Origin of the sequence: Nafulsella turpanensis ZLM-10 (assembly GCF_000346615.1) — a bacterium.
Taxonomy (GTDB): Bacteria; Bacteroidota; Bacteroidia; order Cytophagales; family Cyclobacteriaceae; genus Nafulsella; species Nafulsella turpanensis.
The window spans coordinates 1-106,706 of sequence record NZ_ANNU01000015.1 but is presented as its reverse complement, the minus strand read 5'-3'; the positions used below and the strand labels follow the sequence as shown (position 1 = coordinate 106,706).

Here is a 106,706-nt window from a genome sequence, read left to right as displayed (position 1 = left end):
CTCTTACAGCGAACTGAAGAACGTAATGCTGAACCACTCCATCGTAGGCAACGATACCCGCCTGCTCGGCCTCAGCCAGCGCCTCAATATTGGAGATAATACCGAGATTAATTTTTCGGAGTAAGCCCATGAGCAAAAACAAAAGCGGCTGTTCAGTTGAACAGCCGCCTTCCTTTATAACCCTTATACCAGGTAAGATAATACTTTATCAGACCGCATTCAGATTGTAGAAGCGGTAGTGTACGTAAATTTTATTGGTTTTTAGAAATTCCAGGATATAGCAATAAAGCTTTTCATAAGGAATAATCTCCATATCTGTTTCCGGATCGGAAGGGATATGTGCATTCTCCAGCTTGTTAAAATAGTTTTTCCCCTTTTCCTCTATCAGCTCATAATTAAAATCCTTTTCCGTAACGATGCTGAGCAAACGAATAAAAATGCTATTCCGGTAATTATGCCTCTTATCCAGGTGAGTAGAATTGTACTGCTGCAAAGCTTCCTCCCGACGGCGAACCTCTTCAATGTTTCCTTCTTTCAGGAGGTAGATATACTGGATAATAAGAGTAGCTGTATTATAGGGGGCCTGCTCTTTAGGAAAATCTGGCAACTCTGCAACAAATTCTTCAAGATTAAAGCCCCAGCGCAGAAGCTTCGAATCATTTACGAATACCAGGAAGGCACGGTAAATCTGCCATTTATCCTTTTCAGACTCAGGTAAGAGGCTGTAGTTTTTGTTCGTACGCACTTTCCTGAAAATATCGCCAGCTTTTTTATAGCCTTCACCTTTCATCAGCAGCAGAAAATAGATTTCCATAAAGCGAAACCAGCTGCCTGTACCGGGCTTAAAGAGCTTTATCACCTTTTGAGCATAAATACCTCCCTGCTCAGCATCTTTCAGGCAATAGTAAGACTTTAGCTTCGTAAGAGCCACCTCTTTTTTGGAGAGGTTTATTTCTATTTCGCTGATGTTTTTACGCAGGTACTTTTCTTCTATACTACTGCAAAGCCTGATGTTTTCTTCGAAATTCCAGCTCAGTTCATTGTAGAGGCTTTGCAACTGAAATACCAAGCGATCAATCTGGCGGCTTTTAAACTTTTCTGCCCGCTCTTTTAATACTGCCACCGTATCGGGTATCTTACTGAGCACCCTGTTTTGAGCGCTCACCGATTTATTGATGTATACCAGAATCTGGTGGAAATCAGTTTCGGAAGCATCGATGGCTTCTTTAAAAGAGCGGTAATAGGAGAGTTCCTCCTGTGTTTCATCGAATGGAGTAGCTTTACCCAGTCGGGCATACTCGTTCCGTAAAATAGTTAAGGCTTCCACTACTATATCGACACATTCGTACTGCTTAGCATTCTTTAGCAGCTGGGGCAGCAATTTTATAGCCACATCGTTCGCGCCCTCCCTGATTAATATTTTACACTGGTGCAGGCTGTGCAGGCATTCATACTCGCACTTTTCGAAAAGAGTATAGCTGCTTTTATCGTAATCAAGAAAATAAAGATGGTTCAGCAGCTTCTGCTTAAGCTTACCTTTGGCATTGCGGTAGTTTCGATTGCCGGGCTTTGATTTAAACATAATCTTTGCTGCCTGGCTGTCGGAATCAAACTTTCCATTAATAATTCCCTCGTAAAGGAGATTATCTTTCGAAATTTCTTTCTTCCTGAAATTCTGATTCACCAACTGAATACTCCGCTGACCGCGTTTTTTCGTAATGTCGATAAGCTTTAGAAGATCTTCCATTGAATGACGGTTTACTTAAAGAACCTGATTATTTATCACTAAAAAATTCGCTCTCACGCTCTCAAAAGGGCATTTACTGCTTTACTTCACTTAATTGCGACTACAAGGGATTCTGCCTGTTTTAGCAATAAGTAAAAAAAAGCACCCGATAGTTATCATCAAAAAATGGGACAAAATCAGCTAAAATCATCCATATATTAACACTGACCCCCAACTATTCCTGATAATTGAATCTTTTAGCTTACTTTTTTGCACAATTTATTACACAGGTAAATTAATTACTTTAAATTTACTTTTACAATATTTAACATCACTTTTTTTATGGAATTTGACTCAACAGCAACAATTTCTTCCATCAATCCTTAAAATCCGATGAAGATTCCCAACAAAAGTTTAGCTTTTCCGTTTGTTATGCTATCTGGATTACAAAAGCATTATTTTTCATTCTGGAGAAGGGGCGGCAGAACTTTTTTAAGAATTTCCTGCAACCTTATTTTTATTATATCAGTTTAATGCATTACATTTTTTAACCGATCTATTATGGACAAATTCAGAATTCAGTACAAATGTAACAGAGCCCCGAAACCCACTGCGGGCCTGGAGGGCTTTTTAGTTGACCAGCAGTACATCGGCAGGTCCTTCAATGGCTTGTATGAAGTAACACCACAATGGGGGAATGGAAAACAAACCAAGCTGCTGCAAAAGAATGAATTTGAAAAATATTTTGAGCTGGTAGCCAACCGGATGAACCAGCAACAAAGTGCCTGAAAGGGCTGCTCCTTCCATGAATTTTAGTCAGATTAAAGAAAGCTGCCTGTACATCTCTGATGTAAACCAGACAGAGCAGTTCTATCATGGAATATTAGGCCTGCCTGTGATTAGCAAAGTCAATCACAGGCATATTTTTTTTCGGGTGGGCCGCTCGGTTTTACTTTGCTTTTTACCGGAAGTAACTAAAAAAGAAGAAAATCTGCCCCCGCATTTCGCCTACGGGAAACAACACCTTGCCTTTGAAACTTCGCAAGACGATTACCAAGGCTGGAAACAGCAACTAGAAAAAAAGGGAATAGAGATTACCCACGAACAGGGATGGAAAGAGGGCCTTCAATCTTTTTACTTCGAAGACCCGGACGGGCATGTGCTGGAGGTGGTGCCCGAAGGTATATGGGAATAGCAACCACCCCTTAAAATAGAGCAAAAAAATAGCACAGGCGGGTTTAAAAAATTCCAGCCGGCCGGGTAAAATGGATATGAAGCCTCTCAGGCAGTCCTTACAGCTCCTCTTCAAAAGCTGCTAAAGAGTCTTTCTGATAAAAGTTCTCATACCAGAACTCATAATCCTCATACTCTATACAATTCTCCAGTATTTGCTCTTCTTCATTAACTTTAGTGAGGCAGCTGGGAGGAAGCCAGCCAAGCAAGTTACCTACCTGCCTGTTGGGCAAATCTGCCAGCCGCACATATTCCGTTCCTCCCTGTCTGCTTGGTTTTAACTTGCGCATAACTGTTTCTTTTAAAGGTCGCACAAAATATTTACCGCACCATTACCACGGCTTTAAAAAAATGTTAATTCTCCTTCTATTACCGCAACAAAAACAATACCACTTCAGAGCCAGAAAAAAAAGCCGGTCTCTATAGGAGAAACGGCTCTTCTGGATTTTTGATTATACTATTTTCGAAATTTATTTCCCGATTTTGGCATAATTTCTATGAAACGCAATAATGGTCTCAATTCCTTTCAGGTAATTAAACACGCCATACTTCTCATTTGGAGAGTGGATATTATCCGAATCCAGGCCAAAGCCTAAGAGCACGGAATCGAGGCCAAGCTCCTTCTGAAAGAGCGAAACGATGGGAATACTGCCACCGTCGCGGGTAGGTATGGGTGTTTTACCCCATGCATCTTCAAAAGCAGCACTAGCCGCCTGGTAATGCACCGAATCGGTAGGAATGACAGCCGGTTCTCCACCATGGTGTGGTTTAACTTTTACCTCTACTCCTTCCGGAGCAATGGATGTGAAATGCTTCCGGAACAGTTCGGTTACTTCCTTTGAGCTTTGGTCTGGCACCAGACGCATAGAAATTTTAGCATAGGCCTTGGATGGCAGTACCGTTTTGGCACCTTCTCCAATATAACCGCCCCAAATACCATTTACATCAAGCGTTGGCCGAATGCCGGTTCTTTCGTCGGTGGTATAACCTTTTTCGCCCCACACATCTTTGATGCCTAAATCTTCTTTAAACTCCTGCAGGTCGAAAGGGGCTTCGTTAAGAGTTTTGCGCTCTTCCTCGCTCAGGGTTTGTACTTTATCATAGAAACCAGGAATGGTAATATGGTTGTTCTCATCGTGCAGCGAGGCAATCATTTTACAGAGGATGTTGATAGGATTGGCTACCGCACCACCATACCGGCCGGAATGCAGATCGCGGTTCGGCCCCGTCACTTCCACTTCTACATAGCTCATGCCCCTCAGGCCAACGGTAATGGAAGGGGTATCTACGGATATTATGCCGGTATCGGATATAAGAATAACATCGGCCGCCAGCTTTTCACGATTGTTTTTAACGAATATTTCCAGGTTATCAGACCCCACTTCTTCTTCGCCTTCAATCATAAACTTGATGTTGCAGAAAACGCCCTCGTTCTGCATCATGGTTTCCAGCGCCTTTACGTGCATGTATACCTGGCCCTTATCGTCGCAGGCACCACGGGCATAAATTTTGCCATCCTTTATAACCGGCTCAAAAGGAGGGGAGTCCCACAGCTCGTAAGGGTCCGCTGGCTGCACATCGTAGTGGCCATATACCAGCACCGTAGGCAGGGAGGGATCTACCATTTTTTCCGCATACACGATTGGGTGGCCTTCGGTTTCACATATTTCCACCTTATCCACACCGGCATCGGCGAGCTTCTGCCGCAGAAATTCGGCGGCACGGCCCATGTCTTTGTTAAACTTACTGTCGGCACTTACTGAGGGAATTTTCAGCAGCTCAATCAGTTCATTGATAAAACGCTCCTGATTGTTTTTGATGTACTCCTGAAAGCGGGAGCTTTGTCCGGATTGTTCCATATTTTCTTATATTAAAAAACCACACTCATTATCCCGGAGAGGGAGCCAGAAGCACGGAATTACACAAAATTTATCTTCTTATCGGGCTGTAGTCTTAGCCAAACAGCCGCTAATATACTACTTTCCTGTTAAAAGGCATGGCTTCCCTTTAACTATAGGCATCCTAACTTTTAGTTAAACAAAAAAGCCGACAGTGAAGCCAGGCGTGGTCGGAAGAAATTCCGACCATTTTTTTTATGTTTTGAAGAGTTTGTCGAGCTGTCCATGACAATGAGCTACCTCCATAGCAATGGCCAGGTTTCTGACTTCCATAGCAAATCTTCGCTTGGCAGTTTTATAGCCAATACCGTTGGCATGCTTGTAGATAAGCAGCAGCATGGCTACAATTAATGTCATATAAAGCATTACCTGTATGCCGTTCTGGCTTAGAGAAACCAGATGGCTCATGTAGAGTTCCTGCTTGAGGAAGCTAAAGGCGGCGGCCGCTTCAATATCCCACCTTCTGCGGTAGGCCTGCACAATTTCTTGAGCAGACAGCTCTAGTTCATTAGCCAGCAGCCAGAAGTGCTGCTCCGGCTGTTGCTTACTTTCTACAATGATGAGGCGAAAGTTCTGCTCAAGCAGTGTTTTCCTGGAATGGATGTTTCCTTTCTTATTTTTAATGGGCTGGCCGTAATAAAGTCTGACCAGCTCGTCGCTCAACAGGATCGATTCGCCTAAATCTATGGGTTGACCTTCCTTGAGTAGGTTTTCCAGAAGCTCGTATTTACGGTTTTCCTTAGCCCGGCAGACAAAACTGACGCTCTGCTCATCAAAGCTCTGCAGGCTTCGAGCAGATTGCACGCCCCTATCAAACACATATAGATTCTCATGGCCAGTCTGCTGCTTGACATGCTGCCAGACTATCTTGGGCAGGGCCACCTCTTCACTGTTATAGCTACTTTGGTTAAAAGCCTGGGCACTGCAGGGCAGTAGCCCGTCAAAAGCCATGGTATATTTCACTCCCTTCTTGCCGCTGCTTCCTAAGCCTGATTGTAGTTTACCGGCTGTATCACTCACCAGCGAGCTGTCTACACGGATGAGCTTGTGCTTTTCTTTGTCACTATCTGAATATAGACCAGCATACTGCTCGTAGATGCACTCGTAGATTTGGCGAAAATAGTCAGCATCTATTCTGGATAGTCGCTCCGAGATAGAGCTTCGCCGCACCTTTTCGCTTGCATCCAGCTGGAAAAGCTGCTTAAAGAGAAGGTCGTTAAAGGTATCTTCCATGCTGTGCTGACTTAGCCGCTCGTTTTCCAACATGCCATAAAGCAGCAGGTAGAAGAGCTTTCGCCCATGCAAAACTTTAGCATAGCGGTCTACGCCGCTCTGTTGGCAGAGCCGCTCCAAGTAAGCATCAGGAATAAGTGCCAACAGCTGTTTTACGCTGATCTTATGGTCTTTGAACTGGCTCATCATCTCCTCCTTCATCTTTAGCCTGTAAAGACAACTAAGACAATAGGCTTATGGACCAATTATTTCAAGAAAAATAGCCCCTAAATAAAAAAAGTCGGAAGATTTAATCTTCCGACCACGCCTGACAGTGAAGCCGGCTTTTTTATAACATTTATTTTCTGGATCAGAAGCCATCTTTGTCATCGGCCGAAGTATCGGCTTTAGGCTGTTCGCTTCCTGTTGTACTGAAAGGGTCCGTTCCGGCATTGGCCGCCGGGGCCACAGGAGTATTGAGCTGATACGGTGTTTCTATGCCATAATAATCCTTGCGGAAGCGGTTCACGAATTGAAGTGTTTCCGCTACATCGGAAGTAGCAATGGCATATTCTCCCGGCTTTGCTTTATGCGCTTTCGACTTCCTTTTGATTATCTCGTTATATGCATCGTAAGAAGAAACGGTAAACAGGCGGTTTCCTTCATAGTTAAAATAGTACCAGATACCTGGCGACACCTGCAGGAATATATTAATGACATTGCCCAGCTCAGCGGAGCGGCGCATTTCTATAAAGCCATCCAGCAAAGCATTTGCATCGGTTTCACCTATATTCGACAGGCCAATTTTACCATTGCTGTACCAGCTTTTTTGCTCGGCCGACCACTTCAGGTTTACCCCTGAGAGCGTGAGGGTTTTTAGCAGCTCCGGGCCTGCATTATACAACGGCAGGTACTCCGCCAGGGAACGCTCCTCGTATTCACGTGCAGCTTCTTCGCCTACTATTTCAGCAATTTTATAGAGAAGGCCTACACGGTCGGTGTTGGCCTGCGGAAGGCCCATGCGCTGTACAATGCCTAGCACATCTTCGCCCATGGCTACTTCTGCATCTACCGGCAGGTCGAAGTCAAATACCATCAGGGCATTCATATCAAACTCCCCGCTCTGGAAGCTTCCTTTTCCTAAACCGGCTGCTTTTACATTAGGAGCATCTTTTCTTTGTTCCATAAAGTTAAGCGGTCCCTCAAAGCGTACTTCTCCGTTATTTTCGTTGTAGGCGAAAATGCGGCCGGCGTATGATTTACCCAGCTTCTTATTTTGCTCTTCTATCCGGTATTCATTATTAACCGCATCGTAGGTAAGAAGACCCGCAGGCTGAAATAAGGCATAATCGTTAGCCGAGCGTTTTTGGGTAACAAAGGCCGGGTATAACTCATTGGTCTTACTGTCGAAATAGACCCCTGCCACCAAAGGACTTCCATCCTCCGTTACACTTTCTTCGAAATTAAAGGCAATTTCGCGTTGGTCCCCGGTGCTGCTGTACTTGATCCATGTATTATAGTCAGGAATACTCTTCAGGTCCAGCTTTACAAGTCCATTCAGCTCAAGAGCCGGCTTATCGGCATACATGGTTGCATTTCCTCTAAATAGCATACCGGGAGAAATCACCATCAGGTCCTCTGCCTTTATCGTACCGCTCGAAACGGTCTGCAAGCTCTTCTTTCTGCGGCCTTCCTTGGTATCGACCAGCTTAAAAGAGTTAAATTCAATGGCAAAGGTATCGCCAACCGCATTTACGAGGCGGTAAGTAGCGCTACCAATAAACTTATTTCGCGACAGGATATCTATTTTACCATTGTCGAGGTGGTGGTATTCATTAAGTGTATCGATAACGATAGAAGCATTCTGGAAACTTTGCAGGCGGGCATTCTCCAGGATTAACACCTCATTGTTCTCAGGCGTTATTTTTGCGTCGGCCACTTTTATATAAGGGATGCCTGATACATTAAGTGTTTGGGCATCTATATTATAAATGGCATTTTCGGCATTAAACACCAGCGAGTCCTGCTCTGAACGAGTAGAGTAGAAATAAGATTTTGACAAATCGAACTCCTGCGGCTTACTCATGCTTACCGTCTTTTCAGCAAAATTCCAGCTTGCTTTAGGAATAGAGGTTTTGTACTGCGCATACGGGAATTCTATGGCTGCCACTCCTTCTACCTCCGGCTCGATATCGGCCATGCCACGGTCGAGGTTGTAGGCAATTCTTACATCATTCGCTAAAAGTATAGGTTTGCTACTGTTCGAAGCTTCAATGGTAAAGCGGGCATTCTCGGCTATAAAATCGCGCTGGTTAAAGGTATACAGTGGCGATTCCACATCGGCTCCCTGCGTATTCAGTTTTCCGGCACCATTCAGGCCTTTGCTGCTAATCAGGAAAGAACCATCGAGAGAGGCCACCCCGCCAAATAACTGGAAAGGCTCTTTTCTGTTCTCCACATACATGCTGTCCCGTTTAGGATACCAACGCATGTCATAGGCCTTTACACTGGTTACCGGAAAGCTGGCTCCCTTTACCACGCCCTGCTCCATTACTATTTCAGAGCCGGAGGTCAACACCGAATCTTCGAAAAAGCGGAAATAATTAGAGTAAAGGGTGCTTGTCAGGTACTCAATATGGCCGCTGGAGTAAAGGCCCTTGCTATCCATTTTCAGGGTGTCGTACAAAACAGCAGAACCATTATACAGCTTATAACCCTCAGCAGGGAGTATCTGGGTAAAACCCAGTGAGTTGTCTTCCAGCACTCTTAGGGTTGTTTTGAAGTCGGGCACAATGCCTCCACTGGAGAAGGTTCCTTCAAAAGCAATCGCGGCAGGGTCGCTACTACTTAAACTGTCTATTTCAAACGGCGGAATGGTAAAATTCAGATCTTTTCCATATTTTCCTTCTGCAATTTCCTCTCCGTTAAAATAAACCGTCGATCCTCTGGAGGCATTAAAAACCGGAAACTCCGGGAAGTTGCGACGGCTGGATTTATTCTTCGGAAGGTCAATCTTTAAGGTGCCGGAACTTTCCACCAGCTGGTTATCGAGCCGGGAGCGATGCAGCTTTTTGGTTTCTTTAAACTGATCGACATCGAACTTAATAGAGTCGATCATTGGCATATCTATCAGGAAGCTATCATAGTCGAAACGCATTTTATGACCCATGAAAATAAAGCTTCCTGCATGTACCTGCCCATCGAATCTAAAGTCGCGATTGCTAAGCAGGGTAATGGCATCATTCTCTGGCTGGATGTATACGTCTTTTGAGCGGCTAATGTAAAATTTATCGATGCCCCGCACTTTTAGCTCCTGTTCCTGAAAGTTAAGGGTAGCATTTGGCAGGGAGGGCTCCAGTGAGGCGATGAGCAGATCATCGAAATCCTTTCGCTGATTGCTGGAAAGTACATAGTGGAAACCTTTACGGTTGATACTGATTAAACCGGTTTCTACATTGTAATCGATAAAGCCATTTTGCATGAGGTACTGCATAGCACCACTCAGGGTGTTTGAGTCCTGCCGCAGGTCGCGGGCCATATCGTCTACATAGTAAGTGCCGGAGTTGATTTTGCGGGCATAGCCTACTGCCATTTGCAGCGGATGGAAGCTGTACATTCCTTTAAGCCGCTCAAAACGCTCCATATTAAAGTACTCCTGCGATTCGAAAAAAGCAGGAACCTGGCTCTTTCCACTTAAAATAGAAATATCGAGGCTATCGGCATTTACATCCCAGCGAAGTATATCGGCCATAATGTCCATGTCGAAATAAGAGCTCACGAAGGGGGTATACTTGAATGCTCCTTCATTTTTAATTAAAGTGAGCACATTGGTAGCGGTATTGTACCGGGAGGTAACCGCAGGATGAAAAATGGAATCCTCACCATGATAGATAACAATGGCCGAGAGGTCGGACTGAATAAGAGTATCCTGCAGGTTAAAGCGCCTGGAGTTAATTTTAAACTTTTTCTGGCCTTGTTCCTTTACTTCGATAGAAGCCATACCGGAATAGACAGAAGAGCTGTAGATTTTACTTCCCATGAGGGAAAAGCCTCCCTTATACACCAGCTCATCGCCACCCAGATTACTGACACTTATGTTACTTTCGTATGATTTAAATCGGGGATACTGCGCATCAGCAGGCGTTTTGTAGCGCGAGTTCTCATACTCGAAAACACCTTCTACCGGTGCGGCCAGCTTGCCGGCATAGGTCAGACGAACATTTTCAGCAGTAAGCGCTGCTTTACTTGTTTCGAAAGAATACTTATCGAGTTCCACAAAAACCTTTTCCGCATCAAGGCCAGTATTCTGCCAGCTGATTTTACCTCCTTCTCCAACAAATACCTCAGCAATAGGCATAAAGCTGCCGGATGTATTGCGGATGGTCAGGGAATCGGAGCTGGACACTATGGAAAGCTTAACCCCTTCAAAGCGAATTACTGCTCCCTCTATCGTCGGCAGAAAGGGGTCGATATATACCGGAAGTGCATCTTCTTCGGCAGGAGTTGCTTTATCTTCAGCTTTTCCTTCAGTGGTTTCCCAGCTGCTCCAGTCGCTGCTCCAGCCTTGTTCTTCTTCAACTGCAGGGGTATCCCAGTCACTGAAATGGTCCTCCTCCGCTACTTCCTCAGCAGCTTCTTCGGTGGCACCCCAACCACCCGGTGCAGCCTCCTGCGCAGTTTCAGGCTCTATATATTCAAAGCTAAGGTTACCGCCATCGGCATAAAGGCTGGAATAATTAGAGTGGTAAAGTGCATCATTTTTGAAAAATCCGTTGACCGTCGCCAGAAAAGTATTAACCTGCCGGGTTCCTTCCTTCTCCACTACTTTTGCAAGGGTGTTCAGGAGGTTATCGATTTCTGCAGAAGGAAGGCCCTGCCCGGCGGCCCCGGCCAGTATACCAAAATAATGGCTCAGCTGCGGAAGAGGCTTAAAGCGCTTGTCCAGCATTTGCCGGTATACCTCCACAATTTTCTGTTGCTGGCCTTCGCTAAAACTACCACCACTCCAGGCAGCACTAAAAGCCTCACCATTAGCCCTTGCCTCCGCATTACTGGTACTACTCAGCACTTTAGCCATTTCGCTGCCATAATCGACCGGCACAGCAGGCTGCTGCTCCGTTTGAGCATACAGGGCTGAAACAGCCGAAAACCAGCACAATACACATAGCTGTAAAACTTTCACTTTCATATCACACATCTAATTCTAATAACACCCACTTCGCTTTCTTATCCATGCCTAATTACCGGTGGCATTACATTACCGGCAAAAAGAACACGAACTTAAAATATAAAACGCTCAGGAGCCATTGAATTATATGCAGAAAGTTACACGCTATGATTTTATTCGAAATCAGCGCATTAGCACCAGTGAAGCCCAGTTCTTCTCGCTCGACAGGGCCTGCTGCTTCAGCTGGTACTTACCTGCCTCTGCAAGCAAATCATCCACATCGGCTTCGTAAAAGCCGCTCAGCAAAAGTGTTCCTTCTTCCTTTAAAAACTGTATATAATAGCTTATCTCTTCCAGCAGTACATTTTTATTGATATTGGCTAAAATGATATCATAGCTTCCTTCAAAGCCTGCCTCCCGCAGGGTTCCGGGGCGCACTTCTATATTTTGGCAGTTATTCAATTCAAAATTCTCGCGGCTGTTTTCCACAGCCCATTCGTCTATATCGCAGGCTTTTACCTCGGAGGCACCTAACTTAGAAGCCATAATAGCCAGTATTCCTGTGCCGCAGCCCACATCCAGCACCCTCTTTCCCTGGTGAGAAAGGTTGAGCTGGTGCCTGAGCATAAGACGGGTAGTCTGGTGGTGGCCAGTGCCAAAGGACATTTTAGGGGTAATTACAATCTCATGCTCGTATTGTGGCATGGGCTCGTGAAAGGTGGCACGTACGGCGCAACGGTCACTTACCAGAATAGGCTCATAATTACTTTCCCACTCCTTGTTCCAGTTTCGGCGAGGCACTTTCCCCAGCTCATATTTAATGGAAGCAGCTTTGTGGTAGCGGGTAATTACATCGTCAAAAACAGGCTTTTCAAAATCGGCCGGCTCGGCATAGGCTTCGAAGCCTTTGGGAGTATCGGCAAAAGAGGAGAAACCAGCTTCGGCCAGCTCTGCCTGCAGAATTTCCCGGAAATCTTCATGACAGGCAATTTTTACTTCAATGTAATCCACGGTGGTGAGGGATAAGGGTGGTGAATATTTTATCGACAACCGGCAAAAGAGGCCACATCGGTATAATAAATACTAAAGTCGGCGCTGCTTTTATTGTCCGTGAAATATACAACAAAATCAGAAAAAGCCTCCTGCTTTGTATAGTGCCAGAGGCCTGGCTGATCGGCAAAGAGTTTATTTTCCTCGGCATATACACTGAGATCGGCCGAGGCTTCAAACTCCTCCACGAACACATAAAAATGGGCTCTTTGTGGATTGTCCGTTACATAAACCGAACCTTTAAGGCTGCACACATCCGGTGGAGGGACAGATACCGCCGCTGTTTCGACAGAAGGAGAAAGATTGAGCCCGCCAGTCAGCAGGCTCATTATAAAAATGATTCCGGTAAGCATCATAGCCTATAAGCATTTAGGGCACATTAGAAGTTCCTCAGGCCGATTTAATGATTTGCAGGAAATCGCGCGATTTTAAGGAAGCACCCCCAATCAGCCCCCCGTCCACATCGGGCTGGTCCATCAGCTCTTTGGCATTATCGGGCTTCATGCTGCCGCCGTACAGGATGCGGAGCTGACCGGCAACTTCCTCTCCCCACTTTTCGGCTATTTGCCGGCGGATGGATTTGTGCATTTCCTGCGCCTGCCCGGCCGACGCGGTTTTACCCGTACCAATGGCCCAAACGGGCTCATAGGCAATTACAACTTTGCTGATTTGTTCCTTACTGAGGTGGAAGAGGCTATCCTGCAGCTGTTGCTTTACATGGCCTTCGTGCTCTTCTTTTTCGCGCACTTCCAGTGGCTCACCACAGCAGAAGATGGGTCGTAAGCCCCCTTTTAGTGCAGCATTTATTTTCTTCGCCAGCTGCTCACCACTTTCCTTAAAATACTCGCGGCGTTCGCTGTGGCCGATAATTACCCATTCCACGCCCACCGACTGCAGCATGCCTGCCGATACTTCGCCGGTGTAGGCACCTGATTCATTTTCATTGACGTTCTGGGCAGCAAGGGCTATTTTTTTACTGCTGCCAATGAGTTTTCCTACCGACTGCAGGTGAGTAAAGGGGGGCGCCAGGATGACCTGCACATCAGCAGAAATTTCATCCTGCACCATATTTACAATTTCGGACGTGAGCTTCTGTCCTTCGTCGGCCGTGGTGTTCATTTTCCAGTTGCCGGCTACAATTTTTTGTCGCATAAAAATAGAATTGAGTAGTGGGTATTGAGTATTGAAAAAATTTATAGCTTAAAAATAGGCATTGTGTTTAGAAGTAGCAAGGAAGAGATAATGGACGATAGACAAGGGTGCAATTAAAAAAGAAAATGAATAAAAGAGGAAGCGAAAGATTACAGATGGAGTACCGGAAGCTTTCAGCACATGGCCCCCATTTCTGCCCACTATTAATCTAAATCACTCCCTGTGCTATCATGGCATCGGCCACCCGAATAAAGCCAGCAATATTAGCCCCTGCCGCATAATTCTTTCCAAAGCCCCACTCTTCTGCCGTTTGCAGGCACTGGTTATGGATGTCGCACATTATTTTCTTCAGGCGGCTATCCACCTCTTCGGCACTCCAGTAACTACCTATATAATTCTGCATCATTTCTATGCCAGAAACCGCCACTCCTCCTGCATTTGCCGCTTTTCCGGGACCATACAGTATATCCGACTGCTCGATTAATTTCGTAGCCTCTGCAGTTAACGGCATATTGGCCCCTTCGGCCAGCAAAAAAACTCCATTGCTTTTCATGTTTTGAACATCCTTTTCCTGCACTTCATTTTGTGTGGCACAGGGAAAAGCTAATTCAGCCTTAACATTCCAGAGAGGGTCGCTATCGCCGCCCTGGTGAACAGGGGTATATTCAGCGCCAAACTTTCGGGCATACTCCTCAATTCTGCCCCGCTTTTCATTCTTTAGCTCTTTTATGTATGCCAGCTTTTCTTCATCTATCCCTTTTTCATCATAAATAAAGCCTGAGGAGTCTGATACAGTTACCACCTTAGCTCCAAGCCGGATAAGCTTTTCTATACAATACTGCGAAACATTTCCGCTACCCGACACAATACATCTTTTACCGCTAACCTCTTCGCCCGCCTGCCGTAGCATTTCCTGCGCAAAATACACCAGCCCGTAGCCCGTTGCTTCGGTTCGCATTAGGCTGCCACCCCAATTGATTCCCTTTCCGGTTAAAACACCTTCGTACTGGTTCTGCAGCTTTTTATAAGTACCAAAAAGAAAGCCAATTTCGCGGGCGCCTACACCTTTATCGCCTGCCGGCACATCGAGTCTGTTGCCAATATGCCTGTACAGCTCCTGCATAAATGCCTGACAAAAGCGCATTACCTCCCCATCGGACTTCCCCCGGGGGTCAAAATCGGCGCCACCTTTTCCTGCTCCTAAGGGTATACCGGTTAAGGCATTCTTGAATGTTTGCTCGAAAGCCAGAAATTTAAATTCCCCCAAACTTACGGTGGGCGAAAAGCGAAGGCCTCCTTTATAAGGACCGAGGGCTGAATTCATCTGTACCCGGTAACCCCTGTTCACCTGTACTTCTCCGGCATCATCGACCCAGTTTACCCGAAAGGAAATAACCCGGTCGGGCTCCAGCATACGCTCTACAATTTTATATTGCTGGTATTGCTTATGTTTCTCCAGCACCGGCGAAAAATAAAAAAGCACCTCTTCGGCTGTCTGGTGAAACTCTTCTTCGTTCGGATTCTTCTGCTTTAGCTGTTCAAGGATTGTGGCGATACTCATAGGCAAGGTGGTTTTAGTTTCTTCCTTCTATTAAAATAATACCCACAACCCTAATTTGTTTAATCCGCAGAATTGCAAGCCTCTTTTCAGGAAGCCAGTTCCTCGAAAGCAGGCTTAAAGTCGGCCCAGAAGGCATCGAGGCGGGTGAGGGATTTTTCAAAGAACTCGAAGAAGTCGCGCCAATCATCTTCGCGGTATATATTCAGCCCCTGCTTTTCCACATAAATACGGCCGATGGTGCGGCCATTAGGCAACTCATAGGCTTCATCCCATACCAGCTCCGTTTTCAGGTACTCCTCCAGTATCTTCCGGAACTCCTGAAACTGCTCGAAGAACAGTTCCCGCATGCCTTCATCGGGCTGCTGCAGGTCAATACTTACCCTTCCAGACTTTTTATCGGCTTCTACCCGAAAGTAAATATCCTTTACACCGGTATGGTAGTTCAGCCACTTCAGCCCCCAGTCAGCCTGTGGCTCATGCTTTCGCATAAACACTCCAAAAGCAGTATAAAACCGCTCATTCCACGCACTTGCTTCGGCTTTTGAAAACATTTTTTAGACATTAGATAGGAGACTTGAGAGGTGAGATAAAGAAAGCAACCCATGCCTACGCCTCAAATCTCCTGTCTCACGTCTTAAATCTACAATTAGCTCAACCTATCCCTGTAACTTTCATAACCAAAGCTCCGCACCAGCTCAAAGCGGTTTTCTTCTTTCCAGATGCCGATGGAGGGAAGCTGCACGCCATTGAAGTTGGTGGTTTTGACCATGGTATAGTGGATCATGTCGTTAAAAATAAGTGGATCGCCTATTCGGGGCTCTTTCTCGAAATGATAATCGCCTACAAAATCGCCAGCCAGACAGGTGCCGCCGCCAATCCGCCACACATGATCTTCTTTATTGCGGCGGCCAACGTGATCCGCATCTGTAGCTCCGAGAATAACCGGCTTATAGGGCATTTCAATACAGTCGGGCATATGGGCACTTACAGAAGCATCCATCACAATGACGTTAATGCCCTGCGAATCCATCACATCCAGCACTTTTGCTCTCAGGTAACCCGTTTGCCAGCCAACAGCTTCGCCCGGCTCCAGTATCACATGCACATCGTATTTATCCTTGATGTACCGGATAAGTTCGATGAGCTGGTCAATTTCATAATCGGCCCGGGTAATATGATGGCCACCGCCCATATTCAGCCACTTGGCCTGGTGCAGCAGGGGAGCAAAACGCTCTTCCACCGCTTTAAACGTACGACCAAGCGCATCGGCATTGTTCTCGCAAAGGGTATGAAAATGCACGCCCTCCATTCCTTCAGGCAATTGATCGCCTAAATGATTGGCTGTTGTTCCCAGCCTTGAGCCAGGAATACAAGGGTTGTAAAGGTCGACCTCTACCTCGGAGTACTGCGGATTCACCCTTATGCCACAGCTGATACCTGCCGCCAGCGCTCGTTCTTTATACTGATTCCACTGGTTAGGGCTGTTGAAAACAATGTGGCTGCATATTTTTTCCAGCTCCGGCCAGTCTTCTTCGCGATAAGCCGGGGCGGTAAGATGGGCCTTTACCCCCATCTTCTCCTTAATCAGCATCGCTTCATGCAGGGAAGAAGCCGTACCGCCCGGCAGATATTCCCGTACCAGTGGAAAAGTGCTGTGCATGGCAAAACCTTTGAGTGCGCAGATAATTTCGCAGCCGGTCTCATCCATTACGTGCCGCAGCACCTTTAAATTATAGCGCAGCAGCCGCTCTTCCAGCACAAAGCAGGGGGAGGGCACCTGTGCAAAATCAGTGTGCGGACTTTTGTCGATGGGGAATTTTTCTGATGTAGTCATTTTTAATGAATCAAGAATCAGGAGCCAAGAATCAAGACATATTGAGTCAAGCTTTATCCTGAAATTTCTGAATTAAATTATGGAGCATTCTCTGAACCTGAATAACTCTACCCAAAACCTCCTGCTGCGACTCTTTCAAATAGCCAAGCCGGGTAGAAAGTAAAACCTGAGTCTCCAGTTCAAAGGCCGAGCCTAATGCAATGTTCAAAAATCTGGCGAAATCTTTATCGGTTCCCCTTCCAGTTCCTTCTGCAATATTGCTGGCAATAGAAACCACACTTCTTCGCATCTGGGAAATAAGGCCAAACCTTTCATCATTAGGAAGTTCAGCAGAGAGCCTGTATAGCTCTTCTGCTAACTCCATTGAAACCTGCCATACTTTTAGGTTCTTGTAATTGTGCATGGACCAATCTTGGTTCTTGATTCCTGATTCTTGGCTCCATGTGCATCAGGCAGGATACTCATGCGGCAGCTCGATGCCTTCTTTCTCGTGCCATGGTAGGCCATATTTGTTCATGGCATCCATGAAAGGATCGGGGTTCATTTCTTCGACATTGTATACGCCGGGCTTCATCCACTCGCCTTTGAGCATGAGCATGGCACCAATCATGGCAGGTACACCGGTGGTATAGCTTACGCCCTGAGCACCTACTTCTTTATAGGCATCTTCGTGCTTGCAGTTATTCCAGATGTAATAGGTTTTGTCTTTGCCGTCTTTAATACCTTTAATCTGGCAGCCAATAGAAGTCTGGCCGGTATAGTTTTCGCCCAGCTCGCCCGGCTCTGGTAGTACCGCTTTCAGGAATTCAAGCGGCACAATATCCATTCCCTGGAACTTGATAGGCTGAATGCTGGTCATGCCTACATTTTGCAGCACCTGCAGGTGAGTGATGTATTCCTGACCGAAGGTCATCCAGAAGCGGGCACGTTTAATGGTAGGGAAGTTCTTTACCAGCGACTCCAGCTCTTCGTGGAACAAGAGGTAGCTTTCCTTTGGGCCAATGTTTGGGTAATCGATAGGCTTATGGATAGACATTGGCGGGATTTCCACCCACTGGCCATTTTCCCAGTACTTACCATTTTGGGTAATTTCGCGTATGTTAATTTCGGGGTTGAAGTTGGTGGCAAAGGCCTTCCCGTGACTACCGGCATTACAGTCGATAATGTCGAGGTAATGGATTTCGTCGAAGTGGTGCTTGGCAGCATGGGCAGTAAATGCCTGCGTGGCGCCAGGGTCGAAGCCGCAACCGAGCAGGGCCATTAAGCCTTTTTGCTTAAAGCGGTCCTGGTAAGCCCACTGCCACTTATATTCGAACTTGGCTTCTTCCTTCGGCTCATAGTTGGCGGTATCGAGGTAATGCACGCCGGTCTCGAGGCAGGCATCCATAATTGGGAGGTCCTGGTAAGGCAGGGCCACGTTAATTACAAGGTCCGGCTTGTAGCTGTTGATGAGCTTTACCAGTTCATCCACATTGTCGGCATCGACTTTGGCCGTTTTAACACGGTCACCACCTACTTCTTGGGCAATTTTTTCTACCTTCGACAGCGTACGGCTGGCCAGCATAATGTCGGTAAATACTTCAGGTAGTGCGGCGCATTTTTTTACCACAACATTGCCGACACCACCGGCCCCAATAATTAAAACTTTTCCCATTGATATTAAATATTTAAGATTCAAAAAATTCGGCTTTGCCTTTGCGGGGCAATATTAAGAATTTTTAATCGATAAACCTTTTATACTAATCGGTTTGCCTGCCGGAATGTTATCCTGAATTCAGCGTAAAAGGGAAGGCCTCTCCTTTCTGAACAGGGATGGTGGGAAGTTTTATTTGTCGGTTGCGGAGGAGGAAGTGTGTAAATGACTGCTCAGACTGACAGGAAATGCTGGTGGAGCCTGTATTTTGGCTGGGGGCCCTTACTTTTCTTTTTCATTAAAAGGAATATAATTTTCCCATTGCCAGGGGGTATAAACATCCGCAATGGTCAGCTCCAGCAATTCTTTAAAAATACTTTCTCCGTTATTGCTGTTTGTCATCATCAGCACACCGGTACCAGTATTGGGGAAAAGGATTGAATAGTGTTGATAGCCTTCCGAATGTCCTTCTTTAAAAGCACCTAATCCATGTGGTGATGTAAGTAATCCCCAACCTAATCCATATCCTAAATCTATATCTTTATTTTCATGAGTATCAATGAAGGCATTGGGGCCGAATTGTTGTTTACTGCTTATCGAAATTTGCTTTTTAAACATCTCCTGGATAGAGCTTTTCTCTAATAGTTCTTGATTTAAGACAGCCTCAAGAAATTTAGAATAGTCTGAAAGGGTAGTTCCCAAACTGCCTGCAGCTCCCGCTTCATCTGCCTCATCTTTAGGCAATACATTTTGATGCTCGTCATGACCATAAGCATACCGGCTTTCCATTCCCTCCTGCCATACGTAAATGTAGCTTGTATTGTCCATTCCCAAAGGTTCAAATATTCGTTCCTGAGCCATTTCTTCAAGCCCCTGCCCCATAATTTGTTCTACCACAAACTGAAGCAGTGCAAATCCTTCTCCGGAGTAGCTATAGCGGGTTCCGGGCTCAATGCGGAAATAAAGCTTTCCTTCTGTATCGAACCCACTATTGGTTAAAAAGCGCCAGTTAGGAAAGCCGGTGGTATGCGTCAGGCACATTCTTGCTGTTATTTTTTCATACCTCCTGTCTTCCTGTAAGTCATTATACCCCCGCCAGCTTTTTTGAAATGTGTATTCAGGCAGTGGTTTATCAAGGTAATCCTGCAGGGGAGTATCAAGATTAATCTTTCCCTCCTCCACCAGTTGCATCACTAAATTCGCGAATACTGCCTTACTCAGAGAAGCCCCGTAAAATATACTGTTCCTGCTTAATGGATCTTTGGTAGCTACATTACCGTAGCCAAAAGCACGTTGATAGACAATTTTATTATTATTGAAGATGGAAATCCCCAAGCCGCTTACCTCTGCTGATTTCATCAGGGACTTTATCCGTTCTGTTATTTCCTTCTCTTCTATTTTCGACCCGTCAATTCTCATTACCTGCGATTCAGCCGGATAGGCAGCCAGAATAAGGATGAATACTAAAGAAACGATTTTTTTTACCTGCCTACCGTTTCTCAGTCGCACGATAGTATACATAATAAATACTACATTTGCCCCGTACAAAAACAAACCTGTAAACAGTACAGCATTACCTGCCGGCCAGTGTAAAATTTTAAACATGGCAAAGCCAATTAAGCACCCGTAGGTAATCACTGACCAGATAAGCTGGAAAACAATAATCTGTCTGCCTAATTTATCCACACCCTGAATTTTATCCCGCTTAAACAGCCACAGTGCCATGGGCACAAGTACGTTCAGCAGCGGCATAAACCAGTAAGAAAGGGCTGAAAGGCTCATGAGCTGCAGGAAACCCCGATCTTCTTTTTTGGTAAAATCCATCAGTTCTTCCACAGACACCTCCAGCACTTCGGCAATGGCACGAAGGGTATGGCCGCGGGGCTCACTTTCTCCTTTTTCTATCCGCTGAAGGGTCCGCAGGCTGATATTGGCTTTGTTCGCCAGCTCTTCCTGAGAGTAGCCTTTTTCTTTTCGGAGCTGTAAAACTTTTTTTGCGAGCGACATAGCTGTCATAGTTAATGGTCTTCAGCAAAAGTATCGCTGGAAGAGGCAATTAGTAGCGGTGCCCTTACGACATTTATACGTCATTTGTGTCCTTTGGCCTCAGAACCCATTATTTCCCGGTAAGTTTCAATGCCCTCTTCACTCAAATGAGGGCGTAAAATGGAGAAGGTAATTTTAGCATAATGCAGCGGTTTATCTTCTGTTTTTCCACTGTAAAGCAGCTCCGCTTCCGACAGCCAAAAGTCGCTGAGGCAGTACAGCTGCGGCAAGAGGAAGTGCTGGTAAAAGCCTGGTTCAGGCTCGGCCTTTAACTCCCCGCCTGCTTCAATCATAAAAAGTGCCACTGCTACCTGCTGCCGTCGCTGCTCGTAATTTTCGCGAAACTGCTGCAATAGCTGAGGGTACTGCCGGAACATATGAAGCAGGTCCAGCATAATAAACCGGTAATGATTCTGGATTTGGTAAGCTTTGTAGAGGCTGTTCCAGAGCATTCGCAGGTCTGGTGGGCCTCCCTGCGCTTTGGTAATTTCCCCTTCCAGTTCCTCAATTAATTGGTTCAGCAGGGCTTCTATAAGGGTATCGCGGTTGCGGTAATGGTAGGTGAGGTTACCTATTTGTATCCCAGCCTCTTCTGCAATCCGCCGCATACTAATGTTGCCTACCCCTTCTTCATTAAATAACTGGAGGGCTGCTTCAAGTATCCGATCCTTGGTCTTCATTCCGGTAAGATAAAAAAAATTGTAGGGCGATTGTACTAAAAGTTTAAATTAGTACACTGGTACTATACCTTAAAACCGGAAATCACAGCCATTGTTGTAGATGGCGACATTACTTAATAAAAGGAGAGCAGCACCTCCGTGAGACAGGCAGCCCTTTTCTGCATACTATTATATATTACGGGATTTGGATAAAAATACTTTTCCCATGCATATTCATATAATCATCCAACTGTTCCGCTACTTTTAGTGTCTGAAAGGAAGAGCTAAAGTTGCATGTATTTTATGTCAACCTAGTTTCTTACTCTACAACCTAAATGTTATAACTGATGAAAAAACTTCTGGTAGCTTTAATGGTGCTGATAAGTTTTTCAGCTCTGGCGCAGGAAGGCAATAAAAATAGCTTTGGCTTAATAGCCGGAACTGGCCATGCCAGCATTTTACGCGCCTCTCTGGAAGGGGCACCCAGCCTTGAGCTGAAAAAAAACTTTGAGCTCGGCGCTACTTTTTACAGGGAGTTAGGAGAAAAGCTGAAGCTTGAAACCGGCCTTTTTTACCATTACAACCAGTTAAATCACACATCTGTGTTTATGCCGGATGTTCCCCAGGTAAATACGCAGTACGATATTCACCTTATCTACCTGCCTGCCTTTCTGCGGTTATACCTCTCTGAGCACTTCTTTATTTCTGGCGGAGCCCTGGTGGATGTTGATTTGAGCAATAGCCTGGGCCTTAGCAGCAGTAATCCTTTGAGCAACCAGAGCGGTTTAGGGGCCAGCCTGGGCATTGGAGGGGAGCTGGCCCTTCATCCTAATGTGTTAGTGCAGGTTAATCCTTACCTGAACCTGCATGGTGGCTTGCCAATAAAAGGAGAGGATTATCCGGAGCGGATTTTAGATGCAGGTATTAAAGTAGGTGTCCGAATAAAATAGCAGCAAAAGTAAAGGCAAGCTTTTGCAGGAGAATTCTCTCTGAAACAAAAAAAGCGGGAGCTCAAGCCCCCGCGTTTTCAATTCCAAAACTATTCTTTTTATTCTACCACAAAACGAAAGCTGTCCTGCTGGTTTCCCTTGATGATCATCAGCTGGTAAACACCTGCGGCTATTTTCCTGGTGTCTATTTTTGTTCTGCGGTTTTGGTCACTGGCTTTCAGCTTAGCTTTATATACTGTTTTCCCGCTCAGGTTGATAATCTTCAATATCGCTGTTTCCTTTTTCTTCAGCCCTGCCTCTACATAAAGGTGCCTGCGGGCAGGGTTCGGATACAGTTGTACCAGAGATTTACCTTCTTCCAACTCAGCATCTGCAGGCTGCTGCTCAGCTGCTACTCTTGCGTTAGCCGAAGAAATATTAAGCGTATAATCCTCTACTTCACCATAGCTAAAGCTCTCACAGGCCCCCGGTTCTCTGTTGTACTTCATCGATACGCGCATACGGGTAGTGCCACTAATGGCGCCGGCCGGAACCTGGATACTTCCATTGATGACAGTATTCTTCGTTCTACCCTGCGACAGCACCTGCTCCCCGGCATCTGAAAAGTCGCCATCTACATTAAAGTCTATCCAAACCCTGTACCCTTCATTATACGTGCGGCCAGCCCAGTCTGGATAGATGGTGATGGAATAGCTCTGTCCGCTGTTTACATTCGCAGTAAGGCCTGTGAAATCGCCATAGCCGCCATTACTTCCGGAGGAATTATCGATATTACTGAAGACTACCCGCGCAATCCACTCTTCTGATGCATTAGAAGCTGAACTGCTGCAGTAGCTGACCACAGCAGGATCGGCGGTACGGAAATAGGCAGAAGCTGTAAAGGCCGAACTGCCATCTGCACAAACTGTTTTTACCTGAAATTCATAATCTGTCGAAGCAGTCAATCCGTTTAAGCTAAGGGCAGCGGAAGAGGTGGAATAGCTAAGCCAGCTACTTCCTGCAGTTTCTTTGTACTGCACTTCATAACTACTGGCTTCGGAAGGTCCGCTCCAGCTCAAATCGGCTGTTGATGTAGTAACGTTAGCTGCCATAAGGTTGGTTGGAGCCACACAGGTAGAAGGTTCAGTAGAAGTACCTCCTGAGAAATGATGCTGCCCCAGGTCGGCCACATAATCCTGGCTATAGCTATTCCATTCCCCTGCAAGGTAGCTCTCTGATGGACTTGCCGCCTCGGCCTTACGGATTAGACTCACATCCTGTCCATAGGTGGAGGCATCGTTAAAGGCACCCAAGATGTCAATTAAAACTCCTTTTTTGAACAGCCCTACGGCATCGTTCCCGTTAAAGGACATTACGCTTGAGCCCGTACTGATATCGGCAACGGCCTGCATACTGCTCATGGCCGAAGAGTGTACCAGCACAAATACTTCTCCATGCGCAAGGGAACCACTCAGCTTAAGAGGAGTAGTCCAATCGCCGGAGCCATTAGCCTGCTTCCGCAAATCGTAGGCCGAAAGGTCTAGGGCAGCACCCGTAAAATTAGCTACTTCAAGGCCTTTATTGTAGGAGGATCCTTCGATATATTCTGAAATAAGCAGGTCTGTGGCATAGCCATCGCCGGTATCGCCTCCTGCACTTTCCACGCTAAGGGTATAGGTTTGCTCGGTGCTCAGCTGGCCATCGCTAACCGCCAGAGCTACATTAAAAGAACCAACATCGGCCGAGCCGGGGGTACCGCTTAATACGGCGCTACCATCGCCATTATCGCTCAGACTTGCCCAGGCAGGAATACTGGTGGCGCTAAAGCTTAGCGCATCGCCATCGGCATCGGTAGCAGAAATATTATAGGTATACAGCTGCCCTTCGGTGGCTGTAGGGGTAGGATTGGAGGCAAAGACAGGTGCGGAATTTGCTGGTGCACTTCCGCCGCAGGCTTCTGTCCAGATATTGCACACAAACTCAGGGTGGTCTATAAATGGATTCCGGTTTTGCTGGTAATTGTAAATAATTTCGTGGCGCTTACGCTCGCTGTCATCGACCGGATCGTTGAGGTGCCACTGCACTAAAACCGAAAGTCGGGCATGGTAAGGTTCCTTGCTGAGACGATCCTGAAGCGTTTCTACCAGTTCCAGGTCGGGCTCACCATTTTCTCCTTCGTAGCGGGTGGCCATGTAAAAAATCATACGGGCAATATCGCCTTTCACCTGCAGGGGCGGCTCCCAAATCCATTCTGTATCACTGGTATAAGATTCCGTAGTGCCCTGGTAGTTTCCGGAGCCGTCGACATATTGTATAGTGGCCTCATCGAAGTTCCGGTTATTACGGGCTGAGTTGGTAGATATATCGGACGCCCGTATGTGGTGCAGGTCTGTGCCGGCCCCCTGAGTAGTACCAAAATCGCCACGCGACTTGGCCCACACATGCTCCCGGTTCCAGCCATTACCACTGTCATATTCTTTGGCAGCATCCATCGAAAAACCCGAATAAATCCCTTTTACATTGGCAGGGTTATTCGGGTCTCGGTCAGTTTCTTTTAAAATATCCCACACATCGGTGCTACTACTGGAATAGGGATAGGATAAGATGTGTGGCCGTCGATAATGTCGTTGAGGGCAGCTTTTAACTGTTCGCCCTGCAGGCCGGTGGCGGCATCATAATAGCCGGCGGGTGCCTGTGCAAATGCCAGCTTTGCCAGCATCAGGCTCCACAAAAAAATGGAAATTCTTGCGGTTTTCATCTTGGTTAAAGTTTGAGATACCGCAAGATGCCATTTTATAGCTGTCGATGCCTTTTATTATAAAAGCTTAACATTTATTTAATACAACATTTACAATTTTATAAGCAAAGCTTTAAAGTTAAAAACATTTATCCTTTTCCGCTGATTTACTTCTGTTTCCCAATGGCCGAATTTAATTTCGCTTGGCTCCATCAGGCAGTTTCTCTTTCAAGTATGCTGCCGTATAGTTGTCCTTCAGCTTAACCATCTCTTCCGGCGTGCCGGTAAAGGTAACATTGCCGCCACCTTCGCCACCTTCTGGGCCCATATCGATGATGTGGTCGGCTGTTTTAATCACCTCCATATTATGCTCAATAATAACAGCCGAATTCCCCTGCTCTACCAGGGCATTAATGGATTTGAGTAGTTTATTAATGTCTTGGAAATGCAGCCCGGTGGTTGGTTCGTCGAAAATAAAGAGAATATGCCCTTTGGTGGTATTAGTCCCCTTGCCCAGGAAGCTGGCCAGTTTAACGCGCTGCGCCTCGCCACCACTCAGAGAGTTGCTGCTCTGCCCGAGGGTAATATACCCCAGGCCTACTTCCTGCAAAGGAGCCAGTTTATTGATTACCGCCGATTGCTGTGCAAAAAATTCAATGCTGTCATCCACTGTCATGTCCAGCACTTCCGATATATCCTTATCTCTGAACTTAATATCAAGCACTTCCTGCTTAAACCTCTTGCCGCCGCAACCTTCGCAGGTCAGGTAAATGTCGGCCATAAACTGCATTTCTATTTTTACCTGTCCTTCGCCCTGACAAATTTCGCAACGCCCGCCTTCCACGTTAAAGCTAAAGTGCGAAGGTTTATAACCGCGCTGCTTCGCCAGGGGCTGGTCGGCATAGAGCTGGCGAATGGCATCGTAAGCCTTTACATAGGTTACCGGGTTGGAGCGCGAGCTCTTACCAATCGGGTTCTGATCCACAAACTCTACCTGTGTAATTTTTTTATAATCGCCTTCCAGCTTATCGAACTTGCCCGTGCTTTCATTGACCGTGCCCAGGAGTTTGCCTACCGCCGGGTACAGAATTTTCTTGATCAGGGTTGATTTTCCGGAACCAGATACGCCTGTAATGACACTAAGAACCCCCAGCGGAATCTGCACATCTACATTCTTCAGGTTGTTTTCGCGGCAGCCTTTTAGTTCAATCCTGTCGCGCCACCTGCGGCGGAAGTCCGGCACCGGAATTTGCTCACGCTCGCTCAGATAGCGGGCGGTATGGGTTTGCCCGTCGGCCATCAGCTCCTCGAGTGAGCCCTGGAATACCAGCTCCCCACCGTGTGAACCGGCATCGGGACCAATATCCAGAATCTGGTCGGCTGCCTTCATTACTTCTTCTTCATGCTCTACTACAATTACCGTGTTACCCAGGTTACGCAGTAACTCCAGTACACTAATCAGGCGGGTAGTGTCGCGCGGATGCAGACCAATACTAGGCTCATCGAGTATATACATGGAGCCTACCAGCGCTGAACCAAGGGAAGTAGACAGCTTAATCCGCTGAAACTCTCCGCCGGAAAGGGTATTGGCCACCCGGTTCAGAGTCAGGTATTCGAGCCCAACGTGCTCCAGATACTCCAGGCGATTTACAATTTCTTTCAGGATACGCTCCGCCACTTTCTGCTGATGAGGTGTTAGCTCCAGCTGACGGAAAAATTCGCTCACCCGATTAACCGGCATCAACACCAGGTCGGCAATAGACTTGCCATTAATTTTTACATACTGTGCATCCTTCCGCAGACGTGTTCCCCGGCAATCGGGGCAGGCAGTGCGGCCACGATAGCGCGACAGCATAACCCTGTACTGAATCTTGTGCAGCTTACTCTGCAGGAAAATAAAGAACTGGTTGATGCCCCGAAAATAGCGGTTGCCCGTCCAGAGCAATTCCTGCTCAGCTTCTGTTAATTCGTTATAAGGGCGGTGCACCGGAAAATCGAACTCAATACCTCTCTTCAGCAGCGGCTTAAGCCACTCTTCCTGCATACTCGCTCCCCGCCAGGGCGCAATGGCCCCTTCGTACACGCTCAGGCTTTTATCCGGAATCACCAGGTCGGGGTCGATACCCAGCACCTGCCCGAAACCTTCGCAGGTTTTGCAGGCACCGTAGGGATTATTGAAGGTAAAAAGGTTAACAGTAGGCTCTTCGAACTGCAGCCCATCCAGCTCAAATCGGTCGGAGAAGTGATGGCGGCCCTTTCCTACAATATCAATAATACAATCGCCATGGCTCTCGTAAAAAGCGGTTTGCACGGAGTCGGAGAGGCGAAACTGGTTATCTTCATCATCGGGCTGTACGCTGGCCCGGTCGATGAGCAGGTCGTATTTCTGTTTTTGCAGTTCTTTTTCTTCCTGCTCCAGCAGCTCTTCAATAAATACTGTTTCTCCATCGGCCACAATACGAGTGTAGCCCTTACTCATCAGCACTTTAAAATCTTCCTTCAGGCTCCGCTCAGTGTGGCGCACGAAAGGGCAGAGAATCAGCAGACGGGTGCCTTCTTCATGGCTGTTAATAAAGTTAACCACATCAGTTACTGTATCGCGCTTTACCTCTTCACCGCTAATGGGCGAATAGGTAGTACCGATTCTGGCAAAGAGCAGTTTCAGGTAATCGTAAATTTCGGTAGTAGTACCAACTGTCGAGCGTGGGTTCTTCGTCGATACCTTTTGCTCAATGGCAATGGCCGGCGATACACCTCGTATATACTCCACCTCGGGCTTTTCCATCCGGCCCAGGAACTGGCGGGCATAGGAACTGAGGCTCTCCACATACATGCGCTGCCCTTCGGCAAAAAGAGTATCGAAGGCCAGGGATGATTTTCCGGAACCTGAAACACCGGTAACCACCACCAGCTTATTGCGGGGAATTGCCACGCTCAGGTTCTTCAGGTTATTGACGCGTGCGCCTTTGATGATGATATATTGTTTGGGGTCGAGCTCATCGAGCTCTGCTTCAGAAGCTACTAAAATATCCTGGTTCATAAGTCTGCAAAAATACGAAGCGCCTGGCAGCTTTGCCAAGGCTTAGAAAGGTAACAGCAAAAGAAGCAGAAAAAGTTTAGATATTTCTTAATGAAAAAGGGGTGCGCAGCAGCCTTTACTAAAAGATTAAATCATTAACAGATAAACTAAACAGAAAGATTTCTTTTTCATTATAGCGATACATCAAATACCTTGCTCCTATGAATACCTACCATGAATCGCAGCCCCTGCGGGCCCCCTGGCTCTATTTGGCCGCGGCATTCACCTTTACCGTCCTCCTTTGGGCTGGCTGGACAGAAGGGCGGATGCTGAGTATTTCTTTCATTTTGTCATCCTGCCTGGTGCTCGCCCTCTTTATCGCCCTTTCTACTGCCAGACTCCACCTGAACTTTAGCGAGCAGGGCATCCGCTATCGCTTTACTCCCTTTCACCTGAAAACGCATGGAATTAGCTGGAAGGAAGTTAAAGAAGCCAGACTGATAAACTACAGCGCCCTGATGGAATATGGAGGGTGGGGCATTCGCTACAATATTTTCAACCACACCAAAGCTTTTGTGGCGAAGAGCGGCAGCGGATTGCTTATTATCACCAGCAGTGGTAAAAAACGCCTCTTTAGCATAGAGAAGCCGGAAAATATTGTGCACTTCCTGCCTTCCTCAGAGGCTTTCCGAGATAAAATTTAATTATGTATTTTTCTTAAAAAAGGAAATTTCCTGCTGCACTGAACCTTTATGGCATAATTTTGGCTTCTGAAAAAGAACATCTTAACGCTTTTTAACTTTAATTATTCTGGAAATCCAGAAGAACTATTGTAAAAAAGTCTGGCTTTGATTACTTTTGAAAATACTTCAGAAATTTTCTCACCTAAAAACCCGGATTAACAATATGGCATAAACCTCTACGTTAACTTAACAGATTTATACATGAAGAAGTACACCGTCAATGACAGTCAGTTAGTGCTGTTCTACAAAAATGGTAACGAAGAGGCCTTTAAACAACTTGTTAATCGTCACAAACCGAAGATTTTCACGACAATCTTCCTGATAGTAAAAGATTCGGATATTGCCGAAGATATCCTGCAGGAAACCTTCATTAAAGCAATAAATACCATACAATCTGGTCGCTATAACGAAGAGGGCAAGTTTTTACCATGGATTTTGCGTATTGCGCACAACCTGTCCATTGACCACTTTAGAAAGCAGAAGCGTTATCCGACTATTAACATGGAAGATAACAGCCCGGTGTTTAACACTATGGCCTTTTCCGAAAGTTCGATAGAAGATAAGCAAATCCGGAAGGATACCTATGACCTGTTGCATGAACTGATAGAAGAGCTGCCCGAAGCACAGAAAGATGTGCTCATTAAAAGGCACTTTATGCAGATGAGCTTCCAGGAAATAGCTGATGCCACCGGTGTAAGCATTAATACTGCTTTAGGCAGGATGCGCTATGCTCTCATTAATTTGAGAAAGAAGATGGAAAGCAAAAATATATCCTATGATCAAAACCTTTACCCCGGATGATTTACTCAGATATCTTTACAAAGATACCTCTACTGAAGAAACACAGGAAATAGAAAAAGCGCTGCGGCTCGATATTCGGTTGCAGGACCAGCTTGAGCAGTTAAAAGCCGACATAGAGCTGCTAGACACGCTCGTGCCGGAGCCATCGGAAAGCTGCCTCAACCACATCATGGACTATGCCCGTGCCATGAATTTAAGAGCATACTGTAATTAATTGAACTGACCTCTCTTAAGCTTATCTGCCTGCAGATAAGCTTATTTTTTTATACTTTAGGGAGAAGAGACCCACAAATAAAAACAATCCGCCTGCTCCGGCCAGTACAAGCGGAAGGTAGTAAGCACCTCCTTCTCCATCCCCACCTACAAGGGCTGCTGTTTCGGGCTCAGGTACAGTCTCCAATGGTATTATGCTGAGTGGTTGCCCTTTTCCTACCTGCAAATCCTGCGGTTCGATTTCCTCCAGTGCGGCAGGCTTCTGGTCTTCATCATCCTCATATTCTCCATTTGGCAGCGTATATAACTCAAGGTTTGTTTCGTCGCGGAAATCCCACTCGCCGGACACCGCCTCCTGCTCATGCTCTTTAAGTTCATAAGCATAAAAGCCACTGAAAGCCAAAAGGATAAGGCCGGTGGCTAAAAGTAATAGCTGTAAAGTTCTTGGTATGATCATGGGTGAGTCAGGCTAAAATTCCTATTCTTCTTTTTACGTAAAAGCGGTTAAAAAGGGTGCGCAGCAGCTGACTTTTTATTGGCCCCGGCTGGACATAATTGGCTATATTTGCTTATGCAGAAAAAAGAACGCTATCAGGAGTTTATCCGTTTTTTTACTGAAAACAGCCCGGAGCCGGAAACAGAGCTCCACTACAGCAATCCATATGAGCTGTTAGTAGCTGTTATTCTTAGTGCACAGTGTACCGACAAAAGAATTAATATGGTAACGCCGGCGCTGTTTGAGGCTTTCCCTACGGCAGAGCATCTGGCTGCCAGCCATTTCGATGAGGTCTTTCCCTACATCAGAAGTGTTTCTTACCCGAATAATAAAACAAAGCACCTCATAGGCATGGCCAAAATGCTGACGGAAGAGTTTAATGGCGAAGTGCCTGCAGATGTTAAGCTGTTACAGAAGCTTCCGGGAGTTGGTCGCAAAACGGCCAATGTTATCGCTTCTGTTATCTATAACCAGCCTACCATGGCCGTCGACACCCATGTGTTCCGGGTAAGTAAACGAATTGGCCTGGTAACCCAAACCGCTAAAACACCGCTGGAGGTAGAAAAACAGCTGCTCAGGCATATACCGGAAGCCCTGGTACCTAAAGCACACCACTGGCTGATTTTGCATGGCCGCTACATTTGTATCGCCCGCAAACCAAAATGCGACGTTTGCCCCCTGAGTTACTTCTGCCGGTATTACGAGAAAAATGTGGCAGGGAAGGAGGGATAGCCTTCACCTCAGTTGTGCTTCGATATGAATCACTTTGCATTGAAGCCATATTAAAATTTTTTACTTATCTACGGAAAGTAATTTATGTGTGGAGTAAACCTGGTACTGGACAGGAAAGGACAGCTGAAAACCGATGAAGCTATTCGTCGGATGAACGCCGCTACCCGGCACCGCGGTCCGGACGCAGAGGATTATGTTCGACTCCCGGATACCCACAGCACACAGCTCTTTATAGGAAGTAACCGCCTGAAGATACTCGACCTGGGGGAGCTGGGGAACCAGCCCATGCAGTGTGGAGAACAAGGCCAGGCAGGAGAACGCTTTACCCTGAGCTATAATGGCGAGCTCTACAATTTTCCCGAACTAAAAAATGAACTGCTGCAGAAGGGCTTCACTTTCCGCACCAGAACAGATACCGAAGTAATACTTTATGCCCTGGCCGAATGGGGAGAGGCCGCTCTCCCTCGCTTTCGGGGAATGTTTGCCCTGGCATTTTACGACCAGCAAACCGGAAGCCTCCTCCTGGCACGCGACCGCCATGGAATGAAGCCGCTCTATTATTTTAATAATGAAAGCTACCTGCTGGTTTCTTCCGAACTTAGGGGGCTGCTGGCAAGCGGGCTTGTTCCTAAAATACTGAATGAGCAGCAGGTATACCATTACCTGCAGTTTAAGCATGCACAAAAGCCTTTTACTTTCTTTCAGCAGGTATTCGAACTGTTACCAGGCCACCGGCTAAAGTGGACAGCAGGACAGCCAGATATTGAAATTTCGGCCTGGCCCCAGCCTGCACTGCCGCAAATTACCGATTACAGCCCTGCTGCCCTGCTCGAGAACCTGGAGGAAAGGCTAACTGATGCCCTCTTCACTCATTTACAGTCCGACAGGCCCGTCGGGCTTTTCTTGAGTGGGGGAGTGGACTCTACTCTTATGCTGGCACTGCTACAAAAAAATGGCAGTCAGCTCCCTCTTTGCTTTACCATCAGCAACAGCCAGGAGGAGGCCCGCTGGGGAACACAGGATTTCCTATGGGCCGAAAAAGCAGCAAACCACTATGGGGTAGCCCATTTTCCCCTGGAAATAGGAGAGAGCCTGCTGGAGGAATTTCCTTCTTTTGCCAGCACGCAGGACCAGCCTATTGGCGATGGCGCGGCATGGCTCACAGCCCTCCTGAGCAGGCAGGCGCAAAAGCGTGTGCAGGTAGTGATGTCGGGCGCCGGGGCCGATGAGCTGTTTGGTGGCTATAATCGCCATCAGGCCTTTTATGCCTATCTGAAACACTATCAAAAGCTGCAATGGCTGTTACCTGCCCTCAGGCCTACGGCCGGCCTCATTCCCCCAGGCCTTATCCCCCCCCTACGAAAGCCCTTCAGGCTGTGGAAAAAGCTGCTCAACGATTTGACCCCCTCGCCGGCTCAAACCTTTAGCAATTTTGTCAGTTTTCAGTTTCAGGATGGGCTCCGGCAGGCTGAGTTGCATAACTCCTCTTGTAATTTTACAGAAGGCTGGATGCAGTCGGCCCTGCAGTACGACCGGCAGCAGTACCTGGTGTCCGATATACTGGCCTTAAGTGATAAAGCCTCCATGCAGCACAGTGTCGAAATGCGGATGCCGTTTTTAAGCGAAGAGGTAGCTCCCTTTGCTGAGGCGCTGCCCCCTTCTGTGCTAATGGAAAAAGGGAGAAAGTGGCTTTTGGCAGAAATGCTGCAGAACAATGGAGGAAGGGGATATGCCCAGCGGAAGAAAGAAGGTTTTGGGCTTCCATTCGGACTGTGGGTGAGAAAAGGTAAGACCGACCATTTATGGCAGTGGCTTTCAGATAAAAACCATCCGCTACAGGCTTTTGTAGAAAGTGAAAAAATACAGCAGCTGCTACAGTTGCACAAAAGTGGCAAAGAAGATTTCTCGCAGGAGCTTTTTAGTTTGCTCACGCTGGCTCACTGGCTGGACCATCAATTTAGTTAATGCGCATTCTTTATATTCATCAGTATTACAAAACACCGGAAGAAGGAGGGGCCATCCGCTCCTACTATATTGCCTCTGCCCTCGTAAAAGCAGGGCATGATGTGGTAATGATTACCAGCCACAACAGGGAAAAATATGAGCAGCGTATTATCGATGGAGTGGAGGTGCACTATGTACCCGTTTACTACAGCAACGAACTGAACAGTTTTAACAGGAGCAGGGCTTTTTTAGGCTTTCTGCGGCAGGCGCGCAAAATCCTCATTCGCCTGGCCCCTTACGATATCGCCTACGTTACCTCCACTCCCTTAACCGTTGGCTTACTTGCCCTTTACGCCCGGCAGCGGTTTAAAATACCTTTTATTTTTGAAGTAAGGGATTTATGGCCGGAGGCTCCTATCCAGCTTGGATATATTAACCATCCGCCCGTTAAAAGAGCGCTGCAACAACTGGAGCAACGGATATATGCCAAGGCAGCCGGTATAATAGCACTCTCGCCCGGTATTGCCCGGGGAGTAAAAGAAAGTTTGAAGAAGCTGAAGAATAAGACTGCGAACAGGGAGCAGGACCTCCATATTATACCCAATATGGCCGACTGCCAGCTATTTAAGCCGGCACCTAAAAATTACGCATTTGCCAAAGTATTTGAGCTGCACGATACTTTTGTTATCAGCTACTTTGGCGCAGCAGGACCCTCCAATCATTTAGAGTATCTACTGGAAGCTGCAAAAGACTGTCTGGACCACCAACTGCCTGTAAAATTTTTAGTGGCCGCCACTGGCAGCGAACTGAACAGAATTCAGGATCTTTCTACTGAAATGGGGCTCAACAATATTGTCTTTGTTGCTTATGGCAGCAAACAGCAGGTAAAAAACTGGCTTGCTATATCCGATGCGGTATACACCAGCTTTGGCCCTTACCCGGTACTGGAAACCAATAGCCCCAATAAATTCTTCGATGGGCTGGCAGCGGGCAAGCTGAGCATTGTAAATACAGCCGGGTGGCTCAAAGAGCTCGTTGAGGAGCACCGCTGCGGCTTCTACACCAAACCCGACGAATCAGATGACTTTGCCCAGCAGCTCAGGCCTTTCCTCGACAACAGCTACCTACTCAAAGAATACCAGCATAATGCCCGGCGGCTGGCTGAGGAGCAGTTCTCCAAAGATCTTTTAACCAAGGCAGTTATCAGGCTGGTGGAGCGATACGGTCATTCTCACTCCGGATCATAATCCGATTCTTCCAGAATTTTGACTGGCTCTACGGTCGCCATCAACTCCGGCAGGCTTACCTCTTCCTTTTCATTCATATAAGCCCTCACCAGTTGCCAGCCTAACCATTGCGCCAGGCGGCCAGGCGCTTTATTTCCAACTTCAAGGGTTGCCGGCCTTTCATCGATATACTTTTTCTTTACTATATGATTGGTTTCGTAGAGGAGCTCATTTTTAAGGAAATGGTTCCACACCAGCTTTTCATTTACCCAAAGGCCCTTCATTTCTTCAGCAGTATAGCCAATAATCAGGCTGTCGGGTATTTCGGGCAGCACGTATTCGGTAAAATAAAAAGACTTTCCATAGTAAATCATATCGGCCAGCATGCTTTTATCATCCGGCTGCACCTTATTAAACTCCTGCGACAGCAGCAGAATGGTACTAGGCACCAGGTGGTCGGGTGAATACCTGCGCAGGATGTAATCGGGCAGCTGCAGGGGACGATAAGTGGCGCCCTCGCCGAGGAAATAATCCAGGCCAATTACAATCATATCTTCCGACACATACATATCATTCCCAAAACCTGTAACCATGGTATAGATAACCGGCGGCTCAAATTCGGGGTAGTGGTATTTAATAAATTTAAAGGCAGTGGCAAAATCCTGGCGAATCTGTTCCATATCGCCAAATACCTGCTGGCTTTCCTGGTATACAGTATCGAGGCTTGGGTTATTAATTAGCGCATATAACTGGTTGACCACTATGGAATCGTGCGGGTATTGGTCGAGGAATAAAAAGTTTTGGGCAAATAATTTATTTTGCTCTAAAAAAGAACGTATTTCGTCTTTTGATGTAGCGCTAAACAATTCCTGCTCGAGGCGAATTATATCCACATCTACGGGAATGCCGGAAACATCCGGACGCTCAATGGAGTCATCGGAAGACTGGCAGCCTGAAACGAAAAAAAACAATAGCGCTATTAACAGAAGCCTGTTCATATTTTAAAAACTAAATTAGGAGATATGCGAAAGTTACTCTTTTTATTATTTACCCTCTTAGCCCTGCAAACGGCCCACGCACAAAGTAAGGTAGGAATTAAGTTTTCTCCAACTCTTTCCACTAACCGCATCAACGATGTGAGCAACGGAGTATCCTATTCCTCCAACGGTGTGGGCGGAAGATTTATTTTCGGGCCAGTTGTAGACCTTTTTATTACCGAGAACTACTACTTCAGCACAGGTCTCCTTTATGTGCCAAAGCGGGTAGGGATTACCATTACGGAGCCAGGAAGTCCTACCATAGAAGAAGCTTACAGGCTACAATACCTTCAGATTCCGGCCACGCTCAAGCTGTTTACCAATGAGCTGGCACTGGATACAAGGGTTTACTTCCAGCTAGGTGGTTTATTTGAACTTAAAATTAGCGACAAACCTTCAGAGGAAACTTATGTGAATGTGGAAGGCTTCCGCCTCTTCGATTTGGGTGTGCACCTGGGCACCGGTGTTGAATACAGGGTAGGTTACAACACCCTGCTGTTTGGAGGGCTTTATTATAACAGAGGCCTGATTAATGTGGTAACCAAAACAATTGGCAACGCTGACATTAACATAAAAAATGACCTTTTAGGGCTCGAGCTCGGCGTTAAATTCTAACGACCCAATTAACAAAGTTAAGCAGCTGGCTCAAAAGAATCGGGCCTGCTTTGAATCCCTCAAAGCAGGCCCGCCTTCTACTCTTTTTCACTTAAGCCGGAAGTCAGTTCGATTTCTTCTTCAGCCCCGTTTAAAAACTTATAATCTGTAACACCTAAAGAGGAGTCCTGTTCCACACCTATCCACTTCGAATATTTCAGGAACCATTTTACTCTTCGCGAAATTACCCCTTTTGTAAAGTATGAATACAGATAAGGGTGTACGGCAAGCTTAATGTTTCGTTCATTCTGCTTGGTAAGCAGGTGGTCCAGGTTACGCTCAATATCATCCGATACCAGAATAGAAGCAGTTATTTTTCCGGTTCCATTACAGGTAGGACATTTCTCGCGGGTAGCAATATTCAGCTCTGGCCGAACACGCTGCCGGGTAATTTGCATTAAGCCAAACTTGGTTAATGGCAGTACGGTAAACTTGGAGCGGTCGCTCTTCATTTCTTCCTTCATGGTGTCGTAAACCCGCTTTTTATTTTCGGCTTTACGCATATCGATGAAGTCGACTACAATAATACCCCCCATGTCGCGCAGGCGCAATTGCCTTGCAACTTCTTTGGCAGCCTGTATATTTACTTTTAGGGCAGTGGTTTCCTGATCTGATTCCGAGTTTGACTTATTGCCGCTGTTCACGTCTATCACGTGCAGCGCCTCTGTATGGTCGATAACCAGATAACCACCTCCCTGGATGCTTACCGTTTGGCCAAAGAGCGATTTCAGCTGCTTTTCAATGCCAAAATGTTCCAGGACCTTCGCTTTTCCGTTGTACATCTTCACAATTTTCTGCTTGTCCGGAGCAATTGCTTTGATGTACTCTTTAATTTCGGTGTACATTTCTTCATTATCCACGGTAATGCTGTCGAACTTTTCGTTGAGCACATCACGCAGGATAGAAGAAGCTCGGCTGATTTCACCGATGATTTTCTCTTTAGGCTTGGCGCTTTTTAACTTCTTTACGCCGCCTTCCCACTTTTCAAGCAGGTCGTTCAGGTCGCGATCCAGCGAGGCAACATCCTTACCTTCGGCAACCGTTCGGATAATGACCCCAAACCCTTCTGGTTTGATGGATGAAATCAGTCTTAAAAGGCGCTGACGCTCTCCACTGTTGGTGATCTTTTTAGAAATACTGACAGAATCGGAAAAGGGAACCATAATAAGGTACCTTCCTGCAATGGACAATTCGCAGGAGAGGCGCGGCCCCTTTGTAGAAATGGGTTCTTTTACCACCTGAACCAGAATCTGCTGATTTTTGCTGAGCACCTGGGTAATTTTCCCGTGCTTATCAATTTCAGGATCCAGCTTAAAGTTGCTCAGCTTGCCGTTATTGATACGGTTGCTTTGCACAAGCTTGGTAAAGCGGTTCAGCGATTTAATCTTGGGCCCCAGGTCCAGGTAATGCAGAAAGGCATCTTTTTCGTAGCCTATATCAATAAAAGCGGCATTAAGCCCCTGCACTACTTTCCGAACAGTTCCTAAATAAATGTCGCCAACGGTAAAGCGGTTTTCATCACTATCATGATGAAACTCCACCAGGCCTTTATCATTTAACAGGGCTATACGACATCCGCTCTGAGTAGAATTGATTACTAATTCATAACTCAAGTCTGTAGGATTAATTCGTTAAAAATATAAAATTTCACCTCCCGCAATACATGCAAGAGGTGAGAGAGATGTGTATAGTAATTCAGAGAATGAAAAATTACTTCTTCTTATGTCTGTTTTTTCTCAGTCTCTTTTTTCTTTTGTGCGTAGAGATTTTGTGTCTTTTTCTTTTCTTACCGCAAGGCATAATTCTGTGCTTTAAATTATAAACAAATACGTTAACTATAAATTCTTCAAGTACTCATCGACTGTAGCCGCAACATCTGCACTTTTATCGAGCTCTTTCACCTTTAAAAAGCCTTGTTTTGCCTCTTGCTTACGGCCCAGCTGAAAATAGCTGACAGCCAAATAAAACTGGGCCTGCACATGTTCGGGCTTAAGTTTCGTTAAGCGCTCCAGGTGCCCGACAGCTTTATCGAACTGGCTGGACTGTACCGACAGCATTCCCATATTCATGAGGGCTTCGGCATTATCCGGATCCTTCTCAAGAACTTCGCGCAACATAAAGATTCCCTCCATCGGGCTTTGAGAAGATACCTTTAGCATGGCCAGCTTGTTTTTAGCATCCAGCCTTTCAGGGTTCTCCTTTAGCACCTGCGAGAGGTAGTCTTCTGCCTTTTTAGCAAAAGCCTGCTGCCGCCCGGCTTCTACTGAATAGTTAAACGCCTCAAAATTATAAAGACCTGCCTTGTATACACGTGGCAGGCTTTTCTCTTTTGAGAGGGCCAGTTCAGCATAGTAGGCTGCACTGTCGAAAATAAAGCTATTCGCGTACAATGCTGCCAATGAGTCGGCAAATATAGCAACTTTTTCTATATTTCCCGATTTACTGATCTTTTCTCTAAGACTTTCAACACTTTGGAGTTGCTCTGCACCCATCGCTCCCACATGCATTCCCTCTTCATGTTCGTGATCATGACCTTCATGATTCGGGTCATGAGCCTCTTCCGAAGCAGGGCCTGCAGCATTAACTGTGGCGGTTCCTTCTGCAACAGCAGCCTCCTTTTTGGCTTCGCTCTCTACTACTACTTTTGGCAGACTAAATAAGACACCGACTAATATCAGTGCAACGAGTATACCAGTTAATTGCTTTTTCGACATGATTAATATTCAGCGCTTTGCCTCATTAACCGTTAAGCTCTTCACTTAGTTTCAACTCCTGCACATCAATTACCCTTACCTTGTCGCTTTCCTTAATTTTCTCAACAAAAACCTTCGATGGCTTAAAGCTGGGCACGAAATGCTCATCAATTACCATTGCAGTATTTTTGGAGATGTTACGGGCAATTTTTTTAGCTCTTTTTTTGTTAACAAAGCTACCAAACCCTCTTACATAAATGTTATGCCCGTTGGCCATTGAGTCCTTTACTACATCAAAAAAGGCTTCAATGGTAGTCTGCACATCTGTCTTGTCGATACCAGTCTGTTCAGCTATTTCTGTAATTACCTCTGCTTTAGTCACGTTTTCTTGTTTTAATTTTAATTTTGAAATTTCCGTTTCAACCACAACTTGTCACAAATGTATAAGGTCAGGTGAAATATTAAAACATCATAATACAAAAAATATTACCTCACAAAATCTTACCATTAATCACTAAAGTCATTAATAATCTGGACTCTACCAAACATATAGCTCGCCCATTAATCGCCTGGTACGCCCAAAATCAGCGCGATTTGCCCTGGCGCCATACCCGCGATCCGTACCACATCTGGCTCTCAGAAATTATTTTACAACAAACTAGAGTACAGCAGGGGTTACCTTACTATCAGCGTTTTATTGCCGCCTTCCCAACGGTTAGGATACTTTCCGAGGCAAAAGAAGAGGAAGTGCTGCGCCTGTGGCAGGGCCTGGGCTACTACTCCCGCGCCCGAAATTTACATGCCTGCGCCAAAACTGTTGTGCAGGAGCATAATGGTCGTTTCCCCGATAATTTCAAGGATTTATTAAAACTGAAAGGCATTGGCCGCTATACTGCCGCCGCCATTGCCTCCTTTGCCTTTGGTGAAGTAGTACCCGTAGTAGATGGAAATGTATACCGGGTACTGGCCCGACTGTTTGGCATCACCACCAATATTGCACAACCCCCGGCCTTTAACGAATTTTTTGCACTGGCCAGTGAACTGATCGATCCGGAGCAGCCCGACACCTTTAATCAGGCTATTATGGAGTTTGGCGCGATGCACTGCACTCCCCAAAAACCGCTCTGCCTGTACTGCCCCCTGCAGGCAGTTTGCTATGCCTACCAGCACAGCATGCAAAAGGACTTTCCGGTTAAAAAGAAAGCCACAAAAGTAAAACATCGCTATTTTCATTACTTCATCATCCTCAATCCGGCAGGAGAAATTTTAATGCGCCCCCGCCCTGCAGGCGATATCTGGAGGGGATTGTATGACTTTTACCTGGTAGAAGACAACACGCTGCTCGATACTGATGCAATTAAGGACGAAGGAATACAACAACTTATGGCGAAAAATAGTATTTTAGTTGAGGAGTCGGAAGTATATAAGCATCAGCTCACACATCAGCTACTGCATGTAAAATTTTTTGTACTCCAGGCAAGCGAGCAGGCGCTTCAGACTTTTACGGCAGAAAGGTCGCAGCTGCAGGCATTTAATCCTGCAGAAACGCTGGCACTACCGAAGCCGGTATTGATTAAAAACGTTTTGGAGAAGCTCAATTTTTAAGTACCTTTAGTTATACGGATTTAATTTTTTAATTTTACACTTTCATTCATTTATGGCAGGAGTTAATAAAGTTATTTTAATCGGGAACCTTGGTGCCGATCCCGAAATCAGGAACTTACCCAGTGGTGCATCTGTTGCCAATTTTAATATGGCCACCTCTGAGACCTACACCAATAAAAATGGCGAGAAGGTAACCCAGACAGAGTGGCACCGCGTGGAATGCTGGGAGGGCCTTGCCAAAATTGCTGAACAATACCTGCGCAAGGGAAGCTCGGTGTATATAGAAGGAAAAATCCGGACGGAAGAGTGGCAGGATAAAGACGGTAATACGCGCTATACCACCAGGATACGCGCACAAAATATGACGATGCTGGGCGGCCGGCCAGATAGTGCCAACGGCGGGCAGGAAGAATATGGCAATAACCGCTCGGAGAGCGGCTCCAGAGCTTCCGGCAGCCAGCCTGAGCCAAACAGCTTTAGCGACGAAGGGGCAGACGACGATCTACCTTTCTGATTTTTCGGAACGAAAACTTAAATTTTGGATACTTCAATAGACGATCCTTTCCCGGCCGGCTTGTTAGGATATGTGTGGATAACTGGCCAACACCTGTTATTGGGCGATAGCAGTATTGTACTTCAACCGCTGCTCGCTTCTGTAAACACAGGTAGTGTGGCTTTTTATGTTGTTACGGGACTGATGTTACTGATATTGCTGGTGTTTTCAGCCCTTATTTCAGGCTCCGAGGTCGCTTTTTTCTCTTTCTCCACGAATGATATTGCCGAATGCCGGAAGAGTAACCGGCCTACCGATGGCCGCATTCTGCACCTGCTGGAAAGGCCTAAAAAACTGCTGGCGACTATTCTGATTCTGAATAACTTCGTGAACATTGCCTTTGTTACCCTCTCGACCTATGTTACCTGGCGGGCGCTGGGCACTAAAACCACCGAAGGGCTGGTGGTAACTGCTTTAACCTTTACGGTTACCTTCCTCATCGTTTTCTTTGGAGAAGTAGTACCCAAGGTGTATGCCAATCAGAATAACCTGACCTTTGCGCGTACCACCTCCGGCCTTATTGCTTTTGGCGAAACATTCTTTTCTCCGCTTGCCTGGGTGCTCATGAGGGTAAGCAATGTAATTGAGAAAAGGGTAGAGCGGAGAGGATACCAGATTACAGTCGACCACCTAAACCATGCCCTTGATATTACCACTTCAGAAGGAACAACAGAAGAGGAAAAGGGCATCCTGAAAGGAATTGTTAACTTTGGCCAGCTTACGGTAAGGCAGGTGATGCGCTCCCGCATGGACATCACCGCTTTTGATATCGAGTACGACTTCCATGAGCTCATGGACAAAGTAAATAAGTCGGGCTACTCCAGGGTACCCGTATTTCACGAAACAGTCGACCAGCTGGAAGGTGTGCTGTATGTAAAAGACTTGCTCCCTTACCTGAACGAGAATGAAACTTTTCACTGGCAAAGCCTGCTACGCCCTGCCTTCTTTGTGCCGGAGAACAAAAAAATCGATTCTCTGCTGAAGGACTTCCAGCAAAAGCGTATCCATATGGCCATTGTGGTAGATGAATATGGCGGCACCTCCGGCTTAATTACGCTGGAAGATATTATTGAGGAGATAGTGGGAGAGATTAATGATGAGTTTGACGACGACGATGTGGCGTACAACAAACTCGACGATTCCACCTATATCTTCGAAGGCAAAACTTCATTAAACGATTTCTGCAAAATTATTAACGAAGACCCGGCAGTGTTCGAAGAAATTAAAGGCGACAGCGAATCATTAGGGGGCTTACTCCTCGAGTTAAACACCAAGCTGCCCCGTGCCGGAGAACGTATTTATTACAATAAGTTTGTTTTTACCGTGGTTTCTGCCGATATCAAGCGAATAAAACGGGTGCGGGTATTGATAAAACCTGTACCGACAGAAGCTGGTACCGGAATATCTGTGCAGTAGTTTCGTTATCAGAAAACGAAATTGAATACTTCATATACATGCAAAAAGCCTTCTTACGCTATACCTGGCTGTGCATCTTTTGTACAGCCTCTTTCTTCTTTACCAGCTGCGATGGCGGCAATACCTATTCGCCTAAACCAAAGGCCTATAACCGCATAGAGCTGCCGGAGCACCGTTACCAGCAGCTGCCCGACAGCTTTCCTTATACCTTCGAGTACTCGGCGCATGCCACTATTTTGCCTGATACCTCCTGGATTGCCGAACCTTACTGGATCAACATCTACTACCCTGAAATGGTCGCCAATGTGCAGCTTACTTATAAACCGCTCAACGGAAGTGAAGAAAAGCTGAAGGAACACATCAGTGATGCCTATAAACTCACCACCAAGCACCAAATTAAGGCCTCTTCCATTGAAGAGGGCATTGTTCGTACCCCCAATGGCCATGTAGCGGTGGTAAATGAATTGGAGGGTGAGGTGCCGAGCCAGTTCCAGTTCTTTACAACCGACTCGACCGAACATTACCTGAGAGGCGCACTTTATTTCCGCACCGCCACTCAAAACGATTCCCTTGCTCCCGTTATCGAGTATGTAAAAAAGGATATCATCCATATGCTGAATACCCTGAAGTGGGAGTAATGGAGTAATGTGCCGAATTAATTTTGAGTGAGTGAATTACGAATGAGTGAATGATAAAATGAGTGAATGGCTGGCAAATTGAAATCCCTTTTATCCTATCATTCATTTCCTCACGTCTCAGTACTCAATACCCACTACTCAATACTAAAATAATGGCTGGTTTTTTTAGTACTCCTATCGAATACCTACGGGGCATTGGGCCACAAAAAGCCGATTTGCTGAAAAAGGAGCTGCAGCTGTTTACCTATGGTGACCTCATTCAGCATTATCCCTTCCGCCACGAAGACCGCACCCGCTTTTACCCTATTGCACAGCTGAACGACCAGATGCCTTATGTGCAGCTGAAAGGCCGTATTCGCTCCCTGGAAATGGTAGGAGAAGGTAAAAAGAAGCGCCTGGTGGCCTACTTTTCCGATGGGACTGGCGAAATAGAGCTGGTGTGGTTTGCCAAGGCCGCATGGGTAGCTAAAAGCCTCCGCTCCGGCACTGATTATGTTGCCTTTGGCAAACCCAGCAAGTTCGGACAGAAATACAGCATTGCCCACCCCGAGCTGGAAGTGCTCACCGACTATAACAATGCCGGCGGCTACCTGCAGCCGGTATACCACACCACCGAAAAGCTCAAGCGGAAGTTTATCGACAGCAAGGCCATTAGCAAAATTCAGGAGCAGCTGCTCAAGCTGGCCGCAGACTATATCCACGAAACGCTTCCGCAGCATCTACTGGAGCAATATCGCCTCATGGGCAAAAAAGAGGCCCTCCAGGGCATCCACTTTCCGAAAGACCATGAATGGCTTGCCAAAGCCCTTTTCAGGCTTAAATTCGAGGAGCTTTTTTACATTCAGCTACGCCTGTTAAAACTAAAGCTGGGTCGTACCGAAAAATACAAAGGGCAGGTATTTGATAATCCGGAGTTGCTTACGCGATTTTATAAAGATCACCTTCCCTTCGATTTAACCGGAGCACAAAAGCGGGTGGTAAAGGAAATTTATGCCGATGTACGCAGCGGCAAGCAAATGAACCGCCTCCTGCAGGGCGATGTAGGTAGCGGCAAAACCATTGTAGCCTTTATTTCGATGCTGCTGGCGATTGGCTGCGGTGCCCAGGCAGCCCTCATGGCACCCACCGAAATTCTGGCCACCCAACATTACCACGGCCTGAAAGAATTTGCCAAAAAGCTGGGCCTCAACATTGCGCTGCTCACCGGTTCTACAAAGCAAAAAGCACGTCGGCAAATTCATGAGGCCCTCGAAAGCGGAGTGCTTCATATACTGGTTGGCACCCATGCCTTACTCGAAGACCCAGTGCAGTTTAAAAATCTCGGACTGGCCGTAATTGATGAGCAGCACCGCTTTGGGGTAGCACAGCGGGCACGCCTCTGGAATAAAAATGAGCTGTACCCGCCACACATCCTGGTGATGACCGCCACGCCTATTCCACGCACCCTCGCCATGACGCTCTATGGCGACCTCGATGTATCGGTAATCGACGAACTACCCGCCGGCCGTAAACCTATCCAGACCGTACACCGCTACGATGCCCACCGTCTGCGCGTATTTGGTTTCATGAAGGAGCAAATAAAAGAAGGCAGGCAGATATATATCGTGTACCCACTCATCGAAGAATCTGAGAAGCTAGACCTCAAAGACCTGACCGATGGCTATGAAAGCATCTGTCGCGCCTTTCCGCAGCCGGAGTACCAGGTAAGCATTGTACACGGCCGGCAAAAGCCCGAGGAAAAGGAGTATGAAATGCAGCGCTTCCTTAAAAAGCAAACGCAAATTATGGTGGCCACCACGGTAATAGAGGTAGGCGTTAACGTGCCCAACGCTTCGGTCATGATTATTGAAAACGCCGAGCGCTTTGGCCTGGCCCAGCTACACCAGCTACGCGGGAGGGTAGGGCGAGGTGCCGCACAGAGCTACTGTATATTAATGACTGACTTTAAGCTAAGCAAGGAGGCCCGCATCCGTATCGATACGATGGTGCGAACCAATAATGGCTTTGAAATTGCCGATATGGACCTGCGCCTCCGCGGCCCCGGCGATATTACCGGCACCCAGCAAAGCGGCATTACCGACTTACTTGTTTCCGATTTGAGCAAGGACAGCAAAATTCTCCAGGTCGCCCGCGATGCTGCCAGTGCTTTGTTGGAGGAGGACCCACTGCTGGAACTTACACAGAATAAAGATGTAAAACGGCAGGTAGAAGCGCAAACACAGGACGTTCTCAACTGGAGCCGGATTAGTTAGCCTTCCGTGGCTGGAGGTTAATGACTGGTGGCAGGCAGCAGCGGCTGCTTATTGCTGGTGAATAGTGCCTGGTGCTCAGTGGCTGGTTTTGGTACTTTCTTCCACGAACAATGTTATTGCGATGAACGAAGCCAGGCGAAGTGAAGAAGCAATCTCCTGCCTGCTTGTACATTCTCCCGCTCCTTTCCCGCTGGCGCGCGTTTGCAACGCGTGCCACACAAGAAAATAAAAAAGCAGTCAGGCAGTTGCTTAACAACTACCGGACTGCTCTTTGTTTTTGTAGTAAAGTTTTATCTATAGTATCGTTGTTGAGTGCTGTGGTTGGCTTTAGACATCATAGATACCTTCATAAGAATAAAGGCCATCAACAGACTACCGGAAACAACCACCGGCCACAATTCCTGCTTATTAAAGCAGTTGACGAATACAAAGAAGGAGGCAATAATAAGCAGATTGAGAACCATTGCCTGAAAGGTTTTCTTAATGATCTTCATGGCTTCTAAAGTTTATCAGATAAAGTTGGAGTTTACCTTTCCAGAAGAACTGCCTATTAAGAAAACACTGCCTCCGGAACACTTTAAAAGTAGTAAGTTTTTAGCCCTCAAGCTAAAAGGGGATTGTGGACTGGCCGGCAACAAATGAAAGATACACTAAAATATAACTTTACATATAGTGTATCTTTGTCCTGCCTGCATAAAACTTACGTTTTATACTGCTCCATTTTAAGTAGTTATAATTTGTTGATGCAATAAACTCTTTAACTTAATAAGATGAAGCATTATAGAATTTGTACAGGGGGCGTAAGGATAAATACCTGCTCCGAATTTCAAAATTAAAGGCTTTTCTGCACTGCTAATCCTTTGTGCAGCGTTTAATTTGGAGGAAGTTACAGGTTTAGAACGGTCTCTACCGCTTTCTCCTGAAGAAGGCAAAGCCCGGGAAGCAATAGGAGAAAGAGCTGCTACCGGAGCAGTAAAAATATCTTATCCGCTAAAAACTTACCTGTGGATAAAAACCTGTGGTTCTGCAGGAATCCATTTACCAAAAGCTTCCTGCTAAGACACTAAAGCCTCTTTTTTCTCCTTAATTAACTTCGAAAGAGTGCTTTACAAACAGACATCTCCAGCGCTTCCAATTATCTGTCAAGCTTGCTAGCTGTACTGCAGTCAGTCGGGGAAAGCTTTCCTTCATCATCCATTGCTTTTAATTACTTTTCCACTACCTATTCGCAGGGCCTATGGCCAGGCAGGAGGTTACCATTTTTTATTACGCAGAACCGATCGCTCCTACTCTAAAAAACAAGCAGCAAAAGGCCCTCCTCTGGCTACTGGCGGCTTCGACAGTCATTCCTCTCTCAGCTCATCTCTGCACTCAATTGAAAAATCTCTAAAGTAGCCCTTTACCAGAAGCCCCCAGTATATTTGGAAAAGGCTTACCCCTGCTCAACTGCAGCGATTTTATGGCAGCTGCAAAAGCTTTCCGTCCCACAACTATTTAAAGCAACAGTTTACGAACTTTAGATTGCGGGAAAGCTAAACAAAGAAGCCCCCGAAAAATTTCCGGAGGCTATATAAGCAATGCTTAACTATTACTAAAAAGGATACTCGTTTTTGGCAATCAGCACATCGGCCACACGGCGGCGAGCGTCTTTTACGTTAAAAGGCTCTACTTTGGTGTATCGCTTCAGTCCCATTAGCATCAGGCGCTGCTCATCGCCTTCGGCGAAAGCATAGATGGCTTCGCGGCCGGACTGTCCGGCAATTTCCACGGCACGCATCATGTATATGCGGGTCATGTCAATTTGTGGCTGCACGGCTTCTTCGCCACGCATACCGGCCAGCTTTTCGGTACGGAGGATGGCAGATTCCAGCGCGTATACTTCAATCAGCATGTCGGCCAGGTTCATCAGTATTTCCTGTTCGTGCGACAGCTTCTGCATCAGCTTCTGGGCAGCGGCACCGGCAATCATAAGGCCTGCTTTCTTAAGATTGGCCAGTACTTTCTTTTCGGCAGCCATAAAGCCACCCTCTTCCTGTGCACCAAAGTCAGGGATGGAAGTCAGGTCTTTCTGCACAGCCATGGCTGCACTCATTAGGTCGATCTCGCCCTTCATGGCACGCTTCATCAGCATATCGATGGTAAGCATTCGGTTAATCTCGTTCGTGCCTTCGAAAATACGGTTGATTCGGGCATCGCGATAGGCACGGTCCATCGGCGCATCGGCCGAGAAGCCCATGCCACCATATATCTGCACGCCTTCGTCCACGACATAATCGAGTACTTCGGAACCATGCACTTTCAGAATAGCGCATTCAATGGCAAACTCTTCCACAGATTTCAGCTTCGCCTGTGCCTCTTCCATACCGCCGGCAACCAGCTTTTCATAAGCGTCGTCGATGTTCTGCCCGGCACGGTAGGAGGCTGATTCGCAGGCATAGGTACGGGAGGCCATTTCGCCCAGCTTGTGCTTAATGGCACCGAAGTTGGCGATGGCGGTACCGAACTGCTTACGCTCGTTGGCATAACGCACGGCATTGGCAGTAACTGCCTTGGAGGCACCAAATGCCGCAGCAGCAAGCTTAATACGGCCAATGTTGAGAATGTTTACGGCAATTTTAAAGCCGTTCTGGCGCTCGGAAAGCATATTCTCTTTCGGCACTTTGCAGTCGTTGAAGAAAATCTGGCGGGTAGAAGAGCCCTTAATACCCATTTTCTTCTCTTCCTCATTCATGGTGATGCCACCAAACTCCCGCTCTACAATAAAGGCAGTAAGGTTTTTGTCATCCTCTATTTTGGCAAATACAATGTAGATATCGGCAAAACCGCCGTTGGTTATCCACATTTTCTGTCCATTAATGATGTAGTGGGTACCTTCGGGATTGAGAACCGCTTTGGTTTTACCGCTATTGGCGTCTGAGCCGCTATCGGGTTCAGTTAAGCAGTAAGCAGCTTTGTATTCGCCGGTTGCCAGCTTAGGAAGGTATTTTGCCTTCTGCTCTTCATTGCCATAGTACAGAATGGGCAGGGTACCAATTCCTGTGTGGGCCGAAAGCCCTACAGCAAAGGAGTGACCGGCACCGGTTACTTCGGCCACCAGCATGGAGGTGTTGAAGTCCATGCCAAAGCCGCCGTACTGCTCCGGAATAGAAGTTCCCAACAGTCCTAATTCACCCGCTTTGTCCATCAGCTGCGGCATCAGCTCCGGGTGCTTCATTGAATCAATATCTTCAAGCCGAGGGTAAATTTCTGTTTCCAGAAAGTCTTTACAGGTTTGGGCAATCATGCGCTGTTCTTCGCTCCACTCTTCGGGAATGAACACACGCTCGGCAGGCGTTTCCTTGATGAGAAACTCACCGCCTTTGAGGGCATCGTTTTTTTGTGCTGTCTCCATATTTTTAGTTGATTTTATTTACTCGTTGTCAGTTGTTCGTTGATGGTTGTTCGTATTTGGCTTTGAAGTACCGGATAAATCCATTCAGTAGTTTCTTGCACCGTTCTGCTTGCTGGATTAGAGATTCAAATGCTTCATGAGATAGAAATCCCATATCAAGTGCCAGAAAAAGTTGGGTTTCTAATTCATAAAGACTTCCTCTTGCAATAAAATAGAAGTGCACGGACTCTTTGCTACTGCTCCTTCCACATCCTTCTGCTATATTAGAAGGGACAGAGATGGCTGCTCGTCTTATTTGGCTCGTTAAACCAAAGGCTTCCTCCTTCGGAAAAGCTCTGCTTTGAACATACACCTCTTTCACAAGCTTTCTCGCAACCTGCCACACATCTAAATCGGTGTATTGTAACTGACTCATTTTTTCGAACAACTAACAACGAACAACCATCAACGATTAATGTAAAAATTCAAATATCCCCGCTACGCCCTGACCGCCGCCTACGCAGGCAGTTACCATGCCGTATTTAGAGTTGCGACGTTTGGCTTCGTTCATCATGGTGATGCTGAGCTTGGCGCCGGTACATCCCAGCGGGTGACCCAGGGCAATGGCACCTCCATTTACGTTCAGGATGTCCATGTTCAGATCGAGCTCGCGGAATACAGCAATCGACTGGGCCGCGAAGGCTTCATTCATTTCAATCAGGTCCAGCTGATTCTGCTGTAGGCCTGCCAGCTTCAGTGCTTTTGGAATGGCTGCGACTGGACCTATACCCATGATGCGAGGTTCCACACCGGCTGCGGCATAGCTTACAAAACGAGCTTTGGGTGTCAGATTATTTTCCTTCAGAAACTTCTCGCTTACGACCATTACAAAGGCTGCACCGTCGTTAGTAGGAGAGGAGTTACCTGCTGTTACGGAACCTCCCTGCGCAAAAACCGGCTTCAGTTTTGCCAGTGCTTCTAGGCTGGTTTCCGCACGCGGTCCTTCATCTTTGTCTACAGTATAGCTGCGCGTCTTTTTCTTCATGTTCTCGTCGAGGTAGGTTTCCTCCACGGTTATGGACAGGATTTCCTCGTCGAACTTTCCTTCCGCCTGCGCTTTCAGAGCCTTCTGGTGAGAACTTAATGCAAACTCATCCATATCTTCGCGGCTTACATTAAATTCTTTTGAAATGTGCTCGGCTGTAAGCCCCATACTGGTATAGTAGTCGGGGTGCTCTTTGGCAATTTTGTAGTTAAGAGCTGTGCGGTAGCCCATTATCGGCACCATGGACATACTTTCAGTACCACCTGCTATAATGCAATCGGCCATACCGGCATGTACGCGGGTAGCAGCAATGTTAATAGCTTCGAGACCGGAGCCGCAGTAGCGGTTTACAATCATGCCCGGTACCTCGAGTGGCAGCGATAGGAGGGAAATCATCCGCCCCATCTGCATACCCTGTTCTGCTTCGGGTACGGCATTGCCTACAATAAGGTCATCGACCGTGTGCGGGTCGATACCAGTTTCTTTTACCAGATGCTTAATTACATCGGCGGCCAAATCATCGGGCCGTGTAAAGCGGAAGCCGCCTTTCTTGGCGCGCGTTACCGCTGTTCTGTATCCTGTTATTATGTATGCGTTCATTGTTAGAATTGAGTAGTGGGTAGTGAGTATTGAGACAGCCTAACTAAGGCTGGATTTAAGCTTGTAAATCATTTTTTGGATAGTCTCAATTTTATTCACCACCTGGTTAATTTCTTCTTCTGTTATAAATGCTAAGTTTCTGCTAATGAAGAACTGTGTTTCCAACTCATAGGCAGATCCGTATGCGATTCCTAAAAACTGTTTAAACTCTCCCTTAGAGTTTCTACCTGCACCTTCAGCAATGTTGGAGGCAATAGATACTGCACTCCTCCTAATTTGCGATTGCAGCCCAAATCTCTCCTCGGCAGGAAATTGAGCAGTGATTTTATACACATCTGTGGCGAAGTCTACAGCTAACTTCCAAACATTCAATTCTTTGTAGTTGTGCATAATCTGTAAATCCCAATACTCACTACTCAATACCCACTACTAGTTACGAAGTGGTTTTCCGCCCTGCAAAATGGCCTGGATGCGCTCAAGGGTTTTCTTTTCGGCACAGAGGCTGAGGAAGGCTTCGCGTTCGAGGTCCAGCAGGTACTGCTCCGATACATTTTGTGCATAAGAGAGATCGCCGCCGCACATGACGTTGGCTATCTTTTCGGCTATCTTCTGGTCGTGGGCAGAGATATAATTACCTGCACGCATGCCATGAATACCGGCCAGGAAGAGCGCCATACCAGAACGGCCCTGCACCCTAATATCGGTACGCTGGATGGGCTGCACATAGCCGGCTTCGGCCATGGCAATGGCGGCCGCTTTGGCATCGGCAATCTGGCGGTCTTTATTCACCACAATCATATCCTTTTTCCGGAGAATGTTCATGCCGCGCGCTTCATGAGCAGAGGTGGCTACCTTAGCGGTAGCAATGTTCATGAAGGAGTTCTGCAGCACATTAAATTCCACATCACCGATTTCAGTCTCATCGGCAGCGCGAAGCGTCATCTCCTTGGTACCGCCACCACCGGGAATGAGACCAACACCCACTTCTACCAGACCGATATAGGTTTCGGCCGCAGCCACCACCTGGTCGGCGTGCATGGTAAGCTCGCAGCCACCACCGAGGGTCATGCCGTGTGGTGCCACTACAACCGGAATGCTGCTGTAGCGGGCCCGCATAATGGTGTTCTGGAACTGGCGAATCATGAAATCGATTTCGTCGTACTCCTGCTCAATGGCATACATAAACACCATGCCAAGGTTGGCTCCGGCCGAGAAGTTAGCGCCTTCGTTGGCAATAACGAGGCCGCGGTATTTCTCTTCGGCAAGGCTGATGGCGCGGTTGATGCCTTCGACCACGCCGGCACCCATGGTATTCATTTTGCTATGGAACTCAAGGTTTAGGATACCATCGCCCAGGTCGAGGATGGTTGCATCTGCATTGCCCCATACTTTGCTATTTTTGCGAAGAGTATCGAGCAGAATAAATTCTTCGGTACCTGGTACGGCTTTGTAGGACTTGCTGTCGATATCGTAATACAGCTTCTGCCCGCCTTCTACTTTATAGAAGCTTTCGTTACCGGATTCCAGCATGTCGTACACCCACTGCTTAGGCTTATAGCCCATTTCTTCCATTTTGGAAACCGTCTTTTTCACGCCAACGGCATCCCATGTCTGGAAGGGTCCTAACTCCCAGCCAAAACCGGCGCGGAGGGCATCGTCGATACGGTAGAGCTCGTCGGCAATTTCCGGAATGCGGTTCGAAACATACTCGAACAGACCGTAGAAAGAGTCGCGGTAGAATTCGCCGGCTTTATCTTTGCCTGAAAGCAGCACCGGCATACGCTCGCGCAGGTTTTCGATAGGCTTAGTTTGTTCAAGCGTGGCAAATTTTACTTTTTGCTTCGGCTTGTACTCCATATCCTTCAGGTCGAGCGTCAGGATTTCGGTTTTGCCCTCCTTGTCTTTGGTCTTTTTATAGAAGCCCTGCCCGGTTTTATCGCCCAGCCACTTACGTTCGGCCAGGGCATTTACTTCGGGCGGAAGCTTAAATATTTCGCGGCGCTCATCGTTTGGCAGACCTTCGTAGAGCCCGTTGGCCACATTTACTAAGGTATCGAGGCCAACGACATCGGAAGTACGGAAGGTAGCTGATTTGGGGCGGCCAATTACAGGACCGGTTAGCTTGTCCACTTCATCCACACTCAGGTCCATTTTCTTCATGGTATCGACCACCTTCATAATGCCAAAAATACCTACACGGTTGGCGATAAAGGCAGGAGTATCTTTACACAGTACGGTGGTTTTACCAAGGTAGCGGTCGCCGTACTTCATGAGGAAGTCGGTAACTTCAGGGTCAGTTTTGGGGGTAGGAATAATTTCGAGCAGCTTCAGGTAGCGGGGCGGATTAAAGAAGTGGCTGCCTGCAAAGTGTCTCTGAAAATCATCGGAACGGCCGTCGAGCATCAGGTGGATGGGGATACCCGAGGTGTTGGAGGTAATGAGGGTGCCTTTTTTGCGGTACTTCTCTACCTCTTCAAATACCTGCTTTTTAATTTTCAGGTTTTCAACTACCACTTCAATTACCCAATCGCTGTCGCCAATGTCCTTCATATGGTCTTTGAAGTTGCCAAGGGTTACGCGCTCGGCAAAAGAGGCATCGTAGAGGGAGGCAGGCTTCGATTTTAAAGTATTTTCCCATGCCTGGTTCACGATGCGCATTTTTACCCTTGGGTCGTCCAGGCTCAGCCCTTTCGCCTTTTCCTCTTCATTCAGTTCGAAGGGGGCAATATCGAGCAGGCGTACTTTTACCCCGATATTGGCAAAATGTGCCGCTATTCGCGAGCCCATAATACCGGAGCCTAATACGGTTACCTTATTAATGGTTCTTTTCATATAAAAAAATTGTTTTATGGTTGATGCTTTTGTTTTTAGTTGATGGTTGTTGGTTTTCAGTTGTTCGTTTTTACAGTATAAAGTGTTTTGTATAAAGGATTCAGGCATCTCCAATGGAAAATGTCATGGCGAGCCGAAGCGGCGCGGGAGCATAGCGGCGTGGCAATCTCCCGAACATTAGTACTTTCTAAAACCTTCCTCTTTTGTACTGCCCTTCATTTAGGAACAGATTGTCACGTCGGCTCGTAATGACAGCGGTTTTGGGGCTTCTCTTGTCATGCCTCCTGGTTCCTGGTTCTTACGTCCATTGTCTCAAGTCTCTTATCCATGATCTCCCTCATTCCTTAAATTTCTGCTCCTCAACTACCCGGTTAATTTGATGTATAACTTCGAAGAATACCTTTAGCTTTTCTTCTGGTATTGATTCCTTTATTGCTTTGTTAAAAGCTTTTACCGTTTTTCTGGAAACCTCCTTTTTCTCCTTTCCCTTCTCTGTCAGGAAAATACGTACCAGTCTTCGGTCGGCCGGGTCAGCCTTTCGGTATATGAGACCCTTTTCTTCCATGCTCTTTAGCATACGCGTAAGACTGCGTGCCTCCAGGCCCAGGAGAGGGGCTATTTTAGTAGCCGGGGTACCCTCTTCAGTATCTATATTCAGCAGCACAAAACCTATAGAAGTAGTAATATCGTATTGCATGGCCTCCTGGTTGTACATGCGCGAAATGGCATGCCAGGATGCTTTAATATTATAATCGACTGTGTCTTCTCGTTTCATACTAAAAATTTTTCCTTTTCCTGCCATCACAGTATTTTATACTACAAATACCCTGATGCAGGTGCGTAAAGAGAGTCTGGCCCCCTGTTGTCAAATATAAAAAATATTTAGTATGCATGCATACCTTCTGTAAAATTTTTTCCTGATCTTTTGCCTGCCGCTTTCCCTGGTAAAAGCCTCAGCACTTCCTGCCCAAAACGGATTACACCAATCGGGCTCCAATTGCCTTACCATTTAAACTCATGCCCAGGTTCATAGTCCCTGCCACAGAACAGTTCTGCCAGCCGACTCGTATACCAGAAAGCAAAGCGCCAGGAGGAAGAACTTAAATAATCGCCGCTGGCAGTCAACAGAAGTCGAAATAACTTTAAGAGATATAAAAATGGGTATCATAGAAAAGGTTGTTAAACAGGTGAAGATTTTAGGGGGTAAAGGAACAAAAGATAAAGTTTACTCCAGTAAAAGTGAGTACCCCGGCAAAGAAGCTGCTCTTCGGGCCTTCGAAAGATCAAAAGCAAAGCTGTTCAATGTAAATAAATGGTCGGATTTGCCTGGCCTAACCTCCACCTTCGAACTTTACACCAGCAGCGGCAAACCGGCAGGCGACCGGGAGCCACAAAAAGGAGATTATATCAGGATAATGCTGCCGCTTCCCGCTCCGGAAAACTGGGTGGTGGTAACAGATATCCGGCAAAATAATGAAATGGCGCAATTTACGGTGAGCCCCAGCAGGGACCCTCGTGAGGGAGGCGAGGACATTGAACACTTTTTTATTGATGAAGCAACCAGCACCTTTAAAATAACCCTGAACGGCCAAACCCTCTATGCCTATGAAATCGGGAAAAATGAAGGTATCAATAACCAGGGCACTGATGCCGGAAAGCGGGAACTGATTAATACGCTTGTGGCCGAAGGAGGATGGATCTTCTTTCAGAAAATTCAGTGGAGGCAGCTTACCGACTATCTCGTACATAAAATAGAAGCTAAAAGCTAAGCTGGTTTCCCGTTCTCACCAGTAATGGCTCCTGCCTCTCTCCTCCCTGACCGGGCAAAAGCAGGGACAGCAGCAGAACTTTGCCACTAAAGAAAACGTAGAGGAAAAAGTCTTTTGATTCCCCTGCTCCAGGAGCGTTAACAGAAAATTACAGGAGCGCGGGTTTTAAGGTGTGGGATTACATTAAGTGCAGAATATCAGCCCTACCTGAACATTTATGCTCTTTCTGAAAAAGAAAGGGAACATTTTTATTAATTTCGCACCTCTTAGCGTTTACTTTGGATATTGCATATTTATTTGCTGAATATGGTTTGCCCTTTCTCGTAGGCACCATTATGTTTGGAGTAGGGATAAACCTACAGTTGGAAGATTTTCGAAGAATCATAGTAAAGCCGCAGGAAATTACTGTTTCCATGATCGGACAGATGATTCTTTTACCGCTTATCGCCTTCCTGATTGCCCTCCTGCTCGACTTCCCTACATGGGCCAAAATTGGCCTGGTACTGGTGTCGGTAAGCCCTTCCGGGGCATCGCCTAATTTTATTACCTATTATTTAGATGGTCGCCTGGCGCTGGCGGTCTCTACCACGGCTCTTAGCAGTGTTCTTTCGCTCATTGCCATTCCACTGATAGTGAGTCTTGCGCTTCAGATATTTGAATCGAAGGGCCAGCAAATTTCCCTGCCTTTCTGGGAAACTATTCTAAAAATATGCATCACTGTTATCATCCCTATTTCTTTAGGTGTGCTACTCCGGGAGAATAAAGAAGAAATAGCCATAAAACTGGAAAAAATAATGAAATGGGGGATGCCGGTCATTCTCCTGATAATTTTTGGAGGCTCCATTTTTCTGGAAAGCGGAGGCAGCAGCTTAGATATAATGAAGTACCTGAACCAGTATCCTTATGCCATTGCCTTAAACGTTGGGGCGGTCCTTGCTTCTTACCTGCTGGCACGGCTGGTTCTTAAAGATAAAAAGGCCCATTACACTATTAGTACCGTCGTAGGCATCCAGAGTAATGCTTTGGCTATTTTTGTGGCGAATACTATCCTTAACAGGCCCGACTTAGCTATTATGCCTATCATCTACAGCTCATTTACCTTCTTTAGCACCGCCCTTTTTGCCCTTGCGGTAAAAAAGCTCGAGTAGTAAGAGCCTCCTCCCCGGGAGTGGGTGTTCTCTTTGCCTGTCGCTGATTTTTTTTGCTCTACTATTCGTTTAAATTAAGGTGAAGACAGAGCACTTACTATCTTCCCCTGCAGGAATAAGGGCCTATCTGTTCATAAACTAAACTTTGCAGCTGTGCTCCCCGTATCTTTTATCAGAACATGATTTAACGTTACAAACTATTTTTATGAGCATATTAAGTATATCACGAAAGAACCAGTACAAGGCAATTGATAAATTAGCAACAATTGCCGTGGCAGTAGGTACCCACACTTTATTAAAAAAGGGCTGGAAGAACTTTACTAAAAACGAGCCGCCGGAGAACCCATCGGACCCTGGGGTACAATGGAAAGATGCGTTTATGTGGGGAGCAGCTACAGGCTTAGGCATAGGCTTGTCTAAAGTGCTGATGAAAATACTGGTCGATGCTTCATGGGAGAAATACAAAGGCCCCAGGCCCTCCAGTGTGTGAGGCTGAAATAATCCATTTTGTATCGAAACCAGCCACAGCAGCATAAGAAAAGCGGACAAGACCGGGTTTGTCCGCCTGATTTTAATTTTTGCAAAACAGCGTACGGCCTCCTTCTTTCTGAATTAAAGCAAAAGCAGCTTATCAGAGAAAAAGAACCACTCTTATTTGATAGCAGAATCATTTAAAAAGATTACTGTATTTAAAAGTAAGTGGGTAAAGGCTTATTAGGAAGGGAGCTGAGCCGGCATTTGCAGAATGAGCCGCAATTATAATTTAAAGTGGATGGTAAAAGTGGATCCTTCCCCTAACTTGCTTTCCACTTCTATTCTTCCTCCTGCATTTTCCACAATCCGCTTTACAATGTACAAGCCAATTCCCGTGCCCTCAACATGTGAATGAAGCCGCTTGAACATAGAAAATATCTTCTCTTTATACTTCAGGTTCATTCCTAAACCATTGTCCTTTACAGCAAACACCATCTCACCATCCTTTTCCTCACAAAACAAGCGAATGTGGGGCTCGCGGTCGGGAGACCGATATTTAATGGCATTAGAGAGCAGGTTGTAAATGATGCTTCTCAGATTTTTAGGAGAAAAAAGAAGGGGACGTGATTGGAAGTTGGTTTCAATAATCGCTCCCGATTTCTGAACCTCCAACTCCATATCCTTTAATACCTCATTTACCACAAGGGCAACATCTACCACCTGTACATCTTCATTGGCCTCTTTTTGCACCCTGGATACTTCAGAAAGGTCAGAAATAGTGGCCTGCAGGCGTTCTATAGATCCGAAAATCATTTTCACCACCGTTTCAACTTCCTTTTTCCGGAGGCTTTCCTCAGGAAGCCGGGGCATTAAAACTTTCATTAAGCCCTCAATATTCAGAATCGGCCCTTTCAAGTCATGCGAAGCGGAATACACGAAATTGTCAAGGTCGGCATTGATGGCTACCAGTTCCTTATTCTTCTCTTCAATCTGCTGCCTTGCCTCTACCTGTTCAGTTACTTCAACGGCTATGGCCGTAACGCCTTTTACCACTCCTTTGGAGTTCCTGAAAGGGTAATAAATAAAATTAGCATAAATAGTTTCCTGCTTTCCGCCACGCCTGAGCACCAAAGGGAATTCATTAAATGCGTGGGTGGCTCCATTTACTAAAACATCTTCGAGCAGTTCTTCCAGCCCCTGACCTTTTGCTTCTGGCAAAGCTTCAAAAACAGGTTTATTAATAACCTGCTCGTAGGTACGGCCCCAAACCACGCACATACTCGGGTTAGCGAGCTCTACTATCAGGGAAGTACCCCGCAAAATGGCAATGGCTACAGGGGCCTGCTGAAATAAGTTAATCAACTCCTCTTGTTGCCTTTTTACCTCTTCGCGGGCCTGTATACCGGCAAATGAGGTGGCAATTTGTCCTACGAGTAACTCATGGAAGTTTTTATAGTCTCCATCATATTCCAGCTGAGTGCTTATGCCGGAAACAAAAAAACCAATAAGTTTATCCTCACCTGGTTTCAGAATCGGTAGTACAACCGCTTCATTAATTTTTCTACCAGAGCCTATGCCCTTAACATCAACAGAAAGTTGAATGGCCTTCATACTACCACTCCGCCAAACCTCAACTAAGCTCCACACATCAACTTCCCCTTGCTGAAGCAGGTTTACCTCCACGGGCGCTAATTCCTGGGGTATTTTACCTGATTGCCCTAATAACTTTGCTTTTGTTCCTTCTCTGTCCAGAATATACGTAAGGCTGAAAGGAACATCATGCTGACAATTAGAGAGCACTTCGCTTATCAGGAGACTGGCGCCACTCAGTGTTTCAACCTGCACGGTTGCATCTGCAACATCCTTTATAGTTCTGAGGCGCCTCTGCCCCAGAACAGTTTTAGTTTCCTCATTGCAGGCGCAAAAAAGGCCGCCTATTCCGCCCTCATCGTCTGGAGCAGGACTATAGGAGAAAGTCCAGAAAGTTTCTTCTGAAAAGCCCTTCCTTTCCAGGAACAATTGGAGTTCCTTCGCATAAAAAGGTCGGCCATTTCCAATTACTTCTTCTACCACCTGTCCAATGTCGCCCCATATCTCTCTCCACATTTTTCTGGCCGAAGCGCCTAAAGCCCTGGGGTGCTTTTCTCCTAGCGCAGGCAAATAGGCGTCGTTATGGAACATATACAAATCCTTGGACCACCAGATAAACATCGGAAAATTCGAATTAAGGATAAGCCGTATAGCTATTTTCAAGCTTTCCGGCCACTGCTCGGGCTTTCCCATGGGATGAGATTCCCAGTCGTAAGCGCGCATCAGAGCCGCCATTTCCCCTTCACCCCCAAATAAGCTAAAAGGGCGGCTGGCTGTAGAGGGACCTTTAATACTGGACATTAATAATTAATCTGATTTTAAAAAATTTAATAGCTTACCTGGTTAAAAGCCGAAAATGTTCATTCTCCAAGTTAGTAAACTCCATTTGAAATATTGCCACCACAACATTAATACTTTTGTCAGGAGGTGGCGCAATTTAACCTAGGAACACGGCTACTCTTGCGAAGAGGCTCTTAAATCTTACTTTTTCTGATTTTTGGATATCCCTAACAGATGGTGAATGATCAAAAGGTTAAGCGGAACTGACACTCCAAAGCGCTTAAAATGTTTATGATGGCCAGGTGCCAGAAGATTTACTTCGCCCACCAACCGCTAATTTGGGTTTATCTATGCTTTATCGACCATTTACGGCACCAGTCACAAATTCAGTTCAGGCTTCACCTCCCACTAAAAAATGGTCATAAAAAAAGCGGACAACTCTAGGAATTTCCTTGAATTGTCCGCCCAGGTGCGCAAGAGAGGACTCGAACCTCCACACCTTGCGGAACTGCCGCCTGAAGACAGCGCGTCTACCAATTTCGCCACTTGCGCATATATTTCCCTCACTCAATTGCTTTGGGATTGCAAATATACTACTCTTAATCAATAAAACAAGGAGTAGGTTCCCTGTAACAAAAAAAATTACCCCTCCTTTTCGCTGCCCGAAAAAGTCCTCTACACTGGAATTAGTTGTGGAAGAGAAGTGCATGCCTGCCTCTTCGTACTCCTTTCTCTTTTGTTAACTACAACCTATTGGGTAGCTTTATCGTTGCAGCCAGCATCCACAAATGGAAGATTTAAGTGGAAAAGTTGACAACATTCAACAAGTTTTTTTGTTTTGTTTATTTATATAAAACGCATTCTGTTCATTCCTGCTGCGGTTTATGTTGTAAACAGCTAATTTATAAGCAAAAAGAACTTGACTATTTGAGGATAAAACCTTCTTTTTGGGAAATGAACCAGGCTATGCCTCTAAACGAAAACGAGTTATGAAGCTGAAGAAAGTATACATTATCTTCTATTTTTTACTAATTGGCATGAGCAGCACTGCCTATGCACAGGATGAGCCTACGGGACCACCTACTTTAGAGGAACAGTTCCGTTCCATGAAAAGCGCATCTAACTCCTACCAGGAGTACAAGGTGGTTAAAGAGACCCTGCTCGACCAGTTCTACAGCAATGTAAGAGATTCTCTGAGCACCATTCGACAGGATATTTTAGAAGCCCAGAACAAAATTTCGGCCCAGCAACAGGAAATTACCCGCCTGCAGGATGAGCTTGAAGAGCAGCAACTGGCCGTCGAAGATAGTCAGTACGATATTGAGCACATTGAGTTCCTGGGAATAGATGTGCAAAAGGCCACCTACAGTACCATTGTCTGGAGTATAATTGGAATACTGCTCATTATTCTGGCTATTGCCATTTATAAGTATAAAAGCAGCAATAAAGTGGCCGTAAAGAAAAAAAATGAGTACGAAACGCTCGATACTGAATTTAACGAGTTTAAAATAAGAGCCAGGGAAAAAGAAACCCGCCTGATGCGCGACCTGCAGACAGAACGTAATGCCGTGGAAGAACTGAACCAGCGACTTTCTTCCTCTCAAAAAAGTAAATAGGGCTTTACACCAAACCGCCAAAAATAATATTCTCATCAGCATGTAAAATCCTGAACTAAAACAGTTCAGGATTTTTTTATATCCATGGTATCAGAAAATAAAGTAAATTGCATACTGAAGATTCTTTTATCTCTGCTCCACACCTTATTTTGGCGCCAATACTTTACTTAAGAGTACAAACATTTCGTGAGTTAAAAGATTATTAATGGAACTTAGAGGACCTGCACAATCGCCAGAAGGAGAACCTGAAATCAGCTACCAAAAGCTCGAAGGCCTGGCTACTCATGTCTTAACCAGCCAGTTAGACAAAGCTACGCAGCTTAACCTTAAAATTGCACAGCAGTCGAAGCTGCCCTTACTAAAGCTCTTCGCCCACCTTACCGAAGCCGAACTTTTTGAGCTGTCGAAAAAAGGCGTAAAAGATTTTTTTGAGCAGCTGGCTAGCCACACCGCCCTCCAGGAGGCAAAGAAATCTTTCCTCGAGTGGAAGAACGGGAAACAGATAGGCTTCTCCCGTGAGGCGGTACAGCTTAACGATATCGTACTCACGTACAGCATCCGCAAGCAGGTGATCCTGCAGCTGTTACCAGGCTATACCTCCGATTGCCTGCTTATAGTAGCCATTATGGAGGAGCTCGAACAGCTGCACCAGCAAATCGAACAATGGGCTTTTCAGGTATATCTCGATATTCAGCAGGAAAACCTGCATTCAGAGAATTCCTTTCTCACCTCTCTCATAAAATTTAATACCGGAGGCATAATGGCCTTAAACCGGCAGAAGGAGGTTACGGAATGGAATCCGGCCCTGGAACAAATACTAGGCATAGAAAAAAATAAGGCCCTTGGCCGTTCCATTTTTGAATTGATACCAGCCCTGGCAGGAACTGAAATAGAAGTGGCTGTGGAAGATTCTTTGAACGGAAAGAGCATTCACCTCCCCCGCCATCCCTTTAAATCGCGCAAGGGCTTTTACGATGCTCATGTAAGCCCTCTTTACGACCAGCACCAGCAGGTTTGTGGCTGTATGGCCGTTATCACTGATATTAGCGAAAGGGTAAAAGCCGAGGAACAACTCAAAGAACATAAAGAAGAGCTGCAGGCGGCTAATGAAGAGTTAACCGAACAACGGGAGGAGCTACAAGCCGCCAATGAAGAACTCACTGAACAACGCGAAGAAATAGAGGCGGCCAATGAAGAGCTGCAGGAAAGTCTTACCCAGCTGGAGGAGGCACAGGAAGCCCTCCAGCAAACAGTAGATCAGCTCGAGGAGGCTCAGCAAATTGCCCATTTAGGCAGCTTCGAGTACCATATCCCATCTGACAACGTATGGTGGTCGAAGGAAATGAAGCGGATATTCGGGCTATCTACCGGAGAACTTTCCATGAATTATGAGGAATACCTCACATTTATCCATCCGGAAGATCTCGAGTTTGTAAAACAAACCATCGCTCGTGCCATCGAGCAAAAGCAGTCTTATACCTTCCAGCACCGAATTATAAGGCGCGATGGAAGTATCCGCTGGTTACAGAGCAATGGAAAACTGGTCTTCTCTTCCGATGGAAAGATGTATCAGCTAAAAGGCACTTCGCTCGATATTACAGAACGTAAATTAGTCGAACTCCAGATACAGGAAGAGCAGTATTTTGTCCAGAAAGTAACCGAAACAACGCCTGATATCATTTCTGTTTTTGACCTTGAAAAGAGGGCCAATATTTATGGCAACAGGGAGCTTACACAGGTACTGGGCTACTCCGCAGAGGAAATGGAGGAGCTCCGCAAAGATCCTCTGTTTTTACCAAAGATGATCCATCCGGAGGATATGCAAAATGCTACGCAGTTTCTGAAGGAATACAGAGAATATACCGGAACTGAAGCCAGAGAGGTAGAGTACCGAATTCGAAGAAATACAGGAGAGTATATATGGGTTAGTGCCCGCTATCATGTTTTCAGGCGAGATGCCAAAGGCTTTCCCATCCAGATTATTGGTATTACCCGCGATATAAACGAAAAGAAGAAAGCCGACGAAGAACTGAAGCAAACAAACTTTAAGCTGCACGAAACCAACGAAGAGCTGGTCCGGACCGAAGAGCTGCTAAAGGAAGCCAATAATGAACTGGAAGAGCAGGTACAAAGACGTACGGCTGAATTACAAAATAAAAATGTTCAGCTCCAAAAGATCAATGCCGACCTCGACAGCTTTATATATACCGCTTCGCACGACCTGAAAGCACCCATTGCAAACCTCGAAGGCTTGCTGATTTTGCTGGATAAAAAGCTGCAGGAAAGGCTCCCCGAGAAGGATCATAACCTGCTGGCCATGATGAAGACCTCTATCGACCGCTTTAAGCAAACCATTGCCGACCTTTCGGATGTAACCAAAATGCAGAAAGAGCTGGAAGATCAGGTAAACGAAATTGTTCAGCTGCCTGAGGTTTTTGAAGATGTAAAGCAGGATATTAACGGTCTTATCCGGAAGAACGGGGCCATTATCCATTCCTCTTTTGAGGTAGAGGAAATAGCTTTCGACCGTAAAAACCTTCGCAGTATCTTTTACAACCTGCTGGCCAACGGCATTAAATACCGCTCTCCCGACCGACCGCCCGAATTGTTTGTAACAACAAGTAGGAACAGGGATGGAGAAGTTGTACTTAGCATACGGGATAATGGTGAAGGAATTCCGGAAAACCAGTACGAAAAGATATTTTCGCTATTCAAGCGCCTTCATAAAAATGTGGAAGGCTCGGGTATGGGCCTCTACATTGTTAAGAAAATTGTAGAGAACAATGGTGGCCGTATTGAAGTTGAAAGCACAGTCGGCCAAGGAACAAATTTTAAAATTTATCTGCAGAATGAAGAAACCCCTGAGTGCAATACTGTTGGTAGATGATGATGAAATCAGCAATTATATTACCAAATCTTTAATTGCTGAAATGGACCTTGCTCCTGAGCTGGAGGTAGTTACCAACGGTAAAATGGCCCTTGACTTCCTGGACGACCACCCCCTGCTTTCTAAGGGAGAGGAGGGGCACCTGCTCGTTTTCCTTGACCTGAATATGCCTATAATGGATGGTTTTGAGTTTATGGGAGAATTTGAGAAACGGAAATGGAAAGATAAAGTAAGCGTAATAATGCTCACCAGTTCCAGTAGTCCCAAAGATCTCAACAGTGCGAAACATTATAATTTTTTAGGTTACCTTCAAAAACCCTTCAGCCAGGAAGATATCCGTAAGCTCCTCAGTGGTGCCTTCATTTAGTTCTTACTAAATAAGAAGGTGTCTCCTCTGCCTGTATCCCGGTTCAGTACCCCGAATTACCAATTATTTTAGTAAAATAATTGGACAAGAGTTTGTTTAGCCATTGCATTTAGCTTTATTGCTAAAAAAATGGATTGTATGGCAGATGACAAATATTTTAAAGGAAGAGGATCGCAAATACAAACGGCCAATCCCTTTCTACAGCAGCAATATGTAAGTGAGCATATCGAAGGCCTTGATGAGCCGCTGCTAAGCCAGCCCCAAACACAAATTTTTAAGGAGAGTCCGAAAAAGATTGTCAGCAAGGTAGATAGCCCCGATCTGGGAAAGGTGTATTCTGTAAACCCTTACCAAGGCTGCGAGCACGGCTGTGTTTATTGCTATGCCCGCAATTCGCACCAGTACTGGGGCTTTAGTGCCGGCCTCGACTTCGAAAGTAAAATTATTGTAAAAGAACAGGCCGCCCGCCTGCTGGAGAAAGAGCTCCGGCATAAGAGCTGGGAACTACGCCCCATCATGATTTCCGGCAATACCGATTGCTACCAGCCACTGGAACGAAAGTTTAAGCTTACACGGCAGCTGCTACAGCTTCTAAAGGATTACAGGCACCCGGTTGGGATTATTACCAAAAACAGCCTTATTACCCGCGATGTAGATATTCTGGAGGAAATGGCGAAGCACCACCTGGTGCATGTGTACTTCTCGATCAATACGCTAAATGAGGAGTTGCGCGGCAAAATGGAGCCGCGTACCGCCAGCGCCCGCAAAAAGCTGGAGGCAATGGAACTCCTGTCCCAAAAAGGTATACCTGTTGGGGTAATGAATGCTCCGGTCATTCCCGGTCTCAATGACCACGAAATTCCTGAAATTATCCGGCAGTCGGCAGAGCATGGGGCCCGGGCAGCCGGCTACACCATTGTACGGCTCAATGGCAGCCTGGGCCCTTTGTTTGGAGACTGGCTTCGAAAAAATTATCCCGATCGCTTCGAAAAAGTGTGGAACGGCATCTGCAGCCTGCATGCCGGCAAGGTGAATGACAGCCAGTGGGGGAGACGAATGGGAGGAGAAGGACCTTTGGCACTGGCTATTTCGCAGCTTTTCCGCTTAGCAAAGAGGAAGTATCTCAGCGGCCGCTCCATGCCAGCTTATAATTTGCAGGCCTTCCGCAGAGGTAGCCAGTACACCTTGTTCTAGAAAATTAACCAGCTCACTTACTTCTCATCCCTTCGGCTCAGGTAATCGGTATAGTTGGGCAGATCCCGGTCGTACTTCTCCTGCAGGAGGCGGGAGGTAAAGATGTAGTCGGCAGTGGCACGGTTACAGGCCACGGGGATATTCCATACCGCGGCAATTCTTAATAGTGCTTTTACATCGGGGTCGTGCGGCTGCGATTCCAGCGGGTCCCATAAAAAGATAAGAAAGTCTACTCCTCCCTCTGTTATTTGGGCGCCTAATTGCAGGTCGCCTCCAAGAGGCCCACTCTGTAGTCTTACTACGTCCAGCCCTGTTTCCTCGTTCAACAGCTTTCCGGTGGTTCCGGTGGCAATGAGCCGGTAGTTCTCTAATAATTTTTTATTGTGTTTACACCACGCCACCAGGTCGGGCTTTTTATTATCGTGTGCTACCAGAGCAACCGTAGGCCTTGTTTCGTTCTTCATATCATACTTGTTTAGTACCGAATGTACGGCAAAGAGCGCAAAAGGGCAATTGGGTAAGTTAAAAAGGCAGGAAGGCCGGCCCTAAATGCTGATGGCAATTTTACCCCTTGCATGCCCGGTTTCACTATAGCTGTGAGCGAGGTCCAGCTCTTCGAGTGGGTATACTTTGTCGATAACTACTTTAAGCTTCCCTTCATCGACCAGCCGTTTCAGCTCCATTAAATCAGCATGATTGGGTGTAATAAAGAAGGTCTTCATCTGCTTATGCTTTTGCAGTTTACTGAAGCCAATATCCAGTATGCTTTTAACGGAGGGAAGAGTGGTTACCAGCATTCCGTCGTCGTAGAGGCATTTTTGTGCCTCACCAAAAGAAAGATTTCCATGCGCATCGAAGATAAGATGATATTTATCTTCCGGCTTCAGTACTTTTTCTGTGGTATAGTCAATTACCTTTTCGGCTCCAAGCAATTTTACCATCTCCAATTTGGAGGTACTGCATACACCGGTTACATGTGCACCCATTGCTTTGGCAATTTGTACCGCAAAAGTGCCTACACCACCCGATGCGCCATTAATTAATACCTTATCGTCCTTTTCCAGCCTACCAAAGTCTCTCAGGCCCTGCAGGGCTGTTAAGCCAGCAAGCGGGAGAGCAGCCGCTTCCTCATCGCTTAGCTTTGCGGGTTTTGGGGCCAGGGTAGAAGGCTTTACCTTCAGGTACTCGGCATAAGCCCCTCCTTTCACCGCCCTTTCCATTCCAAAAACTTTATCACCCTTTTCATATCCGCTTACTCCGGCGCCCACTGCTACTACCTCTCCACAAAAATCGGCTCCCAGAATTTTAGGGAAATCATTGCCAGTTACAATTTTAAGATCGCCCTGTCGTATTTTCCAGTCCACCGGGTTTACCGACGAGGCACTGACTTTAACTAAAAGCTCTGACGTTCCAATTTCAGGCTGAGGCATCTGCCGGATTTTTAAACTATAGGGAGGGCCATAACGCTCTATTACTGCTGCTTTCATGCTTTACATTTTTAGGTGTTTCTTCCATAAATATTTCCTCCGGTATGAGATGATATATTTCTGTTTTTATCAATTCAGGAAAATCAGGGGCTATAAAGTCTTCCTTGGCTTTACCAGCCACCACTAGCCCCACCGCCACCAAAGCCCCCGCCGCCGAAACCTCCGAAGCCGCCACCACCACTTCCTCCACCAAATACTCCACCACCGCTATTAAAATCCTGGTAGGAGCGTCCGCGGTGGCCGCCCATTCCTCCCATCAGAAACAGCATAGGCCACCAGCCGACTGAGCGCCTGGAGCTCGCCAAATGGCCTTTTCGGTAGCTGCGCATTCTGAGGATAGGAAAAATGATGAGAAAGAAGATGACCAGCAGGGCAAGCCAGGGGCTTCCACCCTCGGAAGTTTCCCCTACACCTACCTCTTCGGCAGTATACTCTCCGGAGGCGAGTTTAATAATGGTATCGGTAGCAGCATCGAAGCCGGCATAAAACCTTCCTTCACGGAAAAGAGGCTTCATTTGCTGCTCAATAATTCGCTTCGCCAGTGCATCGGGTACGGCTCCTTCAAGACCATAGCCGGTGGAAATATTGATGCGTTTATCATCTCGCGATACTAAAATAACTAAACCGTTGTCCAGTTCCCCTTTACCCACGCCCCATTCGTGCGCCAGCTCGGTGGTATACTGGGCGATATCCATACCATTTGTGTTGGGCACGGTAACAACTACCAGGGCAGAGGAAGTGCTATCGTTGTAATTTCGAAGTTTTCTTTCCAGCCGGGCCTGCTCTTCGGGGCTGAGCATCTGGGCAAAATCATTTACGGCTCTGGCTGGCCGCATTGGCTCAGGTATATTCTGTGCCACGAGCAGCAGGGGCAGGGAGAGTAGTATATAAATAAGGACTAAAAACTGTTTTATCATTCTTTTAGGATTTGAAATACCGGAACAGGAGAGCTTCTACCCTCGCTAATCCTTGTTGAAGGATATGTCGTCGGAGAGCTCGTTCCGGTCGCTTGACTGGTAAGGAAAGTGGGCCTGCAGTTGTTGGCCGGCCATTTTTATTCCTTCGGAAAGGCCATAGGCATACTTTCCTTCTTTAAACTGTGCCACCATAAAGTCGCGTATATTTTCCCAGAAGCCTTCGGGTACTTTTTGGTTTATGCCCATGTCGCCCAGTATTGCCAGCTTGTGGTCTTTCATGGCTAGGTAAAACAGTACTCCGTTTCGCAGCTCTGTTTTGTGCATCTTTAGCTGGGCAAATACTTCCGCGGCCCTATCCAGCACCTCTTCCCGGCAATGGTTCTCCAGGTGTACCCGTATTTCGCCCGAGGTATCTTTTTCTGCTTCCTGAATAGCTGCAATAATCGACTTTCTCTCTTCTTCGCTCAGTTTATCTTTTGGCATTTCCGCTAGGTTTATATTAAAAAGTAACTTCCGGCACTTCTTCTGCGCCTTCTTCTGCTTCGAAATAGCCCTTCTCTTCAAAGTCGAACCAGCCGGCAATAAAGTTCTGTGGAAAACGCCGGATGTAAGCATTGTAAGCCTGCACGGTTTCATTGTACCGCATTCTTTCAGTGGCAATTCGGTTTTCTGTGCCTTCGAGCTGGGCCTGGAGTTCCAGGAAATTCTGGTTAGCCTTTAACTCCGGATAGCGCTCGACAGTGGCCAGTAGTCGACTGAGTGCCCCGCCTAACTGCTCCTGGGCCTGTTGAAACTGCTGAATCTGTTCAGGGTTGAGTTCATCGGCATTTACATTGATAGAAGTGGCCTTTGCCCTGGCTTCTATTACTTCGGTAATAGTTTCTCTCTCGAAATCGGCATAGCCCTTGACCGTATTTACCAGATTTGGAATCAGGTCGGCCCGCCGCTGGTATTGGTTCTCGACCTGCGCCCATGCCCCACCTACCTGTTCATCTTTGGTAACCATGGTGTTGTAGCCGCAGGAGCTCAAGCCAAAGAGTAAAAAGATCCCTGCTAAATATAAAAATGCTTTTCTCATGTTGGTCTTTACTGATTTTAATTATTTCTATTCAATACCAACTACTTTTATGCCTGGTAGTTTAGCAGCCACAATTCTTTCCGGTAAAAATTGCTGTTACTGTGTTACAATTCCTTTTTCCTGAGAACTGCCCCCGCAGGCATTTTAAGAATGGCTCCAGGTTTTCCTCCACCTCTTTTCAGTTATTCACAAACTAAAAAAGGGAACTGCTTTTTTGCAGCTCCCTTTAAAATTTATTCTACCCCAGATGTGGTTTATCTTTTTCTACGATTTCCATAGAACTTCTCTTCATCGAAGTGATCGTGGGTATAAAACTCATCATTATTAGGGTCGTAGCGATCATCCGGAAGTTCATCGGAACGATGTTCTACATTCCTGTTCTCTACCGGCCGACTTCCGTCAGGATACTTCTCCGGGTGGCGGGCACCACCGGGTGTAGTGGTTCGCTCCGTAAACTCAGGAGAGGACATACGACTTCTGTCATGGATTCCCGGATTATCTTTTTTATTTTCCAGGTTACCCATATTGGTTCTACGGCTTGTATCTTCCCCTAAACTGGTGGAGCGGCTCATATCACTGGTTGACCTGAAGTTATCTTCTCTTTCTTCAGCACTCCCTTTTGGTGCCTCCACATCAGGTTCGGTATCGTGGATACGTACACGCCCCTGCTCAGGGTTATCGCTTGGCGGTGGTCCCTGGCGTAACTCTTTGTTAGGCAGGCTGGAAGTACGACTTCCTGATATACCACTCGTACCAATGCGCTCTCTAACTTCACCACCTGTGGTTAGGTTAGACTGCCCAAGGGTAGTTTGGCCGTCGGGGCGGCGCTCTCCGGCAATTGAACTGTCGCCACTTATGGTGTTAGAGCTTCCTCTGGTACGATCTTTCATTCTGTTTTCTTCCGGCAGGTCACTTATTTGTCCTGTTCCGTAGCTGGTTTCATTGGGCGAATTATCACGCGCAAAATCAGCATCTCTGTCTTTTACATCGTCGCGGCGCTCGTAAATTTTCCCGGTGTGGGCATCACGAATGGTTTCGTGTTGCGAAACGCTTCCTGCCACGCCTGCAGCCGGTACGGTTCCGCCTGCTTCATAAAATCCGCGTACAGAATGCTCATGGTCGCGGGTAATGGATTCGCCACGATAAACCGGGTAATTAGTGCTGTTATGGGTGGTGATACCGCTTACAACTACATCATTATTCTTTTCATGCAAACGGGCTGCCCCCACAGGAACCAGCATATAGTGGTCATCCTTATCGGCTGCGAACTTATCAATAGTATCTACAACCAGGTAACGTACCTTCATCCGGTCGGTATCTACAATCAGTTCATCAACAGTACCAATTTTTTCATTATCACCGCTAATGACTGACCAACCTCTAACATCCGGATCTTCGGAAGCTACCTGGTAGTCATCTAAATCTTTTAGCCGGGCCAGATGTGGGTTGTTCCTCCCTGTTCCACGGACTTTATCATAAGTACTATCGCTTTGTGTGCGAGTTCCTTTCATACTTCGGGTTCTTGTATCTTCTTTCATTGTTCTATCTCCTCTCTAAAAAATTAAACTTATCAGGCCCGGATTGGCCCAAAAAATGAAGTTGTTTTCATCAAACTTCATAAAAGCTGTCTATGACAAGCGCCTGAGGGGAATGTTCTGGCTGGAATAAGCTGGCATCGCCTACTTCTTCCACCTCTACTTCCTCAAGGGCCGGTTCTTCTTCTCCAAAGGCTTCTATCAGGAACCAGATGATTCCCAGTAAAACAATAATGCCTATAATCCAGGGCCAGATGGATGATTTGTCTTTTTTCTCAACTTTTATTTCTGCCATTGTTTTTTGGTTTAGTTAAAAAATATTGAGAGAGCATTCTCTCCTTAAAAAATGCCTGATGGTGAGAAGAGGAAAAAACCAGCACAGCTTCCCATATACACAGAAAGTCCGGGTAATGTATAAGTACGTGGGAATGAAAGGCTTGTTACGTTATTAACCTTTTTGTTTTTTAAAAGCCTTATTCCTGCTTTTTTAGCTTTCAGCCATTTAATATGATGAATAAACCCCAGGCAGAGCTAAGCTAGGATAGCTTAAGGAAGGTAGTGAAGGCTGTTACTGGTTTCGGTGAAAGTAGATCAACTCCTCTTAAGTTGTAGGGGAAGGAAAGAGGAATATCCCACGCAAATAATTTGTTACCTGTTCCCGCTCCGGGAGAACCAGGCTGAAAAGTTTCTGTTTGCTACCTGCTGCTTCCATAAGCTGTAAGGACCAAACGCCGGCGACCGCCATGATTCCGGTGTTCGCAAAGGTAAATTCCTTGCCAGGTGCCCAAGTTCAGGCTTCCTTTGGTAATGGGAATCTGGAGGGAATTGCCCAGCAAAGCTGCTTTCAGGTGAGCCGGCATATCGTCAGATCCTTCCTGTGTATGGGTATAGTGGGGCTCATTTTCCGGCACTAACACATCGAAATGACTCCGGAAATCGACCCGTACACTGGGGTCGGCATTTTCGTTAATGGTGAGCGAAGCAGAGGTATGCTGAATAAATACATGCAGTATTCCGGCTTCTATTTCGGCTAAAAAATCACAGGCTTCTTCAATCTTCCGGGTTACCAGATGATAGCCGCGCGGAAAGGCCGGCAGTTCAAGGCTTGTCTGGAATATTTGCATTGGGTTCATTTTATTCATCTTCTTCTGCCTGTTCAGTATATTCGTAGGCCCCCATATCGGGCTGTCCGTCGCGCGACTGCCCCTCCAGGTCAAGTTCTATGGAGGAGACAACACCTGCATCTATAGCCGGAGAGAGCGAATCGGGCCGGTAATCATACAGTTCAATATTTCGGAAGCCCGGCAGGTGGCGGTCGGAACCTAAAATATTTTCTTTTTCATTAAAAGCAGCATCGGTCGTGCGCAAAAGATTATGCCGGAATTCAAGCTCTATATCGGCTGTTCCGCTGTTATCGACCACCAGCTCTTCGCCTCCCGTAATATTTCCCCACACGATTGAATTTTCCATGAGCACCTGCAGGGGTTCGGTCAGTACAGAGCCATCGGCCAGTACTACATTATCAGATAAGAGGAGCACCGGGTAGTTTTCGCGCTGAGAGAAATAGTTGGCAAAGGTGCAATGCCTGTAGGTATAATTTCCGCCCGCCATATTGGCCACTGTCAGCTGTACAGAGGTATTAACAAGGGTATTTACGGCCAGCAAATCGGAGGTATAGGCAACAATGCCGGCTTCGAGCGTATTTTCGATGCGGCAGCTTGCCAGCTCCAGGTCAGGTATTGCATCCTCATCTGGTGTGCCAAGGTAAATGCCGTATTCAGCATTTCGAATATCGCAGTACGACAGCCGATTGCCGCTGCTGCCGGGCAGAAAGATGAGGCCGCCCCACTGCCCCGGCTGGTTCTCGTAATAAGGATCGAGCCGCTGGTTGCGGAAAAGAATTCGTTCCCCTTCTGCACTGTCACCTTCCGCTACAAGAGTTCCTTTTATATACAGGTAGGCATCGGGCTTAAAGTATAGCCGGCTGCCTTTTTTAATTTGAAGGGTACAGAGCGAATCGACCAGCAGGGAATTTTCTATCACATAGGGCAGGGGACTATCCCACACCGCATTGCAGGCCACCACTGTATCGCTGACAAAGAGGGCATTTTGCCCGTAGCCAACCACTGCCACCTCCTGCCTGAGGCCTTTGTTCATGAACACCAGCTCATCGCTGGCAAGGTAGGGCAGGGTATCAGATGTTTCAGGGAGGGTGGCTTCCAGCAACAGCAAAAGGCTATCGCCCGCCAGCAGCAGCTGGTCTCCAAAAGCAGCACCTGGCTGCCCGTTTACATAGAGGGTATAGGGCGACTGGGCTCCACCGGAAAGGGCAATCTGCTCTATCAATACCGATTTTTCTGAAGGATTATACACCCTGAAACGGTGGGTAATACTTTGCTCGGTAGTAAAAATGGTGTCGAATAGTATGCTATCCTGCTCAAACTGCAGCCTTACTGCTTCCCCGGCCAGAATTTCATCTTCCGGCTGGCAGGCCCAGAAAAGGGCTGTGCTCAGCATACATAAAAGAAGCAGTTGTTTCACCTTTAGGGTACGTTTACCTCGGTAACGCTTTATCTCGCCTTTTCAGTACTGCCACCATCTTTTAGTTTAGTGGCATTTTCGGCAATACGAAGTTCTTCAATAAAATCGCCAATTTCTCCATCCATTACGGTAGGCAGGTTATGAACTGAATAGCCAATACGGTGGTCGGTTACCCGGCCCTGCGGGTAGTTGTAGGTACGAATTTTATCGGAACGGTCGCCGCTTCCTACCATGGAGCGACGCTGGGCACCCACTTCGTCGTTATGCCTTTGCAGCTCAATTTCATACAGGCGGGAGCGGAGTACTTTCAGTGCCTTCTCGAAGTTCTTGATCTGCGATTTCTCATCCTGGCAGCTTACCACCATTCCGGTAGGAAGGTGGGTAAGGCGTACGGCTGAGTAGGTGGTGTTTACCGACTGCCCGCCTGGCCCGCTGGAACAGAAAGTATCTTTGCGGATGTCGTTCATGTTAACATCTACCTCTACCTCTTCCATTTCGGGGAGTACGGCTACGGTGGCGGCAGAAGTATGGACCCTGCCCTGGGTTTCGGTAGCCGGTACCCGCTGCACACGGTGTACGCCCGACTCGAACTTCATCATACCATATACCTCGGGGCCGCTAAGGGTAGAAATTATTTCTTTATACCCGCCGGATGTTCCCTCCGTAAGGTCGAGTACTTCCATTTTCCAGCCCTGCTTTTCGGCAAAACGCTGGTACATTCTAAAGAGGTCACCGGCAAAAATAGCAGCTTCATCGCCACCGGCACCCGCACGGATCTCCAGAATTGCATTTTTAGAGTCGTTCGGGTCTTTAGGAATCATCATTTGCTTAAGCTCATCTTCCAACGCTTCTTCCTGCGGATAAAGCTCATCCAGTTCCAGCTTCGCCATTTCGCGGAACTCGGGGTCTTTTTCGTTCGAAAGAATTTCCTTGGCATTTTTAATATTGGCGGTTACCAGCTTATATTCCTCGTACTTCTGCACGATCTTTTCCAGGTCTTTATATTCCTTGCTTAGCTTGGAATACTGCTGCATATCGGCCATCGCCTCGGGCTGTACAATTAATTGCGCAACTTCTTCGAAACGATGTTTTATGGCATCTAATTTATCTTTCATACTCTCAGTAATTTCAGCACAAAACTAACAAAACCATGGCTCAATTGTGTATTCCTGTACAATAATTTAGTATTTCCTTCTTTCATTCCTGCTTTTGCCATGGAAGCCCCTGCGACGACTCAAAAACAGGATACTCTGGAGGTAAAAGATCCGGAATTAGATCCTCAACAGCCTGCACCATATTAAAATTGTATTCCTGCACGATGTTTTATAAAAGCCTGATTTTCTTTGTAAAAGAATTAAAACATTACGCAATTAAGGTATAGCCTGTAATGCTACATGAAATTGATGAATCAACAGCTATGTTTGCAGTATCATTTATTTATTAAGAACAAACATTGCTATATGAGAAAGACGTACCACGTTGTTGTATTATTTACAGTTTTCCTGATGATGGGTACAAACGCAGCGCAGGCACAGCAGGTTGATTACAAGTTCCATACGGTATTCATTTACAACTTTACCAAATATATAAAGTGGCCTGAAACCTCGGTTGGAAATGAATTTGTCATTGGTGTACTAGGCAATTCCGGCATTACCGAACATCTGAAGAAGATGGCAGAGTCTAAGTCGGTAAGCGGAAAACCGATTGTAGTAAAAACTTTTAACAGCCCGGCTGAGGTAGCCCACTGCCATATGCTGTTCCTGCCAGAGTCTAAAAGTAAGGAACTGGCCGCGCTACGGACTCAACTCGCCAACCAGCCAACGCTCATTATTAGCGAAAAGGATGGATTAGGCAAAGAAGGAAGCGATATTAACTTTATTGTTAATAATGGCCGCTGGAACTTCGAAATTAATCAGGCTTCGACCGATTTACGGAATCTGAAAATTTCGGGAGAGCTTACCAAATTTGCTCATAAAATTTACACCAAAATTTAAGAAGGAGCTAATTTTCAGCTATACCGAAAAGGATTTAAGATTAAAGGTTGCCGAAAAGCAAGATACCTTACATGGATTGCCAGGCAACCTTTTTTATTTCCTGCCATCGTACCATTATATTTATTCATTAGTTTTTCTTATTTAGTATATCATAGTCCCATTTCGACATGAAGAACAGGCGATTTACCATTGGTAATAAAATATTGCTCGGGTTTTCCATCCTGATAACCATTTTTGCTGCAAACGCTACCTACAGCATCTTTACCATTGACAACAGCGATCAGGCTATCCGGCAGAACAGGGAGGTAGTGGACCCTTCAGTAAATACGCTCAACGAGTTCCGCCACATGGTAACCCGCTCAAAAATGCTGATTACCAACTGGGTGTACATGTTTGGTAATACTGCCGACCAGGCCAAGCTCGATTCGCTCCACCGCTACAATTATCCGGCCTTACGTACCGAACTCGAAGATCTTTCAACAAAGTGGGCTAACCCAAAGCAGCAGGCAGAAATGGACTCTATCCTCCACAGCTTTGATATTGCCCTTAAAACCCAGAAGGATGAGATTATGAACCGACTCACCTCCTTCGAGGATTATGAAGACTCAATGATTAAGTTCCTTGCCGAAGATAACCTTTCGAGCCTTATTCTACCTCAGCTCGATGCGGTGGAACAGCGGCTGGAGGCCCTGGCAAAAGCTAAAGTGGAGGAAAAAAATGAGGCCGACATGGCCCAGATTGCTGCCTTTGAACAGTTAAGCCGCTTTACCATTGTTTTAGGAATTGCCGTTATTGTTATTGGTATCGCCGTAGCCCTGTATATTACCCGCTCTATTACCCGGCCTATTGCTACTATAAAAGATGTAGTGCAAAAGCTGGGACTTGGTATACTGCCCGAAGAAAAAAGCCTCAAGTTTAGCCGCGATGAAATTGGCGAAATGGCCGAAGCTGTTGAAAAACTGGTAAGTGGCCTGCGTTCCACCTCTTCCTTTGCCGAAAACATTGGTAAAGGAAATTACCAGGCCGATTACCAGCCTCTGAGCAAGGAAGATGTACTGGGTAACTCACTCATCGAAATGCGCAACAACCTGGAAAAGGTGGCCGAAGAAGATAAGCGCCGCAGCTGGGCCACCGAAGGTCTTGCTAAATTTGGTGATATCCTGCGCAAGAACAACGACAACATCAGTACCCTCAGCGACATTATCATTTCTAACCTGGTAAAATATGTTAAAGCCAACCAGGGCGGACTTTACATTGTGAACGACGAAAATGAAAATGATAAGTACCTGGAAATGGCCGCCTGCTATGCATGGGATAAGAAAAAGTACCTCGAGCAGAAGGTATATCCAGGCGATGGTTTAACCGGGCAGGCATGGCTGGAGCAGGATACTATTTACCTCACCGACATTCCGGATAATTACATTACCATTACTTCCGGTCTTGGCGAAGCCAACCCCAGCAGCATCCTTATTGTGCCGCTAAAGGTAAACGACGAGGTATATGGCCTTCTTGAAATTGCCTCCTTCAACCTTTTTGCCAGGCATGAAATTGATTTTATCGAGAAAATGGCCGAAAGTATTGCTTCTACCTTGTCTTCCGTAAAAATTAATGAACGCACCCAAAAGCTGCTCGAAGAATCGACAGAGCTTACCGAGCAAATGCGTGCACAGGAAGAGGAAATGCGCCAGAACATGGAAGAGCTGCAGGCTACACAGGAAGAGATGCAGCGTGCACAGCACGACACCCAGGAAAAGGAAAGCATCATCAGCAATACCAATATGATGTTTGAAATGAACAGCCAGTTTAAAATAACTGTAGCCAACAGGCTCGCCTGCCAGACTCTGGGGTACAGCGAAGGCGAACTCCAGAATGTTCCTTTCTCCTCCCTTATTTTATCGGAATGGCAGCTAACTGAAATTAAAGCGGCTCTGGAAGAAAATCTGTCATGGACCGGTGTTCTCCACCTGAAAAACAAAAAAGGAAAAGAAGTGATTGCCAAAATTTCTGCCGGTAAATTAGAAGATCCGGTGTTCCAGAGCGTTAAATACCTGATATTTGCCTCCAACATTTCGGAAATCATTGAGAACCTGGGCACATAACTGGATCATGAATAATAAATATCCTTATGGGATACTGATTTGTCTTTTGCTGGCTGCCTGTGAACCGGGCAGCCAGCAGCGTTTTAAGCGGGATGCACTACTGGAAGAAATGGAAAACCGGGAGCCCAAAAGGCTTACCGAAGCGCAAATTACCGCCCATGCCTTTAAAACAGGACGCACGATTACCAATGAAGCCCAAAACCAGTTAAGCTCGCACCTACAGCGGCTGATCCAGGAGCAGGGAATTACCCCTTCGCAGGCCCTTCAAAATCCCATTATTCGCTCCATTACCGATTCGCTCTCCAAAGCATATCAGGCCGACATTCGCCTGCTCCCAATAGAAATGGCAAGCCCTTCCGACAACCGGGAAGAATTGGAAAAACAGTTACTCGAGGCCTACCAGTATAACCAGGAAAATAACATAGCACTCGAAGATAATGTACAGCCGATGGGGCAGCCTTATTTCCTGTACACCCAGCCGTTTTCTTTACCGGCAGCGGGTCTGCCTGATTCTGATTTCACTGAAGATAATCCCCAGGCAAAGGCACTCATAGGTGTCTGGAGTATTCTTCTATCCCGCCGGGAGCTGGTCAATGCTATGTAAGCTGCCCCTGTAACAGCTAAGTCCGCTGTTCCTGTACTAATGGTTTTAATATTTTTTCCATTTCCTCCGGCCGCTGGGTACCCAGTAGTACCTCCATGCCATTTTTCAGTACCAGCTTAACAGCTCGCCGGCCGCGTACACTGTAGGTGTTTTGCTTCTTTTCCAGCCATGCCCGCTTTTGCCTTACCCGTTCGGTAAACTGCCGGACAGGGTCGAAAGTGAGCGCTTCTACCTCCTGAATATCTTCTAGACTTATTTCCCGCCTGTACCAAACACCCAGCTTTACCCGTACCAGTTCAGGATATATCCATATCTTCAGTACGAGCGAATGGATCAGAAATGGGGCGGCTAACAGCAACAGCAGGGTAGCGCTGTTTAGGCTGTACAGTACCCACTGGGAGGCCTCCGGCCGGCTATAGTAAGGATCTGTTACAAACAGCTGTCCGTAAGAACTGTAAATGACCATTAGCAGCAAAGGAGCGCCAAGCATGATGTAGATTAGCCACAGCCAACGAAGATTGTACCGCTGCTTTTCAAAGAAAAGTGCCTGGGGGGAGGAGCTCATAAGTATCAGGAATTAAATTACCTATATAAGCCTTTTCAGGCCTAAAAGTTTTCATCCTGCCTTAGTGTACATAACTGCCGGCATTTAGGTCGATAGTGGCTCCTGTTGCATGGTCGGCCATACCGGCCGCTAAAAATACCAGGGTCGGGGCAATATCTTCGGGCCGGGTAAGCCGGTTCAGGGCAATGTCATTAAGGGCATAACCTTCTCCATACTGGTCGATAAAATCCTGGGCCATATCGGTGCGTGTAAAGCCAGGGGCAATATTAAAAGCAACGATACCCTCTTTTCCAAATGCTCTTGCAATACTGCGGGTCAGGGATACCATTCCTCCTTTGCTGGAAGCGTAAGCCATATATTCGGCGGTATCTCCTCTAAAGGCTGCGCGGCTGCTGATATTGATAATGCGTCCTCCACCGCGGCTCTTAAAATGTTCCACGGCTTTTTTACATAGAATAGCCGTAGCGTTTAAGTTCACCATCATGGTGTGGCCCCAGTCGTGCAGCCATTCTTCATCGTTTTTATCAATCGGGCTGCTAATGGCCACACCGGCATTGTTAATGAGCACATCGATGGTACCAAAACCTTCCCGTACTGCCTCCCACAGCTGCAATGGCCCTTCGCCGGTACCTAAATCGGCCCCAAAGGCTTTACTGTTATTACCAATTCGTTTTACCAGGGCCTCTGCCGCTTCTTTATTGCTGTTGTAATGTACGGCTACCCGGGCGCCACTGGCAGCCAGAGCCTCGGCTGCCGCCCTTCCGATTCCGCGGCTGGCTCCTGTCAGTAAAATATTCTTGTTTCGAAGGGAAATTTCCATAGGTATACTTTTCTTCTTTAGGTATCAGGTTTAATTGAACAGAAGGGAAAAATAAAGATTTCTCTACGCTTATAAAGATTTCTCTACGCTTATAAAAACAGCACAACTCTTATCTTCTTTCTGTTTCGGACAACCATAATTATCATTAAAAATGTCCTGTGCAAAAAAGCTTCTTCCCTCCGCCTCCGAAAATAAGCTTTGCCAGCCACTTTTGTTCAGTATTCGCGGCTGTTCCTGGTTTCGAGCAGCTGCCATTCCTGCAGTAGCCTTTTGCTAACGGGCCCGGGCTTTCCGTTGCCAATCTGCTGGCCATCGACCTGCACCACCGGCATAATTCGCTTGGTCGTTCCGGTAATAAATGCCTCCTCCGCCTCCGGTAAAATGGCAAGCGGCAGGCTTTCTTCCTTTACCGGAATACCTGATTCTCGTGCTATCCGAAGTGTCTCGCCACGGGTAACACCTGCCAGCACTTTAGGCAGGGGAGCTGTTATGAGTACTCCTTTTACCACAACGAAAAAATTGCTGCGGCTGCACTCCAGCCATTCACCATTCCAGTGGTAAAGCAGTTCTGTGGCACCAGCCGCCTCCACTGCCGGCCACTCTCTTACCGCTTTCAGGTAATTGGTAGTTTTTACCTCCGGCATATCGCGCAGGTATTCTGTACTGATGAGCTTTACTCCCTCGGTATAACTGCGCTCGTCGGGCAGTACCGATTTCTCGATCCGAATGATAAGATTAGGTGTTGAAGGGGTAAAAGTATTTTCGGAATAGCCACCGGTAAGCAGGAGCCTGACACCACTTTCCGACCGGCCATTAAGTTTAATCAGCTCCAGAATAGTAGCTTCCAATTCTTCATCTGAAAGATTAAGCTCCAGCCGGAGGTCTTTGCCTGAACGTCTGAAGCGCTGCAAATACTGCCGCATCAGAAAGGGCTTTCCTTCGTGGGTGCGGAAATAATCGAAAATGCCGTACCCCCGGAAGAGCCCGAGGTCGCTTAGCTGCAGCGCCTCCTCTGTGGAGGAAACAATTCGGTTATTTATAAAAAAGTAGTGGCCTGAGAGGGGAGTGGGGGAAGAGGTGCTGTTCATTTACTTTTAAAGATATGGCAGTCTGATACATCGGCTTTCAAATGGCTCCTTGTTGTTAGGCCGGGACCATCTGACAATGGTATAATTTTAGGTAAAAAGTGGCTGTAAAGCTATGGTAAGGCAGTAAATAATTTTTAGAGGTGCCCAAGGGCATAAAATTATGCTGGGTGTCGATCCCTTAGAGTGGGAAGTTTAAAGGATTCGCTTTTCCCTTTTTAACAACTGGTAAAATTCATCTCTATAAGTATATCCTACCGGAATGAGCTTATCATTGAATCCGGCTTTCCAGGGAAAAAGACCGCAGGTCTTCTAACAAGAAAAAACGGCCCTTTTTACCAGGTGCCGGTTTTTGCTTTATTGAACCATTCACCGAATTTACCCCTCCTGCCAATTCTAAAAGAAGAAAAGGAAGTACAGGAACATTCCTACCCATAGCACATCAATAAAATGCCAGTAGGTAACCAGTATGCTCAGCTTTATCTTCTGGTAAGGATTTGTAACCATAATAAGACCCTTTACCGAATCGTTTGCCACGCGCGAAACTTTTATAAAGTGGTGCGTCATAAAAAAGATACCGCCCACCAGGTGCAGAATATGAAGTCCTGAAATTATGTACAGGTAAGCTCCGCTGCTGTAGCCTGTAAGACTGTAGCCCGATTGCTCCAGCTGATGCCAGCCCCAGTATTGGCTAAGCGTAAAAATAAAACCCAGCATGGCCGTAATGCCAATCAGGTTTCGCAGTTTTTTAAACTCTTCATTCTTAAATGCCCTTAGAAACTGGTTAACAAAGAATGATGAAAAAATAAGAACGATGGTGCTGAAAATAAAAGCCTCGGGCATGTGGAAACCGGGCATTTCCGTTCCCGATTCCTGGTAGGTAGCGGTAAAAGCAATGAGCATAAACAGGAAAATAAGGCTACTCCCGAAGATGGCCAGGAAGAGAAGCATTTTATGCGGATGAAGCTTTTCTATCTTCTCAAAGGTAGTGATTCGTCCGGTATCGGTTATTTTACGATTATGTGAAGGCTGCATGCGTATAATTTCTAAAAGTATCCATAATAACGTTTTCCGGCAGTAAATACTTATCTATTACACCTCATTATCAGCTAACTATAATTTATGCGTTTGATATGGAGCAATACGCAAAAAGGTGAAGAAGGAAAGCTTTAACTACCTGTGCTTATTTTTACTTTATCTCCACCGCTTTTGTTGCGCTTGGGCTTACAATAAATCCTTACTCTTCCATTTTTATCTCCAAAAGCCAGTCTCAGTTAAGTTTTGATTTCAATAAGGCAGGCTTTTGGGCCTCATCGAAGCTCTCTTGAAGGAGAGTATTAGTGCTATTGCCCGGGAAGAGGCTGGAGGATATGTGCAAAGTTTAAATTTGTCGTTCAACAAAGCGGTTTTAAACGAGGCCTAAAAGCTTCAGCAGCAGAAAATTTGCAGCTATCATAACAGCCGCCTGCATTTTCTAAACTAATTTTACCTATCCGGAATTATACCACTAAGAGAATCTTAAATTCAGTGCTATTTTGACAGTACAAGACTTTATTACTTTATATACCGAAGACAGCCTCCTCAAAACCCTGGCCGATTCCCTCAAAACAAAGAAGCATCGTTGCCTCCAGCTCAAAGGCCTGCGGGGCAGCCTCGATGCAGTAATATCAGCATCCCTGCACCGCATCAACGGGCAAACCAGTCTGTTCGTCATGCACGACCGCGAAGAAGCGGCCTATTTTGTGAATGACCTCCAGAACCTGATTTCTCAAAAAGAGGTGCTGCTTTTCCCTTCGTCCTTTAAGCGCCCCTACGAATTCGACGAAACAGAAAATGCCAATATTTTAATGCGGGCCGAAATCCTCAACCGCATCAATCAGAAAGCTGCCAATGGAGAACTCATTGTTACCTACCCGGAGGCACTTACCGAAAAAGTAATAAATAAGCGCTCTCTTACAGAAAATACCTTTACCGCTAAAACCGGGGAGCTGGTCGATACGGAATTTCTGGCCGAGCTCCTGCAGACTTACGATTTTGAGCGAACCGATTTTGTATATGAAGCCGGCCAGTTTGCTGTGAGGGGTGGTATTATCGATGTGTATTCTTATGCTAATGAGCTTCCTTACCGCATCGAGCTCTTCGGCGACGAAATAGAAACCATCCGTACCTTCGACCCTGTTAGCCAGCTGAGCATCGACCCGGTGGAGCAAATCAGCATCATTCCCAACGTACAAACAAAGCTTCTGCAGGAGGAGCGCCAAAGCCTGCTCGAGTTTCTGCCGCGCGATACCAACATTTTTTTTAAAGATTACCAGCAAACGATAGATGTACTGGACAAGTCCTTTGCCAAAGCCAGCCAGAATTTCGAAAACCTGATGCAGGCCTCCGGCGATACCCAGGTGGTGATGAGCCCGGAAGTGCTCTTCGAAACCTCCGAAGAGTTTAGCCAGAAGCTGCAGGACTTCGTACAGATAGAATTCGGCAACCGCTTTTATTTTACTGCCGACCGGGAAATACAGTGGGAAGCAGAACCACAGCCGAGCTTTAACAAGAATTTTGAGCTCATGGCCAAAAACCTGGAAGAGCTGCAGGAGGGAGGCTTTACTAATCTGCTGGTCGCTGAATCGGCCAAGCAAATCGAGCGGCTCACCACCATTTTTGAAGAAGTAAATCCTTACCTGAAATACCAGGGCCTCAATATTTCGCTCCGCGAAGGCTATGTTGATAAGCTGCTAAAAATAAGCTGTTATACCGATCATCAGCTGTTCGAGCGATTCCATAAATACCGCAGCAAGAACAAGTACAGCAAAAGCAAAGCCCTTACCTTAAAAGAACTGCGCAGCCTGCAGCCCGGCGACTTTGTTACCCATGTCGACCATGGCATTGGCAAATTTGCAGGACTCGAAAAAGTCGAAAATAATGGTAAGCAGCAGGAGGCTATCCGCCTGATATACCGCGACGATGACCTGGTATATGTAAGCATTCACTCCCTGCACAAAATAAGCAAGTATACCGGTAAAGAGGGTGTACCCCCGCAAATCAGCAAGCTGGGCAGCCAGGACTGGGAAAATAAAAAGAAGCGGGTTAAGAAGAAGGTCAAGGATATTGCCAAGGACCTTATTGAGCTCTATGCTAAGCGGAAGGGTGCTCCCGGTTTTGCCTACAGCCCCGATGGCTTTTTGCAGGCCGAACTCGAAAGCTCCTTTATTTATGAAGATACCCCCGATCAGGCCTCCGCAACTTCTGATGTAAAGGCCGATATGGAACAGCCTCACCCCATGGACCGCCTCGTGTGCGGCGATGTAGGCTTCGGTAAAACCGAAGTGGCCATAAGGGCCGCTTTTAAAGCTGTAAATGAAGGAAAACAGGTAGCAGTACTGGTGCCCACCACTATTCTGGCCATGCAGCACTACCGCACCTTTGCCGAGCGCCTGTCGGAGTTTCCTATTCGAACCGAGTATATAAACCGATTTAAAAGCACCAAGCAGGTAAAAGATATCCTCCAAGGCCTGAAAGAGGGAAAAGTAGACATCCTCATCGGCACCCACCGCATCGTTAATAAAGATGTGGAGTTTAAGGACCTGGGCCTGATGGTGATTGACGAGGAACAAAAATTTGGCGTAAAAGTAAAGGAAAGGCTCAAGGAGATGCGGGTGAATGTGGATGCGCTTACCCTCACCGCCACCCCTATTCCGCGTACGCTGCACTTTTCACTGATGGGGGCCCGCGACCTGAGCGTAATTGCCACACCGCCGCCCAACCGGCAGCCCGTTACTACCGAATTGCATTCTTTTAACGAAGAGGTTATCCGCGATGCCATTAGCTTTGAGCTTCGAAGGGGAGGGCAGGTATTCTTCGTTCATAACCGCATTTCCGATATCGATAGCATTGCCAGCCTTATTCTCCGCCTTGTGCCCGACGCCCGCGTGGTAGCCGCGCACGGGCAGATGGATGGCAGCAGGCTCGAAAAAATAATGGTACAGTTTATCGAGGGCGAATATGATGTACTGGTGTCAACCAACATCATCGAGTCGGGTCTCGACATTCCCAATGCCAACACCATTATAATTAATCGGGCGCATATGTTCGGCCTTTCTGACCTGCACCAGATGCGGGGCCGCGTTGGTCGCTCCAACAAAAAAGCCTTCTGCTATCTGCTTACTCCGCCAACCTCCACCTTATCGGCCGATGCGCGTAAGCGCCTCAGTACCCTGGAGGAATTCAGCGACCTGGGCGATGGCTTTAAAGTTGCCATGCGCGACCTCGACATTCGAGGGGCGGGCAATTTATTAGGAGCAGAGCAGAGCGGCTTTATCTCCGACCTTGGATTCGATATGTACCATAAAATACTCGACGAAGCCGTTCAGGATTTAAAAGAAACAGAATTTGCAGCCCTCTTTGAGCATGAGTTGAAAGAAAGTGCAAAAGTACTGGTGCAGGACTGCAACATTGAAACAGACCTTGAAATTCTGATTCCGGAAACCTATGTGGCCAATATTACTGAAAGGCTGGCTCTTTACTCCAAGCTCGATAACCTCAAAAATGAGCTGGAACTGGGCAAATTCATCGATAACATGCGCGACCGTTTTGGTCCGCTGCCCGAACCGGTAATAGATCTTGTGGAAACGGTGAGGCTCCGCTGGCTTGCCGAAAAATTAGGTTTTGAAAAGCTGATGCTTAAAAATGAAAATATGAAAGGCTATTTTGTTTCTTCGGAAAATGAAGAATTTTTCAAGTCGGAAACTTTTGGCCAGATTTTAAGGTATGTACAGATGCACCCGCGCAAATGCCGGATGAAAGAACATAAGAAAAGACTCATCCTTACCGTTGAAGATGTATTAGGTGTGGAACAGGGAATGAATATTTTAAAATCGATGTTACCTGCCTGATTGCTTTCTAAGAACCTAATACCTAAATGAATAGGGTAAGGACCACTGCTGATTAAAAGAACCACATTTAATCTTACATCAACAGCATTAATTTATAGTTGCAGTGTATACTTGTAAAATAGAACCGCTGCTTTTTCCGTTATTAAAAAAATACAGATGCTCCTGCAAAAATAAACAGTTGTGTGGAGCGGGGTATTTGAATTAAAAAGAGCAATACCTTACATAGAAAGTAAAATTGGCCTATTTAAATTTAAATATTAGGTAATTTGGTTCAAATTTGTCACTAAAGTCACTATTAGTGGTTTTGAACAACAGGTTGTTATTTTGTTAAAACTTTGTGTGAATAAATAGTTAAGTGTTATGACTAAAATTGTGAGCGTGTTCAAGGGCTTGTCGAGCGTTCTGTGCGGCATTGCTATACTCACCTCTTGTGGCAGTAATAAGCCGGATGCTGTCAACCCTGGCCTGGCAAGTACCACTACCGGGCTGGAATATAACGAGGATGGAGGATTCCAGGTGACAGATTTCCAGGGGCAGCCTGCTGCTCCTAACATGGTGTTTATTCAGGGTGGCCGTACTACATTAGGCTCTTTTGAAGAAGATATCCTTAACTCGCGCGATAACCTTGAACGGACTGTTACCGTCGCTTCCTTTTATATGGACGAAACGGAAGTAGCCAACGTTCACTGGCTGGAGTATCTGTACTACATTCAGTTAGACTCTTCCCGCGAATTTTATGAGTCAGCCCTGCCCGATACTACTGTTTGGGCAAAAGAACTCGCGTTCAACGACCCCTATGTTGAGCATTACCTTCGCTACCCTGGCTTCCGCTACCACCCGGTGGTAGGTGTTACCTGGCTACAGGCGAATGACTATACCAAATGGCGTACCGCAGTGGTAAACCAGAAGCTGGCCGAAGAAAATGGTCTTGAAGATATTCCGGAAACTGCCGGCGGTCGTATTCCGCTTGAAACCGGTGTTGTACTGCCCGACTTCCGCCTTCCTACCGAAGCTGAATGGGAGTATGCTGCACAGGCTTTAATCGGAACTCAGTGGCTCGACGAAAACCAGACGCACAAGAGATTATATCCATGGGATGGCCACTCTCTCCGTAATCCTTACGGAAAAGAAATGGGCTACTTTCTCGCTAACTTTAAACGTGGCCGTGGTGACTATGCGGGTATTGCCGGTAAGCTGAACGACGGCGCCATGATTACCGCCTATATCTACGAATATCCACCAAATGACTTTGGTCTGTACAATATGGCCGGTAACGTAAACGAATGGGTGCAGGACGTGTACCGTCCGCTTTCGTTCCAGGACTTCGACGACCTGAACCCGGTCCGCAGAGATGGCTATATGGATAGTGAAGAAATGTATGATGCAGAAGGCTTCAACTCACTTATTACCGACGAAGTAAGAGTATTTAAAGGTGGTTCATGGAAAGATGTAGCCTACTGGCTATCTCCAGGTACCCGCCGCTTCCTCGAGCAGGACTCTGCAACAGCTACCATTGGTTTCCGTTGTGCCATGATTAGCGCCGGCGCCAATTACTAAGAGAATCTAATTTATAGAGAGAGCTCCTGAGGTACTTCCTTCAGGAGCTTTTTTTATGCCACTGCAATAGCCCCTACACTTAATTCTTTACACCCCCCTTCCAGCAGAGCGGTGGCACAGGCTTCCAGGGTAGCACCTGTCGTTACTACATCATCCACCAGCAAAATGCGTTTTCCCTTCACTTTTTCCTGCTCCGGAACGTCAAAAATAGTTGCAACATTTAACCACCGATCCAGCCTGCTTTTTCGGGTTTGGGTACTGCTAGCTTCTTTCCTTATTACCCAATCGGTGGTGTAAGGAATTTCCAATACCTCCGACAGGCCTTTCGCAAATTCTTCGCTCTGGTTATACCCGCGCTGGCGCTGTTTCTTCGGGTGTAGAGGAACAGGTATCACTACATCAAAAGCCTCTCCGTAGCCTTTCTCCTGAAGCCGACCTCCAAACTGCCGCCCAATCACTCGCCCTACTTCCGGATAATTTTTATACTTAAGAAACTGCAGCAGCTTTTGGGTGCTCCCCGACTTCTGGTAAAGCAGATAAGATAAAACAAAGCGCACAGGAAGTACGGCCGAAAGCTTTTGCGCCAAAACCTCATTCCGTTGCTCATGCAGGTGTGAGTGGGGAAGGGACGCCAAACAATGGGTGCACATGAATTTTTCTCCCTGCACCAATGTTCTCTCACACAAAAGGCAGAGGGGCGGAAAGAGAAGGTTCACAAACTGTCGGACAACATCCTGCATGGGGTGTAAGCTTTTTAACAGTTTCACGTGGAACAAAAAGAGAGGTTCCGAATGTGGATCAGTTTTTGGCTGATTGCCCGGCAGGGGCTAGGCATCCATTTCGCTATCGGCTATATTTGCCAAAAAAGATATTATGAGCATCGTAAACGACTTTAACGAATACCGCAGCCGCATGAACGAACGTATTATGGCTGCCGATAACAAGGTAATTAAACGCCTTTTTAACCTTGACACTAATACCTATGCAGAGGGAGCACTCGATACTAAAACCAAGGAAGCTATTGGCCTTGCATGTTCAATGGTGCTCCGCTGCGATGATTGCGTTCGCTATCACATCGGAAAGTGTAAGGAACTAGGCTATACCACTGAACAGATGTTCGAGATTTTCTCTATTGCCAGCATAATAGGAGGGACCATTGTAATTCCTCACCTACGGAGGGCAGTAGAATACTGGGAGGCCCTGGAAGAGGAGGAGAAGAAAAATGATTAAAAAAGATCTTGAACTGGAGCGGCAGTGGAACCGGCTGCTCCAGCATTTAGCCGATACCATTGGTAAAAAGCCTGCCGACCTGAATGGTGTGCTTTTTTTAATAGGCGTACAGGAACTGGGAAGAGGACGACATACTTTTACCAAAGAACAGAAGCAGGACCTCATGCACATCGCCATCTGTAAGGTGCTAAGCTATTCCGGCTTTTATGAACTGGAAGGGCTCGACGAGCAGGGCTGGCCTCACTGGCGGCCTACTCAAAAGCTTCCTCATTTCGATATTCTGGACCAGGAAAAACTCCTGAAAATGCATGTGCTGGAATACTTTGAGAAAGAAATGGAGTGGGACCTGGGACTTAACCTTAACGATGGCGAGTGACTCCTACCTGCCGGCACATCTTTTCTACCGGGCAGGTAGAGCAGTGGGGGAGGCGGCCGGTACAGATATGTTTACCAAAAGGAACCAACAGACGGTTAATGGTAATCCAGTATTTCTCCGGTAGCTTTTTTTCCAGAGCCTTCATCGTCTTTTCTGGCGTAGGCGCTTCTATATAGCCCCAGCGGTTGGTTACCCGGTGTACATGAATATCCACTCCTATATGTGCCTGCCCTGCCGCAATTCCTAAGGCCAGGTTAGCACATTTTGGACCTACTCCTTTAAATGCGGTGAGTGTTTCGAAATCAGCCTTCAGCTCTCCTCCGTGCCTTTCCACTATTTCGGTAGCAATGGCTTTAATCTGGTAACTTTTTGCTTCGGCAAAGGTAGCGCCATGCAACGCGGCGCCAATTTGTTCCGGGCTCAGCTGCTGCATGGCTTCAGGTGTCCGGGCCAGCGAAAAGAGTTTCTCAGCAGTAGGAATGGTTACTTCATCGAAAGTGCGGATGGAAATGATACAGGCAATTAACTGCTCAAAAAGGGAAGTGAAGCCCTGCTCGTACAGGTCAAACAGCGCCGCCTTCGGGTAAGGCGCTACGGCCTTTTCAATCTGTTCAAGGGCTTTATCAATATCGAAAGGTGCTTTATCGCTTGTGCTCATGGTGCTGGTACTTTAATCAGGCAACCCATAAAACAGCAAGTGGTTCTGGCAAAGCCCGGCTCTCCATATAAAAATTGTACAACTAGTTAATAATCTGTTGGTTTTATAGCTTCTGTCACTTCAAAAGCTTGTACTTTTTCTGCTTTTGCATTAATTTATCTCCCTCTTTGGCTACCATGTTGCCAGGCTGGCTTACACGGTTCCTTGCGCTCTGGCGCAGCAGGAAGAGTAGAGAAAGGAAAAGCTTAAAAATCAGCTGTATATTGCAAGCCGAAAAACTGATAATGAAATGAACCAGAAGGCCTTGTACTTCTGTATTTATGTGGTATGAAAATAATCTCTTATAATGTTAATGGCATCCGTGCAGCCATGCAAAAAGGCTTTGTAGACTGGCTGGCAGATGAAAAACCAGATATCCTTTGCCTGCAGGAAACCAAAGCCTCACCTGAACAGGTGGAGCAGGAGCCATTTAAGGAACTGGGCTATCAGCTTTACTGGATGTCGGCAGAAAAAAAAGGCTACAGCGGGGTGGCTATTTTCAGTAAACAGGAACCCAAAAATATTTACTACGGCTGCGATATGCAGCTCTACGACTGCGAAGGAAGAGTACTTAGGGCCGATTACGATGATTTTTCGGTAATAAGTGTGTACATGCCCTCCGGCTCGAGCAGCGATGGACGCCAGGCATTTAAAATGCAGTGGCTGGCCGATTTTCAGGAGTATACAGAACAGCTGAAAAAGGAAATTCCAAACCTTATCATCAGTGGCGATTATAATATTTGCCACCAGGAGATAGATATACATGATCCGGTCAGGAATAAAAACTCCTCCGGCTTCCTTCCGGAAGAACGGGAGTGGTTCAGCCGTTTTGCCGCCTCAGGATTTACCGATTCGTTCCGCCACTTTAATCCTGGCCCGCATCACTACAGCTGGTGGAGCTACAGAGCCGGAGCCCGAAAAAAGAACAAAGGCTGGCGGATTGATTACCAGATGGTCAGTGACTCTCTGAAGAACAGGCTAAAGCATGCCTCTATTCTGCCGGATGTTGTTCACTCTGACCACTGCCCTATTGTGCTGGAGATAGAATGATAAAATAGGACTATATTTACTATTATCCATAAAAGGTTCCGATTCCATTACAGATTACCGTTACATACGGATACACGAATATGAAAAAATTATTGTACCTGGGCCTGCTGGCCGGAACTGTTCTTTTTACAGGAGCTTGTACCAGCTCTGAGGAAGGGCAGGAAGAAACGCTTCAGGCTGGTGTGCGCGAAGGCGAAGGTGGCCACTACTATGGAGGGGTGCTCCGTATTAACGAATCAGAATATATTAAAAATCTGTTTCCGCCCAGTATAACCGATGTTTACTCTTACCGGGTAGCCTCGCAGATGTATGAAGGCCTGTTTAAATTTAATGATCTGGACCTGACGCTGGAGAACAGCCTGGCCGAAAGCTACACGCTCGATTCGACCGGCACGGTATATACCTTTAAATTACGCGACAATGTGTATTTCCACGACGATCCTGCTTTCCCAGGGGGTAAAGGACGGAAGCTTACCGCGGCTGATGTAGCTTTCTGCTTTACACAGCTTTGTACGCAGTCGGCCCTTAATCAGAATTACTCAGTCTTTGCTGGTTTACTCAAAGGTGCCGATGCTTACTTTAAAGCCTCCGCAGGAGGTAAAACCCCCTCTTTTGGCGTAGAAGGAATAGAAGTACTCGACTCTTTAACCCTCCGCCTGAGTATTACCAAACCCAACTCTGTTTTCCTGGTAAACCTTGCCCGTCCGGCCACCTTCATTTACCCGCCTGAGGCCCTTGAAGAATATGGGCCTGATATGCGGATAAGAGCAGTAGGGACAGGCGCATTTGAAATGGGAAATGTTGAAGAAAACATTTCTATCGTGCTGCCTAAGAATCCGAATTACTGGGGCGAAGACCACTATGGTAATCCTCTTCCCTTCCTGGACGCGGTAAATGTACAGTTTATCAATAGCAAGAAATCTGAATTATTCGAGTTTAAAAAGGGCAACCTCGACATGATATATCGCCTCCCAACGGAGCATATTATTGAAATTCTGGAGAGCAACCTTACCGGAAATGGCGAATTTAACAGGTATGAATTGCAAAGAGAGCCCGAAATGGTAACCCAGTTCCTGACTTTTAATACCGCTAACCGGAAACTATTCAGCAACCCCGATCTTCGTAAAGCCATCAGCTATGCCATCGATCGGGATAAAATCCTCACCTTTGTACTCAATAATGAAGGTTTTGCACCGGGCCATCATGGTATTACACCACCGGTTTTCACCGATTATAATATTTCAGAGATACCAGGCTACCGGCTGAATGTCGATTCGGCCCGGTATTACCTGACAAAGGCAGGCTACCCGAACGGAAAAGGCTTTCCTAAAGTAGAGTTTATGCTCAATGCCGAAGGAGACAGAAATACCAATGTAGCAGTCGAGATACAGAAGCAACTGAGCGACCACCTGAACATTCAGGTGGAAATAGCCACCTATCCTTTTGCCCAGCTACTGGAAAATGCTTACCAGGGTCGGTTTGATGTAATGCGCTCTGCCTGGTATGCCGACTTCCCCAGCCCCGAGAACTTCCTGTGGGTCTTCTACAGCGGCAATATGGATACCCACCAGCGCGAACCGGCCTACCCGAACATTGCCAGATATTCGAGTGCTAAATTCAATAAATTATACGAGCAGGCGCTGCGGGCACGTTCTGTAAGTGAAGCAAATAAGTATTTTATTGAGGCTGAGAAAGTGCTGATGGAAGATGCTCCTATTATTGTTCTCTGGTATGACGAGGGCTTCCGCCTCCTGCAGTCGTATGTGAAGAATTTTCCTAACAATCCCATGCAGTACCGCGATTTTAGCAAGGTTTATTTTCAGCAGGCAAGGAAGTTACGTTCTCAATAAAAGAAGAAACCTGCTTCCCTTAGCAAACGTACCTTAAAGATTAAGTGAGGCTTTACTATGCATAATGCAGAAGATGTTGTTATAAAAAATATCAGGAAGTACAAACGTAAGTTTTTCCTGAACCTGCTGCTGAGAGGAAGCATCTGGTCGCTGGCAGTACTGCTGGCGGTTTTTCTCCTGTTTAGCTTTGCAGAACATTTCGCCCATTTCAGCAGGGAAGTTCGTACTGTGCTTTTCTTTGCCTTCCTCTTTACTGCCGGCATTGTGCTTTACCGCTGGGTGCTATCGCCCCTGCTCAGGCTTATTAGGCTCGACAAGGCGCTTACCGATGAGGAGGCTGCAGCCCGTATTGGCTCCTCCTTCCCTGAAGTGCGCGACAAGCTTATTAATCTCCTGCAGCTACACCGCCGGCAAGGGGAGCAGGGCCATCAGCTATTGGCAGCCAGTATCCGGCAAAAGTCGGCCGAAATAAGCCCAATCCGCTTCGATTCAGCCATTACCTACCAGGCCAACACCCGCTACCTGCCCTATTTACTCCCGATTCTCCTTCTTTTTCTGGCCGCGGCTGTTTTTCTTCCGGGCCTCTTTACCGATTCAGCCACCCGTATTGTTCACTACCGGCAGGACTTCGCCCCCCAGGCTCCCTTCCGGTTTGTAATTGAAAATGAAACCCTGCAGGCCTTTAAAAACGAAGACTTCACCCTCCGCCTTCGCTATGAGGGAGAAAGCCAGCCTGGCACCTCCTATATATGGTTAAACGGCCGTCAAATAAAGATGAAGCAGGAAGCGGCAGGGCTGTTTTCCTATACCTTTTCTAAAGTACAGGAAGAGAAAGAATTTTCCTTTGAGGCAGCTGGTTTCAGCTCCGACTCATATGAACTGGCGGTAGTAGAGCGGCCAGCCATTCAAAATTTTCAGGTACACCTCCAGTACCCCTCCTACCTGAATAAAGAAAATGAGCGACTGGCCAATGTTGGCAACTTTCAGATACCGGAAGGTACCCGGGTAAACTGGCAGTTTAAAACCCTCTATACAGATAGCCTTCAAATTTCTTTTGGAGAAACAAAAAAAGATACCGTTTTACAATCATCTGACAACCAGCTTATTAACTATGAAAAACAACTGCTTGAGAGCCAGGAATATAGTTTAAAGCTCTTTAACCAGTGGAGCAGCAATAAAGAACCAATTCGTTACCAGATTGAGGTTATTCCTGACCGGCACCCGGATATCAGCCTGAAGCCTTTTGCGGATACTACCCTCTTTAATTTAGTGGTGCTGGGTGGTAATGTAGCAGACGATTATGGCCTTAGCCGCCTGTCAGTCTTCTATAAGGTTAAACGAAATGGAGAGGGCGAAACAACGGCTTACAAAAGTATTCCTCTTCCGCTAGGGGAAAGGCAGCTTAGCCAGAGCTACTTTTTACGCTGGCCGCTCGATAGTCTCCAACTCAGGAAGGGCGACCAGCTGGAATACTTTGTAAAAGTGTGGGACAATGATGGCATTAATGGACCAAAGGCCTCTCAAACCTCTGTTTATACCCTTCAGGCACCAAATGAAGAGGAACTCAGAGAACTTATCAGCAAGGCAGAACAGAATACAGAAGAAGGTATAGATAAGAGTGTACAACAGGCTCGAAAGCTGGAAGAGAAAATACAGCAGGCAGAAGACCGGCTCAGAGGCAAAAAGCAGGTGAATTACCAGGATGAAAAGCTCCTGCAGGAAATTCTGGAAGAGCGGAAAAAGATGGAAGAGCAGCTGGAAAAGCTGGCCGAAGAAAGCGAAGCGCTAAAACAACAAAGAGAGCGCTTTTCGGAGGAGCAAAACAAGGAGATACAGGAAAAGGCAGAACAGCTACAGCAGCTAATGAATGAGTTGCTGGATGAAGAAACGAAACGCCTCTACGAAGAACTACAAAAGTTACTGGAAGAAAAAGGCCAGTCGGAAGAATTCCAGAACGTGCTGGAAAACTTAAAGAACAAGGAAGATAATCTGGAAAAAGAACTGGAGCGCGCGCTGGAGTTATTTAAGCGAATGAAGTTCGACCACCAGCTGGAAGAAACCAGGCAGGAAGTGGAAGAGTTGAGAAAAGAGCAGGAAGAGCTGGCCGAGCAAACAGGTAAAGAGCAACAATCGACAGAAGAATTGCAACAGCAACAACAGGAGCTGAATAAAGAGTTTGAGGAGATAAAGCAATCCATGGATGAGCTCGAGCAGCTCAACCAGGAGTTAAAAAACCCTAACCCTTTACAGGATTTTAAGGAAGAGCAGCAGAGAATTGAGGAGCAGCAAAAGGAAAGCCAGGAGTCGCTGGAGAAAGGGAAGAATAAGAAGGCGCAAAAGGCACAGCAAAAAGCAGCTGAAAAGATGAAGGAAATGGCGCAAAAGATGCAGGAAATGCAAAGTGGCATGCAAATGAGCATGATGCAGGAAAACCTGGACGATTTGCGGAATATTGTCGATAACCTGCTTACCCTCTCTTTCAGCCAGGAAGAACTGATGAAAGAATTCAGGGAAATTAATCAATCTAACCCCAGATTTGTTAATCTTGCACAGCAACAATTGAAGATTCAGGAGGATGCTGTTATATTAGAGGACAGTTTGCGTTCCCTGGCCGAAAGAGTATTCCAGATTCAGGCTTTCGTTACACGCGAGCTGAACGACATGAACAAATACCTCGATGAAAGCGTAAACGCAATAAAGGAGCGGAAAAAGAATGAGGCAGTAGGTAAACAACAGTTTACCATGACCTCTATGAATAACCTGGCGCTGCTGCTCGATGATGTACTCCAGCAAATGCAGGAGCAAATGGCGAATGCCCAGGGTATGCCGCAGGCCGGGAATAAAAATAAAAAGGGAGAGGGTGCTCCCAAATTGAGTGATTTGCAAAAGCAGCTGAACCAGCGAATACAGCAGCTAAAGCAAAGTGGAAAGAGTGGCAGGCAGTTATCTGAGGAACTGGCTCGCTTAGCCGCCGAACAGGAAAAAATAAGGCAGGCCCTGCAGGAACTGGAAGAAAAGTACGGCAACGGAAAGCCGGGAAGTAAGCCAGGAAATAAAGGCGTACAGGAGCAGATGGAAGAAACAGAAAGTGATTTGGTTAACAAGCGCCTGAGTAGAGAGTTAATTGAAAGGCAACAGGAAATTTTAACCCGGCTCCTGGAAACAGAAAAGGGAATGAGGGAAAGAGGGAAAGATGATGAGCGAAAAGGTGAAACAGCGAAAGACTATGAACGGAAAATACCCGAAGCTTTCGAGGAGTACCTGAGACAAAAGGAAAAGGAAGTGGAGCTTTTAAAATCTGTTCCTCCGAAACTGAATCCATATTACAAGAAAGAAGTAAACAACTATTTTAAAAGACTAGGTTTATAAACAAATTCGTACAGCACCTATGATTAGCACCATTAAAATTGAAATTCCGTCTTTACTCGATAATATCCGCATGATTGAGAGCTTTATCGATAATGCCAAGGAGGAGTACCAGCTCGACGACGGAATTTATGGAAATATAATGATTGCCGTTACGGAGTCGGTAAATAACGCCATCCGTCATGGCAATAAACTGGATCCGGAAAAGAACGTGAAGCTTTGCTTAATTCTAAATGAAAGCCAGATCACTTTTATTATTGAAGATGAAGGACCCGGTTTCGACTATAACGATTTGCCTGATCCTACTGCGCCTGAAAACATTGAGAAGCCAGGTGGCCGGGGCATTTTCCTGATGAAGCACTTAGCCGATGAAGTTTCCTTCAAAGACAAGGGACGGTCGGTGGAGTTGAGTTTCTACATGAATTAGTATGCAAAATATTCATTTTTTTTCTGAAGATATTTCGTTCAATCTAAAGAAGAAGACAATCCTCCGTAACTGGATTAAAGAAATCATTAAAAGAAAGGGTGCTCATCTTAATGAAATAAACTACGTTTTTTGTTCTGATGCTTACCTCAAACAGATAAACATTGACTACCTTGATCACCACTATTTCACTGACATTATTACCTTTGATAATTCAGAAGAAGAAGACTCCATTGAAGCGGATATTTTCATCAGCATCGATCGGGTAAAAGAAAACAGTACCGAATACTCCAAAAACTTTGAAGAAGAACTACACCGTGTCATGATCCACGGTGTTTTACATTTACTTGGTTATCCTGACAAAACGGAAGAAGAACAGAAGGTGATGCGACAGGAAGAAGACCAATCTTTATCTCTCTTGCTTCCTTTTGAGAACCAATAATTCCCTAATTTTGTATTTCCATTAAGACAATTCATAGCTGTTCCACGTGGAACAGTTTTATTTTGTTCAGCAAACTGTTCCACGTGGAACATCAATAGAGAAAGAGTATATGTTTCCAGATTACGATGTAATAGTAGTAGGTGCCGGCCATGCAGGATGTGAGGCAGCACATGCAGCAGCTAAAATGGGCTCGAAAGTTTTGCTGGCGACCATGAACATGAATACGATTGCCCAAATGTCATGTAACCCTGCAATGGGAGGAGTAGCCAAAGGCCAGATAGTGCGAGAAATAGATGCATTGGGAGGCATGTCCGGTATTATATCGGACAAGTCAATGATTCAATTCCGGATGCTGAATAAATCGAAAGGACCAGCCATGTGGAGCCCAAGGAGTCAGAATGACCGGATGCGCTTTGCAGAAGAGTGGCGCCTGGCGCTGGAACAGACCCCAAACGTGGATTTTTGGCAGGAAATGGTGCGCGAATTAATGGTGAAGGATGGGAGAGTGGTCGGAATAAAGACAGGAATGGGTCTGGAAATAAAGGCAAAAGCCGTAGTGCTCACCAATGGAACCTTCTTAAATGGCATCATCCATATAGGTGAAAAACAATTTGGCGGAGGTAGAACAGGCGAGAAAGCAGCAACCGGATTAACTGAGCAACTGGTAAGTTTAGGTTTCGAGGCAGGCCGAATGAAAACCGGAACACCCCCAAGAGTAGATGGCCGCTCGCTTGATTATAGCAAAATGGAAGAACAGTTTGGCGATGAAGAGCCAGGATGCTTCTCTTACCTTACAACTGCTCCCTTAAAAGAGCAAAGAAGCTGCTATATTACCTATACCAATACAGCAGTTCATGAAAGCCTGCAGGAAGGATTTGATCGTTCTCCTATGTTTAACGGGCGCATCAAAGGCCTTGGTCCTCGCTATTGCCCCTCGATAGAAGATAAAATCAACCGCTTCGCAGAAAGAGATCGCCACCAGATATTTGTAGAGCCGGAAGGCTGGAATACGGTAGAAATATATGTAAATGGCTTCTCCACCTCGCTTCCGGAGGACATCCAGTACAAAGCCATCCGCAAAATAGAAGGCTTCGAAAATGTAAAAATGTTCAGGCCCGGCTATGCCATCGAGTATGATTTCTTCCCGCCAACGCAACTGAACCAAACACTGGAGACAAAACTCATCGAGAACCTCTATTTTGCAGGCCAGATAAATGGCACCACCGGCTATGAAGAAGCCGGCTGCCAGGGCTTAGTGGCCGGCATAAATGCGCACAACAAGGTTCACGAGAAAGACCCTTTCATTCTAAAAAGATCCGATGCGTACATAGGTGTGTTGATCGACGACCTAATCAATAAAGGAACAGAAGAACCTTACCGGATGTTTACCTCCAGGGCAGAATTTAGAATTCTTCTACGACAGGACAATGCAGATTTAAGGCTAACAGAAGCCGGCCATAAACTAGGACTGGCCTCTGATGAGCGCCTGGAAAAAATGATCGACAAAAGAAATGATGTAAAAAGGCTTTTAAATGACCTTAAACTAAAAAAGGTAGAGCCCGAAGCCATCAATCATACGCTGGAAGATTTGAATACGGCCACTATACGGGAGAAGGTATCGGCTATGCAGCTGCTAAAACGCCCTCAAATAGGAATGCCGGAACTCATGCAACTAGATAGTGAGCTGGCACAATACCTGAAAAAATATAGCAAAGAAGTGCTGGAACAGGCAGAAATCCAGATCAAATACGATAATTACATAGATAAAGAAGAAAAGCTGGCCGAAAAAATGGGCAGCTTGGAGAACCACAGGATACCCGAAGATTTCGACTACCATAAAATTACAGCACTCTCGGCAGAAGCACGGCAGAAACTACACAAAATGAAGCCTGCTACTATCGGGCAGGCAAGCCGAATAAGTGGAGTATCGCCGGCCGATATTTCCATCATCATGATTTATTTAGGAAGATAATAGTCCATCAGAAAAATGGAAGAACACCTCAACCAATGCCCGCTTTGCAAGAGCGGGCACTTTACTTTGTATAAAAAACTGAAAGACTTTTCGGTGAGCCAGGAAAGCTTTAGAATTGTTTCCTGCAACCATTGCGGATTCAGGTTTACCAACCCAAGACCGGTAGAAAGTGAATTAGGAAAGTATTATGAATCGGAAGATTATATCTCCCATACAAATGAAGGAAACAACCTGATTAATAACCTTTATAAACTGGCGAGAATCTACACCATTCAGCAGAAAAGCAGGCTTATCGGAAAGTGGGGAAAGAAAGGAAGACTGCTGGATATAGGCTGCGGAACAGGAGAGTTTATTGACTATAATAAAAAGCTTAAATGGACCGTTAGCGGGGTAGAGGTAAATGATAAAGCCCGGGCCCAGGCCGAACAGCTTGTTCAACAACCCCTGTTTGCCTCACTTGATGCTGTTACAAAAGAAAAGCAGTTCCAGGCCATTACCCTTTGGCATGTGCTGGAGCATATTTCTAATCTGGAAGAAAGCTGCTTAAAAATAAAAGAGCTACTTGCGCCGAAGGGAATGCTTTTCGTGGCCGTTCCGAATTCCGAATCGTATGATGCACAATATTATCAGGAGTACTGGGCAGCTTATGATGTACCCCGTCATTTGTACCATTTCACCCAACAGACCATGGAGCAATGGTGGAGAAAATTTGATATGCATATACAGGCAGTTGTCCCCATGAAGCTGGATGCCTATTACGTAAGTATGCTAAGCGAAAAGCATAAAACCGGGAAGCCTAATATGGCCAAAGCCAGCTTGGTAGGCCTTCGCTCCAATTTAAAAGCACGTACATCAAATAACTATTCAAGTTTAATCTATATCATCAGTAAATAGCAGCATGAGAAAGCGCAACTACTGGATTGTTATCGCAGGCATTTATTTCTTTATTCAGGTCTTTGTTACCTCCTGTGCAAATATCAGCACGCCCACCGGAGGTCCTAAAGACACCATTCCGCCGGCACTGGTAAAGGTAAATCCTACAGGTGGGGCCGTGCATTATAATGAAAGAATTGTACGGCTTGAATTTAATGAAGCGGTACAGGTAAAAGACCTGGCAAATCAGCTCATTATTACGCCCTCCATACAAGGAGAGTATAAAACCAAAATAAATAAAAATACGGTTGAACTCCTTTTCCAACAACCTTTCGATACAAATACTACTTATACCCTTAGCTTTCGTGAGGGAATTTCAGATTTAAACGAAGGAAATCCGGTAGAAGATTTGCAGCTCGCATTTAGTACCGGAGCATTCCTTGATTCTATGTCAATTTCAGGCACCGTACAACGGCTCTTAACCGGAGAGCCGGTAGCCGATGCGCTGGTAGGCCTCTACCGTGCAAAGGATACCCTTAATATTTTTAACAGCAGGCCTTACTATCTTTCAAAAACAGATGAAACAGGTTTTTTTCAGTTTAATAATCTAAAGGTAGGAGAGTATCTACTGTACGCTACCGCAGATGCCAACAGGAACCTGAAAACCGAAGCGAGTAATGAGCCTTTTGGATTTATTAAAGATACAATATACTTAAATTCAAATATAGACTCTTTAAATATAAATTTACTTAGTATTAACACCAATCCACCGGCCGTTAACAGTGCCAGACCTTCCGGCCCTTATTTTGATATCAGGCTGAATAAGGCAGTAAAAGATTATGAGCTACAACCACTGGAAGAAACAGAAGAACCGCTCTACAGCAACCTGGTGGAAGAAAATAAAACTATCAGGGTGTATAATGCATGGCCTATACAGGATAGTCTTGCTACTTTTCTCTCATTAACCGATTCACTGGGCCAGCAGTTACAGGATACAGTCTATGTTAAATTCCAGGAGAGCAAGCGGGAGAAAGGCCCTTTCGAGTATACTGTTATACCAAAGTCAGGAGCTGCTGTAGAAAAAGATTTTACCGCCACCATTTCCTTTACGAAACCTGTGAAGGAAGTAAATACCGACAGCCTTTTTATCCGCTACGATAGTCTTACGACCGTGCAGATTGTGCCTGAAAAAGACTTCACGTGGAACAGCCGGCGCGACAGACTGGAGATCAATAAACTTCTCGAGCCAACAAAAACTATCGCAAACCAGTCATCAGAAAAAGCTTCACTACAGGAAGAAATACCAGTGCAGCCAACGGCGACAAACGGGTTTAGCCTGCATTTAGGCAAAGCTGCTTTTATTAGTGCAGAACAGGACAGCTCCAAAGCATCTGAACTAAGCTACCGCTGGGCAGATGCTAAAAACTTTGGACTGCTACAGGGCCGCTTTTCCAGCGAGGCAGATTCCTTCACCATTCAGCTCCTTGATGCCAATACCTTTAAAGTGGTAAAAGAAGTGGAGAATCAACACAACTTTACCTTTAATTATGTAGCACCCGGGGAGTACCGCATAAGAGTGCTGATAGATGAAAATGAAAACGGACAGTGGGATCCGGGTAATATCTACGAAAGGATAGAGCCTGAACCTGTAATTCTACTGGATGAAACAATTAGCCTAAAGGCAAACTGGGAACTGAAAGAAATAGAAGTACGTGAATAAACGATGTGTATAAGTAGTGGAAAGTGTGGAAACAGGGGGTGGATAAAAAGGCAATAATACACAGTTGCCTCTCGTGGAAATCGGATGTGTGTAAAGTCGGCCACTTAGCAGAAACAATTCACCCGCCTTTCCACAATTACCCACCATTCTAAACTTCATAAAATATTCATGTACTACTTTAAGAACAAGTATATAACTAATTGATTTTTAAAAGGTTAAAAGTTTTTAAAAAGCGCCATTTTTCAGAAAAGGCTGTAAAATACAAAACTGAGAAAGGCAATTCAGAAACTTATCCACGAATTCACACCTTAATAGATATAATAACTTATTTATAAATTGAACCAATATTAATAATTAGGCAGGGGATAATGTGTATAAGTGAAAAAATTAGCTCGTTCCGATTCTTTTTTGCCCTTTGTGCAATGCTCATCTGGCTTGTTCCTGCTTCTTATGCACAGGATCAGGAAGATATTCGGCTTGCCAACCAGTATTTCGAGCAGGGTGAAACAGAAAAAGCGCTTTCGATGTATGAAACCCTCGTCAAGAACAGCGAGAACGTTCCTTTTATCCACGATAATTACCTGGAGCTGTTAATAAGTACCCAGGCTTATAAAGATGCCGAAAACTACCTGGAGCGACAGGTAAAGAGCCACGCTAATCCGGAAATGTACCAGATAGACCTGGCCCGTCTTTACGAACTGCAGGGAGAGACAAAAAAAGCGAATAAGCTGTACGAAGAGATTATAAGTGCAGCCATCAGCAATAATTATAAAACCAATTTAGTTGCCCAACTCTTTTTCAACAAGCGCTTATACGATAGAACCCTGCAGACGTACCAGCGGGCCCGGGAAGTGCAAAAAGATGAAACTGGTGCCTATGCTTTACAGATGGCAAATATCTACAGAGCTATGGGCGAAAAAGAGAAAATGATTAGCGAATACTTTCGCTATATTGAGCAAAACCCCCGGAATATGGAGTATGTAAAGAATATGCTCCAGGCTTCACTCTCAGAACCAGAAGATTTAGAGGCATTTAAAAGAATTTTATTCGAAAAGGTACAGAAGAATCCAGATAACCTCCATTTCTCCGATTTACTGATTTGGGTAAACGTACAGCAGAAAAACTTTTATGGTGCTTTTGTCCAGGCCAGAGCGATGCAAAAACGCCTGCAGACAGGCGCATCTGAATTAATTGATTTAGGCATTATTGCCCTGGATAACCAGGCTTACCCGGAGGCCATACAAATTTTCGAATATATTGCCGATGAGTTCAGGCAGGGAAATGCCTACTATGTGGCTCGCCGCTATGTAATAAAGGCAAGAGAGGAACTGGTAAAGAATACTTACCCGGTAGACAGGCAGGAAATTGTAAAGCTTGTAAAAGATTATGAGCAGCTGGTAAAGGAAATAGGTATCAATAACACCTCCCTCGAAGCACTTAACAGTAAGGCCATGCTGCATGCGTTTTATCTTGACCAGAAAGACTCGGCCATCAGTATCCTCAAAACCATCATAGCTGCTCCCCGTGTCGATGAAAACCTGAGGGCACAAAGTAAACTGGCACTGGGCGATATCTACCTTTTGGCTGGTGAACCATGGGAAGCCACCCTTCTTTATTCACAGGTTGAAAAGGAACATAAGGATGAACCACTCGGGTATGAGGCAAAGCTTAAAAATGCTAAGCTATCCTACTATAAAGGAGAATTTGCCCTTGCCCAGGGTCATTTAGACGTACTGAAAGAAGCCACCACCCGCGAAATTGCCAACGACGCCATGGCGCTGAGTCTCTTAATCAAGACCAATAGCGCACTCGATACGTCCGACAGGGCCATGAAGCAATATGCAGATGCGGAATTACTGCTCTTCCAGAACAAAAAAGAAGCTGCCCTGCAGTCGCTCGACAGCCTGCTTTCAGAATTTAGGGGGCACAGCCTTACAGATGAGGTACTGAATTTACAGGCGAAGATTGCACTTGAGCTGGGCAACTATAGCCTGGCTGTGGACAAGCTTACCCAAATTACACAAAACTGGGGTCAGGATGTTTTGGGCGATGATGCCTTTTACCAGCGAGCCCGCATATACGAGGAATACCTGGATAACAAACAACAGGCTATGGAGTATTATCGTGAGTTTCTAAGCCTTTATCCAGGTAGTGTGTATGTCTCGGATGCCCGTAAGCGTTTTCGAACCCTGCGCGGCGATTTCCCGAATTAGTCCTTTCTTTTCCCGAACAGGAAAAACGGGCGCATGAAAAGAAAGCTGCCGGCTGCTCTCCAGCCAATCCTGTTTCCGAACATGTGCAGTTACTACATTATTTTAATAAACAGGATTTAATCAGAATAAATTTTTAAGATAAGGCTTTCATTCATTCTTTAATTTTAATATATTCCTGTATGTTAAAATTACCTGTAAAAGCATGAAGCCAACCAGACTTTTTGACCTCCTTCCTCAGCTGTTAGCACAGAATCCAAAACCCAATATGCTGGCACACAAACGTAATGGCCAATGGGTTGAGTACAGCAGCCAGGACTTCGTCGATATCGCAAATCGGATGAGTATTGGCCTGAAAAAAGAAGGAATTGTAAAGGACGATAAAATAGCCATTATATCTCCTAACCGACCTGAGTGGAACTTTGTGGATTTTGGTATGCAGCAGCTGGGGGCGGTAAGTGTGCCTATGTATCCAACCATCACCATCAGGGATTACCGCTACATTTTTGAAGATGCCGGTGTTAAAATGGTTTTTGTGGCCGATGAAGAGCTCCTTAGAAAGGTAGAGCAGGCCACAGAAGGAATGAACATCCGTGGTATCTATACTTTCGAGCAGGTAAAGGGTGCCCAACACTGGAGCGAACTGGCTAAAAAGGGTGAGGGCGAAGACCCTGAGCAGCTGGAGCCATTAAAGGCTCAGGTGAAAGAGGACGATTTGCTTACCCTTATCTATACCTCCGGTACTACCGGTAATCCAAAAGGGGTAATGCTAACACACCGGAATATTATGAGTAATGCGCAGGCAGTGGCAGATATTTTTCCTAATCTTAGCGCAAATGGCAAAGCATTAAGTTTTTTACCCATCTGTCATATTTTCGAACGTACGGCAGTTTATTCTTATATCAACAGAGGCCTCCCCATTTATTATGCCGAAAGCATGGAAACAATTGGGGAAAACCTGAAGGAAGTTCAGCCCGAAATGTTTACCACTGTTCCACGTCTGCTGGAGAAGGTGTATGATAAGATAGTGGCTAAAGGAATGGAGCTGACCGGAGCAAAGCGAGCACTCTTTTTCTGGGCACTTCGGCTTGGAGATGAATATGAGCCGCATAAAGAAAATAGCTGGTGGTACAACTTTCAGTTAAAGCTGGCCAATAAACTCATCTTTAGCAAATGGCGGGAAGCCCTTGGGGGCAATGTAAAAATGATTGTATCGGGCGCTGCGGCCCTTCAACCACGCTTAGGAAGAGTCTTCTGGGCAGGCCAGATTCCGGTTTGTGAAGCATACGGCCTTACCGAAACTTCGCCGGGAGTTGCCTTTACCCGCCTCGATCCGGAGAGGGTACGGGTAGGAACCGTGGGAGAGTTACTCGATGGGGTGGAAGTAAAGATTGCCGAAGATGGAGAAATACTGGTTAAAGGCCCTAACGTAATGAAAGGCTATTACAATAAACCTGAGCTAACCGCCGAAGTAATCGATAAAGATGGATGGTTTCACACGGGCGATGTAGGAGAGTTGAGGGAAGGGCGTTTCCTTGCGATTACCGATCGTAAAAAAGAAATGTTTAAAACCTCAGGTGGTAAATACATAGCCCCGCAGGTGCTGGAAAATAAGTTAAAAGAATCGACTCTTATTGAGCAGGTAATGGTGGTAGGAGAAGGGGAGCGTTTTCCGGCTGCCCTGGTGGTGCCCAATTTCGATAACCTGCGGGAGTGGTGTAAAGTAAAGCAGGTGGAGTATACGAATAATGTTGCCATGCTCCGGCATCCGCAGGTTCAGAATAAATTCCATCGTGAAATCGATAAAGCGAATGAAGATTTTGCCCAGTACGAAAAGATAAAGCAATACCGCTTATTACCAGAGCAATGGACGATTGAAAGTGGAGAATTAACCCCCACCCTTAAACTAAAGCGGAAGGCCATTCATCAAAAAAATGAGGCACTTATTCAGGAAATTTATGCTGGAGAGTATCCTGAACAAGACCGTAAGCAGGAAGCTGAAGCAGTTTAAATTCTTAACCGGTACAAGCAATTTGTGCCGGTTTTTATTTTTTAGTTATAGGCTAACATTCCGGGAGCAAGCTGGTTTATTTCTTACTTCGGGCTAGAAGTTTTCAATCTAAAACAGAAGGATGATGAAAGAGAAAGGATACATAGCTGTTTTTAAAGGCTCAGCTGTTGAGGCCGATCAGGTTCATGACTACCTCAGCGAAAACGCCATTGGTTCACTCGTTCGAAATCACCTGCAGGAGAATTTTTTAGCCGGCTGGATGTCCGTCGAAGCTGATCATTCTGCAGAGGTTTTTGTTTCGGAAGATGATTTTTTGAAGGCAGAAGCCCTGGTAAAAAATATTTTCCATGCAGGAGCAGCCACTGATGAACCTGCACTGGAAGGGGAGTAAAGATTAAGGTCTCCTGATTTTATTGACCGTATAATATTCTTCCATTTCCTGCTTATAAATAACATCCCCATTGGTATCCAGGTACAGCAACAGATTTGTGTCCTGGAGAATAATAACCTCTTCTGCAACTTCAAAATTGAAACAACTGCGTCCGTCCGGAGCAATGGCCATTAAAGCAGCTCCATTTACAAAAGGTCTGGTAAAGCAGAGTTTTCCATATAATTCATCTGAAAAAGCCTTTTCTCCATTTTTATTGATGAAGTAGTAAGAATTGTCTTTTCCTACATATGCATATCCATCGGAGAACGATTCTGCAATCCGGAACTGCAGAGGAACAATATACTCGCCATACACATTAATATATCCCCACTTAAAGTCCTTCCAGACAGCTGCAAGTCCATCGGAGAATTCTTTGGCTTTACTGAACTGTGGTTTAATTGTCCACTCACCTTTTTTATTAATGAAGCCCCATTTCCGGCTTTTCTCATCCAGTACAGGAGCTAAACCATTCGAAAAAGAACCGGCCATGGCATAGGTCGGATTGATAACCCACTCGCCCGTCTTATCAATAAAACCAAACTTCCCGTCTTTTTCTGCAACGGCATATCCATCATGGAAACTATAAACCTTATCGTAGTAGCCATAAACTTCCAGCTCGCCCTCTTTATTCAGAAAACCGCTTACCGTTTCCCCTTTATAATTCGGATCCATAATTTCAATAGCCACCGGAATAAGTCCTTCAGTAAACTGCTGGTTAGGTTTGATAGAAATACGGTAGTCGTATATTTTAAGGAAAATACCATAACCATAGTACTCCGACTGGATTACCTTTTCCCCTTTTTCATTAATAACATCCCATACTTCTCCACCCTTATAGGTATCTTTTACCAGAGCAAGGCCATCTGAAAAATTAAGCGCCATTTCATACTGGGGAGGAATAATCCACCGGCCCTCGCTATTGATATAGCCCCATTTATTAAAGTTCCTCATAGGATAAAGTTCCTGCGCCACAGCCGGCACACCAGCCAACGCTACCCACCCCAGGAGATATATAAAAAACAAAAGGATTCTCATTAAAAGCATTGAATAAAACTGCCGAACAAACTTATTCTTCATTTAAGAAGAAGGTTTATAAAGAATAATCAATAAACAGGGTATGTGTTCGCTAAACTTTTGAAATTCAGCTAACCCCTGGTTTAGCATAATTTGATATGTAAAGTTCACCATTATGGCGAATAAATACTACATTGTGAACATATATCTTAAACCGCTGGCAGTAAGAACGTAAAGGAATAAAGGCTAGCATAAAATATTTAGTACATAAAAATAATTAATTTTTTCTGAAGTGAGTCAGAGGCTGTTCCTTTGGGAGAGGAGGAGATTGGAAATCTTCCAGCGAGGAAAGGTCAGCAAGAGCAAAAAAGCCAGACTTTCAGAAAAGAGAAAACCCAAAAGAATAAAGTATGGAAAGTGCTTTTAATGAAAAACAATGGATCCTTATTGCCCACCTCAGTGGTTTTGCTGGCTTTGCCTTTCCCTTCGGAAACATTGTAGGACCCCTGCTGGTATGGCTGCTAAAAAAAGAACATTCCATTTTACTTGAAGAACATGCAAGGGAAGCTCTCAACTTCCAGATTTCAGTAACTATATATGTGCTAATAGCCTCTTTGTTGCTTTTTGTTTTTATCGGGGTAATAATAATCCCTGTAATATTAATTTTCCAGGTAGTAATGATGATAAAAGCTGCTTTACTGGCAGATAAAGGAGGCTTTTTCGTTTATCCGTTAACCATCCGCTTCATTAAATATAAATAAGCCGAAAGAAGCAAGCTTGGAATTTTATCAGCCCATATCTGCAAAAACAGTGGGATTCCACGGCCTGTATTCCTCCAAAAGTGTAGGAAAGCTTTTTCTGAAGGGAACCCACTTTTGCCTTTGAACGGAAAAAGTTACCAGATAAACCTGCAGAAGAAAAATAATCCTGTAAGAGAAGCTGTCATGGTGGAACAGAAACCAGAATGGTTATTTTTTGTGGGGCAGCATAGAAATGGAAGTTATACAGCGGCCGTGGACAGACAAAAAGGAAAAGTTAACAATATTTTCAAAAGAGTGTTTGCAGGTTTAATAAGTTTTTCTACCTTTGCACTCCCCTTACGGCAGCAGGCCAGGAGGCAGCGAGATTGAGGCGGAATTTGAGAGGAGGAATGGAAGAGAGTAGGCGATAAAGCTGCTGAGAAACTTCAGAAATAAATCTTCACGAAAAGCTTGCAGCGAAGCAAAACATCCTTTACCTTTGCATTCGCTTTTGGAAAAAAGGAGAGAAAAAAGGCAGCTAAGCAGTAGCAGTCTTCGCTTGAGAAGCCAGAATAAAATAGCTTCAGAATAAATTAGCT

89 protein-coding genes and 1 tRNA gene are annotated in these 106,706 nt (G+C 46.0%); 41 read left to right on the top strand and 49 right to left on the bottom strand.

Annotated elements, in window-relative coordinates; all coding sequences use genetic code 11:
• Window positions 1-208: 208 nt before the first annotated feature.
• Window positions 209-1,747, bottom strand: coding sequence for a hypothetical protein (locus tag F752_RS0107315; RefSeq protein WP_017731078.1), 1,539 nt, complete (start codon window positions 1,745-1,747; stop codon window positions 209-211).
• A 540-nt stretch (window positions 1,748-2,287) separates the two neighbouring features.
• On the opposite strand from F752_RS0107315, the gene F752_RS0107310 reads away from it, so the two are divergent.
• Window positions 2,288-2,515: a hypothetical protein gene (locus F752_RS0107310; RefSeq protein ID WP_017731077.1), complete on the top strand. Its 228-nt coding sequence runs from the start codon at window positions 2,288-2,290 to the stop codon at window positions 2,513-2,515.
• 16 nt (window positions 2,516-2,531) lie between these two features.
• The gene (locus F752_RS0107305; RefSeq protein WP_017731076.1) at window positions 2,532-2,921 is read left to right on the top strand and encodes a VOC family protein; all 390 of its coding nucleotides are present in this window, start codon (window positions 2,532-2,534) and stop codon (window positions 2,919-2,921) included.
• A gap of 97 nt (window positions 2,922-3,018) precedes the next feature.
• On the opposite strand, the gene F752_RS0107300 is transcribed toward F752_RS0107305, so the two are convergent.
• From F752_RS0107300 to F752_RS0107230, 14 genes are all read right to left on the bottom strand, one after another.
• Complete coding sequence (locus tag F752_RS0107300; protein WP_017731075.1) at window positions 3,019-3,249, bottom strand: hypothetical protein; 231 nt, start codon at window positions 3,247-3,249, stop codon at window positions 3,019-3,021.
• A 180-nt stretch (window positions 3,250-3,429) separates the two neighbouring features.
• Complete coding sequence (locus F752_RS0107295; RefSeq protein ID WP_017731074.1) at window positions 3,430-4,818, bottom strand: dipeptidase; 1,389 nt, start codon at window positions 4,816-4,818, stop codon at window positions 3,430-3,432.
• A gap of 234 nt (window positions 4,819-5,052) precedes the next feature.
• Window positions 5,053-6,291, bottom strand: coding sequence for an IS4 family transposase (locus F752_RS0107290; RefSeq protein ID WP_017731073.1), 1,239 nt, complete (start codon window positions 6,289-6,291; stop codon window positions 5,053-5,055).
• A 148-nt stretch (window positions 6,292-6,439) separates the two neighbouring features.
• A complete protein-coding gene (locus tag F752_RS0107280; RefSeq protein WP_017731071.1) occupies window positions 6,440-11,257 on the bottom strand; it encodes a hypothetical protein in 4,818 nt (1,605 codons plus the stop codon).
• A 162-nt stretch (window positions 11,258-11,419) separates the two neighbouring features.
• Window positions 11,420-12,247, bottom strand: coding sequence for a 50S ribosomal protein L11 methyltransferase (prmA, locus tag F752_RS0107275; protein WP_017731070.1), 828 nt, complete (start codon window positions 12,245-12,247; stop codon window positions 11,420-11,422).
• Between the two features lie 29 nt (window positions 12,248-12,276).
• Complete coding sequence (locus F752_RS0107270) at window positions 12,277-12,642, bottom strand: DUF6150 family protein (RefSeq protein ID WP_017731069.1); 366 nt, start codon at window positions 12,640-12,642, stop codon at window positions 12,277-12,279.
• A 34-nt stretch (window positions 12,643-12,676) separates the two neighbouring features.
• Complete coding sequence (tpiA, locus tag F752_RS0107265) at window positions 12,677-13,438, bottom strand: triose-phosphate isomerase (protein WP_017731068.1); 762 nt, start codon at window positions 13,436-13,438, stop codon at window positions 12,677-12,679.
• 208 nt (window positions 13,439-13,646) lie between these two features.
• Complete coding sequence (gdhA, locus tag F752_RS0107260; protein WP_017731067.1) at window positions 13,647-14,999, bottom strand: NADP-specific glutamate dehydrogenase; 1,353 nt, start codon at window positions 14,997-14,999, stop codon at window positions 13,647-13,649.
• Between the two features lie 86 nt (window positions 15,000-15,085).
• Entirely contained in the window at window positions 15,086-15,550 is a 465-nt protein-coding gene (locus tag F752_RS0107255) for a DUF4268 domain-containing protein (protein ID WP_017731066.1), read from the bottom strand.
• Window positions 15,551-15,645: 95 nt separating this feature from the next.
• Window positions 15,646-16,833 carry a carboxynorspermidine decarboxylase gene (gene nspC, locus F752_RS0107250; protein WP_017731065.1) on the bottom strand — a complete coding sequence of 396 codons (1,188 nt, stop codon included), beginning with the start codon at window positions 16,831-16,833 and terminating at the stop codon, window positions 15,646-15,648.
• Window positions 16,834-16,879: 46 nt separating this feature from the next.
• Window positions 16,880-17,236 carry a four helix bundle protein gene (locus F752_RS0107245; protein ID WP_017731064.1) on the bottom strand — a complete coding sequence of 119 codons (357 nt, stop codon included), beginning with the start codon at window positions 17,234-17,236 and terminating at the stop codon, window positions 16,880-16,882.
• Between the two features lie 45 nt (window positions 17,237-17,281).
• Window positions 17,282-18,487, bottom strand: a complete 1,206-nt coding sequence (locus F752_RS0107240) for a saccharopine dehydrogenase family protein (protein WP_017731063.1) — start codon at window positions 18,485-18,487, stop codon at window positions 17,282-17,284.
• 261 nt (window positions 18,488-18,748) lie between these two features.
• Window positions 18,749-20,473, bottom strand: a complete 1,725-nt coding sequence (locus F752_RS0107235) for a serine hydrolase (RefSeq protein ID WP_017731062.1) — start codon at window positions 20,471-20,473, stop codon at window positions 18,749-18,751.
• 80 nt (window positions 20,474-20,553) lie between these two features.
• The gene (locus tag F752_RS0107230; protein ID WP_017731061.1) at window positions 20,554-21,192 is read right to left on the bottom strand and encodes a TetR/AcrR family transcriptional regulator; all 639 of its coding nucleotides are present in this window, start codon (window positions 21,190-21,192) and stop codon (window positions 20,554-20,556) included.
• 326 nt (window positions 21,193-21,518) lie between these two features.
• Between F752_RS0107230 and F752_RS0107225 the strand changes: the two genes are divergently transcribed.
• A complete protein-coding gene (locus F752_RS0107225; protein ID WP_017731060.1) occupies window positions 21,519-22,121 on the top strand; it encodes a hypothetical protein in 603 nt (200 codons plus the stop codon).
• Between the two features lie 98 nt (window positions 22,122-22,219).
• On the opposite strand, the gene F752_RS26505 is transcribed toward F752_RS0107225, so the two are convergent.
• The 3 genes from F752_RS26505 to uvrA form a co-directional block, all read right to left on the bottom strand.
• Entirely contained in the window at window positions 22,220-24,670 is a 2,451-nt protein-coding gene (locus tag F752_RS26505) for an endonuclease (RefSeq protein WP_017731059.1), read from the bottom strand.
• Complete coding sequence (locus F752_RS26500; protein ID WP_017731058.1) at window positions 24,655-24,858, bottom strand: hypothetical protein; 204 nt, start codon at window positions 24,856-24,858, stop codon at window positions 24,655-24,657. The genes F752_RS26505 and F752_RS26500 overlap by 16 nt, the downstream gene beginning before the upstream one ends.
• Window positions 24,859-25,030: 172 nt before the next feature.
• Window positions 25,031-27,877, bottom strand: a complete 2,847-nt coding sequence (gene uvrA / locus F752_RS0107210; RefSeq protein WP_017731056.1) for an excinuclease ABC subunit UvrA — start codon at window positions 27,875-27,877, stop codon at window positions 25,031-25,033.
• Window positions 27,878-28,077: 200 nt separating this feature from the next.
• Here uvrA and F752_RS0107205 point away from each other — a divergent pair, with 200 nt between their 5' ends.
• From F752_RS0107205 to F752_RS0107190, 3 genes are all read left to right on the top strand, one after another.
• Window positions 28,078-28,560 carry a hypothetical protein gene (locus F752_RS0107205; protein WP_017731055.1) on the top strand — a complete coding sequence of 161 codons (483 nt, stop codon included), beginning with the start codon at window positions 28,078-28,080 and terminating at the stop codon, window positions 28,558-28,560.
• Between the two features lie 240 nt (window positions 28,561-28,800).
• Entirely contained in the window at window positions 28,801-29,400 is a 600-nt protein-coding gene (locus F752_RS0107195) for an RNA polymerase sigma factor (protein WP_017731054.1), read from the top strand.
• The gene (locus F752_RS0107190) at window positions 29,375-29,614 is read left to right on the top strand and encodes a hypothetical protein (RefSeq protein ID WP_017731053.1); all 240 of its coding nucleotides are present in this window, start codon (window positions 29,375-29,377) and stop codon (window positions 29,612-29,614) included. Before F752_RS0107195 ends, F752_RS0107190 begins: the two co-directional genes overlap by 26 nt.
• A 21-nt stretch (window positions 29,615-29,635) precedes the next feature.
• On the opposite strand, the gene F752_RS0107185 is transcribed toward F752_RS0107190, so the two are convergent.
• On the bottom strand, window positions 29,636-30,070 hold the full coding sequence (locus F752_RS0107185) for a hypothetical protein (RefSeq protein ID WP_017731052.1): 435 nt from the start codon (window positions 30,068-30,070) through the stop codon (window positions 29,636-29,638).
• Between the two features lie 114 nt (window positions 30,071-30,184).
• Between F752_RS0107185 and nth the strand changes: the two genes are divergently transcribed.
• From nth to F752_RS0107170, 3 genes are all read left to right on the top strand, one after another.
• Complete coding sequence (gene nth, locus F752_RS0107180) at window positions 30,185-30,841, top strand: endonuclease III (RefSeq protein ID WP_026135580.1); 657 nt, start codon at window positions 30,185-30,187, stop codon at window positions 30,839-30,841.
• A gap of 84 nt (window positions 30,842-30,925) precedes the next feature.
• Window positions 30,926-32,806, top strand: a complete 1,881-nt coding sequence (gene asnB / locus F752_RS0107175; protein WP_017731050.1) for an asparagine synthase (glutamine-hydrolyzing) — start codon at window positions 30,926-30,928, stop codon at window positions 32,804-32,806.
• Window positions 32,806-34,032 carry a glycosyltransferase family 4 protein gene (locus tag F752_RS0107170; RefSeq protein WP_017731049.1) on the top strand — a complete coding sequence of 409 codons (1,227 nt, stop codon included), beginning with the start codon at window positions 32,806-32,808 and terminating at the stop codon, window positions 34,030-34,032. Before asnB ends, F752_RS0107170 begins: the two co-directional genes overlap by 1 nt.
• On the opposite strand, the gene gldB is transcribed toward F752_RS0107170, so the two are convergent.
• Window positions 34,017-35,009: a gliding motility lipoprotein GldB gene (gldB, locus tag F752_RS0107165; protein WP_152425058.1), complete on the bottom strand. Its 993-nt coding sequence runs from the start codon at window positions 35,007-35,009 to the stop codon at window positions 34,017-34,019. The genes F752_RS0107170 and gldB overlap by 16 nt on opposite strands.
• A 24-nt stretch (window positions 35,010-35,033) precedes the next feature.
• Between gldB and F752_RS0107160 the strand changes: the two genes are divergently transcribed.
• Window positions 35,034-35,663 carry a porin family protein gene (locus F752_RS0107160; RefSeq protein WP_017731047.1) on the top strand — a complete coding sequence of 210 codons (630 nt, stop codon included), beginning with the start codon at window positions 35,034-35,036 and terminating at the stop codon, window positions 35,661-35,663.
• A 77-nt stretch (window positions 35,664-35,740) separates the two neighbouring features.
• On the opposite strand, the gene F752_RS0107155 is transcribed toward F752_RS0107160, so the two are convergent.
• The 3 genes from F752_RS0107155 to F752_RS0107145 form a co-directional block, all read right to left on the bottom strand.
• Complete coding sequence (locus tag F752_RS0107155; protein WP_017731046.1) at window positions 35,741-37,315, bottom strand: Rne/Rng family ribonuclease; 1,575 nt, start codon at window positions 37,313-37,315, stop codon at window positions 35,741-35,743.
• A 222-nt stretch (window positions 37,316-37,537) separates the two neighbouring features.
• The gene (locus F752_RS0107150) at window positions 37,538-38,416 is read right to left on the bottom strand and encodes a tetratricopeptide repeat protein (RefSeq protein ID WP_017731045.1); all 879 of its coding nucleotides are present in this window, start codon (window positions 38,414-38,416) and stop codon (window positions 37,538-37,540) included.
• A 25-nt stretch (window positions 38,417-38,441) separates the two neighbouring features.
• On the bottom strand, window positions 38,442-38,777 hold the full coding sequence (locus tag F752_RS0107145; protein WP_017731044.1) for an HU family DNA-binding protein: 336 nt from the start codon (window positions 38,775-38,777) through the stop codon (window positions 38,442-38,444).
• An 86-nt stretch (window positions 38,778-38,863) separates the two neighbouring features.
• Between F752_RS0107145 and mutY the strand changes: the two genes are divergently transcribed.
• The 5 genes from mutY (at window position 38,864) to recG (ending at window position 44,859) form a co-directional block, all read left to right on the top strand.
• Window positions 38,864-40,000, top strand: a complete 1,137-nt coding sequence (gene mutY / locus F752_RS0107140) for an A/G-specific adenine glycosylase (RefSeq protein WP_316928868.1) — start codon at window positions 38,864-38,866, stop codon at window positions 39,998-40,000.
• Window positions 40,001-40,052: 52 nt separating this feature from the next.
• Window positions 40,053-40,514 (top strand): single-stranded DNA-binding protein, encoded by a 462-nt coding sequence (locus F752_RS0107135; RefSeq protein WP_017731042.1) that lies wholly within the window; start codon window positions 40,053-40,055, stop codon window positions 40,512-40,514.
• 24 nt (window positions 40,515-40,538) lie between these two features.
• Window positions 40,539-41,969 carry a gliding motility-associated protein GldE gene (gene gldE, locus F752_RS0107130; RefSeq protein ID WP_017731041.1) on the top strand — a complete coding sequence of 477 codons (1,431 nt, stop codon included), beginning with the start codon at window positions 40,539-40,541 and terminating at the stop codon, window positions 41,967-41,969.
• 38 nt (window positions 41,970-42,007) lie between these two features.
• The gene (gldD, locus tag F752_RS0107125; RefSeq protein WP_017731040.1) at window positions 42,008-42,607 is read left to right on the top strand and encodes a gliding motility lipoprotein GldD; all 600 of its coding nucleotides are present in this window, start codon (window positions 42,008-42,010) and stop codon (window positions 42,605-42,607) included.
• A 152-nt stretch (window positions 42,608-42,759) separates the two neighbouring features.
• Window positions 42,760-44,859, top strand: a complete 2,100-nt coding sequence (gene recG / locus F752_RS0107120) for an ATP-dependent DNA helicase RecG (protein WP_017731039.1) — start codon at window positions 42,760-42,762, stop codon at window positions 44,857-44,859.
• A gap of 290 nt (window positions 44,860-45,149) precedes the next feature.
• Here the strand turns inward: recG and F752_RS0107115 are convergent, their stop codons facing one another.
• The 7 genes from F752_RS0107115 to F752_RS0107075 all read right to left on the bottom strand — a co-directional run bounded on the left by F752_RS0107115 (window position 45,150) and on the right by F752_RS0107075 (window position 53,481).
• Window positions 45,150-45,353, bottom strand: coding sequence for a hypothetical protein (locus F752_RS0107115; RefSeq protein WP_017731038.1), 204 nt, complete (start codon window positions 45,351-45,353; stop codon window positions 45,150-45,152).
• A gap of 1,097 nt (window positions 45,354-46,450) precedes the next feature.
• On the bottom strand, window positions 46,451-48,250 hold the full coding sequence (locus tag F752_RS0107100) for an acyl-CoA dehydrogenase family protein (protein WP_017731035.1): 1,800 nt from the start codon (window positions 48,248-48,250) through the stop codon (window positions 46,451-46,453).
• Between the two features lie 28 nt (window positions 48,251-48,278).
• On the bottom strand, window positions 48,279-48,665 hold the full coding sequence (locus F752_RS0107095) for a four helix bundle protein (RefSeq protein WP_017731034.1): 387 nt from the start codon (window positions 48,663-48,665) through the stop codon (window positions 48,279-48,281).
• A gap of 36 nt (window positions 48,666-48,701) precedes the next feature.
• Window positions 48,702-49,874, bottom strand: a complete 1,173-nt coding sequence (locus F752_RS0107090; protein WP_017731033.1) for a thiolase family protein — start codon at window positions 49,872-49,874, stop codon at window positions 48,702-48,704.
• A 39-nt stretch (window positions 49,875-49,913) separates the two neighbouring features.
• Complete coding sequence (locus F752_RS0107085) at window positions 49,914-50,264, bottom strand: four helix bundle protein (protein WP_017731032.1); 351 nt, start codon at window positions 50,262-50,264, stop codon at window positions 49,914-49,916.
• Between the two features lie 39 nt (window positions 50,265-50,303).
• Window positions 50,304-52,706 carry a 3-hydroxyacyl-CoA dehydrogenase/enoyl-CoA hydratase family protein gene (locus F752_RS0107080; RefSeq protein ID WP_017731031.1) on the bottom strand — a complete coding sequence of 801 codons (2,403 nt, stop codon included), beginning with the start codon at window positions 52,704-52,706 and terminating at the stop codon, window positions 50,304-50,306.
• 337 nt (window positions 52,707-53,043) lie between these two features.
• The gene (locus F752_RS0107075) at window positions 53,044-53,481 is read right to left on the bottom strand and encodes a MarR family winged helix-turn-helix transcriptional regulator (protein ID WP_026135578.1); all 438 of its coding nucleotides are present in this window, start codon (window positions 53,479-53,481) and stop codon (window positions 53,044-53,046) included.
• A 382-nt stretch (window positions 53,482-53,863) separates the two neighbouring features.
• Here F752_RS0107075 and F752_RS0107070 point away from each other — a divergent pair, with 382 nt between their 5' ends.
• The 3 genes from F752_RS0107070 (at window position 53,864) to F752_RS0107060 (ending at window position 56,113) form a co-directional block, all read left to right on the top strand.
• A complete protein-coding gene (locus tag F752_RS0107070; protein ID WP_017731029.1) occupies window positions 53,864-54,475 on the top strand; it encodes a hypothetical protein in 612 nt (203 codons plus the stop codon).
• A gap of 278 nt (window positions 54,476-54,753) precedes the next feature.
• Window positions 54,754-55,623, top strand: coding sequence for a bile acid:sodium symporter family protein (locus tag F752_RS0107065; protein WP_017731028.1), 870 nt, complete (start codon window positions 54,754-54,756; stop codon window positions 55,621-55,623).
• A gap of 205 nt (window positions 55,624-55,828) precedes the next feature.
• Entirely contained in the window at window positions 55,829-56,113 is a 285-nt protein-coding gene (locus F752_RS0107060) for a DUF4235 domain-containing protein (RefSeq protein WP_017731027.1), read from the top strand.
• 266 nt (window positions 56,114-56,379) lie between these two features.
• Here the strand turns inward: F752_RS0107060 and F752_RS0107055 are convergent, their stop codons facing one another.
• Window positions 56,380-58,488, bottom strand: a complete 2,109-nt coding sequence (locus F752_RS0107055; RefSeq protein ID WP_017731026.1) for a sensor histidine kinase — start codon at window positions 58,486-58,488, stop codon at window positions 56,380-56,382.
• A 449-nt stretch (window positions 58,489-58,937) separates the two neighbouring features.
• Window positions 58,938-59,019, bottom strand: a tRNA-Leu gene (locus F752_RS0107050).
• Window positions 59,020-59,456: 437 nt separating this feature from the next.
• On the opposite strand from F752_RS0107050, the gene F752_RS0107045 reads away from it, so the two are divergent.
• The 4 genes from F752_RS0107045 to F752_RS0107030 all read left to right on the top strand — a co-directional run bounded on the left by F752_RS0107045 (window position 59,457) and on the right by F752_RS0107030 (window position 64,531).
• Entirely contained in the window at window positions 59,457-60,083 is a 627-nt protein-coding gene (locus tag F752_RS0107045) for a hypothetical protein (protein WP_017731025.1), read from the top strand.
• A 205-nt stretch (window positions 60,084-60,288) separates the two neighbouring features.
• Window positions 60,289-62,970: a PAS domain-containing protein gene (locus F752_RS25250; RefSeq protein ID WP_017731024.1), complete on the top strand. Its 2,682-nt coding sequence runs from the start codon at window positions 60,289-60,291 to the stop codon at window positions 62,968-62,970.
• The gene (locus F752_RS0107035; protein WP_040664450.1) at window positions 62,933-63,337 is read left to right on the top strand and encodes a response regulator; all 405 of its coding nucleotides are present in this window, start codon (window positions 62,933-62,935) and stop codon (window positions 63,335-63,337) included. Before F752_RS25250 ends, F752_RS0107035 begins: the two co-directional genes overlap by 38 nt.
• A gap of 138 nt (window positions 63,338-63,475) precedes the next feature.
• Window positions 63,476-64,531: a PA0069 family radical SAM protein gene (locus tag F752_RS0107030; RefSeq protein WP_017731022.1), complete on the top strand. Its 1,056-nt coding sequence runs from the start codon at window positions 63,476-63,478 to the stop codon at window positions 64,529-64,531.
• Window positions 64,532-64,548: 17 nt separating this feature from the next.
• Here F752_RS0107030 and F752_RS0107025 read toward each other — a convergent pair whose 3' ends face one another.
• The 10 genes from F752_RS0107025 to prfA form a co-directional block, all read right to left on the bottom strand.
• Complete coding sequence (locus F752_RS0107025; RefSeq protein ID WP_017731021.1) at window positions 64,549-64,995, bottom strand: methylglyoxal synthase; 447 nt, start codon at window positions 64,993-64,995, stop codon at window positions 64,549-64,551.
• Window positions 64,996-65,076: 81 nt separating this feature from the next.
• A complete protein-coding gene (locus tag F752_RS0107020; RefSeq protein WP_017731020.1) occupies window positions 65,077-66,018 on the bottom strand; it encodes an NAD(P)-dependent alcohol dehydrogenase in 942 nt (313 codons plus the stop codon).
• A 110-nt stretch (window positions 66,019-66,128) separates the two neighbouring features.
• The gene (locus tag F752_RS0107015) at window positions 66,129-66,935 is read right to left on the bottom strand and encodes a TPM domain-containing protein (protein WP_017731019.1); all 807 of its coding nucleotides are present in this window, start codon (window positions 66,933-66,935) and stop codon (window positions 66,129-66,131) included.
• Window positions 66,936-66,980: 45 nt separating this feature from the next.
• A complete protein-coding gene (locus F752_RS0107010) occupies window positions 66,981-67,418 on the bottom strand; it encodes a TPM domain-containing protein (protein WP_017731018.1) in 438 nt (145 codons plus the stop codon).
• A gap of 16 nt (window positions 67,419-67,434) precedes the next feature.
• Window positions 67,435-68,013 (bottom strand): LemA family protein, encoded by a 579-nt coding sequence (locus F752_RS0107005; protein WP_017731017.1) that lies wholly within the window; start codon window positions 68,011-68,013, stop codon window positions 67,435-67,437.
• Between the two features lie 254 nt (window positions 68,014-68,267).
• On the bottom strand, window positions 68,268-69,551 hold the full coding sequence (locus F752_RS23645; RefSeq protein WP_017731016.1) for a PRC-barrel domain-containing protein: 1,284 nt from the start codon (window positions 69,549-69,551) through the stop codon (window positions 68,268-68,270).
• A gap of 70 nt (window positions 69,552-69,621) precedes the next feature.
• Window positions 69,622-69,843 (bottom strand): hypothetical protein, encoded by a 222-nt coding sequence (locus F752_RS0106995; protein ID WP_017731015.1) that lies wholly within the window; start codon window positions 69,841-69,843, stop codon window positions 69,622-69,624.
• A 400-nt stretch (window positions 69,844-70,243) separates the two neighbouring features.
• Entirely contained in the window at window positions 70,244-70,690 is a 447-nt protein-coding gene (locus F752_RS0106990; protein WP_017731014.1) for a secondary thiamine-phosphate synthase enzyme YjbQ, read from the bottom strand.
• Window positions 70,683-72,089, bottom strand: coding sequence for a right-handed parallel beta-helix repeat-containing protein (locus F752_RS0106985; protein WP_236613990.1), 1,407 nt, complete (start codon window positions 72,087-72,089; stop codon window positions 70,683-70,685). The genes F752_RS0106990 and F752_RS0106985 overlap by 8 nt, the downstream gene beginning before the upstream one ends.
• Window positions 72,090-72,118: 29 nt before the next feature.
• Window positions 72,119-73,204, bottom strand: coding sequence for a peptide chain release factor 1 (gene prfA / locus F752_RS0106980; RefSeq protein ID WP_017731012.1), 1,086 nt, complete (start codon window positions 73,202-73,204; stop codon window positions 72,119-72,121).
• Between the two features lie 345 nt (window positions 73,205-73,549).
• Between prfA and F752_RS0106975 the strand changes: the two genes are divergently transcribed.
• The 3 genes from F752_RS0106975 (at window position 73,550) to F752_RS0106960 (ending at window position 76,786) form a co-directional block, all read left to right on the top strand.
• A complete protein-coding gene (locus tag F752_RS0106975; RefSeq protein ID WP_040664448.1) occupies window positions 73,550-74,083 on the top strand; it encodes a YfiR family protein in 534 nt (177 codons plus the stop codon).
• Between the two features lie 167 nt (window positions 74,084-74,250).
• Window positions 74,251-76,182 (top strand): GAF domain-containing protein, encoded by a 1,932-nt coding sequence (locus F752_RS0106965; protein WP_040664447.1) that lies wholly within the window; start codon window positions 74,251-74,253, stop codon window positions 76,180-76,182.
• 7 nt (window positions 76,183-76,189) lie between these two features.
• A complete protein-coding gene (locus F752_RS0106960; protein WP_017731008.1) occupies window positions 76,190-76,786 on the top strand; it encodes a hypothetical protein in 597 nt (198 codons plus the stop codon).
• Window positions 76,787-76,802: 16 nt separating this feature from the next.
• Here the strand turns inward: F752_RS0106960 and F752_RS0106955 are convergent, their stop codons facing one another.
• The 4 genes from F752_RS0106955 to F752_RS0106930 form a co-directional block, all read right to left on the bottom strand.
• Complete coding sequence (locus F752_RS0106955; RefSeq protein ID WP_017731007.1) at window positions 76,803-77,351, bottom strand: hypothetical protein; 549 nt, start codon at window positions 77,349-77,351, stop codon at window positions 76,803-76,805.
• A 61-nt stretch (window positions 77,352-77,412) separates the two neighbouring features.
• Window positions 77,413-78,171: an SDR family NAD(P)-dependent oxidoreductase gene (locus tag F752_RS0106950; RefSeq protein ID WP_017731006.1), complete on the bottom strand. Its 759-nt coding sequence runs from the start codon at window positions 78,169-78,171 to the stop codon at window positions 77,413-77,415.
• A 215-nt stretch (window positions 78,172-78,386) separates the two neighbouring features.
• Window positions 78,387-79,259 carry an aminotransferase class IV gene (locus F752_RS0106940; RefSeq protein WP_017731004.1) on the bottom strand — a complete coding sequence of 291 codons (873 nt, stop codon included), beginning with the start codon at window positions 79,257-79,259 and terminating at the stop codon, window positions 78,387-78,389.
• Window positions 79,260-79,652: 393 nt separating this feature from the next.
• Window positions 79,653-80,291, bottom strand: a complete 639-nt coding sequence (locus tag F752_RS0106930; RefSeq protein ID WP_017731002.1) for a cytochrome c oxidase subunit 3 — start codon at window positions 80,289-80,291, stop codon at window positions 79,653-79,655.
• Window positions 80,292-80,791: 500 nt separating this feature from the next.
• On the opposite strand from F752_RS0106930, the gene mfd reads away from it, so the two are divergent.
• Together mfd and gldJ are read left to right on the top strand one after the other, a co-directional pair.
• Window positions 80,792-84,145: a transcription-repair coupling factor gene (gene mfd / locus F752_RS0106925; RefSeq protein WP_017731001.1), complete on the top strand. Its 3,354-nt coding sequence runs from the start codon at window positions 80,792-80,794 to the stop codon at window positions 84,143-84,145.
• Between the two features lie 360 nt (window positions 84,146-84,505).
• The gene (gldJ, locus tag F752_RS0106920) at window positions 84,506-85,702 is read left to right on the top strand and encodes a gliding motility lipoprotein GldJ (protein ID WP_017731000.1); all 1,197 of its coding nucleotides are present in this window, start codon (window positions 84,506-84,508) and stop codon (window positions 85,700-85,702) included.
• Between the two features lie 53 nt (window positions 85,703-85,755).
• On the opposite strand, the gene F752_RS0106915 is transcribed toward gldJ, so the two are convergent.
• Entirely contained in the window at window positions 85,756-86,442 is a 687-nt protein-coding gene (locus F752_RS0106915; protein WP_026135575.1) for an amidophosphoribosyltransferase, read from the bottom strand.
• 133 nt (window positions 86,443-86,575) lie between these two features.
• Between F752_RS0106915 and F752_RS0106910 the strand changes: the two genes are divergently transcribed.
• The gene (locus tag F752_RS0106910; RefSeq protein WP_017730998.1) at window positions 86,576-86,932 is read left to right on the top strand and encodes a carboxymuconolactone decarboxylase family protein; all 357 of its coding nucleotides are present in this window, start codon (window positions 86,576-86,578) and stop codon (window positions 86,930-86,932) included.
• Window positions 86,925-87,308, top strand: a complete 384-nt coding sequence (locus tag F752_RS0106905) for a hypothetical protein (protein WP_017730997.1) — start codon at window positions 86,925-86,927, stop codon at window positions 87,306-87,308. Before F752_RS0106910 ends, F752_RS0106905 begins: the two co-directional genes overlap by 8 nt.
• Here F752_RS0106905 and F752_RS0106900 read toward each other — a convergent pair.
• On the bottom strand, window positions 87,292-87,966 hold the full coding sequence (locus F752_RS0106900) for an endonuclease III domain-containing protein (RefSeq protein ID WP_017730996.1): 675 nt from the start codon (window positions 87,964-87,966) through the stop codon (window positions 87,292-87,294). The genes F752_RS0106905 and F752_RS0106900 overlap by 17 nt on opposite strands.
• A 327-nt stretch (window positions 87,967-88,293) precedes the next feature.
• On the opposite strand from F752_RS0106900, the gene F752_RS0106895 reads away from it, so the two are divergent.
• The 11 genes from F752_RS0106895 to F752_RS0106835 all read left to right on the top strand — a co-directional run bounded on the left by F752_RS0106895 (window position 88,294) and on the right by F752_RS0106835 (window position 104,314).
• Window positions 88,294-89,055 (top strand): exodeoxyribonuclease III, encoded by a 762-nt coding sequence (locus F752_RS0106895; protein ID WP_017730995.1) that lies wholly within the window; start codon window positions 88,294-88,296, stop codon window positions 89,053-89,055.
• An 80-nt stretch (window positions 89,056-89,135) separates the two neighbouring features.
• Window positions 89,136-90,905, top strand: coding sequence for an ABC transporter substrate-binding protein (locus F752_RS0106890; protein ID WP_017730994.1), 1,770 nt, complete (start codon window positions 89,136-89,138; stop codon window positions 90,903-90,905).
• A gap of 57 nt (window positions 90,906-90,962) precedes the next feature.
• Window positions 90,963-94,274, top strand: a complete 3,312-nt coding sequence (locus F752_RS0106885; protein ID WP_017730993.1) for a DUF4175 family protein — start codon at window positions 90,963-90,965, stop codon at window positions 94,272-94,274.
• Window positions 94,275-94,296: 22 nt separating this feature from the next.
• The gene (locus F752_RS0106880) at window positions 94,297-94,698 is read left to right on the top strand and encodes an ATP-binding protein (RefSeq protein ID WP_026135574.1); all 402 of its coding nucleotides are present in this window, start codon (window positions 94,297-94,299) and stop codon (window positions 94,696-94,698) included.
• Between the two features lies 1 nt (window position 94,699).
• Window positions 94,700-95,137, top strand: a complete 438-nt coding sequence (ybeY, locus tag F752_RS0106875; protein ID WP_017730991.1) for an rRNA maturation RNase YbeY — start codon at window positions 94,700-94,702, stop codon at window positions 95,135-95,137.
• Between the two features lie 109 nt (window positions 95,138-95,246).
• Complete coding sequence (mnmG, locus tag F752_RS0106870) at window positions 95,247-97,109, top strand: tRNA uridine-5-carboxymethylaminomethyl(34) synthesis enzyme MnmG (protein ID WP_017730990.1); 1,863 nt, start codon at window positions 95,247-95,249, stop codon at window positions 97,107-97,109.
• Window positions 97,110-97,124: 15 nt separating this feature from the next.
• The gene (locus tag F752_RS0106865) at window positions 97,125-98,003 is read left to right on the top strand and encodes a class I SAM-dependent methyltransferase (RefSeq protein ID WP_017730989.1); all 879 of its coding nucleotides are present in this window, start codon (window positions 97,125-97,127) and stop codon (window positions 98,001-98,003) included.
• Window positions 98,004-98,007: 4 nt separating this feature from the next.
• Window positions 98,008-99,702 (top strand): Ig-like domain-containing protein, encoded by a 1,695-nt coding sequence (locus F752_RS0106860; RefSeq protein WP_017730988.1) that lies wholly within the window; start codon window positions 98,008-98,010, stop codon window positions 99,700-99,702.
• Window positions 99,703-100,070: 368 nt separating this feature from the next.
• A complete protein-coding gene (locus F752_RS0106850; protein WP_017730986.1) occupies window positions 100,071-101,915 on the top strand; it encodes a tetratricopeptide repeat protein in 1,845 nt (614 codons plus the stop codon).
• Between the two features lie 202 nt (window positions 101,916-102,117).
• On the top strand, window positions 102,118-103,923 hold the full coding sequence (locus F752_RS0106840; RefSeq protein WP_017730985.1) for an AMP-dependent synthetase/ligase: 1,806 nt from the start codon (window positions 102,118-102,120) through the stop codon (window positions 103,921-103,923).
• Between the two features lie 121 nt (window positions 103,924-104,044).
• The gene (locus F752_RS0106835; protein ID WP_152425057.1) at window positions 104,045-104,314 is read left to right on the top strand and encodes a DUF2007 domain-containing protein; all 270 of its coding nucleotides are present in this window, start codon (window positions 104,045-104,047) and stop codon (window positions 104,312-104,314) included.
• Between the two features lie 3 nt (window positions 104,315-104,317).
• Here the strand turns inward: F752_RS0106835 and F752_RS0106830 are convergent, their stop codons facing one another.
• On the bottom strand, window positions 104,318-105,430 hold the full coding sequence (locus tag F752_RS0106830; RefSeq protein ID WP_017730983.1) for a WG repeat-containing protein: 1,113 nt from the start codon (window positions 105,428-105,430) through the stop codon (window positions 104,318-104,320).
• Window positions 105,431-105,777: 347 nt separating this feature from the next.
• On the opposite strand from F752_RS0106830, the gene F752_RS0106825 reads away from it, so the two are divergent.
• On the top strand, window positions 105,778-106,128 hold the full coding sequence (locus F752_RS0106825) for a DUF4870 domain-containing protein (RefSeq protein WP_017730982.1): 351 nt from the start codon (window positions 105,778-105,780) through the stop codon (window positions 106,126-106,128).
• Window positions 106,129-106,706 lie beyond the last annotated feature (578 nt).

What these genes read in the sequence shown, in the direction of transcription:
- F752_RS0107315 (WP_017731078.1), bottom strand. Translation starts at nt 1,747, where the DNA reads ATGGAAGATCTTCTAAAGCTTATCGACATTACGAAAAAACGCGGTCAG.
- F752_RS0107310 (WP_017731077.1), top strand. Translation starts at nt 2,288, where the DNA reads ATGGACAAATTCAGAATTCAGTACAAATGTAACAGAGCCCCGAAACCC.
- F752_RS0107305 (WP_017731076.1), top strand. Translation starts at nt 2,532, where the DNA reads ATGAATTTTAGTCAGATTAAAGAAAGCTGCCTGTACATCTCTGATGTA.
- F752_RS0107300 (WP_017731075.1), bottom strand. Translation starts at nt 3,249, where the DNA reads ATGCGCAAGTTAAAACCAAGCAGACAGGGAGGAACGGAATATGTGCGG.
- F752_RS0107295 (WP_017731074.1), bottom strand. Translation starts at nt 4,818, where the DNA reads ATGGAACAATCCGGACAAAGCTCCCGCTTTCAGGAGTACATCAAAAAC.
- F752_RS0107290 (WP_017731073.1), bottom strand. Translation starts at nt 6,291, where the DNA reads ATGAAGGAGGAGATGATGAGCCAGTTCAAAGACCATAAGATCAGCGTA.
- F752_RS0107280 (WP_017731071.1), bottom strand. Translation starts at nt 11,257, where the DNA reads ATGAAAGTGAAAGTTTTACAGCTATGTGTATTGTGCTGGTTTTCGGCT.
- F752_RS0107270 (WP_017731069.1), bottom strand. Translation starts at nt 12,642, where the DNA reads ATGATGCTTACCGGAATCATTTTTATAATGAGCCTGCTGACTGGCGGG.
- tpiA (WP_017731068.1), bottom strand. Translation starts at nt 13,438, where the DNA reads ATGCGACAAAAAATTGTAGCCGGCAACTGGAAAATGAACACCACGGCC.
- gdhA (WP_017731067.1), bottom strand. Translation starts at nt 14,999, where the DNA reads ATGAGTATCGCCACAATCCTTGAACAGCTAAAGCAGAAGAATCCGAAC.
- F752_RS0107255 (WP_017731066.1), bottom strand. Translation starts at nt 15,550, where the DNA reads ATGTTTTCAAAAGCCGAAGCAAGTGCGTGGAATGAGCGGTTTTATACT.
- nspC (WP_017731065.1), bottom strand. Translation starts at nt 16,833, where the DNA reads ATGACTACATCAGAAAAATTCCCCATCGACAAAAGTCCGCACACTGAT.
- F752_RS0107245 (WP_017731064.1), bottom strand. Translation starts at nt 17,236, where the DNA reads ATGCACAATTACAAGAACCTAAAAGTATGGCAGGTTTCAATGGAGTTA.
- F752_RS0107240 (WP_017731063.1), bottom strand. Translation starts at nt 18,487, where the DNA reads ATGGGAAAAGTTTTAATTATTGGGGCCGGTGGTGTCGGCAATGTTGTG.
- F752_RS0107235 (WP_017731062.1), bottom strand. Translation starts at nt 20,473, where the DNA reads ATGTCGCTCGCAAAAAAAGTTTTACAGCTCCGAAAAGAAAAAGGCTAC.
- F752_RS0107230 (WP_017731061.1), bottom strand. Translation starts at nt 21,192, where the DNA reads ATGAAGACCAAGGATCGGATACTTGAAGCAGCCCTCCAGTTATTTAAT.
- F752_RS0107225 (WP_017731060.1), top strand. Translation starts at nt 21,519, where the DNA reads ATGAAAAAACTTCTGGTAGCTTTAATGGTGCTGATAAGTTTTTCAGCT.
- F752_RS26500 (WP_017731058.1), bottom strand. Translation starts at nt 24,858, where the DNA reads ATGAAAACCGCAAGAATTTCCATTTTTTTGTGGAGCCTGATGCTGGCA.
- uvrA (WP_017731056.1), bottom strand. Translation starts at nt 27,877, where the DNA reads ATGAACCAGGATATTTTAGTAGCTTCTGAAGCAGAGCTCGATGAGCTC.
- F752_RS0107205 (WP_017731055.1), top strand. Translation starts at nt 28,078, where the DNA reads ATGAATACCTACCATGAATCGCAGCCCCTGCGGGCCCCCTGGCTCTAT.
- F752_RS0107195 (WP_017731054.1), top strand. Translation starts at nt 28,801, where the DNA reads ATGAAGAAGTACACCGTCAATGACAGTCAGTTAGTGCTGTTCTACAAA.
- F752_RS0107190 (WP_017731053.1), top strand. Translation starts at nt 29,375, where the DNA reads ATGATCAAAACCTTTACCCCGGATGATTTACTCAGATATCTTTACAAA.
- F752_RS0107185 (WP_017731052.1), bottom strand. Translation starts at nt 30,070, where the DNA reads ATGATCATACCAAGAACTTTACAGCTATTACTTTTAGCCACCGGCCTT.
- nth (WP_026135580.1), top strand. Translation starts at nt 30,185, where the DNA reads ATGCAGAAAAAAGAACGCTATCAGGAGTTTATCCGTTTTTTTACTGAA.
- asnB (WP_017731050.1), top strand. Translation starts at nt 30,926, where the DNA reads ATGTGTGGAGTAAACCTGGTACTGGACAGGAAAGGACAGCTGAAAACC.
- F752_RS0107170 (WP_017731049.1), top strand. Translation starts at nt 32,806, where the DNA reads ATGCGCATTCTTTATATTCATCAGTATTACAAAACACCGGAAGAAGGA.
- gldB (WP_152425058.1), bottom strand. Translation starts at nt 35,009, where the DNA reads ATGAACAGGCTTCTGTTAATAGCGCTATTGTTTTTTTTCGTTTCAGGC.
- F752_RS0107160 (WP_017731047.1), top strand. Translation starts at nt 35,034, where the DNA reads ATGCGAAAGTTACTCTTTTTATTATTTACCCTCTTAGCCCTGCAAACG.
- F752_RS0107150 (WP_017731045.1), bottom strand. Translation starts at nt 38,416, where the DNA reads ATGTCGAAAAAGCAATTAACTGGTATACTCGTTGCACTGATATTAGTC.
- F752_RS0107135 (WP_017731042.1), top strand. Translation starts at nt 40,053, where the DNA reads ATGGCAGGAGTTAATAAAGTTATTTTAATCGGGAACCTTGGTGCCGAT.
- gldD (WP_017731040.1), top strand. Translation starts at nt 42,008, where the DNA reads ATGCAAAAAGCCTTCTTACGCTATACCTGGCTGTGCATCTTTTGTACA.
- recG (WP_017731039.1), top strand. Translation starts at nt 42,760, where the DNA reads ATGGCTGGTTTTTTTAGTACTCCTATCGAATACCTACGGGGCATTGGG.
- F752_RS0107115 (WP_017731038.1), bottom strand. Translation starts at nt 45,353, where the DNA reads ATGAAGATCATTAAGAAAACCTTTCAGGCAATGGTTCTCAATCTGCTT.
- F752_RS0107100 (WP_017731035.1), bottom strand. Translation starts at nt 48,250, where the DNA reads ATGGAGACAGCACAAAAAAACGATGCCCTCAAAGGCGGTGAGTTTCTC.
- F752_RS0107095 (WP_017731034.1), bottom strand. Translation starts at nt 48,665, where the DNA reads ATGAGTCAGTTACAATACACCGATTTAGATGTGTGGCAGGTTGCGAGA.
- F752_RS0107090 (WP_017731033.1), bottom strand. Translation starts at nt 49,874, where the DNA reads ATGAACGCATACATAATAACAGGATACAGAACAGCGGTAACGCGCGCC.
- F752_RS0107085 (WP_017731032.1), bottom strand. Translation starts at nt 50,264, where the DNA reads ATGCACAACTACAAAGAATTGAATGTTTGGAAGTTAGCTGTAGACTTC.
- F752_RS0107080 (WP_017731031.1), bottom strand. Translation starts at nt 52,706, where the DNA reads ATGAAAAGAACCATTAATAAGGTAACCGTATTAGGCTCCGGTATTATG.
- F752_RS0107075 (WP_026135578.1), bottom strand. Translation starts at nt 53,481, where the DNA reads ATGAAACGAGAAGACACAGTCGATTATAATATTAAAGCATCCTGGCAT.
- F752_RS0107070 (WP_017731029.1), top strand. Translation starts at nt 53,864, where the DNA reads ATGGGTATCATAGAAAAGGTTGTTAAACAGGTGAAGATTTTAGGGGGT.
- F752_RS0107060 (WP_017731027.1), top strand. Translation starts at nt 55,829, where the DNA reads ATGAGCATATTAAGTATATCACGAAAGAACCAGTACAAGGCAATTGAT.
- F752_RS0107055 (WP_017731026.1), bottom strand. Translation starts at nt 58,488, where the DNA reads ATGTCCAGTATTAAAGGTCCCTCTACAGCCAGCCGCCCTTTTAGCTTA.
- F752_RS0107045 (WP_017731025.1), top strand. Translation starts at nt 59,457, where the DNA reads ATGAAGCTGAAGAAAGTATACATTATCTTCTATTTTTTACTAATTGGC.
- F752_RS25250 (WP_017731024.1), top strand. Translation starts at nt 60,289, where the DNA reads ATGGAACTTAGAGGACCTGCACAATCGCCAGAAGGAGAACCTGAAATC.
- F752_RS0107035 (WP_040664450.1), top strand. Translation starts at nt 62,933, where the DNA reads ATGAAGAAACCCCTGAGTGCAATACTGTTGGTAGATGATGATGAAATC.
- F752_RS0107030 (WP_017731022.1), top strand. Translation starts at nt 63,476, where the DNA reads ATGGCAGATGACAAATATTTTAAAGGAAGAGGATCGCAAATACAAACG.
- F752_RS0107025 (WP_017731021.1), bottom strand. Translation starts at nt 64,995, where the DNA reads ATGAAGAACGAAACAAGGCCTACGGTTGCTCTGGTAGCACACGATAAT.
- F752_RS0107020 (WP_017731020.1), bottom strand. Translation starts at nt 66,018, where the DNA reads ATGAAAGCAGCAGTAATAGAGCGTTATGGCCCTCCCTATAGTTTAAAA.
- F752_RS0107015 (WP_017731019.1), bottom strand. Translation starts at nt 66,935, where the DNA reads ATGATAAAACAGTTTTTAGTCCTTATTTATATACTACTCTCCCTGCCC.
- F752_RS0107010 (WP_017731018.1), bottom strand. Translation starts at nt 67,418, where the DNA reads ATGCCAAAAGATAAACTGAGCGAAGAAGAGAGAAAGTCGATTATTGCA.
- F752_RS0107005 (WP_017731017.1), bottom strand. Translation starts at nt 68,013, where the DNA reads ATGAGAAAAGCATTTTTATATTTAGCAGGGATCTTTTTACTCTTTGGC.
- F752_RS23645 (WP_017731016.1), bottom strand. Translation starts at nt 69,551, where the DNA reads ATGAAAGAAGATACAAGAACCCGAAGTATGAAAGGAACTCGCACACAA.
- F752_RS0106995 (WP_017731015.1), bottom strand. Translation starts at nt 69,843, where the DNA reads ATGGCAGAAATAAAAGTTGAGAAAAAAGACAAATCATCCATCTGGCCC.
- F752_RS0106990 (WP_017731014.1), bottom strand. Translation starts at nt 70,690, where the DNA reads ATGAATAAAATGAACCCAATGCAAATATTCCAGACAAGCCTTGAACTG.
- prfA (WP_017731012.1), bottom strand. Translation starts at nt 73,204, where the DNA reads ATGAAAGATAAATTAGATGCCATAAAACATCGTTTCGAAGAAGTTGCG.
- F752_RS0106975 (WP_040664448.1), top strand. Translation starts at nt 73,550, where the DNA reads ATGAGAAAGACGTACCACGTTGTTGTATTATTTACAGTTTTCCTGATG.
- F752_RS0106965 (WP_040664447.1), top strand. Translation starts at nt 74,251, where the DNA reads ATGAAGAACAGGCGATTTACCATTGGTAATAAAATATTGCTCGGGTTT.
- F752_RS0106960 (WP_017731008.1), top strand. Translation starts at nt 76,190, where the DNA reads ATGAATAATAAATATCCTTATGGGATACTGATTTGTCTTTTGCTGGCT.
- F752_RS0106955 (WP_017731007.1), bottom strand. Translation starts at nt 77,351, where the DNA reads ATGAGCTCCTCCCCCCAGGCACTTTTCTTTGAAAAGCAGCGGTACAAT.
- F752_RS0106950 (WP_017731006.1), bottom strand. Translation starts at nt 78,171, where the DNA reads ATGGAAATTTCCCTTCGAAACAAGAATATTTTACTGACAGGAGCCAGC.
- F752_RS0106940 (WP_017731004.1), bottom strand. Translation starts at nt 79,259, where the DNA reads ATGAACAGCACCTCTTCCCCCACTCCCCTCTCAGGCCACTACTTTTTT.
- F752_RS0106930 (WP_017731002.1), bottom strand. Translation starts at nt 80,291, where the DNA reads ATGCAGCCTTCACATAATCGTAAAATAACCGATACCGGACGAATCACT.
- gldJ (WP_017731000.1), top strand. Translation starts at nt 84,506, where the DNA reads ATGACTAAAATTGTGAGCGTGTTCAAGGGCTTGTCGAGCGTTCTGTGC.
- F752_RS0106915 (WP_026135575.1), bottom strand. Translation starts at nt 86,442, where the DNA reads ATGCAGGATGTTGTCCGACAGTTTGTGAACCTTCTCTTTCCGCCCCTC.
- F752_RS0106910 (WP_017730998.1), top strand. Translation starts at nt 86,576, where the DNA reads ATGAGCATCGTAAACGACTTTAACGAATACCGCAGCCGCATGAACGAA.
- F752_RS0106905 (WP_017730997.1), top strand. Translation starts at nt 86,925, where the DNA reads ATGATTAAAAAAGATCTTGAACTGGAGCGGCAGTGGAACCGGCTGCTC.
- F752_RS0106900 (WP_017730996.1), bottom strand. Translation starts at nt 87,966, where the DNA reads ATGAGCACAAGCGATAAAGCACCTTTCGATATTGATAAAGCCCTTGAA.
- F752_RS0106895 (WP_017730995.1), top strand. Translation starts at nt 88,294, where the DNA reads ATGAAAATAATCTCTTATAATGTTAATGGCATCCGTGCAGCCATGCAA.
- F752_RS0106890 (WP_017730994.1), top strand. Translation starts at nt 89,136, where the DNA reads ATGAAAAAATTATTGTACCTGGGCCTGCTGGCCGGAACTGTTCTTTTT.
- F752_RS0106885 (WP_017730993.1), top strand. Translation starts at nt 90,963, where the DNA reads ATGCATAATGCAGAAGATGTTGTTATAAAAAATATCAGGAAGTACAAA.
- ybeY (WP_017730991.1), top strand. Translation starts at nt 94,700, where the DNA reads ATGCAAAATATTCATTTTTTTTCTGAAGATATTTCGTTCAATCTAAAG.
- mnmG (WP_017730990.1), top strand. Translation starts at nt 95,247, where the DNA reads ATGTTTCCAGATTACGATGTAATAGTAGTAGGTGCCGGCCATGCAGGA.
- F752_RS0106865 (WP_017730989.1), top strand. Translation starts at nt 97,125, where the DNA reads ATGGAAGAACACCTCAACCAATGCCCGCTTTGCAAGAGCGGGCACTTT.
- F752_RS0106860 (WP_017730988.1), top strand. Translation starts at nt 98,008, where the DNA reads ATGAGAAAGCGCAACTACTGGATTGTTATCGCAGGCATTTATTTCTTT.
- F752_RS0106850 (WP_017730986.1), top strand. Translation starts at nt 100,071, where the DNA reads ATGTGTATAAGTGAAAAAATTAGCTCGTTCCGATTCTTTTTTGCCCTT.
- F752_RS0106840 (WP_017730985.1), top strand. Translation starts at nt 102,118, where the DNA reads ATGAAGCCAACCAGACTTTTTGACCTCCTTCCTCAGCTGTTAGCACAG.
- F752_RS0106835 (WP_152425057.1), top strand. Translation starts at nt 104,045, where the DNA reads ATGATGAAAGAGAAAGGATACATAGCTGTTTTTAAAGGCTCAGCTGTT.
- F752_RS0106830 (WP_017730983.1), bottom strand. Translation starts at nt 105,430, where the DNA reads ATGAAGAATAAGTTTGTTCGGCAGTTTTATTCAATGCTTTTAATGAGA.
- F752_RS0106825 (WP_017730982.1), top strand. Translation starts at nt 105,778, where the DNA reads ATGGAAAGTGCTTTTAATGAAAAACAATGGATCCTTATTGCCCACCTC.